This window comes from Cyanobium sp. Candia 9D4 (genome assembly GCF_024346155.1).
Taxonomy (GTDB): domain Bacteria; phylum Cyanobacteriota; class Cyanobacteriia; order PCC-6307; family Cyanobiaceae; genus Cyanobium; species Cyanobium minutissimum.
Window position 1 is genome coordinate 608,517 of record NZ_JAGQCK010000002.1, and the last position, 108,918, is coordinate 717,434.

Consider the following 108,918-nt stretch of genomic DNA (forward strand, 5'->3'; position numbering starts at 1 on the left):
TATGCCCATGTCCACCCGCCCCAATCCGCTGCTGGGGCTGCCCTTCGAGGGGGCCCTCGAGGATCTCGGGCCTGAGTACTGGGACGTGGTGGAGGCGGCGACCTTTCCACGCACGCGGCTGCGGTTCCGCAACGACCCCCTGCTGCACCAGCTGGGCCTGGACCCGGCCAGCGTCAGTGACGACGACATCGAGGCGGCCTACGGCCGTTTTGAGGGCCGCGCCCCCCTGCTGGCCCTCCGCTACCACGGCCACCAGTTCGGCACCTACAACCCCCTGCTGGGGGACGGGCGCGGCTTCCTCTACGGCCAGCTGCGCGATCGCCACGGCCAGCTGCTTGACCTGGGCACCAAGGGGTCCGGCACCAACCCCTGGAGCCGGGGCGGTGACGGCCGCCTCACCCTCAAGGGCGGGGTGCGGGAGGTGATCGCCGGCGAGGCCCTGCAGCGCCTCGGCGTCAGCACCAGCCGCACCCTGGCGTTGATCGAGACCGGTGAAGACCTCTGGCGCGGCGATGAACCCTCCCCCACCCGCAGTGCGGTGATGGTGCGCGTGGCCCGCACCCACCTGCGCTTCGGCACCTGCGAACGACTGCTCTTCCGCCGCCAGCCGGCCCAGCTGGAGCGGCTGCTGCACCACGTGGTGGCCTGCCATTACCCGCACCTGGCGGTGAGCCACGGCGACGGTGAACCGCTGCTGGTGGCCTTCTACGGCGCGCTGGTGCAGCGGGTTGCGCGGCTGGCGGCCGAATGGATGGCGGCGGGCTTCACCCACGGGGTGCTCAACACCGACAACATGTCGCTGGCGGGCGAGAGCTTCGACTACGGCCCCTTCGCCTTCCTCGAAACCTGGGATCCGGGTTTCACCGCCGCCTACTTCGACCACGACGGCCTCTACGCCTACGGCCGCCAGCCGCTGGTCTGCGAACAAAACCTGCGGCTGCTGCAGGAGCCCCTGGTGATGCTGCTGCCCCGGGCGCCCCTGGAGGCGGCGCTGGAGCCGTTCGGGGAGGTCTACGACGCCCACTACCGCCGTTGCCTGCTGCGCCGCCTGGGCATCGACGCCCCCACCAGTGCCGAGGCGGCCGCCGATCTCCCCGATCCGCTGCCCGCCACCCTGCGGCTGCTGGCGGGCTGGCCGGTGGCCTACGGCTCCTTCTTCGCCGCCCTGGCCGGGCGCGTCCGGGCGGGCGGGCTGCCGGCCACGGCCGAGGACCTGGAGCCCTTCGTGGCAGGGGCTCCGGCGCCACCCCGGGCCGAATGGCTCGCCTGGCGGGACAGCTGGTGGCACGGGTGCCAGGCCGTGGCGGACCAGGCGGGCATCGCCGCCGGCCTGCAGCGCTGGAACCTGCCGGAGACGCCGGTGCGGCCCGTGATCGAGCGGATCTGGGTGGCCATTGATGAACAGGACGACTGGACGCCCCTGCAGCAATGGCTGGCGCGGACGCTGTGATCGGTGCGGGTCCGCCGACGGGGGGGACGGCCCGTGTCAGGGGCTACAACCCACCGGGGCGGCGTCTTCTACAACACCTCGAAGCTCAGGCTTTCTCCATCGCAGCGATGCCATGACCTCCGAACAGGCTGCCCAGCTCATCGACAACACGCTCGATCTGGTGCATCAGCGTCTGATCGATCTGGAGTCGCAATCCCTCGACCATGAGCACAGGGCCCTGGCGGCGGAATTCCGTGAGTGGCGTCAACCCTCCGGCGGCCACATCGACCTGATGGTGTTTCCCGGGCTGGCCGAATCCTGACGTTTCAGTTTCCATCCGGCAGCCGCTTTTCCCAGAACTGGGCCCGGCCCATGGCGGGGTCCAGCTGATAGGGCTGGAAGCCCGCACGTCCGTAGACGGCCTGGGCAGCCCTGTTGCCTTCCAGCACCTCCAGGGTGAGCTTGCAGCAGCCGAGCCGCCGGGCGATCACCTCGGCGCGCTGCAGCAGTCGCCGGGCCACCCCCTGCCGGCGGAACGCTTCGGCCACCACCAGATCGTGGATGTTGAGCAGGGGCCGGCAGGCGAAGGTGGAGAAGCCTTCCAGACAGATGGCCAGCCCGGCCGGCTTCTCCCCCGCGAAGGCCAGGATCCCGTGGGCTGAGGGGCGCCGGGCCAGGGCGTCGACCAGATTCGCCCGGGTGAAGTCGGAGAGGCCCTGGCCGCCACCCATGGGGTCGCGGGCATAGACCTCCATCAGGGCCAGCAGCGCAGCGCCATCCACCGGGTCACTGAGGTCGGCCTCGCGAATGTCGATCAGGGGTGAGGGGGCCACGGGGATGTCCGGCATCGGTGCGGCGGCGTTCAGGAGGCCCGCTGGCGGCGTTCCAGCCACCGCAGGCAGAGGAAGCCGCTCAGGGTGGCCGCCACCACCCCCACCACCGCCGAACCGAGCAGCAGCCGGGAGGTGAAGTCCCAGCCCAGCTGGCGCAGGGTCTCGTGGTGCAGGGTCAGGCGTCCCGGCCAGCCCCTGCCGGGCCCCAGCAGCAGGCTGCCCATCCGGTGGTTGAACCAGATCAGGGGGATGTCGGTGATCGGATTGCTGATCCAGGTTCCGGCGGCGGCGAGCAGGTGGTTGCCTCGGACCAGGCTGGCCAGCGCCACCCCCAGCAGGGTCTGGAAGCCGAAGATCGGGAAGCAGCCCATGAACACCCCGGCCGCCAGCCCCCGGGCCCGCTGGCCATGGCTGCCCTCCTGGCGCCAGACCCATTCGATGGCCTGGCGGAGGCGACGTTTCAGGGTTCGCAGGGCCAGAAGTGAGGGTCCGGGCGCGGAGGATGGGGCGTTCGGCCGGCGGCGCTGGGCCGTGGTGAGCACCGCAAAAACGTTAAGGGAAGGAATCCCCCGCTGCCCGGCGGTCCGTCCGACCGTGGCCGTGGCGGGGCCTCCCGCCTAGCGTCCCTGGGTGATCGGATGGGCTGTGCGGCACGCCTCGCTCCTGCTGCTGCGGTGCGGCCTGGTGGGGTTGGTCTCCGGGGTCGCGCCGCTGCCGGAGGCCAGGGCGATCGAGGCCCTTCCCGCCAGCTGCCAGATCCTGGAGGTCTCGGGTCAGCCGCAGATCTCGCCGGCGGCGATCGACTTTCTGGAGCGATGTCTGAGCCGTTTCCCCCCGATCAGCAGCCCTGAATCGGAACGGCAGCGCATCATCGCGGCAGCGCAGAAGAAGGCTGTCTGTGTGTCCCACAGATCACCGATCGCGATCCTCACCGGCGGCCCCCCCGGGGCGGGGAAATCCACCGGGCTCCGCACCCATGCTCCGGTGGCCCTGGCACCGGGCACGCTGCGCATCGATGCCGATGCCTTGCGGGCCCAGCTGCCGGCGTACCGCGGCTGGAATGCGGATCTCACCCAGGCCGAGAGCGGCGTGCTGGTGGATCGGCTCCTGGCCGCCATCGGCCGGCCCTGCCGTTTCGACCTTCTCTACGATGGAACCATGAGCCGGGCCGATCGCTACCGACGCCTGATTCCGGAGCTCAGGGCGATGGGTTACCGGGTGTTTCTGCTGCATGTGAGCGTGCCCGAATCCCTCAGCCGCAGCAGGGTGCTGGAGCGTTATCAGGCCATGGGTCGCTATGTCTCCCGGGCGGCGATTGGGCGCTATTTCGCCACCGGCCCCGCCACCTTCGCGGTGCTGGCCGGCTGGGCGGACGGCTATCTGCAGGTCGATGGCCTCACGGGCCGTGTGCTGCAGCAGGGGGGCGAGCCCTTCCCTTCCGAGCCCCAGCCGTTCCCGCCCGGCACCGCCCCGCCGCGATGACGGCGCTCGTCCTGATCGGCTACAGCGTGGTTTCGGGCCTGCGCAGCACGGTGCTCAAGGGGCTGCAGCTGCAGGGGGCGGCCCACGCCATCGCTGGTGAAAATCCGATCAGCTTCTGCAATGTCTTTTTCCTTTCGCAGCTGATGATCGGCCTGGCGCTGCTGGTCGCCGAGCCCGTGGATGTGGGACGGGAGATCGATGGCCTCCGTCCCCGGGTCCGTCTCGCCATCGCCGCCGATGCCTTCCTCGGCTGCTTTCTGGCCCCGCTCGCCTTCTACATAGCCCTCACCCTGCCGGCCTCGGCCCTGCTGGCGCTGTGGTGGCTGAAGGAACGGCTGCCAGAACGCTTTGCCCTCAGCCTGGCCCTGATCCTGATGGGCCTGGTGGTCGGCAGGGTCTTCGGCTCGGGCCTCGGCATGGGTATGGATCAGCTGCCGGGACTGCTCTGGGCGCTGCTGGCGGTGATCGCCACGGCCACGCGCAACTGCCTGCGCCGCCAACTGGTGGCCCAGCACCTGTCCCGCGGCCTCACCGGCGGTGTCACCAACCTGGTGGGCGCCCTGGTGTTCGGACTGTTCGCCCTGCTGATCTATGGCCCCCAGCACTTCTTCCTTCTCCAGCTCTGGTGGGTGGTCGGCGTGATCGTCATCTACGGCCTCACCCTCAGCCTGGGGACGGAGATCCTGCGCCAGCTGAGCAACGCCCGCTTCAGCGTCACCCAGGTGGCCTTCGCCGGCAGCGCCAGTGTGATGGTCACGGTGCTCACGGCCGCGGCCGTCCTGCACGAACCGCTCACGCCCGGCGTTCTCGCCAGCCTCGGGCTGATCCTGCTGGGTGTCCTCCAGCGCCACCTGAGCGGCCCCAGCCCCTCCCCGTCTTGATTCCCCCCTTCCCCCCGCTCCCGGGCGACACCATCGCCGCCATTGCCACCGCCGTGGCCGCGGGGGCCGGCAGCGTGGCGATCGTGCGCCTCTCGGGGCCGCAGGCCGAGGCCATCGGCCGGCGCCTGTTCGTGGCCCCCGGCGCCCAGGCCTGGGAGAGCCACCGGGTGCTCTACGGCCATGTGGTGGATCCGGCCGATGGGCAGCGGGTGGATGAGGCCCTGCTGCTGCCCATGCGGGCCCCCCGCAGCTTCACCCGGGAGGACGTGGTGGAGTTCCACTGCCATGGGGGGCTGGTCGCCGTGCGGCGGGTGCTGGAGCTGGTGCTGGCCGCCGGTGCCCGCCTGGCCGGCCCGGGGGAGTTCAGCCAGCGGGCCTTCCTCAACGGCCGCCTCGACCTCACCCGCGCCGAGGCGATCGCCGAGATGATCGCCTCCCGCAGCCAGCGGGCGGCCGAGCTGGCCATGGCCGGCCTCGACGGCGGCCTTCAGCGCCGCATCAGCGGTCTGCGGGAGCGCCTGCTCGACCAGCTCGCCGAACTGGAGGCCCGGGTCGACTTTGAGGAGGACCTGCCCCCCCTCGACGGGACGCTGGTGCGGGCCGAACTGGAGGCGGTACGGGACGAGCTGGAGCGGCTGGTGGCCGAATCCCGCCAGGGGGAGCTGCTGCGCGAGGGCCTGCGGGTGGCCATCGTCGGCCGTCCCAATGTGGGCAAATCGAGCCTGCTCAACCTGCTCAGCCGCCGGGAGCGGGCCATCGTCACCGACCTGCCGGGCACCACCCGCGACCTGCTGGAAAGCGACCTGGTGCTCGATGGGGTGCCCCTGACCCTGCTCGACACCGCCGGGATCCGTGCGACGGACGACCGGGTGGAGCGGCTGGGCATCGAACGCAGCCGCCAGGCCCTGGCGGGAGCCGATGCGGTGCTGCTGCTCTTCGATCGGGTGGCCGGCTGGTCCGCCGCCGACGAGGAGCTGAGGGAGCTGGTGCCGGAGGGGGTGCCCCTGCTGCTGGTGGGCAACAAATCCGACGCCCTCCCGCCCGGGGCCGCTTCGACCGGCGTGCCGCCGGATGGGCCCCTGGTGACCATCAGCGCCCTCACCGGCGCGGGTCGCGACGACCTGGTGGCGGCCCTGCTGGGCCTCTGCGGCGCTGGCGACGTCCAGGGGCTGCAGGTGGCCCTCAACGGCCGGCAGCGGCAGCTGGCGGCGGCGGCGGCCACCAGCCTGGAGCGCTCGCTCGAGACCGCCGCGCTGGGTCTGCCCTGGGACTTCTGGACCATCGACCTGCGCGGCGCCATCGCCGGCCTCGGGGCGATCACCGGCGAGGAGGTGAGCGAGGCGGTGCTGGAGCGGATCTTCTCCCGCTTCTGCATCGGCAAATAGCTCCCGGCCACTTCCGGCCACCTCCGGCCGCCATCACGAAACGCTCACCCCTGTTGACCGCTTAACCTCCAGCGCCAATGCTTTGGGAAACGATTCCCAGCGTCGAATGCAAACGGTCGACTGGCTCTGGATCCTGCACCCCGCCCTGGCGGTGGTGCTGATCTATCCCCTGATCGGCATGGTGGTGCGTCTCGGGGTCCAGGCCCGGCAGCGCCGGGTCGAGAAGGCCAAGCTGCCCCCCACCACCGGCCGCGACCACGCCGACCTGGGCCAATGGCTCTCGGCGGGCGTGGTGCTGGTGGTTCTCGTGGCCCTCACGGTGGTGATCGTCACCAAGCAGCCGGCGGAGGGCTTCACCGGCGGGCCCGGCCGTGCCCTGCAACTGCTGCTGGTGCTGGTGGGCACGGTGGTGTCCCTGCTGGCCCTCTGGCAGGTGAAGGCCAAGGGCTACCGCCTCGTCTTCGCCCTGCTCACCTGGGCCGGGGTGCTCGGCCTCGGGGCCCAGCCGGAGGTGTGGCGCCTCAGCGACAACCCGCTCAGCCCCGAGTTCTGGCAGTCCCACTACTGGGCCGGGGTCGGGGTGGTGGGGCTGATGATCTTCTCCCTGGCCGCCCGCCCGGAGATCCTCAAGGATCTGCGCTGGCGACGGATCCACCTGAGCGCCTCGATCCTGGCGGCGGTGCTGTTCGTGGCGCAGGGAATCACCGGCAGCCGCGACCTGCTGGAGATTCCCCTGGCCTGGCAGAAGCCCACCATCTATGCCTGCGATCCGGTGAAGCGGGTCTGCCCGCCCTTCGCCCCGCCCCCGGTGCCGGCCCCTCCGGCCGGACCGGCGGGCAGCTGAGGCCGCCCGTGACGTCACCCGGTGGGGACCCGGCCCCGGTGCTCCCCTTCAACCCTGCGCTGGAGGCCCAGCTGCGTCAGTGGCTGGATGAGGACCTCGGCCGCGGCGACCTGACGGCCCCGGCCCTGGTCGGCTGCAGCGGCCGGGCCCACTGGGTCAGCCGCGCCGACGGGGTGTTCTGCGGCGGGGTGCTGGTGGGGCCGCTGCTGGCGATCCTTGACCCCCGGGCCTCGGTGCGGCTGCTGGTGGGTGACGGGGAGCCGGTGCTGGCCGGCCAGCGGCTGCTGGAGCTGGAGGGGCCGGCGGCCGCCCTGGTGGCGGCGGAGCGCACGGCCCTCAACCTGGCCATGCGCCTGTCCGGCATCGCCACCGCCACCGCCGCCCTGGTGCGGGTGCTGGCGGGCACCGGCGTGCGCCTGGCCGACACCCGCAAGACCACCCCCGGCCTGCGGGTGCTGGAGAAGTACGCCGTGCGCTGCGGCGGCGGCTGCAACCACCGCCTCGGCCTCGATGACGCCGCCATGCTCAAGGAGAACCACCTGGCCTGGGCCGGCGGCGTGGCGGCCGCGGTCGCGGCGGTGCGGGCCTCGGCCCCCTGGCCGGCCCGGTTGATCGTGGAGGCCGAAACGGCTGCCGAAGCGGAAGCGGCGGTGCGGGCCGGGGCCGATGCGGTGCTCCTGGACGACTTTTCCCCGGCGGCCCTGGCGGACCTGGTGCCCAGGCTGCGGGCCCTGGCGCCGGCGGTGGTGCTGGAGGCCTCCGGGGTGCGGCCCGAGCAGCTGGGCGCCTACGCCGCCACCGGCATCGATCTGATCTCCACCAGCGCCCCGGTCACCCGCAGCCCCTGGCTGGATCTGAGCATGCGCTTCGCGGCGACGCTGGCCTGAGCCCGGTCCTGGGCCTGCGTTTCAAGCCCGGTAGCTTCCGTGGGCAAGCCAGGGAACCGCCCCTATGGTGCAGCACGTGCACGGATCGGCGAATGGATTCTCCCGCTGCGGTGGCCCCCGGTTCCCTCCGATCCCGCCGCGGCAGGGCCCTGGCCCTGGGTTCCCTGGCCTGCCTCTGCTGCCTGGGGGTGCCGGCTCGAGCCGCCGACGCGGTGCTGCAACAGGCGTCCACCTCCGGTGAGGTGCTCATGGTGGGACCCGCCGACAGCCCGCCGCTGATCCGGATGGGGCCGAAGGGGGAGCCGGAGGGCTACGCCGTCGACCTGGCCCGCCGCATCGACCGCCAGCTGAAGGCGGAGCTCGGCGAATCGGTGCGGATCCGCTTCGCCCCCGTCGACAGCATCGGCGTCACGGTGGAGGCCGTCGCCAGCGGCAGGGCCGGCCTCGCCTGCGGGGTGCCCTTCAGCTGGGATCGGGAAAAGCTGGTGGACTTCTCCCTCCCCATCGGCCTTTCCGGCCTGCGGCTTCTCACCGGCAGCGGCGGCCTCGATGGCTCCCCCGCCTCCCTGGCCAGTCAGCCGATCGCGGTGGTGGAGGGATCCCTCGGTGCCGGTTTCCTCGGTTCTCTGGAGCCCACCGCCCGGGCGGTCCGCTTCCCCACCCTGCCCCAGGCCGTCACGGCCCTGGAGCAGAAAAAGGTGGCGGGGGTGCTGGGTGACGCCAACGTGCTGGCCGGCCTGCGGCACGAGCGGCGGCTCTCCGGCCTGGCCCTGGTGCCCGAGCAGCCCTATGTGAGCTACGGCGTCGGCTGCATCGTGCCGGAGAACAATTCCCGGCTGCTGAACGTGGTCAACCTGGCCATCGCCAGCCTCTTCCAGGGCTACCTGGAGGGGCGACCCGATGCCGTGGCCAGCGTCGCCCCCTGGTTCGGCCCCACCGGTGTGCTGGAGCTCCCCGCTGACAGGGTGCGGGCCTTCTTCGAATCGGTGCTGCTCACCCGCGAAGGCCTCCAGCTGGGGGCCTCCGCCCCGGCGCCCCGCCCCTGAAGCCCCCGCTCCGCCCCACTCTTCCGCCTCCCCTCCCTCCTGGCAGCAACCCGATGACGAACCACCCCCGTTCCGGTCTGTTCGGTTTCCTGCTGTTGCTGGCCGCCCTGGCTCCGGCCGGCGCGGGGGCCAGGGCGGTGGTCGACGGCCCCTCCAGGCCCGCCTCGGCCGCCGCGTCCCCGACTCCCATCGAGGCGGCCCCCGGCTCGATCGATGCCCGGCTGCGGCGCATCTCGGAGGCCATGGGACAGGCCACGGGCCAGCTGGCGGGGGCAGAGGGCCAGCCGGCAGGGGCGCCGGGCCGGGCCAAGGCTCCTGACGGCCGGCTTGCCTACATCTTCGTCAACGGCGGCGGGCCCCGCTTCGGCTGGGGCAACGGCGGCTTCCGTAACGGCGGCTGGGGCAATGGCGGTTTCCGCAACGGGGGCTGGGGCAACGGGGGCTTCCGCAACGGGGGCTGGGGCAACGGCGGCTTCCGTAATGGCGGCTTCCGCAACTTCTGGTGACCGCCATCGGCACGCCGCCACCGGGCAACCCGGAAGGCTTCGGGCCGCTGCAGCTGCTGGTGGTGCAGCCGACGCCCTACTGCAACCTCGACTGCGACTACTGCTACCTCCCCAACCGGGACGACCGGCAGCGGTTATCGCTGGAGCTGCTGGAGGCGGCCCTGGCGCGGGTGCTGGAGAGCCCCTATGTGGGCGGCGACTTCACCCTGCTCTGGCACGCCGGTGAACCGCTCACCGTGCCGATCGCCTTCTATGACGCCGCCGCTGATGGCGTGCGGAGGGCGTTGGAGGGCTGGACGGGGGAGCCGCTGACGATCCACCAGTCGGTGCAGACCAACGCCACGCTGATCAACGACGCCTGGTGCGACTGCTTCGAGCGCAACGGCATCGCCGTGGGCGTGAGCATGGACGGGCCCGCCTTCCTGCACGACGTCCACCGCCGCACCCGCACCGGCCTGGGCACCCATGCCGCCACGCTGCGCGGCATCGAGCACCTGCGCCGCCGCGCCATCCCCTTCCAGGTGATCGCCGTGATCACCGAGGAGTCCCTCGGCCACGCCGACGAGCTGTTTGCCTTCTTCGTGGAGAACGGCATCACCGACGTGGCCTTCAACATGGAGGAGACCGAAGGGGAGAACCGCGTCTCCACCCTCAGCCGCCCCCGGGCCGAGGTCGCCTATCGCCGGTTTCTCGAGCGCTTCTGGTCGCTGTGGCAGGAGCTGCCCGAGGTGATGCGGGTGCGGGAGTTCGAGGGCATCTGCAGCCTGGCCCAGGCCGATGCCCGGCTGGCGTGCACCGACATGAACAACCCCTTCGCCATCGTCAACGTGGATGCGCGTGGCCGGATCTCCACCTTCGATCCGGAGCTGCTGGCGGTGCAGACCGACACCTACGGCGACTTCGTGCTGGGCCATGTGCTGACCGACAGCCTGGTGTCGATCGCGGAAAGCGCCAAGTTCCGGCGCATCCTGGCGGACATGCGCGCCGGCACCGACCGCTGCCGGGACGAGTGCGCCTACTTCGGCCTCTGCGGCGGCGGCGCCGGCAGCAACAAGTACTGGGAGCACGGCACCTTCGCCTGCAGCGAAACCCAGGCCTGCCGCTATCGGATCAAGATCACCGCCGATGTGGTGCTGGCCGGCCTGGAGGAGGCGCTGGGGCTGGTGCCCTGATCCCTCAGGAGGTACCAAACAGAAGAGCCGCTGCGGTGAGGCAGCGGCTCTGGGATCTGTGGGCCGTGAAACGCCGGCGCGTGGGTGACCTCTCACAGCAGCGGTTGGGACTCGACCAGCCAGGGGGTGGTCGGTGTGGCGCCGAAGCCGGCGGCCGGGAACGGCGAAACCAGGGGATCGGTGGCCAGGGGTTGGCTGCCGCCGAGGCTGGCGAGTTCCGTCAGGGCCAGGATCGGATCGCTGGTGAGGATCGGATCCGCCGTCAGGGTGTCGTCGAAGGCCATCGGGGCGCCGAGGACGTCGTTGTCGACGGCCGGGGCGAGGCTGGTGCCGCCGCCGATGATCGGGTCGACCGTCTCTGGCTCGCCCGTTTCCAGGGCGGCGTTCTGGGCCGTGCTGGTGAGCGGAGAGCCGCTGGCATCGACGGCGAACTGCCGGAGCAGGAGCTGACCTGCGCTGCTGGAGGGAGTGGCCAGGGCGTTGGAGGAGACGAAGTTCCAGTTGCGATCCAGCGTCCAGGTGCGGATCTGACCGGTGGAGACCACCTTCCAGAGGATCTGGTTCTGGCCGGAGGCGTTGGTTTCGGCGGCCAGGATCTGGCGATCGGCGAACTGGGTGGCCGTGATCTGGGTGCCCTGGTAGCGGACGGCGGAGGTGAGACCGTTGACGCGAACCGAGACCCGGTTGTTGGTGGTGTCGCGCAGCAGCTGGACGGCGCCGTTGGGATCAAGCACCTGAAGGGTGCTGGCGGTGCCCGTGGTGATGGTCGGCGGCGGGCTGGTGGTCAGCGGGGTGCCGTTGGCATCGACCATGAACTGCTGCTGGAGCAGCAGGCCGGCGCTGCTGGTGGGTGTGGCCAGGTTGTTGTCGGAGGAGACGAAGTTCCAGTTGCCATCCAGCGTCCAGGTGCGGATCTGGCCGGTGGAGACCACCTTCCAGAGGATCTGGTTCTGGCCGGAGGCGTTGGTTTCCGCGGCCAGGATCTGGCGATCGGCGAACTGGGTGGTCGTGATCTGGCTGCCCTGGTGGCGGACGGCCGAAGTGACGCCGTTGACGCGGACGGAGACCCGGTTGTTGGTGGTGTCGCGCAGCAGTTCAACGGCGCCGTTGGGATCGATCACCTGCAGGGTGGTGCTGGTGGGAGGCGGTGTGGTTGTGGTGGGGGGTGGGATGGGTGTGGGGGTCGTGGTGCCGCCCGCGGGCGCGACGGTGCCGCTCACCATGTACTGGCCGAGGCTGCCGTAGTCGGTGTAGCCGGTGGGGGTGCTGGCCAGGGGGGTGCCGAAGCCGACGCCGTCGATGCCGAGGTAGTAGGTGCCGGCGTCAAGGTTGAGGGAGAAGCTGGCGGTGGTCAGGTCGGCCGGGTTGAAGGTCTGGACCACGGACCCGTTCGCCCGGTAGAGGGTCGCGGCGATGTCGAGGTTGGCGCCGCGCGCGGCGAGATAGCTGGTGGTGTAGGAGCCGACGCTGTTGATGAAGGCCCGCGAGGCATTGACGATGTCGAAGGTCACCAGACCGGCGCCGGTATCGAACCGGAACATGTCCACGTCGGTGTTCCGCTCGATGATCCCGAAGCTGCTGAAGGTCAGCCCGGTGAGCGCCGTCGCGGTGGTGAAGGCGTTGCCATGGTCATCGGCGTTGTACGTGAAGCCGTTGCCGTTGGTGATCGTGGCCAGGTCGTCCTGGGTGTTGTTGGCCCCGGCGTACTGACCGTTGCTCCACTGGGTGAGGTGCTCGTCGTTGCCCAGCCAGGACGCCCCCATGATGGTGCCCCAGCTGGTGGCACCGGAGCCGCCATGGCCGCCGTAGTACTCGGTGGTGGTGCCGGCACCGTCGTGCGTGAGGCCAAGGGTGTGGCCGATTTCGTGGCTGGCCGTTTCGGCGGCGGTGTATTCGCCCCGGTTGAACACCAGGGCCACGTCGTCGGTGGACCAGTTGAAGCTGTTGTAGTAGGCGGTGCCACCGCCGCCGGCATTCTTGATCGCCTGGCCCGTGAGCAGGTTGAGGTTGCTGGTGAAGGCCACCCGGATGCCCCAGCGGTCATCGCCGGTGCCGGATTTACGCAGGGCTTCGGTGCCGGATTTACGCAGGGCTTCGGTGCCGGGATCCTGGGTGGTGACGTTGACGTTGAAGGGGGAGAAGTCTTCGGCCACCCGCTGCCAGATGCGCTGGATCTCCGTGAGGATGGTGGAATCGAAGGTGCTGTAGAAGGCCTTGAGGCTCAGATTGCCGCCGTTCTCCCACGGCGTGTTGTTGATCTGGTAGCCGTCGAAGTCGAGATAGATCGTCTTCGTGGCGTTCGGGTTGCTGTGCAACCGGAACACATCGCTCACGTTCACGCCCGTGCCGAGGGTGACCAGGCTGTTGAGGACCAGGGGAGCCTGGTCAGTGGTGGTGTCCCAGGCGGCGGCCCCGTCACCGGTGGTGACGGCCAGCACGCTGCAGGCCCGGCAGCCGCAGGCGGGACCCGCCGCGGTGGCGGCGGCGGCGGAAGCTTGCCCGGGCCAGGGATCGTTCAGCACCTGGTGGCTGTTCGTGGCCACCGCCGTGGTGGCCTCGAGGGTGACACCCTTCTGGAAGAGGGCGGCCGGTGCGGCGGCTGGAGCCGAATAGCTGGCTTCGAGGTTGTCCAGGGCGTTGCCTGAGCCTCGGGGGGGAGGCGAGGCCTTGGTCGTCGCCAGAACGGCGTTGATCACGGCGGCGGGCTCTTCGGCAGTGGCCGGCGCCGCGTCGGCGAGCAGGGTGAGGTTGGTATCGGAGGAGCGTCGTGTTTGGTTGGAAAGTTCAGGGAACAGGGGGGAAAGTGATTGTTGGCCCCCTGCAGTTGCGGTGTAAGTCATGGCGGAGAGAGGGTAAAAAGACGGCGAGTTCCATCAGCACCAGGAGCCTCCAACCATGGACAGGCGGATGCTTCAGGTGATCTTCAAAGTCGTTGCGCCCAGAGGTCTGGAGGGATCGACTTTGTTTCCGGGGGCATCATCGTTCTGCAGCAGCTTTGCAGCCTTTATGCACAGGCCAAATCACGGGGAGAGTTGGCTGGCTGACGCTGAGCATTTCCTTGGAATTGCACCACCAGTCCTGTGGTTTCGGATTCAAAAATCGCTGCATGCCGGCCGCTGCGGCCTTACCCGGGAGGCCGGCCATCGGCCGCCGGGACGGTGTCGCCAGAGGGGGCTGGGGCCTCTCCGGAGGGGGTGAGAACGGCAGAATCCCAGTGCTGCCAGGGGTTCCAGCCGTCGGCACCACGGCTGCCGGCACCTTGGAGGAACCCTTCCTGAAGCCTGAGGGGCAGAGCTCTATCGCCCTAAGCGCCTTTAAGCATGACCTGCAGTTTTGTAACGGATGTGCAGACTTGGCGCTGCGCTCCGATGCGGGCCTCTTCCTGCCGGGATGGTGCCATCCGCAGCCCAGGTCGGCAAGCCTCAGGGGGGTGGGGGAACGCCGGTTTCCGAGCTGTCGTCGTCCTCGGGGACCAGGCGGGAGAAGTACTCCTCCTCTGTGGCTCCGTTGGACAGGCCCGGAAGGGCCCGACCCCGCAGGCTGATCGCCGTGTGCCACTCCACCAGCAGTGGCACCCCCTGTCCCTTGCGCTGGGCGCCCATGGCGAAGGCGATGGCCAGGGCGAACGAGGAGAGCATTACCCGCAGGCTGTCCCTGATCACGGATTCGATGGTCTTGGGAGTCGGGGCCTGGATCCTGGCGGTCACCTCCTGCCTCACCTCGTGGAGGCGAGCCAGCATCCTGCGCTTGGTTTCCGGCAGCGGCAGCCCAATGGTCTCGAAGCGGATCCCCAGGCTTGGGGTCTGAATCGCCTGGAGTCGGGCCTGAAGGTTGTCGAGGCTGGTGGCCGTCGTGATGGTCTCCTGGAGGAGATCGAAGGTGCCGTTGGCGACGGAGAGCTGGCGGGCCACGTTGGCCCTGGCCGCCACCACGCTGTTCCAGCCGGCAAAGGCCTGCAGGGGAACGATCAGCAGGAAGCCGAGGACCGCCACGATGGCGAGACGGGCCAGGGCGTCGCGCCGTTTCTGCAGGACAGGATTCTCGGGGTCGAGGTAGGCCGCAAGGTGAAGCAGCCCGAGGGCCACCAGGGGGATGGTGGCCGAGTCAAGGCAGGCGGCGATGAAGCGCAGCTGCCAGTCCGTGTCCAGCAGGCGAACGGGGAGGACGCTGGACAGCAGGGTGATGAGGTAGGTGACGAACAGGGCAATCGCCATGAAAGCGAGCCGATCGGCCAGGATCGCCGAATCGAAGGCCCTGAATTCCTTGGTGCCGGCCATCAGGACAGCCGGGCCCCGGTGCGGGAGCCAGGGTGGCCTGCCTGTTTTCCTGCGTGGATGTCTTTGGGATGGAACGCGAGCGCCACGGGATCGGAAGCATTCAGGCCGCAGAACTTTCTCGCAGTGACTTCAATCACCGTGCGGGGAAGTTGCCAGTCTGCGAACCGACCGGGCGGCCAATATGTGACTGGTTATGACCAGTCACCTGCATGCATCCTGGCCTGGATATCAATGAGTGCGGTTGATCAACGTCACAATTCAGTGCTGCTGCGGGTTGGGGAATGCCTGATCAGGTGCCGCATCTTTCGGCTCCATCCGAAGGCTGCCGCAGCCCCAAGAACGGGAAGGGGACCGGGAACCGCATCGGTGGGCCCTTCATCTGGAATGCGCCAGAACGCTGCCCCCGTGACCTTTTCGGCGCCGCTTTCCGTACGTCCATTGGGCTTTTTGACATTCTGGAAGCGCAGGGCAATCTGGGCCTTGCTCCAGCGGTCACCCGGGTCGAAGGAGTTGAAGAGATTGTAGAAGCGCTCCGCCACCTGGTCGGCGGTGGCGATGGAGGCGTCGTTGGCTTTCAGCTGGAACTGAACATTGACGGTGCTGCCTCCTCCGATGCCGGTGCTGCCGGATCCTCCATGGCAGCCATCCCTGCTGCTCATCCGCGCACAGAAGTCGAAGTTGGCGAAGGGGGCGTAGGGGGCGGTGGCCGAGCCTGTGATCGCCAGCCATTCGTCTTCGTCGACGCGCACGCCGCGGCTGCGCTGGTTGGGGGTGGTGTTGTTCACACCGCCGAAGACCCTACCGAAGCCCGAATCCAGCGGGTTGTACCTCAGCAGGGAGATCGCCTCGCTGCCTTTGTCGCGCAGCGGCTCGTTGAAGGCGAAGCCCACCAGGGTGCCGGAGGAGGGGCCCGACGCTGGCGGGGTGTTGGTGATGCCGAGGTCGAGGGTGTAGGTGTTGCCGTTGCCCGGATCCTTGCGGAAGTCGAAGCTCATCCGGGCTTTGACGCCGGTGTTGTAGAAGCTGGTGCCGGCGATGCCGCTGTCGAAGATCACGTCAAAGGCGTTTTTGGCCTGGGCGGGGGCGGCGAGCCCGACCAGTGCAGCCAACACCCCGAGGCCGAGTCCAGCGAGGCCTCCGATCAGCCTCTGGGGGGGGCTTGGCTGTGGGTCGCATGAACGCTTCCTTAATCCACATTCACCACAGCAGGAGATCTTTCACCCTGCTCACAGATTTATGCAGTCGTGGGTCAGGGGGATGGGGGAGGATCGTCCTCCGGCGGGGCGAGCTGGGCGAAATAGTCCTCTTCGATGGCTGCGGGGGTCCCGCGTCGGTTCTGGCGACTCTGTTGCCGAACGCTCCACATCGTCAGCACCTCAACCAGCAGAGGCACCTCACGGCCACGGCGCTGGGCCGCGATCGCAAAGGCCAGGGCATAGATGAGGCTGGTGGCCATCACCCGCAACGCGTTCGTCACCACGTTCTCGATGGCCTCCGGTGGCGGCGCCTTGATCCTGGCCTTCACCTGCTCCTCGAGCTCGTTGAGGCGGATCAGCATCTGGCGCTGGGTCTCCGGCAACGGCAGGCCCAGGTCCTGGAAGCGGATGCCCAGCTCCGGCGACTCCAGCGCCTGCAGCCGCGCCTTCAGATCCTCCAGGCTGGTGGCGTCATTGATCGCTTCCCGGATCAGGGCGAAGTTCCTGTTGGCGGAGGTCAGCTGGGTCGTCAGCCTGGCCCTTGCTGTGGTCACCGTGCTCCAGGAGGCATAGGCCTGCACAGGGATCAGCAGCAGAAATCCCAGGACAGCGAGGACGGCCCAGCGGGCCAGGGAGTCCCGGCGACGCTCCAGGGCGGCATTAGCCGGATCCAGGTAGGCCGCGAGATGCAACAAGCCCAGGCCCACCAAGGGGATGGCGGCGGCGCTGATCAGGGCGGAACTGACTCTCAGCTGCCAGAGGGTGTCGAGCGGCCGCAGGGGAATGGCCGTGGCGACCACCCCGCCGCCATAGATGACGAAGAGCGTGATCGAGAAGACCGAGAGGCGATCGGCGAGGACTGCACTTTCCCGACCCCTTGAAGGGGAATCAGACACCATGGGCAAGGCCTGCCTGTGGCATGGAATACCCCATCAACGGCAGAGTCAATCAAGGCCAGGTTAGGGCTTGACGCCGAGAAACAGGGAGGATCTTAGGCGGAAGGTTGGGCCTGGAAGTTGGCGGAGGTGATCCTGCGGCGCAACTTGCGGCTGAAGGCAAAGGCCGTGGCGGCGCCAAGAACGGGCAGCGGGCCGGGAACTGCGTCGCCGGGGGCCTGAGGAGGCTTCTTGGGGATGCCTCCGACCTTTTCACTCTGGCCGGACACGCCCGAGGAAGTGGTGACGTTCTGGAACCGCAGGGCCACTTGGGGAGCGTTGGGGTTGGTGGCAGGATTCCAGGAATTGAACAGGTTGAAGAAGGACTGGGTGACTTCTTCCGCCGTATCGATACTGGCCACATTGGAGGCCAGGGTGAAGCGGACTCTGGTGGACTGCCCATCAGCCAATCCACGGGCCTGACCACCCACACAATTGTTGCCGGAATCACGGGCACAGAAGGTGAATGATCCGTACGGTGAGAAGGGAGCCGGCTGAGGGTTGGTGGCGATGGTCAGAACAGTGTTGTTATTGACCGTGGCTTCAGAGCCGTTGGCCGTGGCACCAAAGACATCACCGAAGTTGGAATCCAGAGGATTGTAGGTAAGGAGCTTGATGTCGGAAGGCGTATTGTTCGTGCCGGGGACGTTGAAGGCAAAGCCCACGAGCGTCCCGCTGGGATCGCCGGGAACCCGAGTGGTATTGGCGATGCCCAGATCAAGGGTGTACTCGTTGCCGGTGTTCTTGGTGAAACTGAAGGTCATCTTCCCCTTGACCCCCGTCGACTCGGTGCTGGTGCCAGCGATGCTGCTGTCGAAATCCACGTCGAAGGACGTGAACGCCATCGCAGGAGCGGCTGCAGCGAGGAGACCAGCAAGGCAGCCGACCGTGAGGAACTGGTTGCGGCGGGCCGGGGCCAACATTGCGACAGCATGAAAGTCCGTTCACCTTACCACAGGCTTTGTCACCAAGCATCAAGGCGCTTTAGTCAATCCTTAAGTCGAAGGGCGGTTGTGGGCCCGCGCCACTGCTCCAAGGCCGGGATCCACTGCCGCCATAGGGCTGGGGGTGCCCGGCAAGAGCTGGTCCTGCTGGACTCGACAACGAGCCCATAGGCATGCCTGTTTCGCCAAATCAGCACTTGAACACGTCAGGCGCAGGACCGACCAGGTCGCACAACGGCTAGGGGCCTGGGCGAGGATCCTCCTCCTCGGGAGCCAGAGAGGCAAAGAACTCCTCTTCGCGCTTGGCAGCGGAATTCCGGAACGGCATCGCAGCGCTGGACTGGCCGCCCCTGGTCGTGCGCGCCAGCAGGGACGGCAGCTCCACCAGAAAGGGCACCGCGCTGTTCCTGCGTTGGGCAAGGGCCGCAAAGGCGATGGCCAGGGCGATGGAGGAGACCATCACGCGCAGGCTTTCCCGCAGCAGCCGATCGTTGGTGGCTGGATCCAGTCTGGAAAATCTTGCCTTGAACTGACCTTCCGCCTGATCCAGCTGGAAGAGAAGGCGCTGCTTCAGTTCCGGCAGAGGCAGGGATGGAAACTGATCGGCGTTGAGCCGGATCTGCAGGTCAGGGCGCTGCAGCGCCAGCAGCCGCTTTTGAAGATCCTCAGCGCTGCCGGCCTGCTGGATGGCCTGGCGAACCGTCTCAGCCCGCTGTGTCGCGCTGGCCTGCTGCTGATCGGCGATCGCATTCGACAGCCGGAAGGACCTCCAGACCGTGAATCCCTGCAGGGGAACGATCAGTAGGAAACCCAGGCAGGCCAGGACGGCAAGCCGGGCAAGGCCATCGCGCCGTCTCTGAAGTTTGTCGTCCTGAGGGCTGAGGTAGGCGGCGAGGTGGAGCAGGGCCAATCCGAGCAGCGGAATCGGAGCCGCTTCGATCAAAAGCTTGATCGTGGTGAGCTGCCAGAGGGGATCCAGCAGCCTGGGGGGCACACTGAAAGCCAGAACGGAGATCAGATAGACCACAAAAAGGGTGTAGGCGACCACAGCCAGTCGGTCGGACAGGATGAAGCTGCTGAGACTTCTGTTCTGGGGGATCTCACTCATGGGGATGGCTGGGCTCTCGGACGGGCAAGGCGAAGTGAGGATCGGCACCAAGAAAAAAGCCTGCTCGAAATGAACAGGCTTTCAGAGAGATGGAAGTGCTGGAGCGTTGCGAGGGAGTGGAGAAACCTCGCTTCAGACCTTGACGGAGCTGGACTTGATGCGATAGCGAAGCCTGCGGCTGAAGCCGAAGGCTGCAGCCGCCCCAAGGACAGGGAGTGGGCCGGGAACAGAGTCGCCGGGGGCCGGAGGCGGCGGAGGCAGGCAACCGTTGGCCTCCGTGCAGAGGACGCCGGTGAGCTTGTCGCTGCCTCCTCGGCCACCGGCAATCGCCTTGAATCGTGCGGCGAAGGGATTGAAAGTGGCGTTCTCGAACAGGCTCACGAAGGCATCACGGAAGGCCGTGGAGCCCACCAAGGTGGTGGAGGAAAGGGAAAAGGTGCCAGCGGGAGTGGCGGAAGCCCCATTGGCAAGCCCATCGTTTGGACTGCCGCTCGCAAGGCAGTCAGGGTTGGCAGCTGTCACGCAGATGGCAAAGCTGCCCAGAGGCGGGAGGGTGCCATCGGTGACAACGGCATCAAAGGTCGAGCTGGGAGTATAGCTGAGAAAGGTGACGTCCGAGGGCAACTGCAGGCCAATCCCCACGAACCGGGAGGCGGTGATCGGTGCCGTGGAGGTGTTCTTGAGGTCCATGGCCATGCTGACCGCGTTCCCTACGCCCGTGAATGTGAAGGTGGCCTCACCGGTCACACCGGTTCCCGTCGGTCCGTTGCTGCTGAACGAGCCGAGGGATGGGTCGAAAAAGACCTTGAAGGTGTCGGCGGCGAAGGCCGGGGAGAGGCTGAGCGCCGTGGCCACTCCTGTGGCGGCCAGCACTACCAGATTCGAAAGGGCTGCAGGCATGGATCTAGCGCCGATTCACTTAGGTGAGAGGTTGGCACCAATCTCTCACTTTTGTCAAATCCCTGTTTAATCCCTTTTGGGGCTTGCCGTCATGGGGTCTTTGGCCACGGGTGTGAGGTGTGGAAGCTCCTCCCTCGGGGCCAGGGATTCGAAGAATTCCGCCTCACGTTGTGCCGCGGACGGCGGGAAGACGGCGATCCCGCCAGGCTCCCCTAGGTTCCTCCGGTGTCGCCACAGCTCTAGGGGGTTCAGCTGGGCCAGCAGTTCCGGCCACTCCATCAGGAAGGGCACCAGCTGGCCCTTGCGCTGCGCGCAGGCGGCGAAGCCGGCCGCGAAGGCGATCGACGAGACCATCACCCGCAGGCTTTCGCGCGTGATGCGATCGGCCGTGGCACGGTCGATGGGCGAGAACCTCGCCTTGACCTGCCCCTCCGCCTGATCGAGCTGGCTGAGCAGCTGCCGCTTCAGGACCGGCAGGGGGATGGCCGGAAAGCGAGAGGGGTCCAGCTGGATGCGCAGATCCGGCCGCTGCAGTGCCAGCAGACGCCGTTGCAGGTCCTCCGGGCTGGTGGCCTGCGCGATGGCGAGCCGGACCCGCTCCGCCCGCTCGCTGGTGCTGGCCTGCTGCTGGTCGGCGATGGCATTGGCGAGCCGATAGGACCGCCAGACGGCCTGGCCCTGCAGGGGAATGATCAGCAGGAATGCCAGGGAGACGGGTACGGCCAGCCGTGCCAGGGCCTCCCGCCGCCGTTGCAGACGCAGGTTGGCCGGGCTGAGATAGGCGGCCAGATGCAGCAGAGCCAGCCCCAGCAGCGGAATCGGGGCCGCTTCCACCGTGATCCGGGTGCTGCTGAGCTGCCAGAGGGGATCCAGCAGCCGGGGCGGAAGGATGGCGGCCAGCACCGCAGCCCCATAGACCGCGAACAGTGTCAGGGCCACCAGCGCCAGCCGGTCGGCGACGATCGCCGTCTCCAGGCCCCTGTTCTGAGGGGTCTCGCTCATGGGGTTGGGTTGTGGGCCCCGATCCGGCGACGCAGCTTGCGGCTGTATCCGAAGGCCGCCGCGGCGCCCAGGAAGGGCACCGAGCCGGGCACTTCATCGCCAGGGGCTTGCCCACCACCACCGATGGTCCCGGCGAGGAGCTTGTCGCTGCGACCACCGGGTTCGATCGCCTTGAACCTGGCCGCAATCGGGCCGATGTAGGCCGGGTCACCCGTGGGCGGAATCAATGGCTGGTAGTAGTTGAAGAAGGCCTGGCGAAAGGCGAGGGCGCCGCTGACATCAGCGGCCGACAGCCGGAAGGTGCCCGCGGAGTAGCCCAGCGTCGCATTGTTGAGGCCGTCGCCGGGGTTACCACCGCCGGTGCAGCCCTTGTCGTTTCCGGCGGTGATGCACAGGGAGTATGGGTCCAGGGGGGGCCTGGGCGCGGTCGAATCAAACGGAGAGAAATCCGCGTCGGCCACGGCGATGTCGAACAGGGAGCCGCTCGATGGTGTGTAGCCGAGATCGGCATTGGCGCCAGCGCCGAGATCGACCGTGCTGATGTTGCTGGGCAGCTGGAACGCCAGGGCCACGAATTCCGAGGCCGTCGGTTGCGAGCCCAGGGGCGGAGGGGTGGTGCCCGTGAGATTCGACAGCATGATCGTCATGTCCACGAAGCTGCCGGCGTCGACAAAACTGAAGGTCGCCGCCGCCCTGACGCCCGTCGCTTCGGTGGATTGGTCCGGCCCGAACGTGACCGTGAAGAACGGGTCGATGGCCCAGGCCGGCGTAGCGGCGGACAGCAGGCCGACCATCCCGGCGGCCGCCAGGGCGCCTTTGGCACGGGCCACGGCCTGGGCGGGGGTGCGTCGGGGGGAGGGATTCATTCAGCCAGGACTCAACTGATCGCAAGTTATCGGGTTCTGTTATCTCCAAACTCTCAGGCTGTAACCGTCCCTTGAACGGATCTTGATTGCTGCACTGCTTGCCAAGCCCTCGGATCGCCAACGGTGTATGGCCTGAGCCCCCCTGTGATCATTGGATTCTCTCTGGTCAAGGAGTGTCCCCTTCGGCGCAACCAACCGCGGGATGGTGTGGATCAGAGCAGACGCCGGCAGATGTTGAATCCTCTGATCTGCTGCAACCGCGATGCGGATGGTCGGCGGCGTCTGTTACAGCCTCCTCCGCTGGCCCCGTCGGCCCCGTCGGCCCCTCCGCGCTGCCGGGAAGGTCGATCGGGTCCACCCCTGCCGTTCGACCGGTTCCGCTCCATGCTGCGCATCGCCCACGCCCTGAACAGCCCATTGCTGGGGCCCTGGAGAGCGCGTTCCCCGAGGCGGTTGCCCCTGCCCGGGAGGCCGGTACGGCGCTGGATCCCCAGCTCGGGCCCGCCAGCAAGCGGTGTTCGGAGACTTCCAGGCCACAGGCGCCCTCGCCCTGGTCGGGATGGCTTCCGATGTCGACCTCGCCGTGGAAGGCTTGCCGAAACTCGATCTCCTTGAGGCCATGGCGGAAGCGGAATCCAGCGCCGGCGGGATCCCCGTGGACCTTGTACGCATGAAAAGCCTGCAGCCCCACGGCAGCAGCGGATCCGCGAACGCGGCCGGCGCCTGCCGTGACATCCGACGGTTCTTCCAGGCCGAAGCTGGATGATCTGCTGATGGACCTCCGCGTGGAGCGTTCGAAGCTGGAGACGCTGGTGGAGGGTCTTCGGGTCGCCTGCCGCTCTTTGGATCAGGACTCTCTGCCGCCCCTCAGGGTGGACGCGGTCGCTCTACGCCTGCAGAGCTCCTACACCGGCATCGAGTGCTGTTTCGTGCTCATCGTTCGCGCCATCAACGGCGCACCCCCTGACGGCGCCGATTGGCATCGCCGGCTGCTGGACCGCATGACGGTCGCCAGCCCCGCTCGGCCCGCCTTACTCCGAGCCGACACGGCGCAGGGCCTTGTTGAACGGCTTCGCTTTCGCCCTGTCGTTCGCCACCTCTACGCCTACGAACTGGAGGCCGAGCAGGTGGAGCGGCTTCTGGGGAAGGTGCTCGGCCTCTGGCCCGAGGTGAGCAGCGATCTGGATCAGTTCACAGCCTGGTTGCTGGAGCTCTTCGAAGCGCTGTGACTCTCCCGCCCCGCCGGGGAGGATGATCGTGCCCCCGCCTGCCGTCCGACCGGCTTCGCTCCATGCTGCGCATTGCCCAACACCTGAACATCTCACTGATGGGTGCCCTGGAGCGTGCGTTCCCCGAGGCGGCCGCCGCCGCCCGTGAGGCCGGCAAGCCGCTGGATCCCCAGTTCGGGCTCGCCAGCAAGCCGGAGTTCGGCGATTTCCAGGCCAACGGCGCCCTGGCCCTGGCCCGGCCCCTGCGCAAGGCACCCCAGTTGGTCGCCGGGGAGATCGTGAATGAGCTGCTCAGGGATCCAGCGGCGTCGGCCCTCTGCCTGCCGCCGCAGATCGCCGGCCCGGGCTTCATCAACCTCACCCTGCGGCCGGAGGTGCTGGCCGCCGAGGTGGGCCGCCGCCTGGCCGATCCCCGCCTCGGGGTGGAGCCCGTGGCCCCCGGCGGCGCCCCGGTGGTGGTGGATTTCTCCAGCCCCAACATCGCCAAGGAGATGCACGTGGGGCACCTGCGCTCCACAATCATCGGCGACGCCCTGGCCCGGGTGCTGGAGTTCCGCGGCCATCCGGTGCTGCGGCTCAACCATGTCGGTGACTGGGGCACCCAGTTCGGCATGCTCATCACCCACCTCAAGCAGGTGGCCCCCGAGGCCCTCGACACCGCCGACGCGGTCGACCTGGGGGATCTGGTGGGCTTCTACCGCCAGGCCAAGGCCCGCTTCGACAGCGACGAAGCCTTCCAGACCACGTCCCGCGAGGAGGTGGTGAAGCTGCAGAGCGGCGATCCGATCAGCCGCCGCTGCTGGCAACTGCTGTGCGACCAGTCGCGTCGGGAGTTCCAGCGCCTCTACGACCGCCTCGACATCCGCCTCGACGAGCGTGGCGAATCCTTTTACAACCCCTACCTGGAGGCGGTGGTGGCCGACCTGGCCGCCGCCGGCCTGCTGGTGAGCGACGAGGGCGCCCAGTGCGTGTTCCTTGAGGCCGACGACGGCACGGCGAGCCAGGCGCCGCCGGTGATCGTGCGCAAGAGCGACGGCGGCTTCAACTACGCCACCACCGACCTGGCGGCCATCCGCTACCGCTTCGCGGCGCCCCCCGACGGCGACGGCGCCCGCCGGGTGATCTATGTCACCGACGCCGGCCAGGCCAGCCATTTCGCCGGGGTGTTCCAGGTGGCCCGCCGCGCCGGCTGGATCCCCGAGGGCGGGCGGCTGGAGCATGTGCCCTTCGGGCTGGTGCAGGGGGAGGACGGCAAGAAGCTGAAGACCCGTGCCGGCGACACGGTGCGGCTGAAGGAGCTGCTGGATGAGGCGGTGGAGCGCTGCGACGCCGACCTGCGTCGCCGGCTGGAGGAGGAAGGACGCCAGGAGGAGGAGGCCTTCATCAGTGAAGTCGCCACCACCGTGGGCCTGGCGGCGGTCAAGTACGCCGATCTGTCTACCAACCGGATCACCAACTACCAGTTCAGCTTCGATCGCATGCTGGCCCTCAGCGGCAACACCGCCCCCTATCTCCTCTATGCGGTGGTGCGGATCGCCGGGATCGCCCGCAAGGGCGGCGGCGACGGCGAGGACGCGGCCGGGACCGGCGGCCCGGAGTCCCCGGCCTCCCTGACGTTCAGCGAGCCCCAGGAGTGGGCGCTGGTGCGCCAGCTGCTGCAGTTCGATGCCGTCATCCAGGAGGTGGAGGAGGAGCTGCTGCCCAATCGGCTGTGCAGTTACCTGTTCGAGCTTTGCCAGCTGTTCAACCGCTTCTACGACCAGGTGCCGGTGCTCAGGGCCGAGGAGCCGGCCCGCACGTCCCGACTGGCGCTCTGCCGCCTCAGCGCCGACACCCTCAAGCAGGGCCTGGGCCTGCTGGGCATTCCCACCCTGGAGCGGATGTGAGGCCGGCGGAAAGGTCCGGTAGCGTTTGACGGCACGGCGGCTGATTGGTCCGGATGGTCGTGGAAGAGCCCGTCAGAGTCGTGATCATCGGCGGTGGCTGTGGCGCCATGGCGGCGGCCTATGAACTCTCCAGACCCGAGCACAACGGCCGCTACGCCATCACCGTCTACCAGCAGGGCTGGAGGCTCGGGGGGAAGGGGGCCTCGGGCCGTGGTCCATCCGGTCGGGTGGAGGAGCACGGATTGCATGTGTGGCTGGGTTTCTATGAAAACTCCTTCCGCATGATGCGGGAGTGTTATGCCGAGCTGGAGGCGTCGCCGGAAGGCTCCCCCTTTGGCCCCTGGCAGGACGCCTTTCTGCCGGAAAGGGATGTGGGGCTGTTCTCGCGATCGGGGTCGCCGGACTGGCGGAAGTGGAGCGCCCGGTTCCCACCCCGACCGGGACTGCCCGGGGATCCCCTGCCACCCGGTGCCACCTCTTCCATGGCGGGGTATCTGCAGCAGGCCATCGCCATGCTGCGGACCCTGATCCTGGACGTGGACGTGAGCACGCCGACGGAGGCCCCTGATGGGCGCCGGCCCGCCGACCTTCTCGAGGCCATAGCCGGCTGGCTCTCTGGGGGCACCTTCACCGGAGCGGCCCTGATCGTGGAGGGCCTCGCTCTGCTGAGCAGCGCCCTGCGGATCCTGCCGCTGCCGATGGAAGCCCCCCTGGTCCGCTTCGTCGAGGAACTGAATATCGCCACCCGATCCTGGCTGGAGGAGCGCTGGCTCGCGGACCACCCGAAGCGCCACATCTGGGAGATCGTGGATCTCGTGCTGGCCATTGTTGTGGGCAGCGTGCGATTCAACCTGCTCCGGGATCCCCGGGGACTGGAGGCGATCGACCACTACGAGTGCCGGGAATGGCTGCGCCTGAACGGGGCCTCGGAGCGGGCCGTGCGCTCTCCCTTCGTCGTCGGTCTCTATGACCTCGCCCTGGCCTATGAGGACGGCGATGCCAGCAAGCCTGCGCTGGCTGCCGGCCAGGCGATCCGGGGCTCCCTGCGCATGTTCTTCGGCTATCGCGGCTCCCTGTTCTGGCGCCTGCGGGCGGGCATGGGCGATGTGGTGTTTGCGCCGCTGTATGAACTGCTGCGCCGCCGGGGGGTGCGCTTCCAGTTCTTCCATAAGCTCACCAACGTGCAGATCCCGTCGGGGCCACCCATCCAGCCGGGTGATCGCAGCCATGTGGAAGCTCTCGAGTTTGATGTTCAGGCCGAGATTCACGGCAATCGCGACTATGACCCCCTGATCAACGTGGGCGATCGCCCCTGCTGGCCGTCGCAGCCCGATTTCGAGCAGCTGGTCGACGGTGATCGTCTCCGACGCGAACAGCGGGATTTCGAGTCCCACTGGGATCGCACGTTCACCTCCAGGCGACGCCTCGAAGTGAAGCGGGATTTCGATGCCGTGGTCCTGGGGGTGAGCGTCGGCGCCATCCCCCATGTCTGCCCCCAGATCCTGGCCAGGGATCAGCGCTGGGCCACCATGGTGGAGAAGGTGAAAACCACGGCGACCCAGGCCTTCCAGCTCTGGCTGCAGGAGGATCTCTCCCAGCTGGGATGGCAGGGCCCTCCCTACATCGTCTCGGCGTTCGACAAGCCCTTTGACACCTGGTGTGACATGGCCCATGTCATTCCTGAAGAGGCGTGGGTGCGGCCCCCCGCCACCGCCCTCTACTTCTGCGGCGTGCTCAGGGATCCTCCTGTGCCGCCGGCGGATACCGACGCCCCCTATCCGCACCGCAGGGCGGAGGAGGTCAGGGAGAACGCCCTGGCTTTCCTGCGAAACAGCGGCTCGGCCCTCTGGCCCGGCGCCTATGACGCCGCCGGAGCGTTCCGCTGGGAGCTGCTGGCCGATCCCACCGCACCGGAGGCTGCCGGAGGCCCTCCCGGCGAACAGAACCGCGGCGAGCAGCGATTCCTGAGTCAGTACTGGCGGGCGAACGTCAATCCGACCGATCGCTATGTGCTGGCGCTGCCGGGCAGCCTGAAGCACCGGATCTCTCCGCTGGATCCCACCTACGACAATCTCACCATCGCGGGAGACTGGACCGACTGTGGGTTCAACGAGGGATGCACCGAAGCCGCCGTGATCTCCGGGCGGCTGGCGGCCCATGCCCTTTCTGCTTCACCTTCGCTGGCAGAGATTCATGGCTATGATCATCCTTGAAGATTTCAGCAACAAATCCCCGCCACAGCACGGCCCGTCAGACCATCAGCCATCCGAGACCAGAACCCGATCACTCCCTGCTTGATGGCCCCATGTCGGATATCCCCAAGCCAGAGAATCAGCCGGGAATGGAAGATGGAGCGACGTCGGACGGACGTTGGCAGCGCCCGCCACTGGAGCGTGATCAACCGCTCCGGAGCGGCTGGGCCGACGGCGGGGCGCCCTTCGGGGGCCGGCCCATCACCGAGACCGTGGAAGACACCATCCGGACGGCGTATCGGGTCCTGGGGGAGAATGTCCGTCAGGGCCATGACGCCGCCGAACGCTACAGCCGGGAGACGGCCCGCGGCGCCGGCGACGCCTCCCGCGACCTTGGCACGTTGGCCAGTCGCATGATCCAGCTGGGGCGGGACATGGCCACGACCTACTTCGATGCCATGGATATCCTCCTGCAGGAGGTCGATCAGCGGCGCGCAGACCATGATCGCTCGCCGGAGCGGCGCGATCCCCCTGCGGACACGGGAAGCGACGATGCCGGCGAACCGCGTTAGCAGAGGCGGTCGCCCAGGGGCTGCCTGGGGCCCATGACCAGAACGATCCAGCCGCTGCTGGACGCCTATGGGCGGCTGATTCGTGAGTATGTGGAGCGTTACCTCACGAGCCAGCCCCGGGCTCCCTATCTCCACGAACTGCTGGCCGATTATCCGAGCCGGGGCGGAAAGATGATGCGGCCGTGCATCTGCATGGCCAATGCCCGCGCCTTCGGGGGAAGGCTGGAGGACGCCATCCCCTTCGCCGGTGCCGTGGAGATTCTCCACAATGCCTTGCTGATTCACGACGATATCCAGGATGAAAGTGTGGAGCGTCGTGGCCTTCCCACCCTGCATGCCCTGCATGGTGTTCCGCTGGCGATCAACGCCGGTGATGCCATGCTGTTGATGGCCTTTGGTCCCCTGCTCGACCATGTCGGCCGTCGCGGCGGCACGTTTGCCAGAAGGATTCTGGACGTGACGCGACGGATGGCCAGGGAAACGGCGGAAGGCCAGGCGCTGGATATCGGCTGGAGAATGGACCGTCGCCATGACATCAGCACAGCGGACTATCTCACCATGGTGCTGAAGAAGACGGCATGGATGGCCACCATCTGGCCAGCCCAGGTGGGGATGCTGCTCGGCACCCATGGCCTGGTGGACCCGGAGGCCGTGGTCCGCTTCGGCTTCTTTCTCGGTGCCACCTTCCAGATCCAGGATGACCTGTTGAACTTCTCCTCGGAAGCGGCCTATGGCAAGGAGCCGCGAGGCGATCTGTTGGAGGCTAAGCACACCCTGCTGTTGATTCATGTCCGTGACCAATGCAATCAACGCGAACGCGAGGACCTCGATCACTTCATGAACCTGCGCCGCGTGGAGCGCACCGCTGATGCCGTGGCCTGGCTGGCTGACCTCATGGTCAGCAAAGGCTCGCCCGACTATGCGCGCATGGTGGCGGAGTCCCTGGCGGGCGCCGCGCGCCATGAATTCACCAGAGCCTATGGGCACCTTCCCGACTCTCCGGACAAGGACTTCATCGAGGATCTGGTCCCCTGGGTGTTCAACCGGACGACCTGATGCCTGAGACCCCTGGCGACCCTGTCGCCGCGCCTGTCGGTCGTGTCCTGCTCTATGGGGCCACCGGCTTCAGCGGCCGCCTGCTGACCCGGGCGCTTCGGGAGCAGGGTGTTGATGTCGTGCTGGCCGGCCGCCACCACGGCAGGGTCACGGAGATGGCCCGCCGGTGGCATCTGGACGGTCGTGTGGTGTCCCTCGACGACCGTTCGCAGCTGGAGGCTGCCCTCGACGGGATCCAGGTGGTTCTGCATGCGGCGGGCCCCTTTCAGCACACGGCCCTGCCGATGATGTCCGCCTGCCTTCGCCGCGGGACCCACTATCTCGATCTGTCCGGGGAATGGCCCGTCTTTCAGCAGGCAATGGATCACGGTGAGCTGGCCGCCGCCAACGGCGTGATGCTGATGCCGGGGATCGGCTTTTCGATCGTGGCGTCGGACTGTCTGCTGGCGCTGGCCCGCGCCAGGTTCCCGGATGCGGTGGCGCTGCGGCTGGCCCTGTCCGCCCCTGAGGTGATGTCCCGGGGCACCTTCCGCAGCCTGATGGGACTCACCAGTTCCACCGTGCTGGTGCGCAGGCAGGGGATCGCCACGGCCGTGCCCGCGGGGTCGCTGTCGCGCTGCTTCGATTTCGGCGCCGGGTTGCGGACGGCGGTGGCCGTCACCTGGCCGGACGTCGTCATCAGCCAGGTCACCCGCGGCATCCCCACCCTGGAGGTGTATGCCGAGGCGGACTGGCCGGTTCAGGTCGCCCTGCGGGCCGGCTCCAGCCTGGCCCCTCTCCCCCAGTCGCCCCTGGGCCAGCGGCTGCTGGATCTACTGAGCCAGGGCTGGCCTGAGGCCCCCTCCGCCACCCAACGCCAGCGCTCCGGCTTCACCCTGGTGGTGGAAGCGGAGGATCGCTGGCGACGCTGCCGCTCCCTCCGCCTCCAGACACCGGACGGCTATACCGTCACCGCTGCCACGGTGTCGGCGATCGTCAGGCGTGTCCTGAACGGCCAGGTCGCACCGGGTTTTCAGTCGCCCGCCCACCTCTACGGAGGCTCGCTGCTGGAGGAATCGGGTTGTGTTTTGCGGGTAGGCTGAGTTCACGCGTGTCGGGACCAGTCGCTCCTGCATCTGTGAATGATCTTCCCTATCTCGACAATCCACTGGATGGCCAGCAGGAGGCCCCCCCTTACTTCTTCAAGGGGATCCAGTCGCACTATTTCAAGCTCAGGGCCGAGGCCAAAGCCCTGGAGAGCTTCTGCTCACGTTATCTCAATCCAGCCTCCAACGCCTTCACCTACTGGCCGTTGTCGTCCCTGCCGCTGTTGGGCGCCGGTTTCGGACAGCCGTTCGTTGTTCTTGGGGTGCTCTTCTATCCAGACATGCGTTCCGGCAGCTTCCACCCTGAGCGCTCCACCCGGCAGCACGAGGTTTTCTTCTCGTTCCCCGTTCTTCGCTTCAATAATGGATTCCCGGACAGGATCTGCTGGGTCTACCCATTCATCTGCGTGGACAACATCCGTTCGGCGATCACGGGTCGGGAAGTGATCGGGCTGTCCAAGCTGGTGGGCCGATTCGATTGCCTGGACTCCCGCCCGTCGGGCGCGCCCCACCCCCCGTCCCGCAACTCCCTCTCCGGAGAACTGTTCGGCGACGATACGGACTCGATGGGGATCAGTGTGCCCACCTACATGCGCTACGGACAGGACATCCACGAGCAGATGCTGCCCATCATTCGCGTCCAGGCGGATCCCAAGTTCCCGGCGGACGCTCCGTTCGATGCTGAGGTGCCCCCCCTCCAGGAATCGCCGGTTCTGGATCGTGCTGCCGCCGAGGCAGGGGTCGGGCTCGGACCGGCATGGCCGGGCCCGGCAGGGTCCGGCTCCGGCACTTTCCTGAACCGGATCGCCGAGCTGGTTCAGGGATTCACCTTCCTGTCTCCGAAGCTGGCCATCAACAGCCTCAAGCAGACCAGAAGCAGTGTGGATCCGGCCTATTCCGACCATCAGGCCCTGCTGGAGACGGTCTGGCAGTCGGAGAATGTGCGCCAACTCAGATTCTGGGGGCTCGGCCACTTCCGGATCCAGATCTTCAATCACGCTGGCCTTCCCCTGGTCAACCAGCTCGGTCTGGGGCAGCACAAGCGCGATGGAGACTTCATCGAGCTGGTGGGGCTGGGCTCCAGTTATTCCCTCAGCGCCGACCTGCGCATGGTCAGTGCCTCCGTCCTGGCGGAAGCGAACGGTGATGGGCCGACGACGGGAAGCCCCCCGATCCGGGATCTCGCCACCATCCCCAGGGCCTGCCTGTCCCTGACCGCCGACCTGGCGGATGCCTCGATCCAGTGGGCCGGCCTGTCCGTGTCCCTGGCCCGACAGGCGCTGGGCCTGAGACCCTGAGGGGCCGCCATCGCTTCGGTGTGTCGGAACGTCTGCGCCCTGGGTGAGGCCGATTACGGCGCCGATCCGCCGATCCGTTCCCGTGCGTAGAGCTGTTTCTTGTCGTTGATCATCGTCTCGAAGCTGGTGGCTCCCTGGGTCCTGGCCATGGCCAGGGCCTGATCCAGGGCTTCCATCACGGATGGCTCGTCATGGCCCCTGGCCCTGGCGATCACATCCGCTTTGCGGGCATGGACGAGGGGTAGGAAGTAGGCCTCACCCGAGCGCCTGACGGCCTCCTCAGCCGCCTCAATGGTGGCGAAGGCTTCGGAGGTGGAGCCGGCCAGAGAGTGGAGCGTGGCAATCTCGGCCAGCCGAAAGCCCTCCAGCGTCCTGACGCCCAGGCGCTGCTGTTCCCGCATGCCTTCGGTGGCGATCGCCAGCGCCTCTCCCCCCGGCTCCGCCTGTCCGGCCTGGGCCAGGGCGACGCCTTTGTAGACCTTGGCGATGGCACGCCAGGTCAGGTAGCCGTAGGTATCGGAGATCTTCAGGATCGTTTCGCTGAGGGCGATGGCCTCGAGATAGCGACCCTGCAGCACAAGAATCAGCAGTTCGTGGCTCATCGTGTAGACCGTCTCGTAGTTCCGGCCCAGCCGTGCGGCATGGCGTCGTGCCTGTTCGAGGGTGGCGGCCACCTGGTCCGGATCGCCGGCGGCCTGTTCCACCATCGCAAGGGCCGTGAGGGAACCTGTCATCGGATCATGGGTGGACGGAAAGCTCAGATCCCAGCCCTGGTGGAGGTGATAGAGGTCAATGCTTTCACGCAGATGCTGGCGCGCCAGGGCCATGGATCCCTTGACGTAATGGACGTAACCGATGGAGAAATGGGCTTCAATTCCGTGGATGGGATTCCGGCCTTGATCCCATCGCTGGAGGCATTGGCCAGCCGAGTGCTCGGCATTTTCCAGATCGCAGGAGACGAGGCTGAAGTTGCAGATTCCCCGCAGGATCGCGAAGGACGACTGGCTGTCCTCGAGGCGCTCCGCCAGCCTCCGGGATTCCTCCAGAATCTGCCCGACTTCAGGTGCCGAGTAGCTGCGGGATCCGGCCAGGCTCATGGCCAGGCCCAGCAGCAGTGTCAGCTCCAGGGAGGCTGGCAGCGTCTCCTGGCGACAGCCTTCGTGACGCAGCAGATCGAGGGCCGTCTGGAAGTGCTGCACAGCTTCTTCATGGGAGGCCATTTCAGCGGATCGTGCCCCGGCCCTGATCCAGTGGGGGATCGCCTGTTCGAAGGATCCTGCGCGGGTGAAGTGATGGGCCAGCAGCTGGGGCTCCGCATCCACGAGCTCATGAAAATGACCCGAGAGGGTCTCGGCGATCTGTTCGTGAAGGATCTGCCGTTCCCGTTTCAGCATGGTTTCGTAGGCCGTGTCACGAATCAGCGCATGCTTGAATTCGTAGGCCTCACCGGCTGTCTGATCGGAGAACTGCAGCAGCCCGGACACCAGCAGATCATCCATCTGCTGGCGCAGCACCGCCTCCGGCTGGCTGGAAACGGCTTCCAGTAAGTCGTAGGTGAAGCTTCTGCCGATCACGGCGGCGATACTGGCCAGCCGACGGGCCGGACCGAGTCGATCGAGGCGGGCGGCCAGGGAGTCCTGCAGGGTCTCCGGGATCGGGTCGGCGTCATCGCCGCCGCCGGTGCCGTTGGCACGAACCTGCTCGAGCATGGCCTTCGTCGTTTCCTCCACGAACAGGGGAATCCCATCGCAGCGCTCGACGATGCGCCGCATCAGTTGGGGGGAGAGGGCTTCATCGGCGTTCAGACAGGTGCAGATCTGTTCGGAGGCCGTGCGGTCCAGCCGCCTGAGGTTGACGTGGGCACAGTTGTCGCCCGGGGGCCAGCGCGCATCGAATTCGGGCCGCGCCGTGGCCAGCACCATCCAGGGCTGCCGATGGGCGGCGGCGATCAGACGATCCAGCAGTTCCAGGGTTGTCGGATCGATCCAGTGCAGATCCTCGACGACGATCAGACTCGGCTGACCCTGACTCCAGGCCTGGACCATGGCCAGCAGCGTGTCCAGTCGGATCTGTCGTTTCTTCTCGGGGGTCAGTCCCTCCAGCGCCGACTGCTGGCCTCCGGGCAGGCCGATGAGATCGGCCAGAACCTCCAGGCTGCTGGCTTCGGTGGCGCCGTAGCGCTCCATCAGCCGGGCCAGCTTCTGGTGGCGGCTCCCATCGGCTTCGCCCTTTTCGAAGCCGGCGGCTTTGTTGATCTGTTCGGCGATGGGATGGAGGGTGCTTTCCCTGGTGTTCGGGCCGCAGTACCAGCTCATCTGACGGTGACCCTGCTCCAGCAGGGATCGCTTCAGTTCACCGACCAGATGGGACTTGCCGATTCCCGCTTCCCCCTGGAGCAGCACCACCTGGCCCCGCCCTGCGGCGGCGGCCTGCCATGCGTTCCACAGCCGTTCCATTTCCTGCCGGCGGCCGATCAGCGGCAGATCACTGGTTCTCCAGCGGGCCTGGGAACGGCAGGACACGTCGGTTTCCTCCACCACCGCATAGATCTGCACGGCCTGATGGAAGCCTTTCAGTTCCCTTGGACCAAGACTCTGGTGATGGAACAGCTCCCGGGTGATCCGATGGGTGCTCTCCGACACCAGGATCTGGTCGGGGCCCGCCTGCGATTGCAGCCTGGCGGCCAGATTCGGGGTTTTCCCCATCATCAGACCGGCTTTGTGCGGTGTCTCGATGTTCCGGATGCTGGTGGCTACCACGGATCCCGTGGCAATGCCGATGCGGCTGCGCAGGGGTTCACCGGTGGGCGACGGCAGGCCCCGTATCGCCTCCCGCAGTCGCAGGCCCGCCCTGACGGCATTGGGGGCCGCCTCCTCCGAGGCATCGGGATAGCCGAAATAGGCCAGGATGCCATCACCCAGATACTGGGCCATGTAGCCACTGTGTGAGGAGACAATGTCATCACAAATGGCGTAATAGGATTCCACCATCTCCATCAGCACCTCGGGGTCGAGTTGCTCAGCGAGAGATGTGGAGTTGACGAGGTCGCAGAACAGAACAGTGACCTGACGTCGTTCCGGAGGACGTTTGACAGGTTTCACCCGTGGACCCATGGCTGATGCATCGCCGTGCTCGGGGCTGCGGCCAACGTCGAGAGGTGTGGATTCCTCTACTCCATTCTAACGGCCGGCTGTTTTTTCCTGCGACGTTCTGTCATCTCCGGCCACCCGGAAGGCCGTGCCGGAGCGGGGCCATCAGGGCTCCAGCAGTCCCCGCCGACGCAGGGGCTCCAGATTCGCCAGCCGCAGCCCTTCGGCCGTCTCGACGATGGTTCCCCGGGAGCGGAGCTGGGTGAGAATCCGGGAGGTGGTGCCGCGGGCCAGCCCGGCGATGGCGGCGATCTCCGTCTGCTTCAGGTCGGGAATCGGGGCGAGCGGATCGTTGCCATAGCCGCTGCAGTAGGCCAGCTCCAGCAGGGTGGCCAGGACGCGGGTGGGGGCATCCTCGCCCCGCAGGCTGAAGCGTCGTCCCAGGCCGAGCAGGCGCCTGGCCTGCAGCCGGGCCATCTCGATGGCGAATCCCGTCGAGCGATCCAACTCGTCCTGGACCGTTTTCCAGCGCAGTTTCACCACTTCAAGCGGGGTGAGTGCCACCACATCGGCAGACCGCCGGCTGTTGCCGAGCAGCATCGCCAGCTCTCCGAACATTTCCCCGGCACCCATCAACGCGATCACCACCTCTTCCCCCTGCAACGTGAGGCGTCGAACCTTCACCACCCCTGAGCGGATCAGGAACAACCCATCGTTCCAGTCACCCTCGAAGACCAGCTGATGCTGCGCCGGCACCTGCAGGGTCCGGTGCTCGCCGAGAAGGCTCTCCAGCTGCTCGATCGCCAGTCCCTCGAACAGGGGGAAGGACCTCAATTCACCGGCCTCGAAGCCTCCCATCTCCCTCCGACGGACGCGCCACCTTCCCATGGTTTGCCTGGCTTGTCATCCAGGTGACAGCGGAGTGGCAGCCATCTCCCAGTCGGAGGCGACGGGGATCAACACACGCCGGCGGCGATGCCCGGACAGTGACGGCAGTGCGTTGGCCTGCCTGTCATGACGTCCCTCGTCCCCAGTCACCGGCATCGGTGGCCCGCGCCCGCTGGGACGGACGGGTGGATCGGGCACTGCTGGCCAGAGCTGCTGGCCCTGGTGGTGGCCGGGCTGCCTGGCCCGGCGACGCCATGGCCGCTCGTGCTGTCGTCCCTGATCCGGCTCAGCTGGTGCTCGGCGGAGCTGCTGCACGGGACCGGCCATGCCCTGATGCGCGCCCTGGTCGACGGCGACGGCGACGCCCTGGCCGTGGTCAACCTTCTGGAGCATCGCTCCCCCGGCGAGGTCCTGGGGAGCCTGGCGCCCCTGGCCCCGATCGGTCCGGGGGACGGCCGGGGGCGATCGCGACCCTGGGTGGCGGCCGGGGACCCGACACCCTGGCGGGTGCGACTGAAGGCCGGCGGCGGACTGCTGTCCAACCTGCTGGCCCTCGCCCTGGCCTGGGGCGGCCTGGAGGTGTTCAGCGCAGGGAGCCCCGCCCCCGTGCGCGCCCTGCTGGTCTGCGTGGCGGCGGCCAACGGCGCCCTGCTGCTGGCCTCACGCACTGACTGGGCGGCGATCGGGAGCGGCCGGGCCGCCCGCTTCCACTGCGGCCATTTCGGCTTCATCAGTGGTGCCGATCCATCGGTGCGGGGCGAGCTGCTGCCGCCGCCTGCCATCGATCGCTTCCGGACCATGGGCCTGGAGATGGAGACCCGGGGGGCCCCCGCAGGCGCTGGCCTGGTGGTGGTGCGTGATCGGAGGGGCCGGATCGACGTCGTCGGACACGGCAGGATCAACGGCAAGCGCGGCCACCTCACCCGCTCGCTGGAGCGCAGCTTCCGCCGTGCCGGAAGCCGGGCCCTCCGGACGGGCCGCCGACCCCTGCCCTCCGGGTTGATCGCGGCCTGGCAGTACGGCCCCGGCTGCAGCGGCCCCCCCGGCAACCTCGAGTCCCACTGGCAGCGCTGGTCCCCGCCCCAGCGGCGCCGTCTCTGGTCCAGGTCGCAGGGACGCTGGGTGAGTGACTGGCAGGCGGTTCAGCACCGCATCGCCCTCGAAGGCGAGTTCCAGGGGTACAGCCTGTTCGGCGCCGAAACGACCGTCCACGGCCTGGGGACCTGGCTGCGGGCTGCCCTGCGCGGCTGCCCTGCGGCGGCCGGAGCGGCGCCGACGGTCGCCGGACTGATGGATCTGCTGATCTGCCAGGGGGACTGGTTCGCCGCCGTGCGGCTGGCGTCCCTGCGGCTTCTGGCGGAGCCCGCCGCCGCCCCGGCCAGCGCCGCCTTCGCGCCCTGGGCCACCGGCTTCGAAGCCGCCTTCCAGGACCTGATCGCCTCCCGCCCAGACGCGTGCCTCGACCAACCCGCCGTGATGGAGGAACTGACCCTGCGGATCCTGCACCGACTCGAGGCCGATCCCCTGCTGCGGCGTTACAGCTCCTCGCGGACCCGGCGATGGATCCGGGCGGCCATCGGCGCGTTCCTGCATCACGATCCCTTCGCCGCGGCCCGCCAGTTCCTGGCCTGTGCCCGGGGCCGTTTCGGGCTGGTCGTGATCTCCGCCACCTGGCCCGACCGGCTGGTTCTCTGCAGCCTGGGGCAGTCGATCGCCATCGGCGTCGACGGACCCGGCGCCGTGGCTCTCTACGCCACCGAGCCGGCTGCGGTGGATGCGGTGCTGGGGGGGCGACCCGGCTGCCATCGCATCGACCTGGATCCGGTCGCCGGCGAGATCGCCGTTCTCTCCCCCACGGCCCTCACCATCCACTCGCTCTCGCAGGAGCGTGAACTGACCGCCGAGGAGATCCGTCGCCGCCGCCAGGCCTCCCGCGCCTGCCCCGGATCCGCCGAGCCCCCATCCCGGGCTGGACGCGGGGGCCTGGATCCGGTGGGTGCGGACCTGGCGGCGATCCCCGGTCTGCTGTCCAGGATCCAGGACGACTGGATCCATCCCCTCTCGGCCAACCGCGCCAGCGCCCAGGCCCTGGCCCGGCTGCTGATCGCCACGGCGATGCGGCTGGCCGAAAGGCAGGCGTTGCTCACGCGCGAAGGACTGGATCCGGCCCTGGCCCGATCCAGCCATGTGGATCTGCTGGTCACAGGCCTCGAGAACAACCTCTGGCTGGGTGCGCACTTCGCGCGGGATCTGGAGGGGCTCATGCCCCTGCTCCACGTGAAGGCGCTCTCCGCCAGCGCCGTTCTCCAGCATCTGCACGGCGACGGATCGTCCCTGAATCTGTCCCGCCAGTCGATCGTGCTGGTGCTCAGCGATTCCGGCCAGAGCACCCCCTGCCGCCAGGTGCTGGACGCCTGCGACCGGCTGGTGCGCGAGGCCCTGATCGAGGACGTCTTCCTGGTCATCGGCGACCCGGACAGCCTGCCGGCGTCTCCGCTGCCGGCCCCCGACGGCCCCGACCAGGCCCGCCGCCATCGGCTGTTCACCACGGCGGCCGGCCGCCGCACCTCCGAGGCCGCCACCGCCACGGTGGCGGCCATGCACCAGACCCTCACCGAGCTGCTGTTCAGCCTCTGCCGCCAGGTCCAGCAGGCCTTCCCCGACCAGCGCCCCCTGGGGCTGCGGCTGCGACCGGAGGCGCTGCTGGCTCTGGAGACGATGGAGGACCAGCTTCTGGTCAACGATCTCCGCGAGATCATCGGTGCCGACGAGGGGGGGCAGCCCCACCCCAGCGCCGTCTCCCGCCGGCTGGTGCAGGAAGGCAGGCGGTGGGCCTGGCATGTCCTGGAGACCCCGGCCGCCTGGCTGATCCACGCGCTGTACGTCCTCGGCAGCCTGGGATGGGGGATGCCCCTGTTCCGGGGCCTCACCCTCGCCCTGCTGCCGCTGGCCGGCCTGGCCGAGGGGGAGGGGATGGGTTCCCTGCTGCTGGCCCTGAGCCTGCCCGCCGATGTGGCCCTCTACGTCCTGGGTCCCTGGTGCTGGACCCTGGGCCTGAGGTTCCTTCAGGGGCGCCAGCCCCTGGCCCGCATCGGTCGGCGGAGCCTGGTGATCGGCGAGGCCGAGGGGCTGCACCAGCTGCTCAGCAACTTCGTCAGCAAGCTCTTCGCCCTCAGCTATGGCCTCACGGCCCTCGATGTGCATGGTGCGGATCCCGCCGATTCCCTCCCCCACGGCTATGCCCATCGGCTGGTGCGCGGCACCCTGCTGTTCCTGGGGGTTCCCGACGGCCGCTGCAGCCAGCGACAGCGGGCCCACGCCGATGCGGTGCTCGGGGCGGCCCGACAGGCCGAAGGCCTCCGTCACCTGGGTGCCGGTCCCGAGATCGTCGCCCTGAGTTCCGATCCCTGCATCAGCGCCGAGCACTTTCAGGCCGCCCTGGTCATCCCCAGCCCGATCCATGGGGGCTGCGGCAATGGCATCCGTCTCCCCAGCGACGATGGGATCGAGGCGATCCGGGAATCCCGCTTCGGATCCCTCAGGCGGCTGCTGGCCGCCTATGTGTTCTTCCATGCCATGGCCCACCGGGTGGCCACGGTCCCGGGGCTGGGTTACGAGTGGTGGAGCTCCCAGAGCCGTCCGAAGCTGGCGCTGGCCGCCCCACCCCTGGCCCTCGCGATCAGGTTCCTCCGCGCCGAACCGGCGGCGAGCGAGCCACCGGTTCGGGGCCGGCTGGTGCATCAGCTGCGCCGCTGATGGCGCGGGATCCGATCGGCGCTCCGGTGCCTGGCCGCCCTGGATCGGGAGCTCGCTCCCTCCTGTCACCGCGATGACACCCAGCCATCACCAACAGGACGGAATCGGGTGATCCCAGGTCCAGGTCGTTCCGGGCTGTCTCCACACAATCAGGGGGCCCTTCACGGACAGGACCATGGCGGCAGGCGGCTCCAGAACGCGCTTCTGGATTGACATGAGCCTGGAGTGTGCGCGCCGGGACCACACCGATTCCCTGTCCTCCGGTGACCAGCGGGGCCCCTTCCTCACGGCTCGGGCCCTCGGCATGGCCCTGGCGGCCCTGCATGACGTCCGGTCCGTCGTCGCCGGCTCGGCCATGCAGCTGCTCAGCCATCCCATCCCCGCCGGCCTGCTCCCCTTCCCCAGCCCGGAGGAGAGGGATCTGGCCGCCGCGGCCGCCTGTCACCAGGTGCTCCGGCTTCGCTACCCCAACCAGGCCTCCCTGCTGGAGCGGGCCTGGCGCCAGTGGCTCGATGACTTCGCCCTTGGTCCGGCCGGGACGCCGGTGGAGATGGCCGGCAGGGCCTACGGCAAGGCCGTTCACCAGGTCGGCATCGACGACCTCAGCAAGGCGCGCACCGCGGGCACGCCCGATGGCACGCCCTGCCACCACCGGCCGGTACCGCCCCAGCCGACCCAGGGTTTTGCGGGGGCCGACTGGGGACAAGCCACGCCACTGGCCGCGACCCGGGTGACGGATTTTCCGCCGCCCCCCGGTCGCCTCGAGGCCGAGACCGCCGCCTCCCGGGGGGAGTTCCACCGCGCCCCCGGCGATCCGGCCTTTCGCACCCTTGCCGAAGAGGTGATCGGCATCGCCTGGGCGTACGACGGCCCCCGGGAGCTCGGCACCCCACCCCGCCTCTATCTGCAGGTGGTGCTGACGGTGCTCGACGCCATCGAGAAGCGCCATCCCGGCCAGCTCCAGGGGCTGGATGGACTGGCTGTCATCGCTGGCGCCGCCGTGGCCATGGCCGATGCGGGCATCGATGCCTGGCACTACAAGTACGCCCCGACCCACAGGATGGGCCGTCCGGCGGTGGGGGTTCGGGAGGCCGTTGTGGGGAAGGGGCTCGCCGAAGCCAGCCGGTTGCCCCTGGGCCGTCCGGAGGGCACCGGCAGCGGGGCGGGGCTGACGCCCGATCTTCCCTCCTATCCCTCCGGCCACGCCACCCTCGGTGCGGCGGCCTTCCAGCTGCTGCGCCTGTTCCTGGTGGCCCGGGGGTTGGGCAGCTTCGATCCAGCCGGCAGCGGCCTGGATGATGTGCGCTTCGAATTCGTCTCCGATGAGTCCGATGGTCGCAACAGGGATCCCTGCACCCCGTGGCTGCGGGACCGTCTCACCCTGAGTTACGGCAGCCTGTGGGAGGCGATCGTGGATAACGCGGTGAGCCGGGTCTATCTGGGGGTGCACCGGCAATGCGATGGCATCACCACCCGCCTTCCCGGCAGCGAAGATGACGTCTTCGGTGTTCCGGCCACTCCCCGGGAACTGGGCCGCATCGGTGGCGTGTGGCTTGGCGCCAGGATCGCCAATCAGATCGCCCGGAAGCTGGACATCCCGAACGCCACGATTGCCGCCTCCGGGATCGTCTGACCTCCGCTGGGCTTCTCTGGGTTCCTCTGAGCTCCTCTTTCTGAGCGCCTCTGCGTTCCTCCGGGGGCTGGAGGGCACCGTTCAGCCCTTGCCCGGTCGAGATCCACGGCCGATGGGCTGGTCCTCAGTCCTTGGGCATCCTGGCCAGATAATCCTCCTGAAGCATGTACATGCGTTTGACGTCGCGATACTGGCCTTCGATGAAGAACTCACCAACCAGGTGGCCCTCTTCGACGAAGCCGCACTGCTGATAGAGGTGCAGGGCCTTGGCGTTGTCAACGGCCACGGACAGGTAGATCTTGTGGAGATTCAGGATGGTGAAGGAGTAGTCGAGGGCCTTGTGGATGCAGAAGCGCGCGTAGCCCTTGCCCTGGTGCTCCGGGGCAATGATGATCTGGAATTCTGCCCGGCGGTGGATGTAGTCGATCTCGATCAGCTCCACCAGGCCGATCAGTTCCTTGGCCCTGTTTTCCACCACGAAACGGCGCTCGGCATTGTCGTGAATGTGGCGGTTGTAGAGATCCTCCAGTTCATCGAACGACTCGTAGGGTTCCTCGAACCAGTAGGCCATCACGCTGCGGTTGTTCACCTGGTCGTGGATGAACCGCAGGTCGCCCCGCTCCAGGGCCCGCAGGGCCAGCTCCGATCGCGCCACCGGATTCCAGATCGACGTGCACAGACGGTAGGGCTGCGCTGCAGGATGGCAGTCGCAGCGATCTGAGCTCCGCCGCCGTGACCAGCCCCACCCCAGGCGAGAGCCCGGCCGTTCCCCCCTGCCCCCGGGCCCGGCCGGAGGTGGAGACCCTCACGGCCTACAGCGCCCCCCTGGAGGGGCGCCGCGGTCTGCTGCGGCTTGATTTCAACGAGAACACCGTCGGCCCCAGCCCCCGGGTGGTGGAGGCGATCCGCGCCATCCCAGCCGATCACTACGCCATCTACCCCGAGTACGACGGCCTGCGGGAGGCGGTGGTGCGCTCGCTGGGGTGCCGGGGCCTCACGCCGGCCCACATCGGCCTGTTCAACGGGGTGGATGCGGCCATCCATGCCGTCTTCCATGCCTTCGGCTCGCCGGGCGACCGCCTGCTGACCACCAGCCCCACCTTCGGCTACTACACCCCCTGTGCCCGCATGCAGGGCATGGTGATCGAGGCGATCCCCTACCGCCTGCCGGATTTCGCCTTCCCGTTCGAGGCGATCCGGGCGGCTCTGGAGGCCCCGGGAACGGCGGCGGCTACCCCACGGATCCTGCTGATCTGCAACCCCAACAACCCCACCGGCACCCGCCTGGCGCCCGGGCCCATCCTGGAGCTGGCGGCGGCGGCGCCGCACACCCTGGTGGTGGTGGATGAGCTCTACGAGGCCTTCACCGGCGACAGCGTGCTGCCCGTCGCCGATTTCGCCGCGGTCCCCAACCTGCTGGTGCTGCGCTCCCTGGCCAAGACGGCCGGCCTGGCGGGCCTGCGCATCGGCTTCGCCATCGGCGCCCCGGCGCTGGTGGAGCGGGTGGGCCGGGTCTGCGGGCCCTATGACATCAACAGCTTCGCGGTCACCGCCGCCCATGCCGCCCTGGCCGACCAGGCCTATGTGGATGGCTATGTGGCCGAGGTGCTGCGCGCCCGGGACCGGCTCGTGACCCAGCTGCGCCAGGCGGGCGTGCGCCACCATGCCGCCGGCGGCAACTACCTGCTGCTCTGGCCCCGCCGGCCGGCCGCGGCGGTGGATGCCGACCTGCGCCAGGCCGGCATCCTGGTGCGCTCCATGGCCGGCAAGCCGCTGATCGACGGCTCCCTGCGGGTCAGCCTCGGCACCGGTGCCCAGATGGAGCGCTTCTGGGAGGCCTACCGCCGCATCGACGGTCTGGGGTGAGGTGCGAGGGCCGCCGCCGGCCTCAGCGCATCACCTCCACCACCACCCCATCCCCCAGGGGCGGCACCACCGAGATGGTCCGGCCGCTGCGGCGCACGGTGGCTCCCACCATCGCCTTCAGGAACGGCTCCACCGACCCCTGGTCGCACCCGGCCGGGGGTTTGCCGGTGGTGTACTGCACCGGAATCACCCGGCGGGCCTGCAGCTCCCGGGCCACCTCGGCCGCCTCCTGGCCGGTGTAGACCTTGCCGCCGCCGCCCACGCCGACGATCAGCACATCGGGCCGTCCCAGCAGCACCCGATCGGCGGGGCTGAGGCGACCGGCGGTGCCGCCGAGGTGGGCGATGTCGAGACCGCCCTGGCGCCAGCGCCAGAGGGTGGCGTTGCCGAAGCGGCGGCCGCCCACCCGGTCGTGGGGGGCGGCGATGCCCTCGATCTGCAGGCCGGCCAGCCGGTAGGAGCCCGGCTTCACCAGGAACTTGCCGCTGGCCACCTGGGCGCCCTCATCCTTGAGCAGGCTGCTGGCCAGGATCACATCGGCGCTGACGCGGGGCACGGGCAGCCCGGCGGCGCACCCCACGGCCTGGAACGGGTTGACCAGCACCCGGGCACCACCCCCCTGGATCAGCAGGGCGCTGTGGCCCAGATGGGTGATCGAGACGCCGCCGCCCTTCTGGGCCACCGCCGGCATCGGCAGGGTGAGTCCGGCCGCCAGGGCCAGACCCGCGCCGAGGCGCAGCCCCGCACCCAGGCCCAGCCCTGGGGTGCTGGTCCTGCGCAGGGCTGTCGCAGATCCGGTCAGCGCTGTCGCGGACCGGCTGGTGGGGTCAACCATGGAGTCGCGTCTGGCCCCACCGGGCCCGGGATGTGGCGCGAAACTAGCAGTGGGAGGCCTGGCGCAGGAAATTGGCCAGCAGCTGGTGACCGGCCTGGGTGAGCACGCTCTCCGGGTGGAACTGCACCCCCTGCAGATGGGGATGGTCGCGGTGCTGCAGGCCCATGATCGTGCCGTCCTCCAGCCAGGCGGTGATCTCCAGGCAGTCGGGAAGGGTCTCCCGCTCCGCGATCAGGCTGTGGTAGCGGGTGGCGGTGAGGGGCTCGGGCAGCCCTTCGAACACGCCGGCGCCGCGGTGGTGGACCGGTGAGGTCTTGCCGTGCATCAGCTCGCCGGCCCGCACCACCCGCCCCCCGAACACCTGGGCCAGGCACTGGTGCCCCAGGCACACCCCCAGCACCGGCACGGTGGGCCCCAGCTCCCGCAGCACCTCCAGGCAGACCCCGGCCTGGTCCGGGTCACCGGGGCCGGGGGAGATCAGGATCGCCGCCGGCTCGAGGGCCCGGATCTGCTCCAGGTCGAGGGCGTCGTTGCGTTCCACCCGCACCTCGGCGGCGAGGGGGTGGTCGGCGGCCAGTTCACCCAGGTACTGGACCAGGTTGAAGGTGAAGCTGTCGTAGTTGTCGAGGACCAGGAGCATGGGGACGGTCTAGACGCCGAGGCGGATCAGCAGGGGGGGCACGAGCAGCAGCAGGGCGATCAGCAGCGACGAGAGGGCGGCGACGAGCACGGCGGCGGCGGCGCAGTCCTTGGCGATGCGGGCCAGGGGGTGGAACTGGCGGCCGATGGCGAGATCCACCACCGCCTCGGTGGCCGTGTTGAGCAGCTCCAGCACCAGCACCGCCGCCACCGTGAGCACCAGCACCGCCAGGCGGTCGGCGGCCAGCCGCAGCCACAGTCCCAGGCCGAACACCACGGCGCCGGTGACCACATGGATGCGGAAGTTGCGCTGGCTGGCGAAGCCGTAGGCCAGCCCCTGGGCGGCGTAGCGGAAGCTCGCCGGCAGGTCGCCCGCCACCTTCCACGCCCCCACCCTCAGGCGCCTGCCGCGGCGGTGCACGTCGCTGGCCACGTCGCTGGGTACTTGGCGGAGGGCCGGCGGATGTTCCTCGGGAACGAGCATCGGCATCGCACCGCCGTTGGAGGGACAACCGGCACCCTACCGCCGATGGTCGCTGGGAACAGCCCCTGTCAGGAGGGGGACGCCTCCAGCAGCGCCGTCTGCCGGGCCAGCATCGCCTCCAGGCTGTCGTCATCGGGGTGATCCCAGCCCAGCAGGTGCAGCAGGCCGTGGCTGGCCAGGAACAGCAGTTCGTCCTGGAGGCCGTGGCCGGCCGCCTCGGCCTGCCGCCGGGCCGTGTCGAGGGAGATGACGATGTCGCCCAGCTCCAGCCAGTCCGGCTCCACCCCCGCGGGGGCGGGCGGCGCCTCCTCCTGGGCGGCGAAAGCCAGCACGTCGGTGGGGCCGCTGTGCTGGCGCCAGGCCTGGTTGAGCTCCGCGATCGTGGCGTCGCCGGTGAGCTCCAGCCCCAGGCTGTAGCCCGCGGCGCGCAGGGAAGCCGGCAGCTCCGGCAGCAGCTGGGCCAGCCAGGCCCCCAGATGGCCGCACCAGAGGGCTTCGGCCACGGCGGGGTCCGTCAGGGGCTCCGGGGCCGGGGCAGCGCCGGAGCCCCCGGACTCCAGGCTGAAGGCCAGGTCGATCTCCGGCGCCGTCATCCGGGCAGGCTAGGCCGCCCCAGCCAGGCGATCAGCAGCAGGAACCCGCACAGGCCCAGGGCGGTGAGGCCGAAGTGCAGCAGGCTCTGGCGGCCCTTGCGAACCATGTTGCGCATGGCCAGCTTGACGAAGCTGGGGCTCTCCTCCCCCGGTGCGGCGGGGGCGGGCGGGGGGCTGGGGCGCTCGGGCATGGGGGGCGCTGCGGAGGGGATCAGGCGGCCGCGTCGGCGGCGATCTCCACACCCTGGCGCAGCAGCGACTGGATGAAGGGATCCAGATCCCCGTCCATCACCCCCTGAACGTCGGTGGTCTCCTCGCCGGTGCGCAGGTCCTTGACCATCTGGTACGGATGGAACACGTAGTTGCGGATCTGGTTGCCCCAGGCCGCCTCCACGATGTCGCCGCGGATGTCGGCGATCTCGGCCGCCCGCTGCTCCTGGGCGATCACCAGCAGCTTGGCCATCAGCAGGGCCATGGCCTTTTCCTTGTTCTGGAGCTGGGAGCGCTCCTGGGTGCAGCGCACCGCCAGACCGGTGGGGATGTGCAGGATGCGCACGGCCGTCTCCACCTTGTTGACGTTCTGGCCGCCGGCTCCGCCCGAGCGGGAGGTGGTGACCTCCAGGTCCTTCTCGGGGATGTCCAGCTTGACCTCCTCCTCGAGCTTGGGCATCACCTCGACGCCGGCGAAGCTGGTCTGGCGCTTGTCGTTGGCGTTGAACGGAGAGATCCGCACCAGCCGGTGGGTGCCCTTCTCATTGCGCAGGTACCCATAGGCGTAGCGGCCGTCGATCTCGATCGTGCAGCTCTTGATGCCAGCCTCCTCCCCCTCGGAGAGCTCGTCCATGGTCACCTTCATGCCGTGGTCCTCGGCCCAGCGGGTGTACATCCGCATCAGCATCAGGGCCCAGTCCTGGGCGTCGGTGCCGCCGGCACCGGCATTGATCGAGATCACCGCCCCCTCCTTGTCGTAGGGGCCGCTTAGCAGGCGCTCCAGCTCCCAGCGGTCGAGGGCCCCCTTGAGGCTCTGCAGGCCGCCGTTGGCTTCGCCGAGGAGCTCCTCATCGGGCTCCAGGTCGTACAGCTCCAGGGTGGCGCGGGCGTCGTCGATGGCCGCCTGCCACTGCTGCAGCTGTTCCAGCTGGGCCTTGACCTCGTCCAGCTGACGCATCTGCTTCTGGGCCTGCTGCTGGTCGTCCCAGAAGCCGGGCTGGGAGGCGAGCTGCTCCAGGTCCCGTTGGCGGGCTCTCAGGGCCGGTACGTCAAAGACAGTCCTGGGCATGGCCCAGGCGGTCGGTGAGCTCGGAGAGGTCGCGCTTGAAGTCGGTGAGATCCAGCAAGGGGAAGCGAATCCGGCGATGGCCCGACCCTATCAGCGCCCCCCATCCGGCTGCTGGGGGGACTGGGGCAGCCGGATCAGGGCATCCGTAAGCAGCAGCAGCCGGCTGGCGATCAGCAGCTGGGTCCGGGCTTCCTGTGGCGCCGCATCGGTGGCCTGGGGCGCCGGCGGCGGTCCCGGCAGCGCCGCGGCCAGCTGCTCCCGGCAGCGGCCCAGGTCCGCCAGCGCGTCCGGGGCCTCCCGCCCCTCGACGAGCGCCCCGATCCGGGTCCGGCCGCTGTCCAGCAGCCGCGGGATCAGCCCGGGCGGCATCCACTCCGCTGGGGCCTCCTTCTTGAGCAGCAGGCAGAGATCCCGCGCCGCGCTCATCACCGTGCTGCCGTGCTGCAGCTGCTGCTGGGCCCGCAGCACCGCCTCGTCCGGCTGGCCGTGGATGAGGGTCCGCTCCGCCGCCAGCTGGGGCAGCCGGCGGCGCAGGCCATTGCGGCGTTCCCGCAGGGCCTCGACCTGCTGCTCCGGCGCGGGACTGGTCGGCAGGCGCTCCAGGAAGCGGGCCAGATCGAGCAGCCAGCCGTCACAGGAGGCCTGCCAGGCGCTGGAGGCCCGCTGGCTGTAGATCTGCCGCGACACCAGCACCCCCAGGATCACGCCCAGGATCGTCATCACCGTGCGCCAGAACCCGTAGTGCCACCAGGCAGCGCCGTGGTTCATCAGGCTGCCCGCCACCACATGCCCGCCCACCACGAAGCCGCTGGTCAGACCGGCGGCGAACCCGAACAGCCGCACCAGGGTCAGTCCCACGAAGACGCCGAGGGCGCTGGACAGGCCGCCCAGGATCCCCGCCCCGATCACCACGGCGAGCAGTCCCAGCAGGGTGCCGATGATCCGCTCCCGCCCGGCCAGCACGCCGCCGCCGAGGTCGGTCTCGAGAATCGTGAGCACCGCCAGGGCCAGGAACAGGCCCTCCGGCAGCGCCAGATGGTGGCAGGCGGCCACCACCAGCGCCAGGACCGCCCCGTTGCGCACGATCACGGCCGACCGTCCCGGCGCTGTCATGGCGCTGATGCCAGGCTGCGCAGCCGCAGCAGGGCCTCGCGGCAGGCGTCGGCATCGATGGAGCGCAGCACGGCCGGCACCCGCACCAGGGCGACGGCGTGGCGCAGCGCCTGCTCGAGGGCCTCGTGCCGCTCCTGCATCCGTTCACTCGCCAGGCCGAGGGCCTGGGGGCTGCGCAGCACGGCGGCGTGCACGGCGCAGTGGGCGCCATAGGCGCCGATCAGCTCCTCCGCCCCGTCGGGGGACGTGCCAGCCAGCAGGGCTTCGATCCGGCCCTGCAGACCCCGCTCACTGTCCTCCAGGCGCTGCAGCGGCGAGCGGAACCAGAACAGGCGCTCGACGGCCATGCCCAGCAGCAGCCCGAGCAGGTGCCAGCCGGTCCTGTCGACGACGTACCAGCCCCCCATCCGCTCGTGGGCCGGCACCGCCAGGATCAGGACGGTCATGATCACGGCGTTCATCAGCGTGGCCGGACTCAGCCCCAGCCGGCGTCCCAGCAGCTGGATGAGGACGTAGCCGATGCCGATGGCGAGCCAGTTGTGCAGGGCCAGGGTGAGCAGCACCACCACGGCGCCGCCAAACACGGTGCCCACGATCCGCGCCCAGGCCGCCTCCCTTGACGCCTCCGGTGTGGGCAGCAGGCTGCGGGCGGCGCCGTAGACCACGTAGAAGCCGTCGATCGCGTTGACGTCCGGTCCGGCCGCCGCGTGGATCCCGGCCGCCAGGAACCCGGCGAACCCCACCTGCAGGGCGTTGCGGATCTGCTGGGGCGAAGGGGGACGGGGGCGCATCGAGCCGACGGACCATGCGCCGCCGGGGAATCAGGCCACAGGATGCCGGGCCTTCGCCGATCGGCCCAGGCGGATCTGGTGGGGCATGGACGGTCCCCTTAAGCTGCGCGATGACGCCCCATGTGAGACCGGATGGAGATCCCAGGAGTCCCCCCAGAGCAATCCGGGCAGGACGCCGTGGAGGAGAAGCCGCCGGCCAAGGTGGAGATCTACACCTATCGCTTCTCCCCCGACTGCATCCGGGCCAAGGGTCTGCTGGATCGGCTCGGGGTCACCTACAACGAATTCATCATCGACGACGACGAGATCAACAAGGAAGTGATGATGAAGCGCTCCGGCGGCCGCACCAGCGTTCCCCAGATCTTCATCGACGGCATCGCCATCGGCGGCTATGTGGAGCTCGCCAAGCTCCACACGGCCGGAGAGCTGGGCCCCATCCTGCGTCTGGTCGCGTGAGCCCCGATCGGGATGCCCAGCTGTTCGTGGTCGATCCGATCACGCGCCTGCGGCCGGCCAAGGATTCCAGCGTGGCCCTGATGCAGGCGGCCCAGCGGGCCGGTCTGGCGGTGTGGGTCTGCACCCAGGCCGATCTCTCCAGCGCCGCTGCGGACGACGGCCGCCACCGTCCCCGGGCCTGGGCCCAGCCGGTGCGACTGGCCCCGATGGTCGCCACCGCCGAGGGCTGGAGCGTGCCCGATCCCTGGGTCGAGGCCGATGGGCCCCGTGACATGCCGCTGGATCACTTCCGCTGGATCTGGATGCGCAAGGATCCGCCGGTCGATGAGGCCTATCTCTACGCCACCCAGTTGCTGGAGCTGGCCGAGCCCTTCGGGGTGCGGGTGCTGAACCGCCCGGCCGCCCTGAGGTCCTGGAACGAGAAGCTGGGCGCGCTGCGCTTCAGCCATCTGATGGCGCCATCGCTGGTCAGCGCCCGGGTGGAGCAGCTGGCCGCCTTCGCCGCCGGCCACCAGGAGGTGGTGCTCAAGCCCCTGGCGGGCCGGGCCGGCCAGGGGGTGGTGCGGACCGCATCGGCGGCTCCCGGGCTGCGGTCCCTGCTGGAGCTGGTCACCCTCCAGGAGACGCTGCCGGTCATGGTCCAGGCCTTTCTGCCCGCGGTCACCGCCGGCGACAAGCGGATCCTGCTGGTGGACGGGGAGCCCCTCGGCGCCGTGAACCGGTTGCCGAAGGCGGGGGAGTTCCGCAGCAACCTGGCCCTTGGCGGTGCCCCGGTCGCCGCCGACCTCACCGACGCCGAGCGGCACATCTGCGCCGAGCTGGCGCCCGTGCTGCGGGCCGAAGGGCTCTTCTTCGTCGGCATCGACGTCATCGACGGCCGCCTCAGCGAGATCAACGTCACCAGCCCCACCGGCGTGCGGGAAGTGGAGCGGCTGGGCCGCCGGCCCCTGGCTGATCAGGTGATCGAGCGCCTGCTGGCCGGCTGAGGGGGGTCCGGCTCAGCCGAAGCCAGCCGCCACCGGCAGGTTGAGCTGCTGCTGCAGCACCCCGAGCTTGAGCGCCACCTCCTGCAGCTCCCGCTCGGGGTGGGAGCCCCGCACCAGCCCTGCCCCGGCGGTCAGCTCCAGCTGACGTCCCCGCAGGGTGCCGCTGCGGATCGCCACTCGCAGGTCCGTGTCGCCCTCGGTGTCGATCCAGCCGATCGGGGCGGCGTAGTGTCCCCGCTCGAACGGCTCCAGGCTGCGCAGCCAGGCCATCGCCTCGCGCCGGGGCAGGCCCGCCACCGCCGGGGTGGGATGGAGCGCTTCGGCCAGGGTGAGCGGGGCCTGGCCGCGGAGCGACGCCGTGATCGGGGTGTGCAGATGGACCAGGGAGCCGTGGCGGGCCAGCCGCGGCCGTCGCGGCCGCCGCGGATCGAGGCCCGCCTTCTGCAGCACCGCGGTGATCGTCTCCACCACCAGCTCGTGCTCGTGGCGGTCCTTGCGCGACTGGAGCAGAAGATCGGCCGGCTCCCCCAGCGGCGCGGTGCCGGCCAGGGCATCGCTGCGCAGCTGGCCCTGCCGCAGGGTGAGCAGCCGTTCCGGCGAGGCCCCCACCAGCGCTTCCCGCTCCGAGCGCTGCCAGAGGAAGCGGCAGCTGCCGGGCTGGCTGCGGCGCAGGTGCGACAGCAGGCTGAGGGGATCGAGGGGACCATCCAGCAGCAGGTGCTGACGCACCGCCAGCACCAGTTTCTGCAGCTCCCCCCGCTCCACCAGCTCCAGGGCCCGGTCGAGGGCGGAGCGGTAGCCCGCGTGCCAGTGGGAGCCATGGGCGATGCCCACCGGAGTGTCCCGGCCCGCCATGGAAGGGCTGGGGCCGGCCAGGGCCTCGAGCCGCTGGCGGGTGTCCCAGAGCTCCTCGGCCACGCTGCGGGCCGTGACATCGCCCCCGAGGCTGCGCTGCAGCCGCAGCCAGCAGTGGCGGCCCTGGCGGCTCAGCTGCCAGGTGGGCAGGACCGCCTGCACCCCCGCCGCCCCGGTGCCGGGGTGCAGCGGGCTCTCGAAGAAGGCGAAGGCCAGCAGCACGCGGGGCCGGGCCAGGGCCGGACAGGGGGCCGGTTCGCTGGCCAGGCGGCTGAGGCTGAGGCTGCTGAAGCGCTGGGCCAGCTCGAAGCGCCGCGGACCGCTCAGCTCCAGGCTGTTGCACTGGCCGGCGGCGGCGATGCTGAGCCCCGGGGCGCCGTCCCAGAGGAAGCGGAAGTCCCCGCCGCTGCCCAGGTGGGTGAGGGCCACGAGCGGGTCGAAGGCGGCCATCGGAAGGGCCAGGCTGAGCACTCCCTCCTCCTCCAGACGCCGGCTGGCGGCGGTGGCTGCCGAGAGCAGCGCGGGGAAGGTGGCAGGGGCCTGCACCAAGGGGCCGCGGGACCGGGGCGGAAGGCTGCTCAAATGTATGGGCCTTTCCCCGCCCAACGCCCGCGGCCCCCATGTCTGAGCCACAGGTCGTCGCAAGCCGTTACGCCGCGGGGGGTGGCGCCGCCTCGGAGGCCTCTTCCCGCGGCCGCCTCTGGCGGGCGGCGGTGAAGTGGCCCATGTACGCCGTGGCGGTGATGCCGGTGCTGCTGGCGGCGGGATGGCGGCTGGGCCAGGGTCTGGGTCTGCGGCCCGGGCAGCTGCTGCTGTTCCTGCTGGCGGCCGTGCTGCTGCTGGCCTGGGAGAACCTCGCCAATGACGTCTTCGACGCTGACACCGGTGTGGACACCCACGGCAAGCCCCATTCGGTGGTCAACCTCACCGGCCGTCGGGATCGGGTGCTGGCCCTGGCCAACGGCTGCCTGGTGGTGGGGCTGGGCCTGATGGCCCTGGTGGCGCTGCGCAGCAGCGCCGTGGTGCTGCTGCTGGTGCTGGCCTGCTGCGGCCTGGGCTACCTGTACCAGGGACCCCCGTTCCGCCTCGGCTACCGGGGCCTGGGGGAACCCCTCTGCTGGCTGGCCTTCGGCCCCTGCGCCACCGCCGCCGCCCTGCTGGCCCTGGCCCCGGCCGGGGAGGGGGCGGGCGGGGTGCCCTGGGGGGACGCCCTGCTTCTGGGCAGCGGACCGGCCCTGGCCACCACCCTGGTGCTGTTCTGTTCCCACTTCCACCAGGTGGACGAGGACGCCGCCCATGGCAAGCGTTCGCCGGTGGTGCGTCTCGGCACCCGGCGCGCCGCCGGCCTGGTGCCCTGGTTCGTGGCCGCCGCCCTGGCGCTCCAGTGGGCGCCGGTGCTGCTGGGCTGGTGGCCCCTCACGGCCCTGCTGGGGGCCATCGGCCTGCCGCCGGCCCGGGCCCTGATCCGGCTCCTCGGCGAGGAGCACCACCGGCCGGAGCGCATCGTCGGCAGCAAGTTCCTGGCCCTGCGCTTCCAGGCTTTCAACGGCCTGGGGCTCGCCTGCGGCCTGGCCCTGGGCCCCTGGCTGACGGCTCTGGCGGGCCGGTGAACGCCAGGGCGGACGGGGGGGCGGGGCCGCTGGGGCCCCTGGAGCTGCGGGTGAGGGCCTTCGCCTTCCGGCTGCCCCGGCCGCTGCAGACGGCCAACGGCACGGTGGCGGCGAAACGGGGCTGGCTGCTGCGGCTGCAGGGCCAAGGCGGCGGTGTCGGCTGGGGCGAGGCGGCCCCGCTCGACCCGGGGGAAGCCGACGCGGTGGCTGCGGCGCTGGAGGGCCTCGGCTCCGCCGTGGAGCGGGAGGATCTGGAGCGCCGCCTGCCCGCCCTGTCGCCCAGCCTGGCCTTCGCCCTGGGGGCGGCCCTGGCCGAGGCCGACGGAGCGGTGGGGGCGGCGGCCGGCGGCTGGCTGGCCGCCCCCCCTTCGGCCTGGCTGCTCCCTGCCGGTGAGGCGATGCTCGCCGCCCTGGAGCGGGGGCTCGCTGGCGCCGCTTCCCTGCCGCCCCTGTCGCCGCCCACGTTCAAGTGGAAGGTGGCGGCGGCGGCCGATGGGCTGGAGCGGGGCCTGCTGGAGCGGCTGCTGGAGCGCCTGCCGGCCCATGGCCGCCTGCGGCTCGACGCCAACGGCGGCTGGGACCGGGCCACCGCCGCCGCCTGGGCGGAGCGGCTGGGGCCGGAGCCGCGGCTGGAGTGGCTGGAGCAGCCCCTGCATGCCAACGACCAGGAGGGCCACGAGGCACTGGCCCTGCGCCTTCCCGTGGCCCTGGATGAATCCCTGCGGCAGTGGCCCCAGCTGCGGCAGCGCTGGGCGGGCTGGCAGGTGCGGCGTCCGTCCCAGGACGGGGACCCCCGGCCCCTGCTGGCCCAGCTGGGCCGGGGGGCTCCGCAGCTGATGGTGAGCACCGGCTTCGAGACCGGCATCGGCGCCCGCTGGACGGCCCACCTGGCGGCCCTGCAATGGCGGGGGCCGACGCCGGTGGCCCCCGGTCTGGCGCCCGACTGGTCCCCGTCCGGCCCCCTGTTCGATCCCGACCCCGAGCGGGTCTGGGCGGCGGCGGCCTGAGCCGGAGCCCGCGCTGGCGCCCATCACCAGCCCTACCGTGCCCGAAAGCGTCGCCTGAGCGTGGCGCTCCGCCGAGACCCCGCGTGGCCGATCCCCCCTGGGCGCCCCTGCTGCTCGATGCCGCCCGGGCCGACGCCGAGGCGGTGGCGGCCCGCCTGGAGCAGGCCTGGGAACGGCAGCGGCTGGTGGCCCTGGCGGGCCAGGGGCAGCAGGGGGAGCTGGCGGCGGCCCTGGGCGGCGCCCCGGGGGCGCTGGCGGAGCTGGAGCGGTTCGGGGCCGCCGTGGTGGTGGGCAGCGGCGGCAGCAGCGGGGGGCGGCACTGGTGTCTGCAGCCCCTGGCCCACCTGCAGGCCTCCGCCGCCGCCACCGCCGCCTGGCTGGAGGGCCTGGGCCTGGAGCCGGCGGCCTGCCTCCACCTCGACCCTCTGCCCCTGCACCACGTCAGCGGCCTGCTGCCGCTGGTGCGGGCCCGCCGCTGGGGAGGGGAGCTGCGCTGGCTGGCCCCGTCGCTGCTCCGCAGTCCGGAGCTCCTGCCCGAGGCCTGTCACCTTCCCCGGGGGCGGCCCGTGCTGCTCTCGCTGGTGCCCACCCAGCTGGCCCGGCTGATGGCCAGCCCCGCCGCCACGGCCTGGCTGGCCGGCTGCGCCCTGATCTGGGTCGGCGGGGCGGGGCTGCCGGCGTCGCTGGCGGCCGCCGCCCGCCGGGCCCGGCTGCCCCTGGCCCCCTGCTACGGCACCACTGAGACCGCCGCCATGGTGTGTGCCCTGCCGCCGCAGCGCTTTCTGGCCGGCGTACAAGGCTGCGGCGAGCCCCTGGCGGACGTGGCCCTGCGCCTTGATGGGCCCACCGGGGCCGTGGAGGTGCGCTGCGCCCGCCTCAGCCCCGGCCGGCTGGTGGCGGGCCGCTTGCAGCCCCTGCCGCTGCAGCCGGACGGTTGGTGGCGCAGCGGCGACGGCGGCCGGATCGGGCCCGAGGGGCTGGAGCTGCTCGGCCGCCTCGATGGGGCCCTGCACAGCGGCGGCGAGACGGTGTTCCCGGAGCGGCTGGAGGAGCGGCTGCAGGCCGAGGCGGCGCAGCGGGGGGCGGGCCTGGCGGCGGTGCTGCTGCTGGCCCGGCCCGATCCGGAGTGGGGGGAACGGCTGGTGGCCCTGGTGCGGCCACTCAGGCAGGAGGAAGGGGCGGAGCTGCTCGGGCGGCTGCAGGCCATCACGGCCGATTGGCCCCCCGCCGAGCGGCCCAGGGGCTGGCACCTGTGCCCCTCGCTGGCGCCCACCGCCGCAGGCAAATGGCAACGGGGACGTTGGCAGCGCTGGCTGGACTCGCTAGAAGCCTTCTGAAACGCCCCTGCAACGATGACCGAAAGTCAACAGGTCGAGACCAGCAACAAGAAGCTGGCGGCAGGGCTGCTGGCCATCTTCCTGGGGTCGCTGGGCATCCACAAGTTCGTCCTGGGCTACAGCAAGGCCGGGCTGATCATGTTGCTGGTCACGGTGCTCACCTGCGGCTTCGGGGCTTCGGTGATGGGGATCATCGGAGTGATCGAAGGCGTCATTTATCTCACCAAGTCCACCGAGGAGTTCCAGGCCCAGTACATCGACGCCACCCGGGAGTGGTTCTGATGCCCGTGCTGCGGCCCGCAGCGGGTCGGCCGCGGCGGCTGGCCCTTCTCCTGGTGGCGGGAGGCGGGCTGGTGAGTTTCCTGGCCCTGGCCTCCACGCCCCACGACGGCCTGCACCCCCTGGCCCTCATGGCGGCACTGCTGCCGCTGCAGCTGGCAGCCCTGGCCTGGGCCGGGATCCACCGCCGCTAGGGGCCCGTGCGGCTGGCCTCCAGCCACGCCCCGATGGCATCGGGCAGGGCCGTCCTCCGCCGGCTGGACGCCTCAATGGCCACGTGCCGGGTCAGCCCCGTGGCCGCCTCCAGACCCTCGTGCAGGAAGCGGTAGCCAATCTCGAAGCTGCCGCCGTCGAGCTGCAGGGGCCGCAGCTCGATCGCCAGAGGATCGCCGCAGGCGAGAGGCCGCCTGAAGTCGGCGCTGACATGCACGATCGGCAGGGCCACGGCCGGCATCCGGCGCGGCCCGGGGAAGATCTCGCCGGCCACCACGCCAAACCGCTCCAGGCTTTCCTCGTAGGCCACATGGCACCAACGCAGCAGCTGGTGGAAGTGCATCACCCCGGCGGCATCGGTGTCGCCGAAGCGCACCGTGCGGCAGAGCAGCAGCCAGTCGGCCGGGTCGGATGGGGACATGCAGCCTCAGGGGCGCTCCTCGACCCATGCTGATGCCCCCTTCTGCCCCCGGCAGGTCTGAAGCCGTTGCTGGCCCGGCGGAACGCCCCTAGGTTCCGCCCAGTACGAACCCTTCCCCTTGGCCGCCGCGATCGCCTACGAGCCCCCCAGCATCTCCAAGGCCTGGGCCGCCTTCCTGGCCCACATCCCCACCATCCTGCTGATCTGGGTGGTGACGATCGTCATCGGTGTCATCGGCGTCGTGGCCTCGCTGGCGCTCACCACCCTGGGGGTGGGTCTCTCCAGCGGCGCCGCGGGTGCGGAGGCCGCGGCAGGCCTGGGGGCGGTGCTCGGCAACCTGGTGCAGCTGCCCTTCACGATCCTCTCCAATCTGGTGGGGGTGCTGTTCGTGGCCGTTCCGGCGATGCACTACGCCAGTGGCGAGATCATCGATGCCGAAGCTGCCCTGCGGGTGCTGATGCAAAGGCCGGTGCGCTACATCCTGGCCGGCGCCCTGTTCACGGTCGTGGCGGCGATCGGCTTCGTGCTCTGCATCCTGCCCGGCCTCGCCGTCACCCTGGTGATGCCGGTGTACGTCAACAAGGTGTTCCTCACCGACAGCCCCATTCTCGACGCCTTCTCCTCCTCGTTCCAGGCCGTGTACGGCTCGCCCCAGGGCCGGGTGTTCGCCGGCATCGAGCTGCTGGCCTGGCTGCTGGTCCTGGTGGTATCGGTCTTCACCTGCTTCCTGGGCTCGCTGGTGGCGGTGCCGGTGGCCACCTTCTACATCCAGAACGCCGCGTACCACCGGGGGGTGCTCAGCTGAGGGGACACCGCCTCAGGGGCGTGCCCGCTCGAGCAGTTCCTCCGCCGCCGGCAGTCGCAGCCGATCCGCCCAGCCCAGGCGTTCGAGGCCGCGGATGAAGACATAGGTGGGATCAGGCAGCGGCCTGATGCGGCCCCCTCGCACCCCATAGCCCTGCCGCACCGACCACTGGAAGGCGTGGTGGAGGTTGTGCCAGCCCTCTCCGAGGGTGATCAGCGCCACCCAGCCGTTGTTCCGGCTCATGTCGTTGGTGAGGAACGGCCGCTCACCGGCGATGTGGGCCAGAGAATTCACCGTGGCCACGCCATGGAAGAGCAAGGTGGTGCTCAGGAAGAAGGCCGCCAGCCACTCGGGTCCGCCGAGCAGATAGGACACCCCGCCCAGGGCCAGCAGCGGCACGAAATGCAGGCGGTCGATCAGCCTGAGCACAGGATCCGCCTCCACATCGGCGGGCAACCGCTCCGGGAAGAACGAGGGTGCCAGGAGCCAGCCCGCCTGCGAGCGCCAGAACCCACCCAGGCCTGCCTCAGGCTTCAGGGGAGAATGGGGATCGAGGTCGGTGTCCACATGGCGGTGGTGGGCCAGGTGATGGGCTTTCCACCAGCTCGGTCCCATCTGCCCCGCCGAGGCCCCCACCAGGGACCCGATCCAGTGCACCAGCCTGGGCGCCCGGTAGCTGCCATGGGTGATCAGGCGGTGGTAGATCGCTGTGGTGGCCAGCATCCGGATCAGGTAGAGCGCCAGCGCCCAGCCCGCGGCCGCCAGGCTCAGGCCGGTGGCCAGCAGCAGCAGGCAGCCGAGGTGCGACACCAGGATGAAGACAGGCCCCAGGGCGTAGAGGAAAAAACGAACACGACCGCTGTCCAGGGGGAACGTCTGTAAAGAGGAGTTCACACTAAGTGCTGGCCCCGGGAAGCCGAGCACGCCATTCCAGTTCTGAAGCCGGGATGGGGTCCTCGGGTTTCGCCGCCCTCCACCGTCAGCCGCAGCGTGGCCTCGGCCGTGCGTGCCGGGTCCTCATCGAAGCGGAAACGCCTGCAGGCCCATGCCGTAGGTCAGCCCCATGCGGCCGGCCCAGTAGAGCAGCAGCAGCGCACCCATGGCCGCCAGGTGCCAGCCCCGCAGCACCCGGGGCACCAGCCGGCCGGTGTGCAGGGCGTTCAGCGACCAGAGCACCAGCCCGGCGGCCAGCACCGGGCCGAAGGCGTGAAGGGCCACGGCGTCGTCGAAGCGACCGACCAGGCTCGCCGCCGTGGCCCGGGTGAGATAGCAGGTGGGGCAGGGGATGCCGGTGAGGGCCCGCAGGGGGCAGCTGAGGCCGGGCAGCCCCGGATGCAGCCCCTTGAGCACCAGCAGACCGGTGGCCCCCAGCGGCAGGAGGGGGCCGCAACGGGCGAGCCGGCGGATCCAGCGCCGGCCGGCCGACGTCACCGATCCACCGAACCCATGATCACGTCGATTGAACCGAGGATGGCCATGATGTCGGCCACCTTCGCCCCCTTGAGGATGTGGGGGAGGATCTGGAGGTTGTTGAAATCGGCGGCGCGGATCTTCCAGCGCCAGGGGGTGACGTCGTTGTTGCCCATGATGAACACGCCCAGTTCACCCTTGCCCGATTCCACCCGGCAATAGAGCTCGCCATCGGGAATCTTGAAGGTGGGCGCCACCTTCTTGGCGACGTACTGGTAATCGAAGCCGTACCACTCGCTCTTCTTGCCTTCGGCCATCCGCCGGGCTTCCAGATTCTCGGTGGGGCCGCCGGGAATCATGGTGATGGCCTGGCGCAGGATCTTCAGGGACTGGCGCATCTCCTCGATCCGCACCCGGTAGCGGGCGTAGCAGTCGCCCTCCTTCTCCCACGCCACCGACCATTCGAAGTCGTCGTAGCACTCGTAGTGGTCCACTTTGCGCAGATCCCAGGGCACGCCGGAGGCCCGCAGCATCGGGCCGGAGAGGCTCCAGTTGATCGCCTGCTCCCTGCCGATCACCCCCAGCCCCTCGATACGCTTGCGGAAGATGGGGTTGTTGGTGATCAGTTTTTCGTACTCATCGATCTTGGGACCGAACCAGTCGCAGAAGTCGGCACACTTCTCCAGCCAGCCATAGGGAAGATCGACGGCCACCCCGCCGATGCGGAAGTAGTTGTTGTTGATCAGCCGCTGGCCGGTGGCCGCTTCCCACAGGTCGTAGATCATCTCCCGCTCCCGGAAGATGTAGAAGAAGGGCGTCTGGGCGCCCACGTCGGCGAGGAAGGGGCCCAGCCAGAGCAGGTGGTTGGCGATGCGGTTGAGCTCCAGCATCAGCACCCGGATGTAGCTGGCGCGCCTGGGCACCGGCACGTCGGCCAGCTTCTCCGGGGCATTCACCGTGATCGCTTCGTTGAACATGCCCGCCGCGTAGTCCCAGCGGCTCACGTAGGGCACGAACATGACGTTGGTGCGGTTCTCGGCGATCTTCTCCATGCCGCGATGCAGATAGCCGATCACCGGCTCGCAGTCGATCACGTCCTCGCCGTCGAGGGTCACCACGAGCCGCAGCACCCCGTGCATCGACGGGTGATGGGGGCCGAAATTGACCACCATCGGCTCGGTGCGGGTCTCGAGCTGGGTCATGCCCTTCGCAAGGAACGGAGTGCCGGGATCTTAGGAAGGTGAGATGGCCGTTTCGTTCACCCATCTCCCGGTTCTGGCCGATTCGGTGCTCGCGGCCTTCTCCGGGTTGCCTGGACAACCGGCCGACGCCGGTGACGGGGCTGCCGAGGCCGGAGAGCCGCTACTGCTCGATTGCACTCTCGGCGGGGGCGGCCACAGTGCCCTGCTGCTGGCGGCCCACCCCGCTCTGCGCCTGATCGGCCTCGACCGGGACCCCGCCGCCCGTGCCGCCGCCGCGGAGCGGCTCGCCCCCTTCGGCGACCGCGCCCGGATCGAGGCGGCCAACTTCGCCGACTTCACCCCGCCCGCTCCCCTGGTGGGGGTGCTGGCCGATCTGGGAGTCAGCAGTCCCCAGCTGGACGAGCCCGGCCGGGGCTTCAGCTTCCGCGCCCCCGGCCCCCTCGACATGCGCATGGATCCCGATGCCGGCGAGACCGCCGCCGAGCTGATCGACCGGCTGGAGGAGTCGAGGCTGGCGGACCTGATCCACGGCTACGGCGAGGAGCGGCTGTCACGCCGGATCGCCCGGCGCCTGGTGGCCGAGCGCCCCTGGGCCGGCAGCGGCCGCACCACGGCCGATCTGGCCTACGCCGTGGCCGGCTGCTTCCCCCCCAAGGCGCGCCACGGCCGGATCCACCCGGCCACCCGCACCTTCCAGGCCCTGCGGATCGCGGTCAACGATGAGCTGGGCGCCCTCGACCGGCTGCTGGAGCGGGCCCCCGATTGGCTGGTGCCGGGCGGGCTGCTGGCGGTGATCAGCTTCCACTCCCTCGAGGACCGGCGCGTCAAGACCGCTTTCCTCAGCGACCCGCGCCTGGAGCGGCTCACCCGCAAACCCTTGGTGGCCAGTGAGGAGGAGGAGCAGGCCAACCCCCGCAGCCGCTCCGCCAAGCTGCGGGTGGCCCGCCGCGTGGCCTGAGCCGTTTGCCATGACCCCGGTCAGCCTGCCCAGCCTCGACCGCGCCGATCTGCTCTGGTGGATCGCCCTGCTGATCCAGGCCCTCGCCATCCCGGGCACGGTGCTGCCGGTGGCGCCCGGCCTGACCCTGCTGCCTGTGGGCGCCCTGCTCTGGTGCTGGGCCGTCGGCTGGGCCGCCGGCTGGCCGGCCCTGGCCCTGGCCGTGGTGCTGCTGCTCCTGGGCTGGGGGGCCGAGGCCCTGGGCCTGCTGCTCGGCCCGGCCCGGCTGCAGGCCACCCGCTGGAGCTACGTCGGGGCCGGCGTGGGGTTGCTGGTGGGCCTGCTGGGGCTGCTGCCGGCCCTGCCGGTGGGCGGGCCCCTGCTGGGGGCCCTGGTGGGTCCGCTGCTGGGGGCCAGCCTGGGTGAGCTGATCACGGCCCCCCCGACCCTCGGCCCGCCCGGCCTGGGCCGGCTGCGGCGCTCCCTGCTGGTGGGCCTGGCGGTGGTGGCCGGGATGCTCGTGAGCCGGGTGGCCCAGCTGCTGCTGGCCCTGGTGGGGGTGCTGGGCTTCGTGCTGCTGACGGTGGGCCCTTTCGCGCCCGGAGCCGGCGGCTGAGACGGCAGCCGAGACGGCAGCTGAGACGGTGCCGGCCGCCCAGGCGCCTTCAGCGGCCGGGCAGGGGCGGCAGAGGATCGGGGCCGCCGCCGGCCAGCACCAGCTGCCGGTAGGCCGCCGTGGCGATGCAGACCACCAGGGGCCAGGCCACGAAGCCGCCCACCAGGCAGGCCAGCAGACCCAGGAGCACCAGCAGACCTTCGATCAGGGTGAGCAGCAGCACCATCAGCCAGCTGGGGTCCACCAGGGACCGCCCGCGCTGCACGGCGGTGCGGGAGCCGGCGCGCTCGAACAGCACGATCTGGGTGAGGAAGCTCTGGTTGATCGCCAGGTAGATCACCCCCAGCAGCACCACCCCCAGCAGCAGGGCGAACACCACCGCCAGGCTCAGCCCGAGCACCTCCACCAGGGTGCGGCTGAACGGCACCAGCTGGTCGGCGTAGACGCTCAGCAGGGCCAGGGGCCCGCCCACCAGCAGCAGCAGGCCGAGCAGGGGCACCGCCACCAGTGCCACCAGCACCAGCCAGGCGCGCAGCAGCCGCAGGAAGGCCTCCCCGTCCCAGCGCATCAGCTGCCCGAGGGAGGGGTGGCCGCCCTGCAGGGCGCTGCCGGCGCCGCGCACCAGCCCGATGGCGCACCAGAGGTTCAGCAGCAGGTTGGCCGTCAGCCCGATCAGGTAGAGCACCCAGTCGAAGGGGTCGCTGGAGGCCACGCCGCCGCTGCTGATGCGGCTCTGCAGGGGCTGGATCAGGAACTGGAGGGCCACCACCAGCAGGGGGAAGCCGACGAAGGGGCCCGGGCTGCGACTGAAGGCCCGCCAGCCCTCCTGGAGCGCATCACCGAAATTGAGCCGGGGGCCCTGCCGACCGCCGGGTGTGGACATCAAGGGAAGGGCGCAGACCCGAAAGCTAGACAGCCACCCGCAGCTCCGCCACCGCCTCGCCCACCGCCGCCACGGCAAGGTCGATGTCAGCCGCCGTGGTGCCCCGACCCAGGCCGAAGCGGATCGCGGCGCCGGCGGCGTGGCGGTCGAGGCCGAGGGCGGCCAGCACGTGGGAGGGGCTGCCCTGGCTGCAGGCCGAACCGCTGCTCACCGCCAGCACCCGGCGCAGCTGGCGGTGCAGGCGGGTGCCGTCCACCCCCTCGACGCTGACGTTGAGGCTGTGGGGCAGGCACTGGCGCGGGTGGCCGTTGCGGCGCACCCCGCCCAGGGCCGCCAGACCCTCCCACAGCCGGTCCCGCAGGGCCCCGAGCCGTCCGGCCCTCGCCTCCCGGTCGGCCAGGGCGCCGGCCACCGCAGCGCCGAGGCCCACGATCAGCGGCACCGGCAGGGTGCCGCCCCGCAGCCCGCCCTCCTGGCCGCCGCCGAGCTGCTGGGGGGCGAGCGCCACGCCCGGGCGCCGCAGCAGGGCTCCCACCCCCTTGGGGCCGTACAGCTTGTGGCCGCTGAGGCTGAGCAGGTCGATGCCGAGGTCGGCCATGGCCAGCGGGATGTGGCCCACTGCCTGGGCGGCGTCGCAGTGGAACAGCACACCCCGCTGGCGGCAGAGGGCGCCGATGGCGGCCAGGGGCTGCAGCACACCGATCTCGTTGTTCGCCGCCATCACCGACAGCAGCAGGGTGTCGGGGCCCAGGGCCTCCGCCAGCCGGTCGGGGTCCACCAGGCCATCGGCTCCCACGGGCAGCACTGTGAGCGGAAAGCCATGGCGCTCCAGCCAGGCCAGCGGCTCCAGGACGGCCCGATGCTCGGTGGCCAGGGTCACCAGCCGGCGGCGGGGGTCCCCCCGCTCCAGGGCCGCCTCGGCCGCCCCCCGCAAGGCCAGGTTGTTGGCTTCGGTGGCGCCGCTGGTGAAGATCACCGCCTCGTCGGCCATGCCCAGCGCGACGGCCACCCGGTGGCGGGCGATGTCCACCGCCGCGCCCGCCTCCAGGGACGGCCGGTGCAGGCGGCTGGAGGGGTTGGCGGGGTTCGCCGTCCACCAGGGCGCCATGGCCGCCACCACCGCCGGATCGCACGGGGTGCTCGCGTGGTGGTCGAGGTACGTCAGCATGGGGCCATGCTGAACCGTCTCCGCTGCCTCGGTGTCACCCCCCTGCGGCTGGGGTCGGCCTTGCCGATGGCCCCGCTGGCGGCGTTCACCCTGGCAGCGGCCGCCGTGACGGCGGCCGTCCCCCTGGTCCTGCCCCGCCCGGCGGCCGCCCAGGGCGAGTCCCGCAGCAACGAGGAGAGCCGGCCCAAGGGCTTCAAGGTGCTGCTGGACCGGGTCACCCACCGGGGCCGGGAAGTGGTGGGCATCTACGGCCCGGTGGCCGAACCCGCCCAGCCCGGGATGTGGCGGGTGCAGGTGTGGGAGGAGCTCGACGACCGGGTGACCGTCGCCACTGACAAGATCGGCTGCAGCGTCACCGCCCCCCTGCGGATCACCGGCAGCTCCCGCCGCCTGATCATCCGTGAGCTCAACCCCGGCGGGGTGATCACCCCGGCCAACCGCCTCGATCACCTGATGTGGTGGGCGGTGTGCGTGCCTGAGCAGGCCGGCAGGGATCCCGCCGGCCTCGGTCCGGTGGCCCGCCAGCTGGGTTACAGCGGCCTCCTGCCCGAGCGGGAACAGGTGGTGCTTGGTCCTGGTCGATAGATTTCCCCCATGAGCCAGGAACCCTCCGCCGCCGCCGGCCCCATCCCCGAGCCGTCCGGGCCGCCGGAGGGGGCCGAAGCCGCCGTCAGCACCCCGGTGCGGCTGCTGCTGGTCGATGACGAGCCCGGGCTGCGCACGGCGGTCAAGGCCTACCTGGAAGACGAGGGGTTCGCCGTCACCACCGCCAATGACGGCGAGGAGGGCTGGACGGCCGCCCAGGCCCAGATGCCCGATGTCGTCATCACCGATGTGATGATGCCCCGCTGCGACGGCTACGGCCTGCTGAAGCGTCTGCGGGCCGATGAGCGGCTCGGGGGCACGCCGGTGATCTTCCTCACCGCCAAGGGCATGACGGCCGATCGCATCGCCGGCTTCCAGGCCGGCGCCGACGACTACATCCCCAAGCCGTTCGATCCGGACGAGCTGGTGGCCCGGGTGCGCAACGTGGTGCGGCGCCAGGAGCGGCTGCTGGCGGAGGCGGCCCGCTTCGCCGATGCCGACATCGGCGCCATGGCCCGCCAGATCACCGAGATCCGCTCGATGCTGGGCGGCGGCGGCGGTTCCGGCACCGGCAGCGGCGGCAGCACTCGCAAGCCCGTCAGCGATGTGCGCCTCGACTTCACACCCCGCGAGGCCAGCGTGCTGCAGCTGGTGGCCGAGGGAATGATGAACAAGGAGATCGCCCGCCGGCTGGAGACCTCGATCCGCAACGTCGAGAAGTACGTCAGCCGGCTGTTCATCAAGACCGGCACCGCCAGCCGCACCGAGCTGGTGCGCTTCGCCCTCGAGCATGGGCTGGTGGATTGATGGTCCCCCGTCCCTGGCTCTGAGCCTGCCCCCGGGCTGGCTGCCCTCCCGCCCCAACGGCGGCTGGGCCTACCGCGACCGCATCCCCCCCGCGGCGGCCGGCCTGGGGGTGGTCGCCTTCTATGCCGGCCGCTACGGCCACTCCAGCGCGGCGGCATGGGAGCGTCGTCTGACGGCCGGCGAGATCAGCCGCAACGGGGTGCCGCTGCAGGCAGGCGCGGTCCTCGCCGGCGGGGATCGACTCGTCTGGCACCGACCGCCCTGGCCGGAGCCGGCCGTCCCGGCCCACTGGGCCGTGATCCACGACGACGGCGACCTGCTGGTGATCGACAAGCCCAGCGGCCTGCCCGTGCTGCCGGCGGGCGGCTTCCTGGAGCACACCGTGCTGCGGCTGCTGGAGCGCCGCCACGGCGACGACCCCGCTGGCGTGCCGCGACCGGTGCACCGCCTGGGGCGTTTCACCTCCGGTCTGCTGGTGTGCGCCCGCCGGCCAGCCACCCGCGCCTGGCTGAGCGCCCAGCTGCGCGAGAGCACGGGCTCCCTGGCCAGTGGCGCCAGCGGTGGCGTTGGTGGCGGGGAGGCTGGCGGCGTCGGTGGCGGGGCCCCGCCCTGCCGCAAGCTCTACCGGGCCCTGCTGGTGCCGGGCCGGCTGGCCCTGGCGGCCGGCGACAGCCTGGCGATCACCACGCCGATCGGCCGGCGCCCCCACCCGCCGCTCGGGGAGATCTGGTGCGCGGCCGAGGCCGGCGATCCGGCCGCCCTGCCGGCCCGCAGCCAGCTCACCCTGCTGGCGACGGGCCATGAGGCCGATCTGGTCGAGGTGGCGATCGTCAGCGGGCGCCCCCACCAGATCCGCATCCACTGCGCCGCCATCGGAGTGCCGCTGCTGGGGGATCCGCTGTACGGGCCGGGCGGGCGGGCCCGCCCCGGGGCCCTGCCGGGGGAGGGTGGCTACCGGCTTCAGGCCCGCTGGCTGCGGCTGCACCACCCCGAGGGATCAGTTCTGGAGCTGGAAGCCCCAGCGGCGGAAGGCCTGGGCACGACGGCGGAGTGTCCGGCCACCCAGGATCACACCAACCGCTGCAGCGGCGGGCCTAAGGGCTGATCGGTGCGGTGCGGTGCGGTGCTGTGCCGTGCCGCTGGACCACAGGCCCTCGGACCTGGGTGGCGCGTGCATGGCCGTTCGCGCCTGCATGGCGGTTCGATGGTTCCCCTCAGACCGTGTACAGGCTGTACACAATCCGGAATGGCCAGGGGCGACCTGCCTGGCCGATCTTGATGAGAACGCCCATCGGCCCCGCCCCTGCGCCAGGACCTCCGGCGCCACCCGGGCGATCGCATGGCGCTGATCAGGCCGACTCCCGCTCGAAGGCGATCAGGCGGGAGAAGTAGAACGGCGCCTGGTTGAGGCTGCGGTGCACGGGGCGGAAGCCGGCGGCGGCCGCCGCCGCCACGATCCCGTCCTCCCGCAGGGTGTAGGCGCGGGTGGTCTTGCTGGGCCCGGGGAACAGCTGGCCGATCTGTTTGAGCACCGCCAGCAGCGGCGTGTAGGGGGCGAAGCTGACGATCAGCTGGCGCTCGGCCATGGCCGCCAGGTGCCGCACCATCGCTTCGGCGGCCGCCTGGGGGTAATGGATGAAGACATCCAGGCAGATCACCGTGTCGTAGCGGCCCTGGAGGCTCTCCAGATCGGAGACGCTGAAGCTCAGCCGCTCCGAGGCCAGACCGGCCTCGCTGGCCCGGCGGCTGGCCTCGGCCACCATGGCGGCGGAGAGATCGCTGGCGGCGATCGCGCCGGCCCCGAGGGCCGCCAGGGGCAGGCTGAGGCTGCCGACACCGCAGCCGGCGTCACAGAAGGTGCGGCTCCCCAGGTTGCCCTGCTGCTGCAGCCAGGCCAGCACCGCATCCACGGTCTTCTGGTGGCCGAGGCGGATGTTGCGCTGGACCCGGTTCACCTCCTCACTGTCGCTGTAGATGCGATTCCAGCGCTCGAAGCCGGTGCTCTCGAAGTAGGCCTGCACCTCGGCCTTCTCGGCCTGCGTCTCGGCCTGTACCTCGGCGGGTGCGGGGGGTTGCAGTTCCGGGGGCATGGGGCGCAGGGCCGTTCAGGTGGGCCGGATCTTAGGGAGCTGGCGCCTGGGGCACCGCCTCGGATCCCCCGGCCATCGCCGCAGATCCACCGGCCACGGCCGCGGGGCGCCGCCAGTCCAGGCGCCCATCGGCCGCCGTGCTCCAGCGCAGGGTGTCCGCCAGGGGCCGCCCCAGCAGCAGCTGCTCCAGCGGCTGTCGCTCCCCCAGCAGGCGCCGCGGCGCCAGGGTGGCGGCGGCGATCGAGGCCGCCACCAGGCCCCCCCAGCCGGCCAGCCGCCGCACCCCCTCCAGCAGTGGCAGGGTCACCCCCGCCAGGGTGCCGTCCTCCAGCCGGCAGCTGCCGTCCTCCACCAGCAGGACGCGCTCGTCCCAGCGGTGGCGGCCGTCGGCCAGTCCGTAGGGGGCCAGGGCATCACTGACGATCACCACCTGCCGGGGCGCCAGCCGCTGCAGCAGCACCGCCATGGCGGGATCGACGTGGACGCCGTCGGCGATCAGCCCCAGGGCCACCTCCCCTTGCCGCAGGGCCTCTCCGACCGGCCCCGGGGCGCGGTGGTGCAACCCGGCCATGGCATTGAAGCTGTGGGTGAGCATCCCCACCCCCTGGGTGAAGGCCCGGCGGGCCTGGGCCGCATCGGCGCCGCTGTGGCCCAGGCTCACCACCACGCCGGCGGCCCGCAGCGCCGCGATCACCGCGTCGGCCCCGTCCAGCTCCGGGGCCAGGGTCACCAGGGCGACATCGGCCTCCGGGCCGCCCGTGAAGCCGGCGATCAGCCCCTCGAGGGCGGCCCGGCTGGGGGCCTGCAGGTGCTGGGCCGGGTGGGCGCCCCGGCGTTCCGGCGCCAGGAACGGTCCCTCCAGGTGGGCGCCGAGCACACGGCAGCGCCCGGGCCGGTGCCGGCGGCGGGCCTCGGCCAGCACCGCCAGGGCCCGACGCAGGGCCTCCGGGGCGCAGGTCACCAGGGTGGGACAGATGGCGTCCACCCCGTCACTCCACAGCAGCTCCAGCAGGGCCTCCAGGCGGGGCAGGTCGCCGAAGCCCAGTTCGGGAAAGGCCAGACCCAGCCCGCCGTTGATCTGCAGGTCCACCCCCCCCGGGGACAGCCAGTCGCCGTCCCAGTCCTCGCCGGCGGCCCGGCTGCCCGGCGGCGTCGGCCGCACCCGGGCGATCCTGCCGCCGTCGTCGACACCGACCCGCCAGCGCCAGCCCGCCTCGGCCCGGGCCGGGTCATCGCCCGCCAGTCGCAGGTTGGTCAGCCAGCGCATCCGGGCAGCGGCGGGACGGGACAATGCCATCCTCGCCGCCCCCGCCCCATGGATCCCGAGTCCGCCCCGTCCGCCGACGTCCCAGCGCCCCGGGTGGCGATCGTCATGGGCAGCGATTCCGACCTGCCGACCCTGGAGCCGGCCGTGCGGATCCTGGAGCAGCTGGGGGTGGCCAGCGAGGTGCGGGTGCTCTCGGCCCACCGCACCCCGCGGGAGATGGCGGCCTTCGCCGAGGCGGCCGCGTCCCGGGGAGTGCGGGTGATCATCGCCGGGGCGGGCGGCGCCGCCCACCTGCCCGGCATGGTGGCGGCCTTCTCCATGCTCCCGGTGATCGGCGTGCCCGTGCGCAGCCAGGCCCTCTCCGGGGTCGACTCCCTCCATTCGATCGTGCAGATGCCGGCGGGAATCCCCGTGGCCACGGTGGCGATCGGCGGCGGCCTCAACGCCGGCCTGCTGGCGGCGGCGATGCTGGCGATCGCCGATCCGGTGCTCGCGCTGGCCCTCGAGGCCTACCGCCGGGGCCTGCACGACCAGGTGGTGGCCAAGGATGCGCGCCTCCAGGCCCTGGGCAGCGCCGCCTACCTGGAGCAGATGGACCGGGGATGAGGACCCGGGCCCCTCTTCCCTGGCTGGTGCCGGTCCGGCAGGCCAAGCTGGTCGGCGATCGTCGATCCTCCGGGGCCAGGCCCCGCTCCCGCTGATGCTCGAGCGGCTGGTCCTGCCCCCCTGGCTGCGGTTCTCCCTGGCCCTGCCCCTGCTGGTGCTCAACCTCTGGGTGCTGCGCCAGCTGCTGGTGCCCCTGGCGCCGTTCCCGGCCCTGTTCCTGACGGCGGCCCTGCTGGCCTTCCTGCTCGACATCCCCAGCCGCTGGCTGATCCAGCGGGGGCTGCCGCGGGCCCTGGCCCTGCTGCTGGTGCTGGGCCTGAGCCTCTCGGCGGTGGTGCTGGCGGCCCTGGTGCTGGTGCCGCGCCTGGTGGAGCAGCTCGGCGACCTGGTGCTCGCCCTCCCGGGCTGGCTGGCGGAGGGGGAAACCCTGCTGGGGCAGCTGCAGAGCTGGGCTACGGAGCGGGGGCTGCCCACCGATTTCGGCGGCCTGAGCAGCGATCTGATCACCCGCACCAGCAAGATCGCCTCCCAGCTGAGCCAGCAGGTGCTGGGGATCCTGGGGGCCACCGTGAGCATCACCGTCAACACGGTGATCGTGCTGGTGCTGGCGGTGTTCCTGCTGCTGGGGGGCGAAGGCATCGCCAGGGGCTTGGCGGAATGGCTTCCCTCCGGCACCCGCGCCCTGGTGCTCAGCACCCTGGATCGCACCTTCCGTGGCTACTTCGCCGGCCAGGTGGTGCTGGCCCTGATCCTCAGCGGCGCCCAGTGCCTGGTGTTCACCCTCCTGGGGATTCCCTACGGCGTGTTGTTCGCGGTGGCGATCGGCTTCACCACCCTGATCCCCTACGCCAGTGCCCTCACCATCGTGGGGGTGAGCGTGCTGCTGGCCCTCGAGAATCCGCGCACCGGCCTGGAGGTGCTGGCGGTGGCGATCAGCGTCGGCCAGGTGGTCGACCAGGTGATCCAGCCGCGGCTGATGGGGTCGATCGTGGGGCTGCAGCCGGCCTGGCTGCTGATCAGCCTGCCGATCGGCGCCCGGCTGGGGGCGCTGATGGGGCTGGGGGAACTGCTGGGCCTGCTGCTGGCGGTGCCGGTGGCCAGCTGCGCCAAGACCTTCCTCGATGCCTGGGCGCTGCGCCTGCGCAGGGAGTGGTCAGAACCGGGGCCGCTCAGGCCTCCGCCGGAGCCGGAATGATGCCGCGGCGCTCCAGTTCCGCCATCACCTGGGCCACCGAATCCTCGAGGCCCTGCTCGCCGGTGGCCACGCGCAGCTCGGGGGCCTCCGGGGCCTCATAGGGGCTGGAGATGCCGGTGAACTCCTTGATCTCGCCGGCCCTGGCCTTGGCGTAGAGCCCCTTGGTGTCCCGCTGTTCGCAGACCGCCAGGTCGGCGGCGCAGTGGATCTCGAGGAAATCACCCGCCTCCACCAGCTCCCGGGCCCGCTGACGGTCGGCGCGGAAGGGGGAGACGAAGGCGGTGAGCACCACCACGCCGGCATCCAGGAACAGCTTGGCCACCTCACCGATGCGGCGGATGTTCTCCTCCCGGTCGGCGTCCGAGAAGCCCAGATCGCTGCACAGCCCGTGGCGGACGTTGTCGCCATCGAGCACGTAGCAGGCCAGCCCCTGCTCGAACAGGGCCGAATTCACCGCATTGGCCAGGGTGCTCTTGCCTGCCCCCGACAGGCCCGTGAACCAGAGGATGGCGCTGCGGTGGCCCCGCTGGTGGGCCCGGGCGGCGCGGGTCACGGTGGAGTGGTGCCAGACGATGTTGGTGGCCTTGGCCGGCGAGGTCATCTCGGACACGGAAACGGGGCGGTGGCTTCGGGGCGCATTCTCCCCTACCCCCCCGCCTGCTTCGGTCGGTAGCCGTCCTTCTCCAGGGCGGCCAGGGCCGCCGCCACGTGGTCCCCCTGCAGTTCGATCACCCCGTCCTTGAGGGTGCCGCCGGTGCCGGCGCTGGCCTTCAGCCGCTTGAGCAGCAGGCGCAGCTCGGCCTCGGGCGCCTCCAGCCCGGTGATGGCGGTGACCAGCTTTCCCCCCTTGCCCGCCTTGGTGCGCTGCACCCTCACCTTCTGCAGTGCCCGGGGCGTCGTGGCCGAGGCGGCCTCCGGCCGCTGCAGGCTGTCCGGCCCGCTGAACTCCCGCCAGCCCCCCTTAGGCATCGGTGGGCCCTCCCGCGATCAGCCACCTGAAGCGGCGGCCGGTGGCGGCCACCAGCCGGGAGGGCAGCGACCTGGGGCGCATCGTCTCGGGCAGGGTGGGGGGGTCGGAGAAGTCGTAGCCATCCCCGACGCGGTGCCGGGCCAGGGCCTTGTGGCCGGCGGCGGCCGTGTAGTGGCAGACGTAGGACCGGCGGGTGAGGCTGGGATCGCGCATCGGGGTGCCGCCGTGGATCAGGGCCCCGTGCCAGATCAGCACATCGCCCCGGCGGGGCAGGTAGATGCTCGGGGTCCAGCCCTGGGCGTCGATCAGGGCCTGCAGGTACGGCCCGTAACCCGCCGCCCTGCGGGGATCGCCGTCGCGGCTGGCGAGGATGCCGCCCCCGTTCCAGTCGTAGAACTGATCGGCCTCCAGCCGATGGGAGCCCTTGTAGTATACGAGCGGTCCGGCCCGATCGCTGATGTCCTCCAGGGGGATCCAGGCGGCGGCCAGGTGGCCCAGGCGGCTGTGGTGGTGCACGTAGGAGAAGTCCTGGTGGAGGGACTGCTCGCTGCTCTTCCAGAAGGTGAGCGTCTGGATCAGCCCCGGCGCCGAACCGAAGAGTTCATCGAGGAAATGGATGATGGGATCGGCGAAGGCCAGCGAGCGGGCCGCCTCGAAGTAACGGTGCAGGTCGTTGAGCTTCAGCCCCGGGCCGGCATCGCGGAGATCGGTGATGCCGAGCAGCGACAGATTGCGCAGGACCCGGGCCTCGTAGTGCTCCGCCTTGCCGTCGATGCCGATCATCCCGTGCAGCAGCGAGGTGCGGGCCAGAGCCGGCAGGGCCTCGAGGTCGCGGTCCATCCGGTCGAGGAGCTCCGGGTCCAGCACCTGCGGAAAGATCACCACCCCATCCCGCAGGAACTCGAGCACGGGGCCCGAGTAGATCCGGCCGGCCAGTTCCGGCTGCTGTCGATACAGGCGTTCCGCCAGAGGCAGGGAGGTCAGATAGTCGGCGGGAAGCATCTCTGGCGTTCGTGGGCGACTCGGTCGGCAGCCGTTCCGGTGCGGGGTTCTCCGGTGGCGTCCGGATGGCCCCTCCGCCGCTGCCGCCCCGGGTGGCGGCTCCCTAAGGTGAATTATCTCCCCTTGCGCAGCGCCGGTGACCAGCACCGCCCCAACCCGCAGCGCCGATCCTGCCGAGCTGCAGCCGTCGGTCCGCCCGGATGGCCTGGGCCGTTTCGGCCCCTTCGGCGGGCAGTACGTCCCGGAAACGCTGATGCCCGCCCTGGCGGAACTGGAGGCGGCCGCGGCCGAGGCCTGGGCCGATCCCGCCTTCACCGCCCGGCTGGATCACCTGCTGCGCACCTACGTGGGCCGGCCCACCCCCCTGTATGAGGCCGAACGGCTCACGGCCCACTACCAGCGGCCTGAGGGTGGTCCGCGCCTGTGGCTGAAGCGGGAGGACCTCAACCACACCGGCGCCCACAAGATCAACAACGCCCTGGGCCAGGCCCTGCTGGCGCTGCGGATGGGCAAGAAGCGGATCATCGCCGAAACCGGCGCCGGCCAGCATGGTGTCGCCACGGCCACGGTCTGTGCCCGTTTCGGCCTGGAGTGCGTCATCTACATGGGCGCCGAGGACATGCGCCGCCAGGCCCTGAACGTGTTCCGGATGCGGCTGCTGGGGGCCACCGTCCAGCCCGTCACCGCCGGCACCGCCACCCTCAAGGACGCCACCAGCGAAGCCATCCGCGACTGGGTCACCAACGTGGAGAGCACCCACTACATCCTCGGCTCGGTGGCCGGCCCGCACCCCTACCCGATGCTGGTGCGGGATTTCCACGCCGTGATCGGCCAGGAGGCCCGGAGCCAGTGCCTGGAGGCCTTCGGCCGGCTGCCGGATGTGCTGATCGCCTGCGTGGGCGGCGGCTCCAACGCCATGGGGCTCTTCCATCCCTTCGTCGAGGACGCCTCCGTGCGCCTGATCGGGGTCGAGGCGGCCGGCGAGGGTGTCGCCACCGGCCGCCATGCCGCCACCATCACCGAGGGCCGGGTGGGGGTGCTGCACGGTGCCATGAGCCTGCTGCTGCAGGACGACGAGGGCCAGGTGCAGGAGGCCCACTCGATCAGCGCCGGCCTCGACTACCCAGGCGTCGGTCCGGAGCACAGCTACCTGCGCCAGATCGGCCGGGCCGAGTACGCCGCCGTCACCGATGCCCAGGCCCTGGAGGCCCTGCAGCGGGTGAGCGAACTGGAGGGCATCATCCCGGCGCTGGAGACGGCCCACGCCTTCGCCTGGCTGGAGTCCCTCTGCCCCAGCCTGGCCCCCGGCACCGAAGTGGTGCTCAATCTCTCCGGCCGCGGCGACAAGGACGTCAACACGGTGGCGGAAAAGCTGGGCGACGGGCTGGCGGGGTAGGTCCTCCCTGGGGCCCTCAGAGGGGGTCGTGCTCCCAGGGGAAACGCGGCAGCTTGTTGAGCCCCTCCTGCATGTGGCGGGCCCAGACGTCCATGGTGTGCTGGATCTCGGGAGCGTCCTTCTCCAGCTTCAGGTGCCGGGTCACCTTGAAGGCATCGCGGGGCAACAGGGCGATCTCGAAGGGCGGCCCCACGGTGAGATTGGAGCGCCTTGTGACGATCTCCGACACCAGGCAGAGCCGCGCCGCATCCTCCAGGGAGAGGTCGGGGCGGCCGATGTAATCGAGGGGAGGCTTGCCGTACTTGGTTTCGCCGATCTGCAGGAAGGGCGTGTCATCGGTGGCCATGATCGCGTTCCCCTGGGGATAGATCATGTAGAGCCCGTGGGGCTGGCCCGCGATCTGGCCGCCGAGGATGAAGCTGGCCTCGCCGCTGGCACCCGCCTGGCGCAGGTTGGGATTGAACTCCTTCTGCACCATCACGTTGAGCCGCCCGATGTAGTCGGCCACCTCGAACAGGTAGCGGGCGGTGAGCATGCTCGGCCCGGCGGGGGGGTCGTCCTGGCGGGTCCACTGGGGGCTGGGGCCGGCGCCATGGTTCTCGATGTCACGGCGGATCCGGTTGAGCACCGCCTGGGTGGTGCCCAGGTTGCCGGCCGCCATGAGCACGAACAGCCGGTCGGGGGCCGGCGCCAGCACGTGCATCTTGCTGTAACTCGAGATGTAGTCCACCCCCGCGTTGGTGCGGGAGTCGGAGGCGAACACCAGGCCGCTGTGGAGCAGGAAGCCGAGGCAATAGGTCATCAGCTGAGCAGCCTCTCCAGGATCGAGGCCACCGACTGAACCGCGGCGCGGGCGGTGGCGTAGGCCATCCGCATCGGACCCACCAGGCCCACTTGGCCGCGGCCGCCGTGTCCCGTGCGGTAAGTGGCCTGCACCACCGAGCACTGGCCGAGGGCCGCGTGGGGATGCTCGGTGCCGATCCAGATCGCTTCGGTCGCGACCGGGGCCTGGGGGCCGGTGATACCCAGCAGGGCACGGGGGCCATGCTCCACCAGCTGCACCACGGGCAGCAGGCTGGAACTGTGGCGGAATTCGGGCTGGGCCAGCAGCCCGCCCAGGCCGGCGGCCACCACCGCATCGAGCTCCTCGCTGCGGATGCGGCCGTGGCTGTCGAGGGCCTGGCGCAGCAGTCCGCCGCTGCGGCGCAGCTCCGCCGGCAGCCGTTCCCAGGGGATGCGGCCGCCGCCGCCGGCCCGGAGCTGCTGATTGCTCCAGCGCTCCAGGATCGGCAGCTCCTCCTCCAGCCCGGCGCCCAGGCGCAGGTTGAGGCTGGTGCTGAAATCGGGCCCCTGGACGAGGAACACCAGCAGCCGGTCGCCGCTGGGCACGAGCCGCACCGCCTGCAGCAGGGGGCTGGGCCGCTGGGGGCGGGTGATCAGGCTGAGCAGGCCGGTGAGATCGGCCAGGCGGCGGGCCAGGTGCAGCAGCAGATCATCGAGGGCGGCCCACTGCAGGCTGATGCCGGCCAGCTCGCGCTCCAGCTGCAGGGCGGCGGCCCCCGGGGCCGGCAGCAGCTGATCGACGTAAAGGCGGTAGCCGCGCTGGCTGGGGATCCGGCCGGCGGACGTGTGGGGCTGGGTCAGCAGGCCGCGCTGCTCCAGGGCCCCCATGGCCGTCCGCACCGTGGCGGGGCTGGCCGGCAGCCCGAAACGCCGGACCAGCGTGTGGCTGCCCACGGGTTCGACGGTGTCCACGTAGTGCCGCACCGTGGCCTGGAGGACCTCCTGTTGTCGGCGCGGCAGCGTGTCCAAGGAATGGGGGGAAAAGTTGAAAAGCTAAACAGAACCTTCATCCTAGGCGCGACGGACCCGCCCTCCGCCGTGGCAGGGGGTTCAGTAACGGGGAACCCGGGGATCCACCTCCCGGCTCCAGGCGTCGATGCCCCCCTGCAGGTTCCAGACCTCGCCGTAGCCCTGCTCCTGCATCAGCCAGCAGGCGAAGTGCCAGCTGCGGATGCCGGCATGGCACAGCACCACCACCGGCTGTTGCCGGTCGAGCAGGGTCTCCAGCTCCGGGATCCATTCGCCGGAGCGGCTCAGGGGCAGATGCACCACCGGGTGGGGCAGGCGTGCCTCTTCGAGCTCCCGGTCCTCCCGCACGTCCACGATCCGGAGCGGTTCCCCCTCCGCCAGGCGCCGCTGCAGCTCCATGGCGGAGAGGCTGCGGGGGGGGGCCGGAGGGGTCGGCTCGTCCATGGCGGGCGTCGGAGGGGGGGTGGCGTCAGGATGGTCCCATCCTGCTGAGAACGCATGAAGGCCCGCCCATTCCTGGCGGTGCTGCTGGCCCTGGTGCTGGTGGTGTTCGGTCTTGGGCTCGGTGGCTGGTGGCTGGTGTGGCAGCGCAGTGCCCTGCGTCTCCAGCGGCTGCCGCTGGAGGTGCCGCGGGCGGCCCGGTTCGTGCCCCGGGACGCCCCCTTCAGCCTCCACCTGTTCACCGACGGCGAGCAGCCCCTCGACTACGCCCGGGCCGTCGCCCCGCCCCGCCAGCGACGCCAGGCGGCGGAGGCGGTCGGCCGGCTGCGCGACGGGGCCTTCGCCGCGGCCGGTCTCGACTACGGGACGGAGCTGAGCTCCTGGCTGGCGGCACCGGTGGGTCTGGCCCTGTTCGAGGCGGATGCCGGCGGCGCGGCGGGGTCGACCCGGCGGGGGGGCTGGCTGCTGGTGCTGGGCAGCCGGGACGACGGCGGCGCCCGCCGCTTTCTGCAGCGTTTCTGGCAGACCCGCAGCCTGGCGGGCACGGATCTCCAGATCAGCACCTACCGGGGCCTGGGGCTGATCAGCGGCCGGGGGGCCCTGCTGGGCCGGACGCCGATGCCCCTGGCCACGGCCCTGGTGGATGACGACCTCGTCCTGATCGCCTCGGGACGGGGGGTGCTGGAGCAGGCCCTCGACGTGTCCCAGATCGATGAGCTCAACCAGGCCGGCCAGCCCGGCTTCCAGGAGGGGCTGCGGCGGCTGGGCACCGGGGCCGCCCTGGTGCAGGCGGCCCCGGACGCCCTGGAGCGCTGGCTGGGGCTGCCGCTGCCGGCTGCCGCCGACCAGCGGCCCGGCGGTCTGCTGCTGGCCCTGCGGCCCGATGGCCGCAGCCTGCGGCTGTCGGGCCTGCTGGAGCTGCCGCCGCAGACGGCGCTGCCCCAGGTCGGTGCCGACGGCGACCTGGGGCGGGCCCTGCGGGCCGCCCTGCGCCGCCCCTCCGCCAGCCTCGCCCTGGTGCAGGACCCCGCCGCCATCGCCGCCATCCCCCTGCTGCAGCCGCTGCTCACCCGCCTGGCCGGAGGAGCCGGCGCGGCGGGGTCCCTGCCCGCCCTGGTGGTGGGGACTGACGGGGGGCCCCTGCTGGCCGCCGCCAGCGGTGAGCGCTGGCTGCTCGGCACGGCGGCCGACCGGCCGGAGGCGGCGGCCGTCGAGGCCTCCCTGGCGGCCGATGGCCTGATCGCCGCTCCCCTGGAGGTGGAGGGCCGCCCGCTGCAGGTCTGGACGCGGCTGCAGGCCGGACCCACCCGCCGTGACGGCAGGGCCGAGCAGTTGCAGGCCCCCCTGCTGGGCTGGCGCTGGCAGCGGGGCGACCAGGCCTGGTGGGGGCAGTCCCTGGGGCAGCTGGAGAGCCTCGAGGGGCCCACTGCGAAGGGCGCGGCGCGCCCCCAGGACCCGCTGGAGAACCTGGCCGCCCCCGGGGCTGCCCTGCAGTGGGCCCTCGATGGTCCGCGGGCCCGCGACCTGCTGGCCTCCTGGCAGCCGTGGCAGCGCCTTACCGCCCTGGCCGGCGGATCCCTCAGCGATCCCGTGGCGGGCCTGGCCCTGGCCCTGACCGGAGAGCCCGGGGGCCTGACCGTGGACGCGCGACTTGACTTCGGGGACGCCTGACCATGGCGTCCCTGGCCTGGGAACTGCTGCTGCTGCGCCACGGCATCGCCGAGGAGCGCAGCCCCGACCGGGTCGATGCCGAGCGGGAACTCACCGCCGCCGGTCGGGCCCGCACCCGGGCCGTGCTGGAGCGGGCCGCCGGTCTGGGGTTGCGGGCCGATCGCCTGCTCTCCAGCCCCCTGGCCCGGGCCCGGCAGACAGGGGAGATCGCCTGCGATGTCGGGCTGGCGGAGGGCCTGGAGCTGGCCCAGGCCCTGGAGCCGGGGGGTGACCCCCTGCCCCTGCTGCCGGCCTGGCTGAGCCAGGCGGAGGGGCGCCCGGGGGCGCCCTGCCGGCTGTTGCTGGTGGGCCATGAACCGGACCTGGGGCTGCTGGCGGCCCGCCTCCTGGGGGCGCCGCCCGGCGCCATCGCCCTGCGCAAGGCTGGCCTGGCCCTGCTGCGCCTGCCCCTGGTGCCGGCCGGGGCGGCCCTGGCCGGCACCGCCCGGCTGGAATGGCTGGTGCGGCCGAAGCTCTGGCTGCCCAGCCCCTGAGCCGGCAGCCGGCGCTACGGCAGACGCCCGTTCCTGCGCCTAAGTTCGTCCCATCCACAGGATTCGGCATGGCGGCGGTGAGCACCCCAGAGGCCAACGACCCTCAGGGCACCCCTCCCTCCCCATCGCCCCCGGCGCCGGCCACACCCACGTTCCGCCCCGGCCTGGAGGGGGTACCGGCCACCCAGTCGGCGGTGTGCGATATCGAAGGCCAGCGGGGCCTGCTCACCTACCGGGGCTACCCGATCGAGCAGCTGGCCAGCCACAGCAGCTTCCTCGAAACCGCCTACCTGCTGATCTGGGGGGAGCTGCCCACGATCTTCCAGCTGCGGGAGTTCGAGCAGGAGGTGCAGATGCACCGGCGGCTCAGCTTCCGCATCCGGGACATGATGAAGTGCTTCCCGGCCACGGGCCATCCGATGGATGCCCTCCAGGCCAGCGCGGCCTCCCTGGGGCTCTTCTATTCCCGCCGCGCCCTGTACGACCCCCAGTACATCGTTGATGCGGTGGTGCGGCTGATTGCCAAGATCCCCACGATGGTGGCGGCCTTCCAGCTGATCCGGAAGGGCCAGGACCCGATCCAGCCCCGGGACGACCTGGCCTACTCGGCCAACTTTCTCTACATGCTCACCGAGCGGGAGCCCGATCCCCTGGCGGCACGGATCTTCGACGCCTGCCTGATCCTGCATGCCGAGCACAGCCTCAACGCCAGCACCTTCAGCGCCCGCGTCACGGCGAGCACCCTCACCGACCCCTACGCGGTGGTGGCCTCGGCGGTGGGCACCCTGGCCGGCCCCCTGCACGGCGGTGCCAATGAGGATGTGCTCGACATGCTCGACCAGATCGGCAGCATCGACCAGGTGGAACCCTGGCTCGATCGGGCCATCGCCCAGAAGCAGAAGATCATGGGCTTCGGTCACCGCGAGTACCGGGTCAAGGATCCCCGGGCCGTGATCCTCCAGGGCCTGGCCGAGGAGCTCTTCCAGCGCTTCGGCCACGACGCCATGTACGACGTCGCCCTCAAGCTGGAGGAGGTGGCGGGCCGGCGGCTGGGGCCGAAGGGCATCTACCCGAACGTCGACTTCTACTCCGGTCTCGTCTACCGGAAGCTGGGTATTCCCCGCGACCTGTTCACCCCCATCTTCGCCATCGCCCGTACGGCAGGATGGCTGGCCCACTGGAAGGAACAACTGGGTGCCAACCGCATCTACCGTCCCTCGCAGATCTACACCGGCCCCGCGGAGCGGGGCTGGCTCCCCCTGGAAAGCCGTCCGGTTCCTGGCTGAGTCACTGGCTGACCCGTTCCCCCCTAGGTTCCCCTCCAACGGAGTTCTCTGATGCTGTCCACTGGCCTGATGGGTGCCGCCATCGCTCCCCCCGGTCTCGATCTCCAGTCGAGCTTCCTTGACCTCGCCCAGGCCATGGGTCTCACCCCCGCGGCGGCCCGCCTGCTGTGGCTGCCCCTGCCGATGGTGCTGGTGCTGGTGGGGGCGGTTGTCGGGGTGCTGGTGAGCGTCTGGCTCGAGCGCAAGATCTCGGCGGCGGTGCAGCAGCGCATCGGCCCGGAGTACGCCGGCGCCCTGGGGGTGCTTCAGCCCCTGGCCGACGGCCTCAAGCTGGTGTTCAAGGAGGACATCATCCCGGCCCGGGCCGATGCCCTGCTGTTCAGCCTCGGCCCCGTGCTGGTGGTGGTGCCCGTGATCCTCTCCTGGCTGGTGGTGCCCTTCGGGCAGAACCTGCTGATCAGCAACGTGGGGGTGGGCATCTTCCTGTGGATCGCCCTGAGCAGCATCCAGCCCATCGGCCTGCTGATGAGCGGCTATTCCAGCAACAACAAGTATTCGCTCCTGGGCGGGCTGCGGGCCGCCGCCCAGTCGATCAGCTACGAGATCCCCCTGGCCCTGGCGGTGCTGGCGGTGGTGATGATGAGCAATTCCCTCAGCACCGTCGACATCGTCGCCCAGCAGACCGGGGCCGGCATCTTCAGCTGGAACATCTGGCGCCAGCCCGTCGGCTTCGTGATCTTCTGGATCTGTGCCCTGGCGGAGTGCGAGCGCCTGCCCTTCGACCTGCCGGAGGCCGAGGAGGAGCTGGTGGCCGGCTACCAGACCGAGTACTCCGGCATGAAGTTCGCCCTCTTCTACCTGGGCAGCTACATCAACCTGGTGCTCTCGGCCCTGCTGGTGTCGGTGCTTTATCTGGGCGGCTGGAGCTTTCCTGTGCCGGTCGAGTGGATCACCGGCTGGCTCGGTGTCTCCCCCGACGCCCCCCTGGTCCAGGTGATCACCGGTTCGATCGGCATCGTCAGCACGATCCTCAAGGCCTACCTGCTGGTGTTCTTCGCGATCCTTCTCCGCTGGACCACCCCACGGGTGCGGATCGACCAGCTGCTCGACCTGGGCTGGAAGTTCCTGCTGCCCATCGCCCTGGTCAACCTTCTGGTCACCGCCGGTCTCAAGCTGGCCTTCCCGGTCGCCTTCGGCGGCTGAACCCGTTCCCCGGATACCAACACAGCGGCCCCCACCGGGCCATCATGGTCCCCATCCCGTAACCCCCACGCCCCTGCCATGTTCGGGTTTCTCAAGCAAGTCGGTGACTACACCCGGGAGGCGGTGAGCGCGGCCCAGACGATGACCCAGGGGCTGGCGGTCACCTTCGATCACCTGCGCCGGCGGCCGATCACGGTCCAGTATCCGTACGAGAAGCTGATCCCCTCCGAGCGCTACCGGGGCCGCATCCACTACGAGCTCGACAAGTGCATCTCCTGCGAGGTGTGCGTGCGGGTCTGTCCCATCAACCTGCCCGTGGTGGACTGGGTGATGAACAAGGCCACCAAGAAGAAGGAACTGCGTAACTACTCGATCGATTTCGGGGTGTGCATCTTCTGCGGCAACTGCGTGGAGTACTGCCCGACCAACTGCCTCTCCATGACCGAGGAGTACGAGCTGGCGGCCTTCGACCGCCACAGCCTCAACTACGACAACGTCGCCCTCGGCCGCCTGCCCACCAGCGTCACCTCCGACCCGGCCGTGTTCGCCCTGCGGGAACTGGCCTACCTTCCCAAGGGCGCCATGGATCCCCATGGGGTGCCCGCCACCGAGCCGCGGGCCGGCCAGCTGCCGTCCCAGGTGCTGGAATCGCTCCAGCCGGTCCCCAGCGGTGGGCCGTCCGCCGCCGCCCCCTCCGACAGCACCGCAGAGTCCTGATGTCGATCGCTTCCACCACCCAGCAGATCTGTTTCCTGGTGCTCTCGGCCACCACCGTGATCGGTGCCCTGGGTGTCGTCCTGCTGCCCAACATCGTCTATTCCGCCTTCCTGCTGGGTGGCGTCTTCCTTTCGGTGTCCGGGCTCTACCTGTTGCTCAACGCCAGCTTCGTCGCCGCCGCCCAGATCCTGGTCTATGTCGGGGCGGTCAATGTGCTGATTCTGTTCGCGATCATGCTCGTGAACAAGAAGGAAACCCTCGCTGCGATTCCCGGCCTGCTGGTCCGCCGTCTCCTGTCCGGGGCCGTCTGCGCCGGCCTGTTCGCCCTGCTGCTGCGGGTGGCGTTCACCACCCCGTGGGCCCTGCCGGGCCCCACGCCGGTAGGCGAGGAGGCCACCATCCGGATCGGTGAGCACCTGTTCACCGACTACCTGCTGCCCTTCGAGCTGGCTTCGGTGCTGCTGCTGATGGCGATGATCGGGGCGATCGTGCTGGCCCGCCGCGACGTCTTCAGCACCGATGTGATCACCGGTGAGCCGGCCGATCAGGGTCTGATCGAGAAGGATCGCACCCCGCTGCTGATCGAGACGTCCGCCAACGCCCCCACCCTGCTCACCAAGCCATGATCTTCGACGCCGCCTCCCCGATCCCCCTCGAGGGCTTTCTCGCCGTCGCCGCCATGCTGTTCTGCGTGGGTGTCTGGGGGCTGATCAACAGTCGCAATGCCGTGCGGGTGCTGATGAGCATCGAGCTGATGCTCAACGCCGTCAACATCAACCTGATGGCCTTCTCCAACTACCTCGATGGTCAGCTGATCCGCGGCCAGGTGTTCGCGATCTTCGTGATCACCGTGGCGGCCGCCGAGGCCGCCGTCGGTCTGGCGATTCTGCTGTCGCTCTATCGCAACCGCGAAACCGTCGACATGGAGCGCTTCAACCTGCTGCGCTGGTAGCGGTGCCAGCGTCCGCGGAGTGCGCCCATGAGGCTTGAGAGGGTCTGGCTGATCCTGCGCAAGGGCAGCCAGGCGGCCCAGCGCCAGGCCCGCCGCTGCGCCCAGGACCTGCGCTCCCAGGGGACCCTCGTCACCACCGCCGTCAGCGGGCTGGGTCTGAACCCCTTCCCCGGACTCCTGGCCACCGAGGCTGAGCTGCCCGATCTGGCCGTCGTCCTCGGCGGTGACGGCACCGTGCTGGCCGCGGCCCGTCACCTGGCCAGCTACGGGGTGCCGGTGCTCAGCTTCAACGTCGGCGGCCACCTGGGCTTCCTCACCCATGAGCGGCGCCTGCTCCGGCTGCAGGGCGATGGGCATGGGGAGCCCGGCGGCCATGATCCGGACGACACCCTCTGGCAGCGGCTGCGGGACGATCGCTTCGCCATCGAACGGCGCATGATGCTGGAGGCCCGGGTCGACCGGGGCGATGGCGTGCCCCAGGAGGGGGACGGGGCCTCCGACGACGACCTCAGCGGGGTCGGCGATGGCCCCCACACGGCCCTCAACGACTTCTACTTCCGTCCCGCCCTCGACGAGCTCTCCCCCACCTGCATGCTCGAGCTCGAGATCGACGGGGAGGTGGTGGATCAGTACCGGGGCGATGGCCTGATCATCGCCACCCCCACCGGCTCCACGGGCTATGCCATGGCGGCCGGCGGTCCGATCCTCCACCCGGGGATCGAAGCGATCGTGGTCACGCCGATCTGCCCGATGAGTCTCTCCAGCCGGGCGGTGGTGGTGCCGCCCGGCTCCAGGCTGTCGGTGTGGCCCCTGGGGGAAACCAGCCGCCGGGTGAAGCTCTGGAAGGACGGAGCCCATGCCACCGTGCTGGAACCCGGGGATCGCTGCGTCCTGCAGCGGGGCCGCCATCCGGTGCTGATGCTCCAGCTCGAGCAGAGCCCCTCGTACTACAGCACCCTCACCCATAAGCTCCACTGGGCCGGCAGCCTCACCGCCGTCGAGCCGTCCCGCAACTGATCCGCGCCCATCCACGCCCCGACGCCCCCCCGACCACGCCCCCCTGACCATGGCCCTGGAAATCGAGCGCCGCTTCCTCGTCCATGGCGAGCAGTGGCGCCCCCATGTGCGGGGCGAGCACCTCATCCGCCAGGGGTATCTGGCCAGCGGTAGCGAGGGCCTCACCCTGCGGGTGCGGCTGGCCCGCCCCCCCGCCGGGCCCGTGGCGGCCTTCCTCACCCTCAAGCTGCCGGTCCCCGGCGAGTCCGTGACGCGGGAGGAGTACGAGTACGCGATTCCGGCCGCCGACGCCGAGGCCCTGCTGGAGCGCTGCGACCATCGGCTCGGCAAGACCCGCTTCGCGCTGGATCTGCCCGGGGGCGACTGGGTCCTGGATGTGTTCGAGGGCGCCAATGGGCCCCTGGTGGTGGCGGAGGTGGAACTGGAGCGCCCCGACCAGCCGGTGGCCGTTCCCCCCTGGTGCGCCAGGGAGATCACCGGCCGCGGCGAGCTCAGCAATGCCGCCCTGGCCCGCTGTCCCCTGGCACTGTGGCCCGAGGCCGACCGTCGGGCCCTGCTGGCCCAGCTCGACTGAGCCGGCGTCCCTGGGCCGGCACCGGGACGCCGTCGACGCTCAGCCCTTGCCGTTCCCGTCCTCGGTGGGCAGGGCGCAGCAGTTGAAGCCGTCACGGCAGATCTTGCCGTGGTCCATGGCCCAGTTCAGCAGGGCCACCCGGTTCTTGGCGCCGGTCTTGGTGAAGATGTTGCTGACGTGGTTGTCAACCGTGCGCTTGCTGATGGTGAGCTGGCCGGCGATCTCCAGGTTGGTCAGTCCGGTGGCCACCAGCTCGATGATCTCGAGCTCCCGCTCTGACAACTCGCTGCGTGGGTGGATCATGGGCCGCTCCAGGGACGGGGATGGGGACAGGGAGCTGGCAGCCGCCATGGACCTGCGCTCAGCCATCGGCTCCTCGGCGAGTGCTGATTCACTCTAGGCAGCGGCTGCTCCATGATGCCCCTGTCTTGGAGATGGCCGTTGCAGCTTCGACAGGCCCTGGCGGATGGTCGGTTCGCCGTGACGGCGGAGGTGACGCCGCCCCGGGGAGGCGATCCCGGTCGCACCCTCGAGGCGGCGACGGCGCTGCGGGGTCTGGTGCATGCGGTCAACGTCACCGATGGCAGCCGGGCCGTGATGCGGATGAGCAGCCTCGCCGTGTGCCGTCTGCTGCTGGAGGCCGGCATCGAGCCGGTGCTGCAGATGACCTGCCGCGACCGCAACCGCATCGCCCTGCAGGCCGATCTGCTCGGGGCCCATGCCCTCGGCATCCGCAACCTGCTCTGTCTCACCGGTGACCCGGTGAGGGCCGGCGATCAGCCCGGGGTCCGGGCGGTGAACGAGCTGGAGGCGGTGCGGCTGCTGCAGCTGGTCCGGGGCCTCAACGCCGGTGAGGATCCCGTCAAGGGGGAGTTGCCGGACGGGGCCACGGCCCTCTTCCCCGGCGCCGCCGCCGATCCCCAGTCGCCCAGCTGGAGCGGTCTGCTCTCCCGGGTGCGGCGCAAGCAGGAGGCGGGGGCCCGCTTCCTCCAGACCCAGATGGTGATGGATGCGGAGGCCCTGCGCCGCTTCGTGGGGGAGATCACCGGCCCCCTCGGACTGCCGGTGCTGGCCGGCGTGTTTCTGCTCAAGTCGGCCCGCAATGCCCAGTTCATCAATCGGGTCGTGCCGGGGGCCTGCATCCCCCAGGCCCTGATCGACCGGCTCGCCGGGGCGGCCGATCCGGCAGGGGAGGGGGTGGCGATCGCCGCCGAACAGGTGGCCACCTACCGCTCCATCGCCCAGGGGGTGCACCTGATGGCCATCAAGGCCGAACACCGCATTCCCCAGATCCTGCGGCTGGCGGGACTAGGGGGCGCCGCTGGCGGCGAGGTCGGTGCCCAGGAGCTCGGCCATGGCCTTCTGCTGCGGTGAGGGCGTGCCCACGTCCTGACGGCGGGAATCGGTGATCAGCCAGTCGAGGGCGGCCTCCTGGAGATCGAAGTGGTCGCCGTTGCGATCAACGCAGTAACGGCCGTAGACCAGCTTCTCGACGAGCTGCACCCCGGGGCCGATCCGGGAGTAGTCGAAGATGATCGAGTTGTCGATCGTGGCCCCTTCACAGATGTGGCAGCTCGGTCCGATCATGGCCGGCCCGATGATCGTGACGCCGTTCTCGATGCGGGTCATGCCGCCCACGAAGATCGGCCCCTCGACATGGATCTGGTCCCAGTCGGCCGCCACGTTGAGGCCGGCGTAGATCCCGGGGCGCACCTCCTTGCCGGGAATCTGCACCTGGCGCACGTCCCCCTGCAGGACGCTGCGGATCGCCTGCCAGTAATCCGGCACCTTGCCGATGTCGACCCACTCGAACTCCATGGGCAGGGCGTAGAAGGGGGCCCCGGACTCCACCAGCCTGGGGAACAGATCGGCGGCGATGTCGAAGGCTTCGCCGCTGGGGATGAAGTCGAGGACCTCCGGCTCGAAGATGTAGATGCCGGTGTTGATCATGTCGCTGGCGGCTTCTTCCACCGACGGCTTCTCCTGGAAGGACAGCACCCGCCCGGCTTCATCGGTCACCACCACCCCGTAACTGCTCACCTGGTCGCGGGGGACGCGCTTGGTGATCAGGCTGGCCATGGCCCCCTTCTCCCGATGGCGGCGCACGGCTTCAGAGAGATCGAGATCGATCAGGGCATCGCCGCAGAGCACCACGAAGGTGTCGTCGAAGAAGGCCTGGAAATCCTGGATCTTCTTCAGGCCGCCGGCCGAGCCCATGGCTTCGCCGATCAACTCCCCGTCCTTGATGCGCCCCTCGAAGCTGTAGGCGATCTGGACACCGAAACGCTGGCCGTCGCGGAAATAGTTTTCGATCTCCTCCGAAAGGTGGGAGACATTGACCATGATTTCGTTGAAGCCGTGCTCCCGGAGCAACTCGAGCAGAAACTCCATCACGGGTTTCTGGAGGATCGGGATCATCGGCTTGGGCGTTGTGTGCGTGATCGGACGCACCCGTGTTCCCTTGCCTGCCGCCAGGATCATCGCCTTCATCGGCGTCGTTTCAGGTCGGAGGTGAAAACCCAGCCTAAGGAGAAACCTCAGGCAGCCACTGCTTCCCGAGCCGGCCCCCTATCTGACCCCTGGCCTGGGAGCCGCGGCAGGCTCACCGCCTCCCCCCGCTCCTCACGGCGCCGCCGCAGGCTGAGGGGGCCGTAGAGGCCGCCGTCCTGGGCCAGTTCCACCTTGCCCTGGGAGGAGAGGAACAGCAGGGCCCAGAACACCCCCACCCGATCGCTGTCGAGATCGGCGTCCTCCGGCGAGCCGGGGCGGGGGCAGGCCAGGGCCTCCGCCCAGGCACCCACCAGGGCATCGAAGGCCACCCACTCGAGGGTCTCGGCGGTGGGTTCCCACTCCAGCAGGAAGCGGCTGAGGGCGGCGGTGGTCTCCGGCAGTTTCTCCCGGTGGGCCAGGGAGGCCACCTGGGCGATCGCCGCCCGCTCGCTGTAACGGCGGGCGCGGGGCCTGTGGCGCCCTTCCCCTCCCTCCTGCTCGAGCCGCTCGGCGATGTCCTCGAGCTGGCGGATCAGTTCCCCCAGGGTGACCGGGCGCTGCAGGGGGGGCGGCGCCACCGGCCGGCGCAGCAGGTGCCGTTCGGGCCGCCGCGGCAGGACCACGGCGGAGGGGTCCCAGCCATCGTCGTCCTCGGGGGCGAAGGAATCCTCCAGCAGCGGTTCGGGCGGGAAGGTGGCCGATTCCAGCAGTTCCGCCTTGAGCCCCACCAGCACCGAGGCGGCCAGGAAGGCCTCGCTGGACTCGGCCAGGTCCCGTTCGTAGCTGCCCCCGCCGGGGGCCAAGCGCCTGGGCAGCTCGATGCGCTGGCGCAGCTGGTCGAGGAAGCCGTCGACGACGGCGATCACATCCACGTCCCAGGGGTCGATGTCGCCCCGTTCGGCCGCGTCCTGGAGCAACCGGATGGCGAGTCTGGCGCCCGCTTCTGCCACGCGCGATGTCCTGCTCGGAGGGTGCCGTCCCTGGGCAAGCTACCGGCTGTGGCCCGTCGGCACCAGTCGCGGTGATGACCGAAGCGACCCCCAGGGTTCAGTCGACCGCCAGGGACATTCCCTCCTCCCCCCCGGCCGAGGACGGCGCCGAGCTCTCCCCGGCGGCCGGCAGCAGCCCCAGCTGGGCGTCCACGGTGGCCCGGTAGCGGCGCAGATCGTTTTCCAGTTCGCTGATGCGCACCTGCTGGGCCTCCACTTCGCCGGCGGTCTGCAGGGTTTCCACCTTCCGCACCACGCCGCTCCAGACGGCGTAGATCCAGGCGGCGGTGGCACCGAGACCGCCCACCACCAGCAGCAGGGCCGCCAGCGGCAGGGTGGTGCTCACCCCCGGCAGGAAATGCACCGTGGTGGCCGTGGTGTTCTCCAGGGTGAACATCACCGTGGCCAAGCCGAAGCTGAAGATCAGAAGGAAGTTGATCTGCCGCATGGAGACCCTCGCTGTGCGATGGAGGAGCGTAGGCATCCTCCCCGGAGGATGGCGCCATGGCCCCGGGCCTGCGCAGGGTTTCGTAACCGGCCCCGGAGCGGACCCCCGCCGTGGCGGGAACGGGCCTCAGCCGAGGGCCGGGGCGTGCAGCAGGGCCGGTGGGAGGCTGCCGAAGGCGCCGGTGGCCATCACCGCCGGGACCGGGGCGCGGCCCACCTTCACCAGGGCCACCGACTCCCGCTCCACCAGGGCCTCGATGGCGGCCCGGTAGCTGTCGGTGACCAGGCGCGGGTAGAGGCCGATGCCGATGATCGGCACCAGCAGGCAGGAGATCACGTAGATCTCCCGGGGCTCGGCGTCGACCAGGTGGGTGTGGGAGGCGAGCTCGGGGTTCTCCTTGCCGAAGAAGATCTCCCGCAGCATGGATAGCAGGTAGATGGGGGTGAGGATCACGCCGATGGCCGCCAGCACGGCGATGACGATGCGGAAGCTGAGGCTGTAGGCCTCGCTGGTGGCGAAGCCCACGAACACCATCAGCTCGGAGACGAAGCCGCTCATGCCCGGCAGGGCCAGGGAGGCCAGGGAGCAGACGGTCCAGAGGGCGAACATCTTGCGCATCTTCTGGCCCACGCCGCCCATCTCGTCGAGCTGGAGGGTGTGGGTGCGGTCGTAGGTGGCGCCCACCAGGAAGAACAGGCTGGCGCCGATCAGGCCATGGCTGATCATCTGCAGCATCGCGCCGCTGGTGCCCAGGGCGCTGAAGCTGCCGATGCCGATCAGCACGAAGCCCATGTGGCTGATCGAGCTGTAGGCGATCTTGCGCTTGAGGTTGCGCTGGGCGAAGGAGGTGAGGGCGGCGTAGATGATGTTCACCACCCCCAGGATCACCAGGAGGGGTGCGAACTGGACGTGGGCCTCCGGCAGGAGCTGCACGTTGAAGCGCAGCAGCGCGTAGCCCCCCATCTTGAGCAGGATGCCCGCCAGCAGCATGTGCACCGGCGCGGTGGCCTCACCGTGGGCATCGGGCAGCCAGGTATGCAGGGGCACCACCGGCAGCTTGACGCCGAAGGCGATCAGCAGGGCCGCGTAGCAGAGCACCTGGAAGCCGGTGCCGAACTCCTTGGCCGCCAGCACCGTGTACTCGAAGCTGGGGGCCCCGCCGCCGTAGAAGGCCATCGCCAGGCCGGCCAGGAGGATGAACAGGGAGCTGCCGGCGGTGTAGAGGATGAACTTGGTGGCGGCGTACTGGCGCTTCTTGCCGCCCCAGATGGCCAGCAGCAGGTACACCGGCAGCAGCTCCAGCTCCCAGGCCAGGAAGAAGAGCAGCATGTCCTGCACGGCGAAGACGGCGATCTGGCCGCCGTCCATGGCCAGGAGCAGGAAGTAGAAGAGCCTGGGCTTGAAGGTCACCGGCCAGGCCGCCAGGCAGGCCAAGGAGGTGATGAAGCTGGTGAGCAGGATCAGCGGCATCGAGAGGCCGTCGGCCCCCACCGACCAGGCCAGACCCAGATCAGGCAGCCACTGCACCCGCTCCACCAGCTGCAGGCCGGGATCGGCGGGGTCGTAGCCGCGCAGGTAGGCCCCCACGGTGACCAGGAAGGTGGTGAGGGCGACGCCGAGGGCGTACCAGCGGACCTGCCTGCCGTCGCCCTTGTCGGGCACGAAGGGGATCAGAAGCGCGGCACCGATCGGGAACAGAATCGCGGTGCTCAGCCAGGGAAAGGGCACAGAACGGTGCTGTCCATCTGGCCGGAGTGTAGAAATCCAGGCCTCCTACCCACCCTGCGGATGGGCGTTGTCACACACAGAAGGGCTCAGCCGAAGGCCCCGAACAGCAGCACCAGGCCGATGACGCCCCCGAAGACGATCAGGGCATAGAACTGGACCCGGCCGGTCTCGAAGTATTTGAGGCCCTCGCCGCTGCCCAGGGTGAGCAGGCCGGTGAGGTTCACCACCCCGTCCACCACCTTGGAGTCGACGTCGAGCACCTGGCGGGCCAGCCGGCGGCTGCCCTGGACGAACAGCTTGTCGTTGATGGCATCGAGATACCACTTGTTGGCCAGGAACCGGTTGATGGCCGGGAAGCGCCCCGCCACGGCGGTGCCGAGATCGATGCGGTGCAGGGCGTAGGCGAGCACCGCCAGGCCGATGCCGAGGCTGGAGATGGCCACTGAGGCGCCTGCCAGGGGCAGGAACTCACCCCAGCGGAAATGCTCGGCGGCCTCCATGGCCTCGGCGGGATCGACGAGCAGGCCGAAGCGGCTGTTCCAGGGGGTGCCCAGCAGGCCGATCAGCACCGAGGGGACCGCCAGCACCACCAGGGGAGCCGCCATCTGCCAGCCCGACTCGTGGGGATGGCTGGCGTGGTCGTGGTGGCCCTCCTCGGCGGATCCGCCGGCAGGCTGGCCCGCGGCGCTGAGCAGCTGGGCGCGGATGCCGGCGTCCTGGCCGCGGAAGGAGCCCTCGAAGGTGAGGAAATAGAGGCGGAACATGTAGAAGGCGGTCATCCCGGCGGTCAGGAAGCCCATGGCCCAGAGCAGCGGGAAGCTGTTGAAGGCCTGGCCGAGGATCTCGTCCTTGCTCCAGAAACCCGCCAGGGGGGGGATGCCGCTGATCGCAATGCAGCCGATCAGGAAGGTGGCCGAGGTGATCGGCATGTACTGGCGCAGCCCTCCCATCAGGCGCATGTCCTGGGCCAGCACCGGTTCATGGCCCACCACCTCCTCCATGGCGTGGATCACCGAGCCGGAGCCCAGAAACAGCATCGCCTTGAAGAAGGCGTGGGTGACCAGGTGGAACATGCCGGCCACCGGGGCGCCGCAGCCCATGGCCAGCATCATGTAGCCGAGCTGGGAGACGGTGCTGTAGGCCAGCCCCTTCTTCAGATCCATCTGGGTGAGGGCAATGGTGGCCCCCAGAAACAGGGTGATGGTGCCGATCACGGCGATCACCAGCTGCACCTGCGGAAAGGGCTCGTAGACCGGCTGGAGACGGGCCACCAGGAAGACGCCGGCCGCCACCATCGTGGCGGCGTGGATCAGGGCCGAGATGGGGGTGGGGCCCTCCATGGCGTCGGGCAGCCACACGTGCAGGGGGAACTGGGCCGACTTGGCCATCGGGCCCATGAACACCAGCAGGCAGAGCAGCACCGCCACTCCGGTGGGCAGGCCACCGCCGGCCACGGCCGCCGAGAGCCGCTCACCGATCTCCTCGAAGCCGAAGCTGCCGGTGGCCCAGAACAGGCCGAGGATTCCCAGCAGCAGGCCGAAGTCGCCGACCCGGTTGACCACGAAGGCCTTCTGGGCGGCATTGGCGGCGGCGTCGCGGTCGTACCAGAAGCCCACCAGCAGGTAGGAGCACATGCCCACCAGCTCCCAGAACACGTAGATCTCGAGCAGGTTGGGACTGATCACCAGCCCCAGCATCGAGCTGCTGAACAGGGCCAGGTAGGTGAAGAAGCGGACATAGCCCTTGTCGTGGGCCATGTAGCCGTCGGAATAGACCATCACCAGCAGGGCGATGGTGGTGACCAGCGACAGCATCACCGCCCCGAGGGCGTCGACGCGGAAGCCCATCTGCAGGTGGAAGGTGCCGGCGCCGGCCCAGTCGAACAGGACCTCGGTGGCCCCGGCTCCAGCCAGCTGTTCGGCCAGGATCGCGAAGCTCAGCACCGCGGCCATGCCGACGGTGGTGATCAGCAGCAGCGCCACCGGCTTGCGCAGGCGGTTGACGGTGCGGTTGAAGGTGATCAGCCCCAGGCCGGTGAGGCAGGCCCCCAGCAGGGGCAGCACCGGGATCAGCCAGGCAAGTTCGGAAGCGGCGGGCATCCTGGGGGCTCTGTTGGCGCGAGTTTAGGCAGGCCCGTCGGCCTGGCCCCGGCTCTGTGGGGGCCTGCCCATCGACCCCCGCCGGCCGCTGGCGGCCTCAGCCCAGCCAGTGGGCGAGGCCCGTGCGCGAGAAGGTGGTGGCGCCGAGGCCGATCCAGCGGTGGGCCCACCAGAGGACGCCGATGGCGATGGCGATGCCCAGCTGGGAGGGCCGCAGGAATTCCGCCAACACCAGCGTCTGGCGGCCGTCCAGCACGGCGGCGAAGGGCAGCACCGAGGTGGAGGCCCGCAGCTCCTCGAAGGCGGCCCCGAAGCGGTTGCGCAGGCGCCGGTCCCCGTTCCAGACGGCGAACAGGTGGTGGCCGATCAGCCCCACGCAGGCCACCAGGGTGAAGCTGGTGCCGATCCAGAGCAGGTGGGTGGCACACCAGAGCACCTGGCCCACGGCCTGGGGATGGCGACTCACCCGGATGATCCCCGTGGCGTAGAGCCGCACCTGGGGCTTGAGCACGGCCGGGATCTCCAGCAGGTTGTAGGTGGCCGGATAGAGAAACAGGAAGCTGATGGCCGTGCCGGTCCAGACCACCGGCACCACCCAGGGCTGGTCCTGCAGGTTCCAGAGCCGGACCCCGTCGTAGCGGTGGGCGAGGAAGTAGCCGACCACCACCACCGCCGAGGGGATGCTGAGGCCGGCGAACAGCAGGCGCCAGAGACGGGCCCCGATCCGCTCCTCCCCCCAGGCCCGCAGGGAGGCCCCGCCGCTGTGGATCAGGGCGAAGACCACCAGCAGGGCCAGCATGACCACGCTGCTGTGCTGCGGACCCGCCGGAACCAGGGGGAGCGAGGGCATGGTGAGCGGCGGCCGGTGGCGGATGTGACAGGGCGATTCTTGCCACCGGGAGAGCCCCCTAGAGTTCCGCACGGCCTGCCGGCTCCGGCGAACGGTCCCCCCGCGGCCTCCCCGACCCATGGCAGATCTGCCTTTCACCCTCGACCAGCTGCGCATCCTGCGCGCCATCGCCAGTGAGGGCAGCTTCAAGAAGGCGGCCGACAGCCTCTACGTCACCCAGCCGGCGGTGAGCCTGCAGATCCAGAACCTGGAGAAGCAGCTCGATGTCTCCCTGTTCGACCGCGGCGGCCGCAAGGCCCAGCTCACCGAAGCCGGCCACCTGCTGCTCAGCTATTGCGACCGGATCCTGAGCCAGTGCCAGGAGGCCTGCCGGGCCCTCGACGATCTCCACAACCTGCGCGGCGGCTCCCTGGTGGTGGGGGCGAGCCAGACGACGGGCACCTATCTGATGCCCCGGATGATCGGCCTGTTCCGCCAGAAGTACCCGGACGTGGCGGTGCAGCTCCAGGTGCACAGCACCCGCCGCACCGGCTGGAGCGTGGCCAACGGCCAGATCGACCTGGCGATCATCGGTGGCGAACTGCCGGCGGATCTCAACGACCTGCTGCAGGTGGTGCCCTACGCCAACGACGAACTGGCCCTGGTGCTGCCCCCCAAGCACCCCCTCTCCCGCCTGCCCGAGCTCACCAAGGACGACCTCTACCGCCTCGGCTTCGTCTGCCTCGATGCCCAGTCCACCACCCGCAAGATGGTGGACCAGCTGCTCAGCCGCTCCAAACTCGACGTGCAGCGGCTCAAGATCGAGATGGAGCTGAACTCCTTCGAGGCCATCAAGAACGCCGTCCAGGCGGGGCTGGGGGCGGCGTTCCTGCCGGTGGTGTCGATCGAGCGGGAGCTGGCCGCCGGCACCCTGCACCGCCCCCAGGTGGCCGACCTGATGGTGCGGCGCCAGCTCAAACTCATCACCCACCCGGCCCGCTACTGCTCGCGGGCCGCCGACGCCTTCCGCCGCGAGGTGCTGCCGGTGTTCGCCAGCCCGGACAGCCCCCTGCGTCAGGTGCAGACCACGCCGGGGCTGGCCGAGCGGAACGGCGTCAGAACTGATCGGCCTCCGGTGTGATGCCGACGGCGTCGTCGGCGGCGCCGGCCACACCCCGGGTCTGGAACTTGTTGCCCGAGATGTCGGTCTGGTAGACGCAGCGCACGATCGGCTTGTCGCGCACCGAGCCGATGTAGGCGAAGGTGTTCATGCGCTGCTTGCACTGGCGCATCTGCTCGGCCGTCACCGCCCCCTCCTTCTGCAGCACCGACCAGTTCTCCCGGCGGATGACGCAGCCGGGCTGGAGCGTGGGCTGGGTCACGAAGCTGCTGCTCGGGTTCATCGTGGTGTACAGCTCGATGTCCATCACGAAGGCGCTGGCGCCCCACTGCTTGCAGAACTCGGGGTCGGGCACCGCCATGTCGAGCTGCTGGGCGCTGGCGATGTTGCCCTGGTTCCCCTGGGTGGTGCTGGTCACGGCGCTGCCGATGCCGATGCCCACCACCAGCACGCCCGCCAGCACTGCCACCGTGGCCACGTTCAGCTGGATGTTCGGACCACCCCCGGAGGGGCCACCGCCGTTGCCGGCGGGGGGCCGGCCGCCGCCGCCGTTGCTGCCGCGGCGGCCCGGGGTGCCGTAGCGGGGGTCCTCCCGGCCGCCATAGCCGGTGGCGAAGCGATCGCTCCGGTCGTCGTAGCGGTCGGAGCGGCGGTCGGTGCGCGGGTCGTAGCGGTCGGGTCGGGGCGCGTAGCCGCCCGGTTCGGGCCGGCCGGCGCTGCTGCGGGAGCGGGTCACAGGGTTTCGGGGCTGCGGGGCAGGCCCATCGAGTAATTGAGCACCCGGGCCTCGGGGTTGTAGCTCACGTCACCGGCCTGGAGCATCTGACGCACCAGACCCTCCAGCTCGGAGCCGATGCGGCGCAGGCTGTAGTCGCTCAGTTCCTGGCCGGCCTGGGCCGCCACCAGCTCCCGGAAGCGGGCGCGCACCTTCTCAAGGGCCGCCTCGTCCCAGAGGAACTCGTTGTCGGGATCGATGTCGAGGGTGAGCTGGTCCGGGTCCGGGATGAGGTCGTCGTTCTCGACGCGCGCCGTGAACAGCCGGATGTGGCGGGTGGTGGACTTGAGCAGCGTCTCGACCATGGGCTCGGCCTCGGGGGCAGGGATCGGGAGAAGGGGGTGGCACCCGTTGAGTGCTGCCCTGACTTTAGGTAGGTCGGCGGCCGTTTCCGTCGGCGCCTCCCCCCGGCGCCGGTCACCCCTGCCCGGGGAGGCCCGATAAGGTTGCTGCTGATCTCGGGTACGACATGCGGGTTGTCATCGCCGGGGCCGGTCTGGCCGGCCTGTCCTGCGCCAAATACCTCTGCGACGCCGGCCACACCCCGATCGTGCTCGAAGCCAGAGATGTGCTGGGCGGCAAGGTGGCGGCCTGGCAGGACGACGACGGAGACTGGTACGAAACCGGCCTGCACATCTTCTTCGGCGCCTATCGCAACATGCGCCAACTCTTTGCCGAACTGGACATCGAGGATCGCCTGCAGTGGAAATCCCACTCGATGATCTTCAACCAGAAGGAAGTGCCCGGCACCTACAGCCGCTTCGATTTCCCTGATCTGCCGGCGCCGCTGAACGGGGTGGCCGCGATCCTGGGGAACAACGACATGCTGACCTGGCCGGAGAAGATCGCCTTCGGCCTCGGTCTGGTGCCGGCCATGCTGCGCGGCCAGGCCTATGTGGAGGAATGCGACAAGTACAGCTGGAGCGAATGGCTGCGGATTCACAATATCCCCGAGCGCGTCAACGATGAAGTCTTTCTCGCCATGAGCAAGGCGCTCAACTTCATCAACCCCGAGGAGATCTCCAGCACGGTGGTGCTCACCGCCCTCAACCGCTTCCTCCAGGAGACGGACGGCTCCAAAATGGCCTTCCTCGACGGCAATCCGCCGGAGCGGCTCTGCCAGCCGATGGTCGATTACATCGAGGCCCGGGGCGGTGAGGTCCACCTGGAGTCCCCACTCCGGGAGATCCGCATCGACAAGGACGGCGCCGTGACCGGCTTCCGCATCGGCGGCATCAAGGGGCGGCCCGAGAGGGAGATCCAGGCTGACGCCTATGTGAGCGCCATGCCCGTCGATCCGCTCAAGCTGCTGCTGCCGGAGCCCTGGAAGCAGCTGCCCTACTTCCGCAAGCTCGAGGGCCTGCGGGGGGTGCCGGTGATCAACATCCATCTCTGGTTCGATCGCAAGCTCACGGACATCGACCACCTGCTATTCAGCCGCTCCGACCTGCTCAGCGTCTATGCCGACATGAGCAACACCTGCCGGGAGTATGCGGATCCCGACCGCTCCATGCTGGAGCTGGTCTTCGCCCCGGCCGCCGACTGGATCGGTCGCCCCGATGCGGAGATCGTGGCCGCCACCATGGAGGAGCTCAAGCGTCTGTTCCCCATCCACTTCACCGGTGACTCCCCGGCCGTGCTGCGCAAGTCGGTGGTCGTCAAGACCCCCCTCTCCGTCTACAAGACGGTGCCGGGCTGCCAGCAGCTGCGGCCCTCCCAGGACTCCCCCATCCCGAACTTCTTCCTGGCCGGCTGCTTCACCATGCAGCGCTACCTGGCCTCGATGGAGGGGGCGGTGCTGAGCGGCAAGCTCTGTGCCGCCGCCGTCGACGCCCACCTCTGCGGCAGCGACCAGGGTCCGGCCCCCGCCCAGAGCCTGGCGACGGTGTGAGTGTGCTGGCCCTGCTGCCCCTCGACCACGCCTCCGATCTGGAGGAGGCCTACGAATCCTGCCGACAGGAGACGGCGCAGTGGGCCAAGACCTTCTACCTCGGCACGATGCTGCTGCCGCCGGCCAAGCGCCGGGCCATCTGGGCGATCTACGTCTGGTGCCGCCGCACCGACGAACTGATGGACAGCGCCCAGGCCCAGACGCTGTCGGCCGAGGTGCTGCTGGAGCGACTCGATGCCTGGGAGGAGCGCACCCGCGCCCTGTTCGCCGGCCATGCCGTCGATGGTCTCGACCGGGTGATGCTGGACACGATCGAGCGCTTCCCCCAGCCCCTGCAGGCCTACCTCGACATGATCGAGGGGCAGCGGATGGATGTGCTGCGCGACCGCTACGCCAGCTTCTCCGATCTCCAGCTCTACTGCTACCGGGTGGCGGGTACGGTGGGTCTGATGACCCAGGAGGTGATGGGGGTCGATGCGGCCTACACCTCCGCCCCCTGGAGCGAGCGGCCCGACACCTCGGAAGCGGCTGTGGCCCTGGGCATCGCCAACCAGCTCACCAACATCCTGCGGGATGTGGGTGAGGACCGCGGCCGCGGTCGCATCTATCTGCCCCAGGAGGATCTCGACCGCTTCGGTTACTCCGAAGCCGATCTGATGGCCGGACGGCTCAATGAGAACTGGCAGGCGCTGATGCGGTTCCAGCTGGAGAGGGCCCGGGACTGGTTCAACCGCTCGGAGGCCGGGGTGCGCTGGCTGGCTCCGGATGCCCGCTGGCCGGTGTGGGCATCGCTGCGGCTGTATCGGGGGATCCTTGATGTCATCGAGAGGTTGGATTATGACGTCTTCAATCACCGCGCCTTCGTGCCCCGGGTCGGCAAATTGCTGGATCTCCCCCTCTCCTATGTGATCGCCCAGACGCGATGAAGCGGCGCCCCATCCGCCAGGCCCTCCGCCTCAGCCTCTGCCGCACCCTCTCCGCCGCCGTCGCTAACGCCATCAGCGCCGGGCTGGCGTTGCCGGGCGTGGCCCTGGCCCAGTCCCTGCCCGCCACCGTCAGTCCGCCCGAGGTGAAGGCCGTGGAGGGCCTGGGGGCCGGCTGGCCCGGCCCGATGCCCACCGGTGACCGTCTCCCCCCCCTGCCGCCCGAACTCCTGGGGGCCCTGACCATGGAGCAGGCGACGGCCTGGGCGGTCGATCGCAATCCCGTGGTGCGCTCCGCCTATCAGTCGTTGGTGGCGACCCAGAACAGCCTCGGCGCCGCCTACGCCAGCTGGTGGCCGACCCTCAACCTCAGCCTCAACGGCGGGCCCTACGCCTCCAAGACCTTCTACAACTACCCCTTCAGCGCCTCCGCGGGCTTCCCCATCTCGGGCTCCGGTCTCAGCAGTGAGCGGGTGTTCGAGGCCAGCTACTTCCAGGCGATCGGTCAGATCGATACCACCTGGAACCTGATCGATCCCACCCGGTCGGCCACGATCTGGCAGAGCAAGTACCTGGTCCGCCAGGCGGCCGACACCTATGTGATCACCCGCCGCGACCAGCGCCTCAAGACCCAGTCGGCCTACATCGACCTGCAGCGGGCCCTGGCCGCCGTCCAGACCGGCCGCCAGATCGTCGAGAACGACGAGCTTCTCTACCGTCTCGCCCAGACCCGGGTTCAGATGGGGGTGGCCTCCCGGCTGGAGGTCTTCAAGCAGCAGACCGTTCTGCTGGCCGATCGCCAGGCCCTGCTGGCCGCCGAGCAGCAGGTGGAGACAGCACGGGCCAACCTCGCCGAGCTGCTGGCCACCCCCAGTCCCGAGGCCCTCACGCCCGCCACGCCCTTCGCGCCCCTCGGTGCCTGGGGCCATTCCCTCGACGACTCGATGACGGCGAGCCTTGCCTACCGCAAGGTGCTGGAGCAGCAGCTGCTGGCCGTCAAGACGAACGAGGCCCAGGCCCAGATCTACCTGGCCACCTACCGCCCCACCCTGCAGCTGATCACGTCCCTCTACTGGACGAAAGGGGTGGGTTATCTCAACCAGGGCCCGCCGTTCGTGCCCAATGCCCGCTCCGACGAATGGAACGGATCGGCCCTGCTGCAGCTGACGTTCACGGGTTTCGACGGCGGCCAGGCCCGCATGAACGCCGCCGCCGCCCGCCGTCAGGCGGCGGCCGCCGCCGAGACCTACAGCGCCACCCTCCTGAAGGTGCGCAGCGAGGTCCAGTCCCTGGTGGCCCAGGCCCGCTCCGGCCGCAGCATCGTGCTGGCCGGCGCCGAACGGGTCAAGGCGGCCAATGGGGCGTTGCGCCTCCAGACCCTGCGCTTCAACGCCGGCTACGGCACGATCACCGATGTGGTGCAGGCCCAGCAGGAGATCAGCCAGGCGGTGAGCTCCTACATCCAGAACCTGGCCACCTACAACGACACCCTGGTGCAGCTCAGCCGCTCGAGCGGCCTGCCGGTTCAGCCCGATCCCGACCTTCTCCAGGCGGTGGGCGATCCCCTGCAGACCCTGCGTCTGCCGACGCGGATGGCCCAGATGCGCTGATCTGCTCCAGCCGCCTCTGGCGCATGGCCCGGGCCCGAGCACTGAGCTGCTCGAAGCCCGGGTCGTTGAGGATCGAGCAGACCTGACCCTGCAGCTCGCTGGCGTTGATGTTGATCTCCATCTGCCGGATCTGGTCCCGCAGGGAGTTTTCCCGGTCGGCCACGGCCCCCGACATCCGGTTGAAGGCCCGCACCAGCCGGCCGATGGCGTCGTCCGCCGGGTAGGTGAGGGCCTGATGATCCTTGCCGTCGGCGATGGCATCGGCGGCGGTCGCCAGCTCCCGCAGCTCCCGCCGGATGCCGCGCGCGATCAGCCAGGCGGCGACGCCACTGGCGCTGATCAGGATCAGGGTGAGGACCACCAGGCGGCGGACCATCTCGTCCTTGGCCTCCTGCATCGGCAGGAGGGCATCCGCCAGGGCCTCCTCCTCCACGGACACGACCGCCAGCCAGTTCCACTCCGGGAAGGCGGCGATGTAGAGGTGCTGCAGCACCGGGGTGGTGGAACCCGGGGGGCGCACCATGGCCTTGCGCTCGAAGGGCTCGCTATGGCCCAGGGTGCGTGGATCGGGAATGCCGCCGTTCTGCCGCAGGGCCAGGGCCAGGTCGATGCAGGCCTGGGTGTCCTGGGTCTGGTAGCTGCAGTACAGCCCTCCGGTGGGGGTGATGCCGAAGAAGGCCGCCTGGTGGGTCTCGGCGGGGAAGAGGCTGGAGCCGGCGGCGAGGAGCTTGGAGGCGGCCTGGGTGCTGACGTCCACCAGCAGGGCCAGGTGGCCTTCGCCGGGCTGGCGACCCGAAAGGACGGTCAGCCGGGCCATCCGCCATTCCCCATCCAGCTGCAGCATGGCGCTGCGACTCATCTCCGCGGCCGGAGCGCCCTTGAAGAGGTGTTCGAAGTCGTCCACCGTGGCGGGCATGGCCGGTGCGCCGGGTTCCAGGGCCAGGCCCTGGCTGGTGATGCCCGTGAGCCGGCGCCAGGTGCCGCTGGGGTCGCGGTAGTAGACGGCGGCCCGCTCCCGCAGCAGGGCCAGGGGCAGCCGCAGTTGATTGTTCAGCAGGGCGGGGGCCTGGTCCCGCGTCAGGGGCCGGCCCTTCCAGGACAGGCGGCCTTCGGTGTCCATCCGCAACGGCGCCAGGGCCCTGCGCAGATCCTTGGAGTCCTCACGGATGACCCGGCTGAACTCCTCGGCCGACTTCCGGATGATGGAGGTGGTGACCGCCAGGGAGGAGAGGTTGTCGTGGTCGAACATGGTGCTGATCTCGATCCGGGCCTTCTGGGCCAGGCGGATCGAGCCGATGGTGGCGAGCGCCAGGAAGATCGCCAGGCTCACGAGCGGGCCGCTGATCCCCAGGATCATCAGCCGCACGGAGAGGCGCAGGGGTCGCCCCTTCCTCGCTCCCGCGGTTCTTTGTGGCTGTCCGGCGAGCCGTTGGCGAATCGTCAAAAGGGCCTGCAACGCCATGCCTATGATTTTCCCACGTCCGTGAGATGGATCGCTTCATGACCAGGATCCTTTCCGTCCATTCCTTTCGCGGTGGAACGGGAAAATCCAACCTCTCGGCGAACCTTGCGGCCGCTTTCGCAGCCCGAGGGCTCAGGGTCGGCGTCTTCGACACCGATCTTGCTTCACCAGGAATCCATGTGCTGTTCGGGTTCACGGCAGGGCCGCAATCCCATACGCTCAATGATCACCTTCAGGGCTCGATTCCAATTGAAAAGTGCTCCTATGACGTCACACCTGCCTCGCTGGCAGGTGGGAAGGGGCGCATCATTCTGGTGCCAGCCGCCATGGAGGGCGATCGGATCGCCCGGCTGCTGCGGGAAGGCTATGAAGTCGAGCGGCTCAACGATGCCCTGTTCAGCCTGGGCCAGAGCCAGCGGCTGGATCTGCTGATCGTGGACACCCACCCCGGGATCAACGAGGAGACCCTGCTGTCCACCGCCATCTCCGATTGCCTGGTGATGGTGATGCGCCCCGATCAGCAGGACTACCTCGGCACGGCCGTGGCGATCGAGGTGGCCCAGAGACTGATGGTGCCGGAAGCCCGCCTCGTGGTGAACAAGCTGCCGGCCCATTTCGATGCCGAACAGGTGCGCGCCCGGGTGGCCCAGAGCTACGGCATTCCGGTCGGAGCGATCCTGCCCCTCAGTGATGACCTGCTCACCATCGCCAGTGGCAGCCTGGCCCTGGTGGATGTCCCCTCCCACCCCTGGAGCACCGGCGTGACCCAGCTCGCTGCCGACCTTGCCGATGCGCTCCTCTGAGCCCGCCAACGACAAGGACACCGACGCCGGCGCCGCCGGTGACGGCCCGCTGCCCCCGGCCCCGCCGGAGGGCCCCCTGACCATGGCCCGGCTGGTGGCCCTTGAGCCCGCCACGCTGCGCCGATTGCTGACCACGGGCCTGCGGGCCGGTCTGACGGAGGCCGAGCTCGACGCCGGCTGTGCGGCGGCGGCCACCCCCGGCCAGGCTCCCGCCGACCTGCGGGCCCTTCTGCAGCAGTGGGGCTGGCTGGCCTGGGATCCCGACCGTCAGCGCTGGCGCACCCGGCTGGGCGCCACCACACCGTCGGCGCCGCCTCAGGTCTGATCCGCCAGGGCCAGCCATTCCTCCAGCACCGGGTTCACCAGAGAGGGATTTTCGTCGTGGGGGCAGTGGCCGAGGCCGCTCAGGATGCGCAGGTCGCGGACGGCGGCGAAGGCCCCCGCCCAGCGCCGGGCCTCGGCCACCGGCTCCCACGGATCCTGCTCCCCCCAGAGCAGCCGGACCGGGCCGGGCAGTTCCGCCAGCAGGTCCGGGGCGAGGCGGTCGCGGAAGAGGTTGATGAAGCCCCGGAAGCTCTCCTCGGCGCCGGGGCTGCGGGCCGGGGTCAGCAGCAGCTGCACCAGCTGATCATCGATGCCAGCGCCGGAGGGGTAGGCGGCGCCCAGCACCCGGCGGATCACACCGGGGTTGGCCACCCAGCGGAACAGGCGGCCCGTGAGCCAGCGCTGGCGCACCAGGCGCTTGAGCAGGGGCCGGCCGATCCGGCGCAGCGGTGGCTGCTCGCTTAGGCGGCGGTCGTCGAGGCTGCGCTGGGCGCAGTCGATCAGGATCACCTGGCGGGCGTCGTCCCCGAGCCTGGCGGCGGCGGCCAGGGCCACGACGCCCCCGATCGAATTGCCCACCAGCTGGACCGGCGTGCCGATCACCTCCCGCACGAAGGCGGCCACCTGGTCGGCCCACAGGTCGATGCCGTAGCGCAGCGCCAGCCCGTCCTCCGGCTCATCCTCGAGCCGGGAGGGGGGTTTGCTGCTGGCCCCGAAACCCACCAGGTCGATGGCGTACACCGGGCGTCCGCCGGCCAGCGCCGGCAGATTGTGGCGCCAGTGCTCCTTGCAGGCACCGAAGCCGTGGATCAGCAGCGCGGGCAGCGCCCCGCTCCCCTCCGGGCCCACCGATGGGTGGGCCACATAGCTGATGGTCTGGCCCTGCCACGACCAGGTGCCCAGCCAGTTCGTTGGGAAAACCGTGCCGCCGTCGGCCAGGGGTGTCACGGGCATGGGGCCTGACGATGGGGGACTCAATGGGACCCCTTCCAGGGTTCGACCCTGCCATCTTCAATGGCCCAGATGCGATCGGCGTCATCGAGCAGGCGCAGGTCGTGGGTCACCAGCAGCACGGAACTGCCCCGTTTGCGGCAGAGGTCGCCCAGCAGGGCCACCACCTCCTGCCCGGAGGTGCTGTCCAGGGAGGCGGTGGGCTCGTCCGCCAGCACCAGATCGGGCTCGGGGGCCAGGGCCCGGGCGATGGCCACCCGCTGCCGCTGGCCGCCGGAGAGCTCGGAGGGGAAGTGGTGCAGCCGGTGCCCCAGACCCACCGCCTCGAGCAGGGCGGTGGCCCGGTGCCGGCGCCGCTCGGGGTCCGGCTCGCTCAGCTGCAGCACGAGCGCCACGTTCTGCAGGCTGGTGAGGGAGGCCACCAGGTTGTGGCTCTGGAAAATGAAGCCGATGCGGCGGCGGATCTCCACCCGCCTCCGCTCGCTGGAGCGCCGCACCTCACTGCCCAGCACCCGCAGGGAGCCCTCCTGGACGGATCGCAGGGCCCCCACCAGGGTGAGCAGGGTGCTTTTGCCGCTGCCCGAGGGCCCCACCAGCAGGGTGATCTCACCGGGGTTCACCGTGAAGCTGATCCCGTGCAGGATCTCGCTGCGCAGCGGACCCTCCCCGTAGGCGTGACGCAGATTCTCGGCGACGACAGGCAGCATCGGGATCAGAAGACGCTGGCCGGATCCGCATCCCGCAGCTTGTTGAGGGCGATGGCGGCCGCCACGGCGCAGACGCCGATGGTGAGGCTGAACACCAGCACGGTCTTGCCGGTGGTCATCACGATCTGGATGCCCGAGACGGCGGTGAGGAACGCATAGAGGGCGGCGCTCGCCACCAGGGCGGGAACAAAGGAGGAGATCGCCAGGATCGAGGCCTCCTGCAGCACCAGCAGCAGCAGGAATCGGTTGCGGAAGCCCAGGGCCTTGAGGGTGGCGTACTCGTGCAGGTGGTCGCTGACATCGGTGTACAGCACCTGATAGACGATCACCCCGCCCACCAGCAGACCCATGATCGTGCCGAACCCAAAGATGATGCCGAAGGAGGAGCTGGTGTTCCAGTAGTTCTGCTCGTTGGCGATCAGTTCGGGCTTGGTGAACACCTGCAGCTGGCTGCCGTAGAGGGCCCGCAGGTGACGCTGAACGGGGGCGATGGCGGCCGGATCGCTGACGCGGATCAGGCCCATGGAGATCTCGCCCTCGTTGATCTGCTTGTAGGCGAGCTGCAGGGCCGTGGTGTCGCTGCTGATCAGGTTGCTGTCGGCGGCGAAGGTGGAGCCGAGGCGGAACAGGCCCACCACCCGGAAGGTCTTGGAGTAGTCGGAGAGGATCATCGTCTGGCTTCCCTGGGCCTTGACCGCCGCCGCCACCGGGCCGGTGTTGCTGTTGCCGGCCGCGTCGAACAGCACATAGCCCGGGGTGCGGATGCGGTCGATCTGCTCGCGCACCGGCGCCAGATCGAGAATCTGCTGGTCGGGATCGAAGCCGATCAGGCGCAGGCTGGTGGGCTTGATCCCGCCCATCTGCTGGGCGTTCACATTGGCCACATAGACCGGGATGACATCGCTCACCCCCGGCACGCCCAGCGACTGATAGAGCTGGGACTGGGGGAACTGCTGGAAGGCGCCGCTGTCGCGGGTGCCGGGGCTGATCACCACCAGATCCGTGATCAGGGCCTGGTAGAAGGTGGTGGCGCTGGTCAGCAGGCCTGACTGGAAGCCCAGCTGCATGAACATCAGCAGGGCGGCGAAGCCGATGCCGGTGACGGCCACCAGGTAGCGGATCGGCTGGCGTTTCAGCTGCAGCCAGGCCACCGGCAGATCGCCCAGGCTGCGCCTCAGGGAGCGGCCGATCACGGCAGGAAGCGGACGTTCACGTTCAGCCCGCTGAGCCTGGCGAGGCGGGCGGAGTCGGCGGGAGTCAGGGCGATCTTCACCAGCACCACCCGGGCATTGACGTTGTTGTTGGAATTGACGCTGAACAGGTCCCGGTCGGAGACCTCCCCGGTGATCTCCTGGACCCGGCCCTGCAGCCTGCCGTTGAAGCCGCCGCTCTCCGGCCAGATCTCCACCGTCTGGTCGGGGCGCACCTGGGGAATGTCGCTCTGGAACACCTGGGCCCACACCTGCATGGCCCCGACCTGGCCGATCTGGGCGAGCCCCTGGTCGGTTTCCTTCATGCCCGGCCAGCTGTAGATCCGCAGCAGCTTGCCGTCGAGGGGGGAGCGGATCTCGGCGTTGCGCAGCTGGCTGCGGGCCTGGGCCAGGTTGGCCTTGGCCACCGCCACGTCGGCGACGGCCACCTCCCGGTCGACCGGGCGGACGGTGAGGTTGTCGTAGAGGGTGCCCTTGAGGGCCTGGATGTTGGCCTGGCCCTGGGCGAGGGCGGCATCGGCCTTGCCGAGTTCCTCCTCGGAGATCGCCCCGGCCTTGAACAGCTCCACGCTCTTCTGCTGGCTGATCTTCAGATAGGGAATCACCACCTGCTCGGCCTTGAGATCCGCTTCGGCCTTGGCCCGGGCCCCCTGGCGCGCCCCCGCATCGACCTGGGCCAGCTTGGCCTCGCTGAGGGCCAGCTGGCTTTCGGCCTGGACGACCCCCTTGCGCAGGCTGGCCCAGCTGCTGAGGAAGCCCAGCAGCTGGCCGCGGCGGATGGTGGCCCCCTCGGAGACCAGCCACTTGTCGACCACTTCCGAGCCGCCGCTGTTGCCCGAGGCGGTGGACAGGGACACGACGCCCCCCTGGGGGGTGAGCCGTCCGAGGGCGGTCACGGCCCGGGGCGCCAGGGGCGGCGGCGGCGGGGCCGGGCGATGGCTCAGCTGCCAGCCCGCCAGCCCCAGCACGGCCAGCACCGACACCGTCACCAGCTTCTGGCGGCCGCTGCCCCAGGCCCGCTCCCGCCAGAAGCGCCGCAGGCCCTCGAGCCTGTCAACGTGCGGCGCTTCCGTCACGAACCGAGGGGCTCCGGGCGCGCCATGGTAGCCGCCGCTTCCGCGCTCAGCCAGCGGCGGTGCATGCGGCGGTATTCGATCGAAAGGATGTCGGAGGCCACATGCCGCTCCTGGGTGAGATCCAGGGGGACGGGGGTCGGGCGCTGGCTGCGCACCACCCCGTGGTCCTCCTCGAAGATGGTGCGCGAGATGGCGATCGACTGGGCCTCACTGCCGGGCAGCCGCCAGCGCTTGCGTTTCGAATACTTCACCCAGCGGGCCAGGGTGTGGGTGTCGCTCTGGGGCAGGCTGGCGTTGAAGAAGATGAAACGCAGCTGGTCGCCGATGCTGGTGTCGACGATGTTCAGGTTGGGGTAATAGAAGCTGAAGGTGGTGGTGGCGCAGAGGGGGCCGCTCTGACCGGTGAGGGTGCGCAGCAGCTTCAGGACCCCCTTCACCGGCAGCTCAAAGCTCACCGTGGCGGCGATCATCCGATCCGCCTTGCGGAGATCGACGGGAACCGACAGGGGTGAATCCTGGCTGGCGAAGGTGCCCTTGTGCACCCAGTAGGCATGGGAATTGTCGAGGTTGGACTCGATCACCCGGCTGTAGTGGGTCTCCCACTCGAAGCTGCTCTCCACGTGGCCCCAGGCGTCGTCGGGGAAGACGGGCAGATCGGGCAGCAGGGCCGGATCGGGCGGGCCGGAGCCCCACCACATCCAGATGAAGCCCCGGGATTCGACCGCCGGCCGCTCCCCCACCAGGTCGCTGCGGGCCGGAGGACTGGCGCCGGCCGGCTCTGCGGGGGCCTCCAGGCAGGTCCCGTCGGCGGCGAACTTCCAGCCATGGAACGGGCAGCGCAGGCACCCCTCCTCCTCCAGCCGCCCCAGGGCCAGGGAGGCCCCCCGGTGGGGGCAGCGGTCGCTGAACAGCCGGGGCCGGCCTTCCGCATCCGGGAAGAGCACGAAATCGTGGCCCGCAAAGGGGACGGCCACCGGGCCGTTCCGGAAGGCGAACGAAGAGGCGACGGCGTACCAGCAGTTCCAGGCCAGTTGAGACACCTGGGATGGGGATGTCTCTGAGGCGGACCCAGATAAGGCCCCAGATACCGACCCAGCGAATGACATGCTCTGCCGATGCTGAGCGGATCTTAGGCGAACCGTCCCGAGCGAGAGTGCGACACCCCCTAGATTGGCGCCGCCGCCAAGGTTGGGTCGCCCCACACTGCCGTCCGCATGATCCGCAAGTGATTCGCAAGCTGCGCAGTCCTCTGGCGATCGTGTTTCTCACCCTGTTGCTGGACAAGCTGGGCGAAAACATCGTCTACCCCCTGCTCCCCTTCATCCTCGAGAAGTTCTCTCCCGACGGACTCACCCTGGGGTTGCTGGCCTCCACGGCCACCCTTTTTTCCGTGCTGGCGTCACCGATCATCGGCTCCCTCAGTGATGCCTGCGGCCGCAGGCCGGTGATCCTCCTGTGCGTGGCCATCAACTGTCTGTCCCTTTTCATGTTTGGCCTGGCCGGAACGCTGGGGCTGATCTTTCTCTCCCGGGCGATCAACGGCGTCTCGACGGCGACGGTCGGCACGGCCCAGGCCTACATCTCCGACATCTCCACCCCGGCGAACCGGGCCCGCAACTTCGGCATCAGCGGTGCCGCCTTCGGCCTCGGGGCCATCGCCGGTCCGGCCCTGGGGGGGGCGCTGGTGGGCTTCGGCATGCGCATTCCGGTGTTCGTGGCCGCCGCCCTGGCGGCCTACAACTTCCTGATGGCGTTTCTGTACCTCAAGGAGACCCTGCCGCTCCAGAACAGGCCCCGCTTCCAGTGGTCCCAGATCAACGGACTGGCCCCGGTGATGGCCCTGCTGGCGCTGCCGAAGGCGAATCGCGTGGCGCTGGCCTTCTGCTGCTTCAATTTCGCCTTCAGCGGCTTCACCACCCTGCTGGTGCTCTATCTCAAGGATCAGTTCTCCTGGTCGGCCTCCCAGTCGAGCGGCATCTTCGTCATCGTCGGCCTCACCGTCACCTACGTGCAGGTGGCCCTCACAGGCCCGCTGGTGCGGCGCCATGGGGAGGCCCGGCTCAACATCTACGGCCTGGTGGCGGTCGCCGCCGGCATCGCCCTGATCCCCCTGGCCCGGGTCTTCGGCGCCGCCGCCGCCGTCGTGATCGTCACGGCCGCCGTGATGCTGTCGGTGGGGGCGGCCTGCGTGATCCCCACGGCCCGCAGCCTGGTCTCCCGGCTGGTCCCGGAGAACCGGCAGGGCGTGATGCTGGGCAGCCTGCTGGCCATCACGGGCCTGGCCAGTGCCCTGGGTCCGATGCTGGCGGGGGTGCTCTACGACCTCTCCCCCACCCTCTGCTTCCTGCTCCAGGCGCTGGTCTGCCTGCTGGGGGCGCCCCTGCTGCGCGGCGTCCGGGAGCCGGCGGCTGTCCCCGTCGACATCGGCGACTGAAGAGGGCGCCTCAGACGCGGGCGCGCTCGCGCATCATCCGCCGGTATTCCACCAGGATCAGGTCGGAGTCGATCAGCACCTCGTGGGAGCCGCGGAAGGTGACCCGCTTGGGCTCCTGTTCACTGATCACGGCGGCATCCTCCTTGGAGATCTGCAGGCCCGTGTCCAGGGTGATGCGATCAAACAGCCGGTTCAGCAGGGGGGTGGCGGTGAGGACGTTGCGGCCGTTGGTGACCCGGACGGTGGTTTCCGCGTCGTTGTCGGGCACGTGGGCCTGCAGCGCCGCCAGGGTCACGGCACCGAAATGGATGATCGAGACCACCACGTTGGGGTACAGGAAGCGGTACTCCTTGTAGGCATTGGCGCTGTCCCCCTTCAGCAGCAGACGGGTGAGGCCGTTGAGCTTCTTGACCTTGATCGGCATGCGCCCGTAGAGGCTGCCCGGTTCCACCTGCACCGGATAGTGCTCCAGGCTGAAGTCGGTGGCCGGGTCCACCCGGCCGATGCTCCTGCCGTGCACGAAAGCAGCGTGGGTGGGGTCGATGCCGTTCTCGATCGTGCGGGTGAAGTGGGTGGCGTAGGTGTAGGCCATGTCACCGCCGGCCCGCAGGGTCAGTCCGTCCAGTTCCGGGATGTCGAGCACATCGCCATCGGGGCTGGCCTGGCGGCCGGCCAGCCACAGCCACACGAACCCGTGCCGCTCCCGGGTGGGGTAGGTGCGCAGCCGCGCCTGGCGCGGGATCGCTTCCTCGGCCCGCAGGGCCGGGATGTGCACGCAGCTGCCCTGGGCGTCGTACTGCCAGCCGTGGTAGGGGCAGACCAGGCGGTCCCCCTTCGCCCAGCCCGCCGCCAGGGAGCAGCCCCGGTGGGCGCAGCGGCCATCGAAGGCCAGCACCCGGCCGCCGCCATCGCGCATCATCACCACCTCCCGGCCCTGGAAGCGGTGGGCCAGGGGTTGGGTGCCCACCTGGCTGGAGAGCCCGACGGCGTACCAGCAGTCGGCGGGCCAGGGCGACGGGGGCTGCATCTCAGGGCGTAGGGGCGGGGGGCGTGGGCACGGGGGCGGTGGCCGGGCAGGCCCGGGCCAGGGCCCGCCGGTAGGCCAGGATCAGCTGGTCGGAGGCCAGCAGCAGCTCTTCCCCCTGGGTGCTCCAGGACGGGCCCGGGGGCTGGGTCTCCACCACGGCCTTGTCCTCCTCGTAGGTGTCGACCGTGTTGCGGATCGAGTTGCCGTCGGCCCAGCCGTAGGGGAGGAAGTTGCGCACGCCGATCCACTTGGTGAGGGTGGTGTGGTCGTCGACGGGGATGTTGCTGGCGAAATAGATGTACTGATATCCCTTCCAGTTGAAGTCCAGAGCAATCCTGTTGACGTTGGGAAGGTAGCCGGTGAGGGTGGAGCTGGAGTGGCTCCTTTTCCTCTTGACGATGTACTTCAGCAGGCCCACCCGGGCCGGCGGCTTCAGCTTGTGATGGGTGGACACCAGGCCCGGTTCGCTGACGATCTCCAGGCTCTCCACGCTCGCGTCCTCCCGGTTGCCGAAGAAGGGGCGGTGCACGAAGGGGGCGTGGGAGGTGTCCAGAGCCGACTCCACCACCCGGCTGAAGTGGGCGTTCCAGGTGTAGGACCCGCTCACCGCCCGCCAGCCCGGCTGACCCAGTTCCGGGAAGGGGGGGATGGGCACCTCGGAGGCCCGCCCGGCCTCGCCGGGAAAGATCCAGAGGAAGCCGGACTGCTCCCGGACGGGGAAGGTGGCCATGCGGGCCAGGGCAGGGATGGCCGTTCCCGGCGGATCGGCCGGAATCCGGACGCAGCGGCCGTCCACGTCGTAGCTCCAGCCGTGGTAAGGGCAGCGCACGCAGGATCCCTCCACCCATCCCCGGGCCAGGCTGGCGCCGCGGTGGGCGCAGTAGTCGGCAAGCGCGTGGGCCTGGCCGGCCCCATCGCGGAAGAGCAGGTAGCGGCGCCCCAGGAGGGTGACGGAGACGGGTTGGTCGCGGAGCCCGTGGGCATGCTCCACCGCATACCAGAAGTTCTCGAGTCCCTGGGTCATTCCTTGGGTCGTACTTGAGCCGGGTGCGACACGGGTTCCATGGGCCGACCGATCCTGTTTAGCACCATCGGGGCCGGGAACCAAGTTGAAACGGCTGAAGCAATTAGACTGCCCCCCTGTTGAACGGCGACCGTTGCGCAAGCTTCACCTGGATCCCGGTGAGTTCGCCTACCGCAGTGGAGAGAGTGGTCAGGAGGTGTACCTCGTCCGCACCGGGGAGATTGAACTGATCACCCTGTATCCCGAAACCGGAGAAGGTGTCGACGGTCACCATGGCCCCGGCCACGTGTTCGGTGAGGTGGAGCTCATCGACGGCCGTGCCCGCACCCATACCGCCAGGGCCGCCAAGCCCACGGAGCTGCTCGTCTTCAACCGCGACGAGCTGATGGATCTGCTGTTCGAGCACCCCGAGCGCAGCCTCGTGCTGGGACGCAGCGTCTTTGACCGCCTCCGGGACCTCTACACCAACGAGACCCTGGAGTCCGACCTGGCGCGCCTGCGCGAAGAGATGCAGGCCAGCATCCGGGACGCGGTCGTGGCCCATGAGGGGCGGGTGGTGCGAAGCCACAACGGCATGGCCGCCATCGCCGTTCCGATCGTGCTGATGGTGCTGCTGGCGATCGGTTCCTACTGGTACTTTCACCGGGGTTGAGCCGGCGCTCCGGCCGTCCCAGCCCCGTCCTGTCCAGGCGACACCGAGTCCTGTCCCCG

General features: G+C 69.9%; 109 protein-coding genes. 55 read left to right on the forward strand and 54 right to left on the reverse strand.

Annotated features, from left to right (window positions below; translation table 11 throughout):
• Nucleotide 1 precedes the first annotated feature (1 nt).
• Together KBZ08_RS07495 and KBZ08_RS07500 are read left to right on the forward strand one after the other, a co-directional pair.
• Entirely contained in the window at nt 2-1,450 is a 1,449-nt protein-coding gene (locus KBZ08_RS07495; RefSeq protein WP_254972257.1) for a YdiU family protein, read from the forward strand.
• Between the two features lie 112 nt (nt 1,451-1,562).
• Nucleotides 1,563-1,751, forward strand: a complete 189-nt coding sequence (locus KBZ08_RS07500) for a hypothetical protein (RefSeq protein ID WP_254972258.1) — start codon at nt 1,563-1,565, stop codon at nt 1,749-1,751.
• 4 nt (nt 1,752-1,755) lie between these two features.
• Here KBZ08_RS07500 and KBZ08_RS07505 read toward each other — a convergent pair whose 3' ends face one another.
• The gene (locus KBZ08_RS07505; protein ID WP_254972259.1) at nt 1,756-2,277 is read right to left on the reverse strand and encodes a GNAT family N-acetyltransferase; all 522 of its coding nucleotides are present in this window, start codon (nt 2,275-2,277) and stop codon (nt 1,756-1,758) included.
• Between the two features lie 14 nt (nt 2,278-2,291).
• Nucleotides 2,292-2,726 carry a DUF2062 domain-containing protein gene (locus KBZ08_RS07510; RefSeq protein ID WP_396103654.1) on the reverse strand — a complete coding sequence of 145 codons (435 nt, stop codon included), beginning with the start codon at nt 2,724-2,726 and terminating at the stop codon, nt 2,292-2,294.
• Nucleotides 2,727-2,892: 166 nt separating this feature from the next.
• Here KBZ08_RS07510 and KBZ08_RS07515 point away from each other — a divergent pair, with 166 nt between their 5' ends.
• The 8 genes from KBZ08_RS07515 to grrM all read left to right on the forward strand — a co-directional run bounded on the left by KBZ08_RS07515 (nt 2,893) and on the right by grrM (nt 10,465).
• Nucleotides 2,893-3,744 carry a zeta toxin family protein gene (locus KBZ08_RS07515; protein ID WP_254972260.1) on the forward strand — a complete coding sequence of 284 codons (852 nt, stop codon included), beginning with the start codon at nt 2,893-2,895 and terminating at the stop codon, nt 3,742-3,744.
• Nucleotides 3,741-4,625, forward strand: a complete 885-nt coding sequence (locus KBZ08_RS07520) for a hypothetical protein (protein WP_254972261.1) — start codon at nt 3,741-3,743, stop codon at nt 4,623-4,625. The genes KBZ08_RS07515 and KBZ08_RS07520 overlap by 4 nt, the downstream gene beginning before the upstream one ends.
• Nucleotides 4,625-6,010 carry a tRNA uridine-5-carboxymethylaminomethyl(34) synthesis GTPase MnmE gene (mnmE, locus tag KBZ08_RS07525; protein ID WP_254972361.1) on the forward strand — a complete coding sequence of 462 codons (1,386 nt, stop codon included), beginning with the start codon at nt 4,625-4,627 and terminating at the stop codon, nt 6,008-6,010. The genes KBZ08_RS07520 and mnmE overlap by 1 nt, the downstream gene beginning before the upstream one ends.
• 106 nt (nt 6,011-6,116) lie before the next feature.
• Nucleotides 6,117-6,854 (forward strand): DUF4079 domain-containing protein, encoded by a 738-nt coding sequence (locus tag KBZ08_RS07530; RefSeq protein WP_106219381.1) that lies wholly within the window; start codon nt 6,117-6,119, stop codon nt 6,852-6,854.
• Between the two features lie 8 nt (nt 6,855-6,862).
• A complete protein-coding gene (gene nadC / locus KBZ08_RS07535) occupies nt 6,863-7,741 on the forward strand; it encodes a carboxylating nicotinate-nucleotide diphosphorylase (RefSeq protein ID WP_254972262.1) in 879 nt (292 codons plus the stop codon).
• Nucleotides 7,742-7,851: 110 nt separating this feature from the next.
• Nucleotides 7,852-8,787 (forward strand): extracellular substrate binding-like orphan protein GrrP, encoded by a 936-nt coding sequence (gene grrP, locus KBZ08_RS07540; protein ID WP_254972263.1) that lies wholly within the window; start codon nt 7,852-7,854, stop codon nt 8,785-8,787.
• Between the two features lie 53 nt (nt 8,788-8,840).
• Nucleotides 8,841-9,293, forward strand: coding sequence for a GrrA/OscA1 family cyclophane-containing rSAM-modified RiPP (gene grrA / locus KBZ08_RS07545; RefSeq protein ID WP_254972264.1), 453 nt, complete (start codon nt 8,841-8,843; stop codon nt 9,291-9,293).
• Entirely contained in the window at nt 9,290-10,465 is a 1,176-nt protein-coding gene (gene grrM, locus KBZ08_RS07550; RefSeq protein WP_254972265.1) for a cyclophane-forming radical SAM/SPASM peptide maturase GrrM/OscB, read from the forward strand. The genes grrA and grrM overlap by 4 nt, the downstream gene beginning before the upstream one ends.
• Nucleotides 10,466-10,557: 92 nt before the next feature.
• Here grrM and KBZ08_RS07555 read toward each other — a convergent pair whose 3' ends face one another.
• From KBZ08_RS07555 to KBZ08_RS07595, 9 genes are all read right to left on the reverse strand, one after another.
• Entirely contained in the window at nt 10,558-13,305 is a 2,748-nt protein-coding gene (locus KBZ08_RS07555; RefSeq protein WP_254972266.1) for a M12 family metallo-peptidase, read from the reverse strand.
• Nucleotides 13,306-13,887: 582 nt separating this feature from the next.
• Entirely contained in the window at nt 13,888-14,742 is an 855-nt protein-coding gene (locus tag KBZ08_RS07560) for a hypothetical protein (protein ID WP_254972267.1), read from the reverse strand.
• Nucleotides 14,743-14,993: 251 nt separating this feature from the next.
• Nucleotides 14,994-15,851, reverse strand: a complete 858-nt coding sequence (locus KBZ08_RS07565) for a hypothetical protein (protein ID WP_254972268.1) — start codon at nt 15,849-15,851, stop codon at nt 14,994-14,996.
• Nucleotides 15,852-15,991: 140 nt separating this feature from the next.
• The gene (locus KBZ08_RS07570; RefSeq protein WP_254972269.1) at nt 15,992-16,837 is read right to left on the reverse strand and encodes a hypothetical protein; all 846 of its coding nucleotides are present in this window, start codon (nt 16,835-16,837) and stop codon (nt 15,992-15,994) included.
• 92 nt (nt 16,838-16,929) lie between these two features.
• Nucleotides 16,930-17,718, reverse strand: coding sequence for a hypothetical protein (locus KBZ08_RS07575; RefSeq protein ID WP_254972270.1), 789 nt, complete (start codon nt 17,716-17,718; stop codon nt 16,930-16,932).
• A 337-nt stretch (nt 17,719-18,055) separates the two neighbouring features.
• The gene (locus KBZ08_RS07580) at nt 18,056-18,925 is read right to left on the reverse strand and encodes an HpsJ family protein (RefSeq protein WP_254972271.1); all 870 of its coding nucleotides are present in this window, start codon (nt 18,923-18,925) and stop codon (nt 18,056-18,058) included.
• A 132-nt stretch (nt 18,926-19,057) separates the two neighbouring features.
• On the reverse strand, nt 19,058-19,798 hold the full coding sequence (locus KBZ08_RS07585) for a cistern family PEP-CTERM protein (protein ID WP_254972272.1): 741 nt from the start codon (nt 19,796-19,798) through the stop codon (nt 19,058-19,060).
• Between the two features lie 93 nt (nt 19,799-19,891).
• Nucleotides 19,892-20,827 (reverse strand): hypothetical protein, encoded by a 936-nt coding sequence (locus KBZ08_RS07590; RefSeq protein ID WP_254972273.1) that lies wholly within the window; start codon nt 20,825-20,827, stop codon nt 19,892-19,894.
• Entirely contained in the window at nt 20,824-21,621 is a 798-nt protein-coding gene (locus KBZ08_RS07595) for a hypothetical protein (protein ID WP_254972274.1), read from the reverse strand. The genes KBZ08_RS07590 and KBZ08_RS07595 overlap by 4 nt, the downstream gene beginning before the upstream one ends.
• Nucleotides 21,622-22,252: 631 nt before the next feature.
• Between KBZ08_RS07595 and KBZ08_RS07600 the strand changes: the two genes are divergently transcribed.
• The 8 genes from KBZ08_RS07600 (at nt 22,253) to KBZ08_RS07635 (ending at nt 31,011) form a co-directional block, all read left to right on the forward strand.
• A complete protein-coding gene (locus KBZ08_RS07600; protein ID WP_254972275.1) occupies nt 22,253-22,459 on the forward strand; it encodes a hypothetical protein in 207 nt (68 codons plus the stop codon).
• The gene (locus KBZ08_RS07605; protein ID WP_254972276.1) at nt 22,422-22,922 is read left to right on the forward strand and encodes a hypothetical protein; all 501 of its coding nucleotides are present in this window, start codon (nt 22,422-22,424) and stop codon (nt 22,920-22,922) included. Before KBZ08_RS07600 ends, KBZ08_RS07605 begins: the two co-directional genes overlap by 38 nt.
• 62 nt (nt 22,923-22,984) lie before the next feature.
• Nucleotides 22,985-24,808, forward strand: a complete 1,824-nt coding sequence (gene argS, locus KBZ08_RS07610; protein WP_254972277.1) for an arginine--tRNA ligase — start codon at nt 22,985-22,987, stop codon at nt 24,806-24,808.
• A gap of 53 nt (nt 24,809-24,861) precedes the next feature.
• Nucleotides 24,862-27,021 (forward strand): NAD(P)-binding protein, encoded by a 2,160-nt coding sequence (locus KBZ08_RS07615; RefSeq protein ID WP_254972278.1) that lies wholly within the window; start codon nt 24,862-24,864, stop codon nt 27,019-27,021.
• 92 nt (nt 27,022-27,113) lie between these two features.
• A complete protein-coding gene (locus KBZ08_RS07620; protein ID WP_106219370.1) occupies nt 27,114-27,572 on the forward strand; it encodes a hypothetical protein in 459 nt (152 codons plus the stop codon).
• 33 nt (nt 27,573-27,605) lie between these two features.
• Nucleotides 27,606-28,628 (forward strand): polyprenyl synthetase family protein, encoded by a 1,023-nt coding sequence (locus KBZ08_RS07625; protein ID WP_254972279.1) that lies wholly within the window; start codon nt 27,606-27,608, stop codon nt 28,626-28,628.
• Nucleotides 28,628-29,710 carry a trans-acting enoyl reductase family protein gene (locus KBZ08_RS07630; RefSeq protein WP_254972280.1) on the forward strand — a complete coding sequence of 361 codons (1,083 nt, stop codon included), beginning with the start codon at nt 28,628-28,630 and terminating at the stop codon, nt 29,708-29,710. Before KBZ08_RS07625 ends, KBZ08_RS07630 begins: the two co-directional genes overlap by 1 nt.
• A gap of 35 nt (nt 29,711-29,745) precedes the next feature.
• A complete protein-coding gene (locus KBZ08_RS07635) occupies nt 29,746-31,011 on the forward strand; it encodes a hypothetical protein (RefSeq protein WP_254972281.1) in 1,266 nt (421 codons plus the stop codon).
• A gap of 53 nt (nt 31,012-31,064) precedes the next feature.
• On the opposite strand, the gene KBZ08_RS07640 is transcribed toward KBZ08_RS07635, so the two are convergent.
• Complete coding sequence (locus KBZ08_RS07640) at nt 31,065-34,124, reverse strand: adenylate/guanylate cyclase domain-containing protein (RefSeq protein ID WP_254972282.1); 3,060 nt, start codon at nt 34,122-34,124, stop codon at nt 31,065-31,067.
• 141 nt (nt 34,125-34,265) lie between these two features.
• Complete coding sequence (locus KBZ08_RS07645; protein WP_254972283.1) at nt 34,266-34,934, reverse strand: Crp/Fnr family transcriptional regulator; 669 nt, start codon at nt 34,932-34,934, stop codon at nt 34,266-34,268.
• A 279-nt stretch (nt 34,935-35,213) separates the two neighbouring features.
• Here KBZ08_RS07645 and KBZ08_RS07650 point away from each other — a divergent pair, with 279 nt between their 5' ends.
• Together KBZ08_RS07650 and KBZ08_RS07655 are read left to right on the forward strand one after the other, a co-directional pair.
• Nucleotides 35,214-38,744 carry a hypothetical protein gene (locus tag KBZ08_RS07650; protein WP_254972284.1) on the forward strand — a complete coding sequence of 1,177 codons (3,531 nt, stop codon included), beginning with the start codon at nt 35,214-35,216 and terminating at the stop codon, nt 38,742-38,744.
• 214 nt (nt 38,745-38,958) lie between these two features.
• The gene (locus KBZ08_RS07655) at nt 38,959-40,377 is read left to right on the forward strand and encodes a hypothetical protein (RefSeq protein ID WP_254972285.1); all 1,419 of its coding nucleotides are present in this window, start codon (nt 38,959-38,961) and stop codon (nt 40,375-40,377) included.
• Between the two features lie 124 nt (nt 40,378-40,501).
• Here KBZ08_RS07655 and speG read toward each other — a convergent pair whose 3' ends face one another.
• Nucleotides 40,502-41,032: a spermidine N1-acetyltransferase gene (speG, locus tag KBZ08_RS07660; protein ID WP_106219362.1), complete on the reverse strand. Its 531-nt coding sequence runs from the start codon at nt 41,030-41,032 to the stop codon at nt 40,502-40,504.
• Nucleotides 41,033-41,109: 77 nt separating this feature from the next.
• On the opposite strand from speG, the gene KBZ08_RS07665 reads away from it, so the two are divergent.
• Complete coding sequence (locus KBZ08_RS07665; protein ID WP_254972286.1) at nt 41,110-42,243, forward strand: histidinol-phosphate transaminase; 1,134 nt, start codon at nt 41,110-41,112, stop codon at nt 42,241-42,243.
• Between the two features lie 22 nt (nt 42,244-42,265).
• Here the strand turns inward: KBZ08_RS07665 and KBZ08_RS07670 are convergent, their stop codons facing one another.
• From KBZ08_RS07670 to KBZ08_RS07705, 8 genes are all read right to left on the reverse strand, one after another.
• Nucleotides 42,266-42,934, reverse strand: coding sequence for an MBL fold metallo-hydrolase (locus tag KBZ08_RS07670; protein ID WP_254972362.1), 669 nt, complete (start codon nt 42,932-42,934; stop codon nt 42,266-42,268).
• Between the two features lie 187 nt (nt 42,935-43,121).
• Nucleotides 43,122-43,718, reverse strand: a complete 597-nt coding sequence (locus KBZ08_RS07675) for an aminodeoxychorismate/anthranilate synthase component II (protein ID WP_106219360.1) — start codon at nt 43,716-43,718, stop codon at nt 43,122-43,124.
• 9 nt (nt 43,719-43,727) lie between these two features.
• Nucleotides 43,728-44,201, reverse strand: coding sequence for a diacylglycerol kinase family protein (locus KBZ08_RS07680; RefSeq protein ID WP_106219359.1), 474 nt, complete (start codon nt 44,199-44,201; stop codon nt 43,728-43,730).
• A gap of 68 nt (nt 44,202-44,269) precedes the next feature.
• Nucleotides 44,270-44,794: an rRNA maturation RNase YbeY gene (ybeY, locus tag KBZ08_RS07685; protein ID WP_106219358.1), complete on the reverse strand. Its 525-nt coding sequence runs from the start codon at nt 44,792-44,794 to the stop codon at nt 44,270-44,272.
• Nucleotides 44,791-44,985 (reverse strand): DUF3285 domain-containing protein, encoded by a 195-nt coding sequence (locus KBZ08_RS07690; RefSeq protein WP_106219357.1) that lies wholly within the window; start codon nt 44,983-44,985, stop codon nt 44,791-44,793. Before KBZ08_RS07690 ends, ybeY begins: the two co-directional genes overlap by 4 nt.
• Before the next feature lie 20 nt (nt 44,986-45,005).
• Nucleotides 45,006-46,131, reverse strand: a protein-coding gene (prfB, locus tag KBZ08_RS07695) for a peptide chain release factor 2 (protein WP_254972287.1) whose coding sequence is annotated in 2 segments (ribosomal slippage) — nt 45,006-46,055 and nt 46,057-46,131 — 1,125 coding nt in all. Because the reading frame shifts where the segments join, the coding sequence is not laid out codon by codon here.
• A 32-nt stretch (nt 46,132-46,163) separates the two neighbouring features.
• Nucleotides 46,164-47,186 (reverse strand): aromatic acid exporter family protein, encoded by a 1,023-nt coding sequence (locus KBZ08_RS07700; RefSeq protein WP_254972288.1) that lies wholly within the window; start codon nt 47,184-47,186, stop codon nt 46,164-46,166.
• Entirely contained in the window at nt 47,183-47,977 is a 795-nt protein-coding gene (locus tag KBZ08_RS07705) for an FUSC family protein (protein WP_254972289.1), read from the reverse strand. Before KBZ08_RS07705 ends, KBZ08_RS07700 begins: the two co-directional genes overlap by 4 nt.
• Nucleotides 47,978-48,154: 177 nt before the next feature.
• On the opposite strand from KBZ08_RS07705, the gene KBZ08_RS07710 reads away from it, so the two are divergent.
• Complete coding sequence (locus tag KBZ08_RS07710) at nt 48,155-48,433, forward strand: glutaredoxin domain-containing protein (protein ID WP_286160909.1); 279 nt, start codon at nt 48,155-48,157, stop codon at nt 48,431-48,433.
• Nucleotides 48,430-49,419, forward strand: a complete 990-nt coding sequence (gene gshB, locus KBZ08_RS07715) for a glutathione synthase (protein ID WP_254972290.1) — start codon at nt 48,430-48,432, stop codon at nt 49,417-49,419. The genes KBZ08_RS07710 and gshB overlap by 4 nt, the downstream gene beginning before the upstream one ends.
• A 12-nt stretch (nt 49,420-49,431) precedes the next feature.
• On the opposite strand, the gene KBZ08_RS07720 is transcribed toward gshB, so the two are convergent.
• Nucleotides 49,432-50,820 (reverse strand): isochorismate synthase MenF, encoded by a 1,389-nt coding sequence (locus KBZ08_RS07720; RefSeq protein ID WP_396122389.1) that lies wholly within the window; start codon nt 50,818-50,820, stop codon nt 49,432-49,434.
• A 74-nt stretch (nt 50,821-50,894) separates the two neighbouring features.
• Between KBZ08_RS07720 and menA the strand changes: the two genes are divergently transcribed.
• From menA to KBZ08_RS07745, 5 genes are all read left to right on the forward strand, one after another.
• Nucleotides 50,895-51,884, forward strand: coding sequence for a 2-carboxy-1,4-naphthoquinone phytyltransferase (gene menA, locus KBZ08_RS07725; RefSeq protein WP_106219350.1), 990 nt, complete (start codon nt 50,895-50,897; stop codon nt 51,882-51,884).
• Nucleotides 51,881-52,891, forward strand: coding sequence for an enolase C-terminal domain-like protein (locus KBZ08_RS07730; protein ID WP_254972292.1), 1,011 nt, complete (start codon nt 51,881-51,883; stop codon nt 52,889-52,891). The genes menA and KBZ08_RS07730 overlap by 4 nt, the downstream gene beginning before the upstream one ends.
• An 83-nt stretch (nt 52,892-52,974) precedes the next feature.
• Nucleotides 52,975-54,228, forward strand: a complete 1,254-nt coding sequence (locus KBZ08_RS07735; protein ID WP_254972293.1) for an AMP-binding protein — start codon at nt 52,975-52,977, stop codon at nt 54,226-54,228.
• Nucleotides 54,229-54,243: 15 nt separating this feature from the next.
• Nucleotides 54,244-54,510, forward strand: coding sequence for a TM2 domain-containing protein (locus tag KBZ08_RS07740; protein WP_106219347.1), 267 nt, complete (start codon nt 54,244-54,246; stop codon nt 54,508-54,510).
• Complete coding sequence (locus KBZ08_RS07745) at nt 54,510-54,701, forward strand: hypothetical protein (protein WP_106219346.1); 192 nt, start codon at nt 54,510-54,512, stop codon at nt 54,699-54,701. Before KBZ08_RS07740 ends, KBZ08_RS07745 begins: the two co-directional genes overlap by 1 nt.
• On the opposite strand, the gene KBZ08_RS07750 is transcribed toward KBZ08_RS07745, so the two are convergent.
• Complete coding sequence (locus KBZ08_RS07750) at nt 54,698-55,141, reverse strand: thioesterase family protein (RefSeq protein WP_254972294.1); 444 nt, start codon at nt 55,139-55,141, stop codon at nt 54,698-54,700. The two genes, KBZ08_RS07745 and KBZ08_RS07750, sit on opposite strands and share 4 nt — an antisense overlap.
• Before the next feature lie 118 nt (nt 55,142-55,259).
• On the opposite strand from KBZ08_RS07750, the gene KBZ08_RS07755 reads away from it, so the two are divergent.
• Complete coding sequence (locus KBZ08_RS07755; protein ID WP_106219344.1) at nt 55,260-55,946, forward strand: hypothetical protein; 687 nt, start codon at nt 55,260-55,262, stop codon at nt 55,944-55,946.
• 12 nt (nt 55,947-55,958) lie between these two features.
• On the opposite strand, the gene KBZ08_RS07760 is transcribed toward KBZ08_RS07755, so the two are convergent.
• From KBZ08_RS07760 to KBZ08_RS07770, 3 genes are all read right to left on the reverse strand, one after another.
• Nucleotides 55,959-56,756: an acyl-CoA desaturase gene (locus KBZ08_RS07760; protein ID WP_254972295.1), complete on the reverse strand. Its 798-nt coding sequence runs from the start codon at nt 56,754-56,756 to the stop codon at nt 55,959-55,961.
• A 207-nt stretch (nt 56,757-56,963) separates the two neighbouring features.
• A complete protein-coding gene (locus KBZ08_RS07765; protein WP_254972296.1) occupies nt 56,964-57,377 on the reverse strand; it encodes a DUF2752 domain-containing protein in 414 nt (137 codons plus the stop codon).
• Nucleotides 57,374-58,558 (reverse strand): NAD(P)H-quinone oxidoreductase subunit H, encoded by a 1,185-nt coding sequence (locus KBZ08_RS07770; protein ID WP_106219341.1) that lies wholly within the window; start codon nt 58,556-58,558, stop codon nt 57,374-57,376. The genes KBZ08_RS07765 and KBZ08_RS07770 overlap by 4 nt, the downstream gene beginning before the upstream one ends.
• A 43-nt stretch (nt 58,559-58,601) precedes the next feature.
• On the opposite strand from KBZ08_RS07770, the gene rsmH reads away from it, so the two are divergent.
• Nucleotides 58,602-59,516 carry a 16S rRNA (cytosine(1402)-N(4))-methyltransferase RsmH gene (rsmH, locus tag KBZ08_RS07775; protein WP_254972297.1) on the forward strand — a complete coding sequence of 305 codons (915 nt, stop codon included), beginning with the start codon at nt 58,602-58,604 and terminating at the stop codon, nt 59,514-59,516.
• 10 nt (nt 59,517-59,526) lie between these two features.
• Nucleotides 59,527-60,111: a DUF456 family protein gene (locus tag KBZ08_RS07780; protein ID WP_106219339.1), complete on the forward strand. Its 585-nt coding sequence runs from the start codon at nt 59,527-59,529 to the stop codon at nt 60,109-60,111.
• A 49-nt stretch (nt 60,112-60,160) separates the two neighbouring features.
• Here the strand turns inward: KBZ08_RS07780 and KBZ08_RS07785 are convergent, their stop codons facing one another.
• A complete protein-coding gene (locus tag KBZ08_RS07785; RefSeq protein WP_254972298.1) occupies nt 60,161-60,994 on the reverse strand; it encodes a hypothetical protein in 834 nt (277 codons plus the stop codon).
• A gap of 25 nt (nt 60,995-61,019) precedes the next feature.
• Nucleotides 61,020-62,162 carry a cysteine desulfurase family protein gene (locus KBZ08_RS07790; protein WP_254972299.1) on the reverse strand — a complete coding sequence of 381 codons (1,143 nt, stop codon included), beginning with the start codon at nt 62,160-62,162 and terminating at the stop codon, nt 61,020-61,022.
• Nucleotides 62,163-62,168: 6 nt separating this feature from the next.
• Here KBZ08_RS07790 and KBZ08_RS07795 point away from each other — a divergent pair, with 6 nt between their 5' ends.
• Genes KBZ08_RS07795 through KBZ08_RS07805 form a run of 3 tightly spaced genes read left to right on the forward strand, consistent with a single transcriptional unit; the run spans nt 62,169 to nt 64,659 of the window.
• Complete coding sequence (locus KBZ08_RS07795) at nt 62,169-62,747, forward strand: hypothetical protein (RefSeq protein ID WP_254972300.1); 579 nt, start codon at nt 62,169-62,171, stop codon at nt 62,745-62,747.
• 9 nt (nt 62,748-62,756) lie between these two features.
• Complete coding sequence (locus KBZ08_RS07800) at nt 62,757-63,554, forward strand: response regulator transcription factor (protein ID WP_254972301.1); 798 nt, start codon at nt 62,757-62,759, stop codon at nt 63,552-63,554.
• Nucleotides 63,538-64,659: an RluA family pseudouridine synthase gene (locus tag KBZ08_RS07805; RefSeq protein WP_254972302.1), complete on the forward strand. Its 1,122-nt coding sequence runs from the start codon at nt 63,538-63,540 to the stop codon at nt 64,657-64,659. Before KBZ08_RS07800 ends, KBZ08_RS07805 begins: the two co-directional genes overlap by 17 nt.
• 244 nt (nt 64,660-64,903) lie before the next feature.
• Here KBZ08_RS07805 and bchM read toward each other — a convergent pair whose 3' ends face one another.
• Together bchM and KBZ08_RS07815 are read right to left on the reverse strand one after the other, a co-directional pair.
• Nucleotides 64,904-65,644, reverse strand: a complete 741-nt coding sequence (gene bchM, locus KBZ08_RS07810) for a magnesium protoporphyrin IX methyltransferase (protein ID WP_254972303.1) — start codon at nt 65,642-65,644, stop codon at nt 64,904-64,906.
• Between the two features lie 31 nt (nt 65,645-65,675).
• Nucleotides 65,676-66,911 carry an N-acetylglucosamine-6-phosphate deacetylase gene (locus tag KBZ08_RS07815; protein WP_254972304.1) on the reverse strand — a complete coding sequence of 412 codons (1,236 nt, stop codon included), beginning with the start codon at nt 66,909-66,911 and terminating at the stop codon, nt 65,676-65,678.
• 48 nt (nt 66,912-66,959) lie between these two features.
• Here KBZ08_RS07815 and purE point away from each other — a divergent pair, with 48 nt between their 5' ends.
• Both purE and KBZ08_RS07825 read left to right on the forward strand, forming a co-directional pair.
• Entirely contained in the window at nt 66,960-67,517 is a 558-nt protein-coding gene (gene purE / locus KBZ08_RS07820; RefSeq protein WP_254972305.1) for a 5-(carboxyamino)imidazole ribonucleotide mutase, read from the forward strand.
• Nucleotides 67,518-67,611: 94 nt separating this feature from the next.
• Nucleotides 67,612-68,712, forward strand: a complete 1,101-nt coding sequence (locus KBZ08_RS07825) for an AI-2E family transporter (protein ID WP_254972306.1) — start codon at nt 67,612-67,614, stop codon at nt 68,710-68,712.
• Here the strand turns inward: KBZ08_RS07825 and cysC are convergent.
• From cysC to KBZ08_RS07840, 3 genes are read right to left on the reverse strand one after another with little or no spacing between them, the layout of a single operon-like run.
• Nucleotides 68,687-69,313: an adenylyl-sulfate kinase gene (gene cysC / locus KBZ08_RS07830; protein ID WP_106219331.1), complete on the reverse strand. Its 627-nt coding sequence runs from the start codon at nt 69,311-69,313 to the stop codon at nt 68,687-68,689. The two genes, KBZ08_RS07825 and cysC, sit on opposite strands and share 26 nt — an antisense overlap.
• 44 nt (nt 69,314-69,357) lie before the next feature.
• Nucleotides 69,358-69,681, reverse strand: a complete 324-nt coding sequence (locus tag KBZ08_RS07835; protein ID WP_254972307.1) for a translation initiation factor — start codon at nt 69,679-69,681, stop codon at nt 69,358-69,360.
• Complete coding sequence (locus KBZ08_RS07840; RefSeq protein WP_254972308.1) at nt 69,674-70,684, reverse strand: phytanoyl-CoA dioxygenase family protein; 1,011 nt, start codon at nt 70,682-70,684, stop codon at nt 69,674-69,676. Before KBZ08_RS07840 ends, KBZ08_RS07835 begins: the two co-directional genes overlap by 8 nt.
• A gap of 136 nt (nt 70,685-70,820) precedes the next feature.
• Between KBZ08_RS07840 and trpB the strand changes: the two genes are divergently transcribed.
• Nucleotides 70,821-72,080 (forward strand): tryptophan synthase subunit beta, encoded by a 1,260-nt coding sequence (gene trpB / locus KBZ08_RS07845; protein ID WP_254972309.1) that lies wholly within the window; start codon nt 70,821-70,823, stop codon nt 72,078-72,080.
• Nucleotides 72,081-72,096: 16 nt separating this feature from the next.
• Here the strand turns inward: trpB and KBZ08_RS07850 are convergent, their stop codons facing one another.
• The 3 genes from KBZ08_RS07850 to KBZ08_RS07860 form a co-directional block, all read right to left on the reverse strand.
• Nucleotides 72,097-72,882 carry a proteasome-type protease gene (locus KBZ08_RS07850; RefSeq protein WP_015110394.1) on the reverse strand — a complete coding sequence of 262 codons (786 nt, stop codon included), beginning with the start codon at nt 72,880-72,882 and terminating at the stop codon, nt 72,097-72,099.
• Nucleotides 72,882-73,892: a heat-inducible transcriptional repressor HrcA gene (locus KBZ08_RS07855; RefSeq protein ID WP_254972310.1), complete on the reverse strand. Its 1,011-nt coding sequence runs from the start codon at nt 73,890-73,892 to the stop codon at nt 72,882-72,884. The genes KBZ08_RS07850 and KBZ08_RS07855 overlap by 1 nt, the downstream gene beginning before the upstream one ends.
• A gap of 81 nt (nt 73,893-73,973) precedes the next feature.
• Nucleotides 73,974-74,336: a rhodanese-like domain-containing protein gene (locus tag KBZ08_RS07860; RefSeq protein WP_254972311.1), complete on the reverse strand. Its 363-nt coding sequence runs from the start codon at nt 74,334-74,336 to the stop codon at nt 73,974-73,976.
• A gap of 54 nt (nt 74,337-74,390) precedes the next feature.
• Between KBZ08_RS07860 and KBZ08_RS07865 the strand changes: the two genes are divergently transcribed.
• The 9 genes from KBZ08_RS07865 to KBZ08_RS07905 all read left to right on the forward strand — a co-directional run bounded on the left by KBZ08_RS07865 (nt 74,391) and on the right by KBZ08_RS07905 (nt 82,286).
• A complete protein-coding gene (locus KBZ08_RS07865; protein WP_254972312.1) occupies nt 74,391-76,004 on the forward strand; it encodes a DUF3352 domain-containing protein in 1,614 nt (537 codons plus the stop codon).
• A 2-nt stretch (nt 76,005-76,006) separates the two neighbouring features.
• A complete protein-coding gene (gene sixA / locus KBZ08_RS07870) occupies nt 76,007-76,537 on the forward strand; it encodes a phosphohistidine phosphatase SixA (RefSeq protein ID WP_254972313.1) in 531 nt (176 codons plus the stop codon).
• A gap of 68 nt (nt 76,538-76,605) precedes the next feature.
• Complete coding sequence (locus tag KBZ08_RS07875) at nt 76,606-77,823, forward strand: citrate synthase (RefSeq protein ID WP_106219323.1); 1,218 nt, start codon at nt 76,606-76,608, stop codon at nt 77,821-77,823.
• 51 nt (nt 77,824-77,874) lie between these two features.
• On the forward strand, nt 77,875-79,026 hold the full coding sequence (nuoH, locus tag KBZ08_RS07880; protein WP_254972314.1) for an NADH-quinone oxidoreductase subunit NuoH: 1,152 nt from the start codon (nt 77,875-77,877) through the stop codon (nt 79,024-79,026).
• A gap of 78 nt (nt 79,027-79,104) precedes the next feature.
• A complete protein-coding gene (gene ndhI, locus KBZ08_RS07885) occupies nt 79,105-79,743 on the forward strand; it encodes an NAD(P)H-quinone oxidoreductase subunit I (RefSeq protein ID WP_106219322.1) in 639 nt (212 codons plus the stop codon).
• Nucleotides 79,743-80,369 carry an NADH-quinone oxidoreductase subunit J gene (locus KBZ08_RS07890; protein WP_106219321.1) on the forward strand — a complete coding sequence of 209 codons (627 nt, stop codon included), beginning with the start codon at nt 79,743-79,745 and terminating at the stop codon, nt 80,367-80,369. The genes ndhI and KBZ08_RS07890 overlap by 1 nt, the downstream gene beginning before the upstream one ends.
• Entirely contained in the window at nt 80,366-80,695 is a 330-nt protein-coding gene (gene nuoK / locus KBZ08_RS07895; RefSeq protein ID WP_106219320.1) for an NADH-quinone oxidoreductase subunit NuoK, read from the forward strand. Before KBZ08_RS07890 ends, nuoK begins: the two co-directional genes overlap by 4 nt.
• 27 nt (nt 80,696-80,722) lie before the next feature.
• Complete coding sequence (locus KBZ08_RS07900; RefSeq protein ID WP_106219319.1) at nt 80,723-81,712, forward strand: NAD(+) kinase; 990 nt, start codon at nt 80,723-80,725, stop codon at nt 81,710-81,712.
• Between the two features lie 49 nt (nt 81,713-81,761).
• Nucleotides 81,762-82,286: a CYTH domain-containing protein gene (locus tag KBZ08_RS07905; protein WP_254972315.1), complete on the forward strand. Its 525-nt coding sequence runs from the start codon at nt 81,762-81,764 to the stop codon at nt 82,284-82,286.
• Nucleotides 82,287-82,325: 39 nt separating this feature from the next.
• Here KBZ08_RS07905 and KBZ08_RS07910 read toward each other — a convergent pair whose 3' ends face one another.
• Nucleotides 82,326-82,589 carry a LuxR C-terminal-related transcriptional regulator gene (locus KBZ08_RS07910; protein WP_106219317.1) on the reverse strand — a complete coding sequence of 88 codons (264 nt, stop codon included), beginning with the start codon at nt 82,587-82,589 and terminating at the stop codon, nt 82,326-82,328.
• A 114-nt stretch (nt 82,590-82,703) separates the two neighbouring features.
• Here KBZ08_RS07910 and KBZ08_RS07915 point away from each other — a divergent pair, with 114 nt between their 5' ends.
• Complete coding sequence (locus KBZ08_RS07915; protein WP_396103673.1) at nt 82,704-83,660, forward strand: methylenetetrahydrofolate reductase; 957 nt, start codon at nt 82,704-82,706, stop codon at nt 83,658-83,660.
• On the opposite strand, the gene KBZ08_RS07920 is transcribed toward KBZ08_RS07915, so the two are convergent.
• From KBZ08_RS07920 to KBZ08_RS07945, 6 genes are all read right to left on the reverse strand, one after another.
• The gene (locus KBZ08_RS07920; RefSeq protein WP_106219315.1) at nt 83,595-84,776 is read right to left on the reverse strand and encodes an NDP-sugar synthase; all 1,182 of its coding nucleotides are present in this window, start codon (nt 84,774-84,776) and stop codon (nt 83,595-83,597) included. The two genes, KBZ08_RS07915 and KBZ08_RS07920, sit on opposite strands and share 66 nt — an antisense overlap.
• A 47-nt stretch (nt 84,777-84,823) precedes the next feature.
• The gene (locus KBZ08_RS07925) at nt 84,824-85,726 is read right to left on the reverse strand and encodes a segregation/condensation protein A (RefSeq protein ID WP_254972317.1); all 903 of its coding nucleotides are present in this window, start codon (nt 85,724-85,726) and stop codon (nt 84,824-84,826) included.
• 97 nt (nt 85,727-85,823) lie between these two features.
• Complete coding sequence (locus KBZ08_RS07930) at nt 85,824-86,213, reverse strand: lipopolysaccharide assembly protein LapA domain-containing protein (RefSeq protein WP_106219313.1); 390 nt, start codon at nt 86,211-86,213, stop codon at nt 85,824-85,826.
• A 126-nt stretch (nt 86,214-86,339) separates the two neighbouring features.
• Nucleotides 86,340-87,941, reverse strand: a complete 1,602-nt coding sequence (locus KBZ08_RS07935; protein WP_106219312.1) for an NAD(P)H-quinone oxidoreductase subunit 4 — start codon at nt 87,939-87,941, stop codon at nt 86,340-86,342.
• An 86-nt stretch (nt 87,942-88,027) separates the two neighbouring features.
• Nucleotides 88,028-90,040, reverse strand: a complete 2,013-nt coding sequence (locus KBZ08_RS07940) for an NAD(P)H-quinone oxidoreductase subunit 5 (RefSeq protein ID WP_254972318.1) — start codon at nt 90,038-90,040, stop codon at nt 88,028-88,030.
• 97 nt (nt 90,041-90,137) lie between these two features.
• Nucleotides 90,138-90,890, reverse strand: a complete 753-nt coding sequence (locus KBZ08_RS07945; protein WP_106219310.1) for an NnrU family protein — start codon at nt 90,888-90,890, stop codon at nt 90,138-90,140.
• Between the two features lie 118 nt (nt 90,891-91,008).
• Between KBZ08_RS07945 and KBZ08_RS07950 the strand changes: the two genes are divergently transcribed.
• Nucleotides 91,009-92,010 (forward strand): LysR family transcriptional regulator, encoded by a 1,002-nt coding sequence (locus KBZ08_RS07950; RefSeq protein WP_106219309.1) that lies wholly within the window; start codon nt 91,009-91,011, stop codon nt 92,008-92,010.
• Here KBZ08_RS07950 and KBZ08_RS07955 read toward each other — a convergent pair.
• The gene (locus KBZ08_RS07955) at nt 91,985-92,725 is read right to left on the reverse strand and encodes a DUF3172 domain-containing protein (protein WP_106219308.1); all 741 of its coding nucleotides are present in this window, start codon (nt 92,723-92,725) and stop codon (nt 91,985-91,987) included. The genes KBZ08_RS07950 and KBZ08_RS07955 overlap by 26 nt on opposite strands.
• Nucleotides 92,722-93,069, reverse strand: a complete 348-nt coding sequence (locus KBZ08_RS07960; protein WP_106219307.1) for an NAD(P)H-quinone oxidoreductase subunit M — start codon at nt 93,067-93,069, stop codon at nt 92,722-92,724. The genes KBZ08_RS07955 and KBZ08_RS07960 overlap by 4 nt, the downstream gene beginning before the upstream one ends.
• A gap of 164 nt (nt 93,070-93,233) precedes the next feature.
• Here KBZ08_RS07960 and pds point away from each other — a divergent pair, with 164 nt between their 5' ends.
• The 3 genes from pds to KBZ08_RS07975 are packed head-to-tail and all read left to right on the forward strand — an operon-like array spanning nt 93,234 to nt 97,188.
• On the forward strand, nt 93,234-94,655 hold the full coding sequence (pds, locus tag KBZ08_RS07965) for a 15-cis-phytoene desaturase (RefSeq protein ID WP_254972319.1): 1,422 nt from the start codon (nt 93,234-93,236) through the stop codon (nt 94,653-94,655).
• Nucleotides 94,652-95,581, forward strand: a complete 930-nt coding sequence (locus KBZ08_RS07970) for a phytoene synthase (protein WP_396122385.1) — start codon at nt 94,652-94,654, stop codon at nt 95,579-95,581. The genes pds and KBZ08_RS07970 overlap by 4 nt, the downstream gene beginning before the upstream one ends.
• A complete protein-coding gene (locus KBZ08_RS07975) occupies nt 95,578-97,188 on the forward strand; it encodes a TolC family protein (RefSeq protein ID WP_254972320.1) in 1,611 nt (536 codons plus the stop codon). Before KBZ08_RS07970 ends, KBZ08_RS07975 begins: the two co-directional genes overlap by 4 nt.
• On the opposite strand, the gene KBZ08_RS07980 is transcribed toward KBZ08_RS07975, so the two are convergent.
• Complete coding sequence (locus KBZ08_RS07980; RefSeq protein ID WP_254972363.1) at nt 97,079-98,545, reverse strand: HAMP domain-containing protein; 1,467 nt, start codon at nt 98,543-98,545, stop codon at nt 97,079-97,081. The two genes, KBZ08_RS07975 and KBZ08_RS07980, sit on opposite strands and share 110 nt — an antisense overlap.
• A 143-nt stretch (nt 98,546-98,688) precedes the next feature.
• On the opposite strand from KBZ08_RS07980, the gene KBZ08_RS07985 reads away from it, so the two are divergent.
• Both KBZ08_RS07985 and KBZ08_RS07990 read left to right on the forward strand, forming a co-directional pair.
• The gene (locus KBZ08_RS07985; protein WP_106219735.1) at nt 98,689-99,453 is read left to right on the forward strand and encodes a MinD/ParA family protein; all 765 of its coding nucleotides are present in this window, start codon (nt 98,689-98,691) and stop codon (nt 99,451-99,453) included.
• On the forward strand, nt 99,440-99,778 hold the full coding sequence (locus KBZ08_RS07990; protein ID WP_254972321.1) for a hypothetical protein: 339 nt from the start codon (nt 99,440-99,442) through the stop codon (nt 99,776-99,778). The genes KBZ08_RS07985 and KBZ08_RS07990 overlap by 14 nt, the downstream gene beginning before the upstream one ends.
• On the opposite strand, the gene KBZ08_RS07995 is transcribed toward KBZ08_RS07990, so the two are convergent.
• The 5 genes from KBZ08_RS07995 to KBZ08_RS08015 are packed head-to-tail and all read right to left on the reverse strand — an operon-like array spanning nt 99,769 to nt 104,828.
• Complete coding sequence (locus KBZ08_RS07995; protein ID WP_254972322.1) at nt 99,769-100,731, reverse strand: alpha/beta fold hydrolase; 963 nt, start codon at nt 100,729-100,731, stop codon at nt 99,769-99,771. The two genes, KBZ08_RS07990 and KBZ08_RS07995, sit on opposite strands and share 10 nt — an antisense overlap.
• Before the next feature lie 20 nt (nt 100,732-100,751).
• Nucleotides 100,752-101,435 (reverse strand): ABC transporter ATP-binding protein, encoded by a 684-nt coding sequence (locus KBZ08_RS08000; RefSeq protein ID WP_254972323.1) that lies wholly within the window; start codon nt 101,433-101,435, stop codon nt 100,752-100,754.
• Between the two features lie 5 nt (nt 101,436-101,440).
• Nucleotides 101,441-102,628 carry an ABC transporter permease DevC gene (gene devC, locus KBZ08_RS08005; RefSeq protein ID WP_106219300.1) on the reverse strand — a complete coding sequence of 396 codons (1,188 nt, stop codon included), beginning with the start codon at nt 102,626-102,628 and terminating at the stop codon, nt 101,441-101,443.
• Complete coding sequence (locus tag KBZ08_RS08010; RefSeq protein ID WP_254972324.1) at nt 102,625-103,722, reverse strand: HlyD family efflux transporter periplasmic adaptor subunit; 1,098 nt, start codon at nt 103,720-103,722, stop codon at nt 102,625-102,627. The genes devC and KBZ08_RS08010 overlap by 4 nt, the downstream gene beginning before the upstream one ends.
• Nucleotides 103,719-104,828, reverse strand: a complete 1,110-nt coding sequence (locus KBZ08_RS08015) for an aromatic ring-hydroxylating dioxygenase subunit alpha (protein WP_254972325.1) — start codon at nt 104,826-104,828, stop codon at nt 103,719-103,721. Before KBZ08_RS08015 ends, KBZ08_RS08010 begins: the two co-directional genes overlap by 4 nt.
• Nucleotides 104,829-104,947: 119 nt before the next feature.
• Here KBZ08_RS08015 and KBZ08_RS08020 point away from each other — a divergent pair, with 119 nt between their 5' ends.
• On the forward strand, nt 104,948-106,156 hold the full coding sequence (locus KBZ08_RS08020) for an MFS transporter (RefSeq protein ID WP_254972326.1): 1,209 nt from the start codon (nt 104,948-104,950) through the stop codon (nt 106,154-106,156).
• Between the two features lie 10 nt (nt 106,157-106,166).
• On the opposite strand, the gene KBZ08_RS08025 is transcribed toward KBZ08_RS08020, so the two are convergent.
• Together KBZ08_RS08025 and KBZ08_RS08030 are read right to left on the reverse strand one after the other, a co-directional pair.
• Nucleotides 106,167-107,183 carry an aromatic ring-hydroxylating dioxygenase subunit alpha gene (locus tag KBZ08_RS08025; protein WP_254972327.1) on the reverse strand — a complete coding sequence of 339 codons (1,017 nt, stop codon included), beginning with the start codon at nt 107,181-107,183 and terminating at the stop codon, nt 106,167-106,169.
• A gap of 1 nt (nt 107,184) precedes the next feature.
• On the reverse strand, nt 107,185-108,207 hold the full coding sequence (locus KBZ08_RS08030) for an aromatic ring-hydroxylating dioxygenase subunit alpha (protein ID WP_254972328.1): 1,023 nt from the start codon (nt 108,205-108,207) through the stop codon (nt 107,185-107,187).
• 133 nt (nt 108,208-108,340) lie between these two features.
• On the opposite strand from KBZ08_RS08030, the gene KBZ08_RS08035 reads away from it, so the two are divergent.
• The gene (locus KBZ08_RS08035) at nt 108,341-108,859 is read left to right on the forward strand and encodes a cyclic nucleotide-binding domain-containing protein (protein ID WP_106219294.1); all 519 of its coding nucleotides are present in this window, start codon (nt 108,341-108,343) and stop codon (nt 108,857-108,859) included.
• The last annotated feature ends 59 nt before the right edge of the window (nt 108,860-108,918 follow it).

Coding starts and splice junctions, on each gene's coding strand:
- KBZ08_RS07495 (WP_254972257.1), top strand. CDS start 2: ATGCCCATGTCCACCCGCCCCAATCCGCTGCTGGGGCTGCCCTTCGAG.
- KBZ08_RS07500 (WP_254972258.1), top strand. CDS start 1,563: ATGACCTCCGAACAGGCTGCCCAGCTCATCGACAACACGCTCGATCTG.
- KBZ08_RS07505 (WP_254972259.1), bottom strand. CDS start 2,277: ATGCCGGACATCCCCGTGGCCCCCTCACCCCTGATCGACATTCGCGAG.
- KBZ08_RS07520 (WP_254972261.1), top strand. CDS start 3,741: ATGACGGCGCTCGTCCTGATCGGCTACAGCGTGGTTTCGGGCCTGCGC.
- KBZ08_RS07530 (WP_106219381.1), top strand. CDS start 6,117: ATGCAAACGGTCGACTGGCTCTGGATCCTGCACCCCGCCCTGGCGGTG.
- grrA (WP_254972264.1), top strand. CDS start 8,841: ATGACGAACCACCCCCGTTCCGGTCTGTTCGGTTTCCTGCTGTTGCTG.
- KBZ08_RS07555 (WP_254972266.1), bottom strand. CDS start 13,305: ATGACTTACACCGCAACTGCAGGGGGCCAACAATCACTTTCCCCCCTG.
- KBZ08_RS07560 (WP_254972267.1), bottom strand. CDS start 14,742: ATGGCCGGCACCAAGGAATTCAGGGCCTTCGATTCGGCGATCCTGGCC.
- KBZ08_RS07570 (WP_254972269.1), bottom strand. CDS start 16,837: ATGGTGTCTGATTCCCCTTCAAGGGGTCGGGAAAGTGCAGTCCTCGCC.
- KBZ08_RS07575 (WP_254972270.1), bottom strand. CDS start 17,718: ATGGCGTTCACGTCCTTCGACGTGGATTTCGACAGCAGCATCGCTGGC.
- KBZ08_RS07580 (WP_254972271.1), bottom strand. CDS start 18,925: ATGAGTGAGATCCCCCAGAACAGAAGTCTCAGCAGCTTCATCCTGTCC.
- KBZ08_RS07590 (WP_254972273.1), bottom strand. CDS start 20,827: ATGAGCGAGACCCCTCAGAACAGGGGCCTGGAGACGGCGATCGTCGCC.
- KBZ08_RS07595 (WP_254972274.1), bottom strand. CDS start 21,621: ATGGTCGGCCTGCTGTCCGCCGCTACGCCGGCCTGGGCCATCGACCCG.
- KBZ08_RS07600 (WP_254972275.1), top strand. CDS start 22,253: ATGGCTTCCGATGTCGACCTCGCCGTGGAAGGCTTGCCGAAACTCGAT.
- argS (WP_254972277.1), top strand. CDS start 22,985: ATGCTGCGCATTGCCCAACACCTGAACATCTCACTGATGGGTGCCCTG.
- KBZ08_RS07615 (WP_254972278.1), top strand. CDS start 24,862: ATGGTCGTGGAAGAGCCCGTCAGAGTCGTGATCATCGGCGGTGGCTGT.
- KBZ08_RS07620 (WP_106219370.1), top strand. CDS start 27,114: ATGTCGGATATCCCCAAGCCAGAGAATCAGCCGGGAATGGAAGATGGA.
- KBZ08_RS07625 (WP_254972279.1), top strand. CDS start 27,606: ATGACCAGAACGATCCAGCCGCTGCTGGACGCCTATGGGCGGCTGATT.
- KBZ08_RS07630 (WP_254972280.1), top strand. CDS start 28,628: ATGCCTGAGACCCCTGGCGACCCTGTCGCCGCGCCTGTCGGTCGTGTC.
- KBZ08_RS07640 (WP_254972282.1), bottom strand. CDS start 34,124: ATGGGTCCACGGGTGAAACCTGTCAAACGTCCTCCGGAACGACGTCAG.
- KBZ08_RS07655 (WP_254972285.1), top strand. CDS start 38,959: ATGAGCCTGGAGTGTGCGCGCCGGGACCACACCGATTCCCTGTCCTCC.
- KBZ08_RS07670 (WP_254972362.1), bottom strand. CDS start 42,934: ATGCCGGCGGTGGCCCAGAAGGGCGGCGGCGTCTCGATCACCCATCTG.
- KBZ08_RS07675 (WP_106219360.1), bottom strand. CDS start 43,718: ATGCTCCTGGTCCTCGACAACTACGACAGCTTCACCTTCAACCTGGTC.
- KBZ08_RS07680 (WP_106219359.1), bottom strand. CDS start 44,201: ATGCTCGTTCCCGAGGAACATCCGCCGGCCCTCCGCCAAGTACCCAGC.
- ybeY (WP_106219358.1), bottom strand. CDS start 44,794: ATGACGGCGCCGGAGATCGACCTGGCCTTCAGCCTGGAGTCCGGGGGC.
- KBZ08_RS07690 (WP_106219357.1), bottom strand. CDS start 44,985: ATGCCCGAGCGCCCCAGCCCCCCGCCCGCCCCCGCCGCACCGGGGGAG.
- KBZ08_RS07700 (WP_254972288.1), bottom strand. CDS start 47,186: ATGACAGCGCCGGGACGGTCGGCCGTGATCGTGCGCAACGGGGCGGTC.
- KBZ08_RS07705 (WP_254972289.1), bottom strand. CDS start 47,977: ATGCGCCCCCGTCCCCCTTCGCCCCAGCAGATCCGCAACGCCCTGCAG.
- menA (WP_106219350.1), top strand. CDS start 50,895: ATGTCTGAGCCACAGGTCGTCGCAAGCCGTTACGCCGCGGGGGGTGGC.
- KBZ08_RS07740 (WP_106219347.1), top strand. CDS start 54,244: ATGACCGAAAGTCAACAGGTCGAGACCAGCAACAAGAAGCTGGCGGCA.
- KBZ08_RS07745 (WP_106219346.1), top strand. CDS start 54,510: ATGCCCGTGCTGCGGCCCGCAGCGGGTCGGCCGCGGCGGCTGGCCCTT.
- KBZ08_RS07750 (WP_254972294.1), bottom strand. CDS start 55,141: ATGTCCCCATCCGACCCGGCCGACTGGCTGCTGCTCTGCCGCACGGTG.
- KBZ08_RS07770 (WP_106219341.1), bottom strand. CDS start 58,558: ATGACCCAGCTCGAGACCCGCACCGAGCCGATGGTGGTCAATTTCGGC.
- rsmH (WP_254972297.1), top strand. CDS start 58,602: ATGGCCGTTTCGTTCACCCATCTCCCGGTTCTGGCCGATTCGGTGCTC.
- KBZ08_RS07780 (WP_106219339.1), top strand. CDS start 59,527: ATGACCCCGGTCAGCCTGCCCAGCCTCGACCGCGCCGATCTGCTCTGG.
- KBZ08_RS07785 (WP_254972298.1), bottom strand. CDS start 60,994: ATGTCCACACCCGGCGGTCGGCAGGGCCCCCGGCTCAATTTCGGTGAT.
- KBZ08_RS07790 (WP_254972299.1), bottom strand. CDS start 62,162: ATGCTGACGTACCTCGACCACCACGCGAGCACCCCGTGCGATCCGGCG.
- KBZ08_RS07795 (WP_254972300.1), top strand. CDS start 62,169: ATGCTGAACCGTCTCCGCTGCCTCGGTGTCACCCCCCTGCGGCTGGGG.
- KBZ08_RS07800 (WP_254972301.1), top strand. CDS start 62,757: ATGAGCCAGGAACCCTCCGCCGCCGCCGGCCCCATCCCCGAGCCGTCC.
- KBZ08_RS07805 (WP_254972302.1), top strand. CDS start 63,538: ATGGGCTGGTGGATTGATGGTCCCCCGTCCCTGGCTCTGAGCCTGCCC.
- bchM (WP_254972303.1), bottom strand. CDS start 65,644: ATGCCCCCGGAACTGCAACCCCCCGCACCCGCCGAGGTACAGGCCGAG.
- KBZ08_RS07815 (WP_254972304.1), bottom strand. CDS start 66,911: ATGCGCTGGCTGACCAACCTGCGACTGGCGGGCGATGACCCGGCCCGG.
- purE (WP_254972305.1), top strand. CDS start 66,960: ATGGATCCCGAGTCCGCCCCGTCCGCCGACGTCCCAGCGCCCCGGGTG.
- KBZ08_RS07825 (WP_254972306.1), top strand. CDS start 67,612: ATGCTCGAGCGGCTGGTCCTGCCCCCCTGGCTGCGGTTCTCCCTGGCC.
- cysC (WP_106219331.1), bottom strand. CDS start 69,313: ATGACCTCGCCGGCCAAGGCCACCAACATCGTCTGGCACCACTCCACC.
- KBZ08_RS07835 (WP_254972307.1), bottom strand. CDS start 69,681: ATGCCTAAGGGGGGCTGGCGGGAGTTCAGCGGGCCGGACAGCCTGCAG.
- KBZ08_RS07840 (WP_254972308.1), bottom strand. CDS start 70,684: ATGCTTCCCGCCGACTATCTGACCTCCCTGCCTCTGGCGGAACGCCTG.
- KBZ08_RS07850 (WP_015110394.1), bottom strand. CDS start 72,882: ATGACCTATTGCCTCGGCTTCCTGCTCCACAGCGGCCTGGTGTTCGCC.
- KBZ08_RS07860 (WP_254972311.1), bottom strand. CDS start 74,336: ATGGACGAGCCGACCCCTCCGGCCCCCCCCCGCAGCCTCTCCGCCATG.
- KBZ08_RS07865 (WP_254972312.1), top strand. CDS start 74,391: ATGAAGGCCCGCCCATTCCTGGCGGTGCTGCTGGCCCTGGTGCTGGTG.
- sixA (WP_254972313.1), top strand. CDS start 76,007: ATGGCGTCCCTGGCCTGGGAACTGCTGCTGCTGCGCCACGGCATCGCC.
- KBZ08_RS07875 (WP_106219323.1), top strand. CDS start 76,606: ATGGCGGCGGTGAGCACCCCAGAGGCCAACGACCCTCAGGGCACCCCT.
- nuoH (WP_254972314.1), top strand. CDS start 77,875: ATGCTGTCCACTGGCCTGATGGGTGCCGCCATCGCTCCCCCCGGTCTC.
- ndhI (WP_106219322.1), top strand. CDS start 79,105: ATGTTCGGGTTTCTCAAGCAAGTCGGTGACTACACCCGGGAGGCGGTG.
- KBZ08_RS07890 (WP_106219321.1), top strand. CDS start 79,743: ATGTCGATCGCTTCCACCACCCAGCAGATCTGTTTCCTGGTGCTCTCG.
- nuoK (WP_106219320.1), top strand. CDS start 80,366: ATGATCTTCGACGCCGCCTCCCCGATCCCCCTCGAGGGCTTTCTCGCC.
- KBZ08_RS07900 (WP_106219319.1), top strand. CDS start 80,723: ATGAGGCTTGAGAGGGTCTGGCTGATCCTGCGCAAGGGCAGCCAGGCG.
- KBZ08_RS07905 (WP_254972315.1), top strand. CDS start 81,762: ATGGCCCTGGAAATCGAGCGCCGCTTCCTCGTCCATGGCGAGCAGTGG.
- KBZ08_RS07910 (WP_106219317.1), bottom strand. CDS start 82,589: ATGATCCACCCACGCAGCGAGTTGTCAGAGCGGGAGCTCGAGATCATC.
- KBZ08_RS07915 (WP_396103673.1), top strand. CDS start 82,704: ATGCCCCTGTCTTGGAGATGGCCGTTGCAGCTTCGACAGGCCCTGGCG.
- KBZ08_RS07920 (WP_106219315.1), bottom strand. CDS start 84,776: ATGAAGGCGATGATCCTGGCGGCAGGCAAGGGAACACGGGTGCGTCCG.
- KBZ08_RS07930 (WP_106219313.1), bottom strand. CDS start 86,213: ATGCGGCAGATCAACTTCCTTCTGATCTTCAGCTTCGGCTTGGCCACG.
- KBZ08_RS07940 (WP_254972318.1), bottom strand. CDS start 90,040: ATGCCCGCCGCTTCCGAACTTGCCTGGCTGATCCCGGTGCTGCCCCTG.
- KBZ08_RS07945 (WP_106219310.1), bottom strand. CDS start 90,890: ATGCCCTCGCTCCCCCTGGTTCCGGCGGGTCCGCAGCACAGCAGCGTG.
- KBZ08_RS07950 (WP_106219309.1), top strand. CDS start 91,009: ATGGCAGATCTGCCTTTCACCCTCGACCAGCTGCGCATCCTGCGCGCC.
- KBZ08_RS07960 (WP_106219307.1), bottom strand. CDS start 93,069: ATGGTCGAGACGCTGCTCAAGTCCACCACCCGCCACATCCGGCTGTTC.
- pds (WP_254972319.1), top strand. CDS start 93,234: ATGCGGGTTGTCATCGCCGGGGCCGGTCTGGCCGGCCTGTCCTGCGCC.
- KBZ08_RS07975 (WP_254972320.1), top strand. CDS start 95,578: ATGAAGCGGCGCCCCATCCGCCAGGCCCTCCGCCTCAGCCTCTGCCGC.
- KBZ08_RS07980 (WP_254972363.1), bottom strand. CDS start 98,545: ATGATCCTGGGGATCAGCGGCCCGCTCGTGAGCCTGGCGATCTTCCTG.
- KBZ08_RS07985 (WP_106219735.1), top strand. CDS start 98,689: ATGACCAGGATCCTTTCCGTCCATTCCTTTCGCGGTGGAACGGGAAAA.
- KBZ08_RS07990 (WP_254972321.1), top strand. CDS start 99,440: ATGCGCTCCTCTGAGCCCGCCAACGACAAGGACACCGACGCCGGCGCC.
- KBZ08_RS07995 (WP_254972322.1), bottom strand. CDS start 100,731: ATGCCCGTGACACCCCTGGCCGACGGCGGCACGGTTTTCCCAACGAAC.
- KBZ08_RS08000 (WP_254972323.1), bottom strand. CDS start 101,435: ATGCTGCCTGTCGTCGCCGAGAATCTGCGTCACGCCTACGGGGAGGGT.
- KBZ08_RS08015 (WP_254972325.1), bottom strand. CDS start 104,828: ATGTCATTCGCTGGGTCGGTATCTGGGGCCTTATCTGGGTCCGCCTCA.
- KBZ08_RS08025 (WP_254972327.1), bottom strand. CDS start 107,183: ATGCAGCCCCCGTCGCCCTGGCCCGCCGACTGCTGGTACGCCGTCGGG.
- KBZ08_RS08030 (WP_254972328.1), bottom strand. CDS start 108,207: ATGACCCAGGGACTCGAGAACTTCTGGTATGCGGTGGAGCATGCCCAC.